The organism is Litchfieldella anticariensis FP35 = DSM 16096, assembly GCF_000409775.1.
GTDB lineage: Bacteria > Pseudomonadota > Gammaproteobacteria > Pseudomonadales > Halomonadaceae > Litchfieldella > Litchfieldella anticariensis.
The window spans coordinates 348,670-463,775 of sequence record NZ_KE332391.1 but is presented as its reverse complement, the minus strand read 5'-3'; the positions used below and the strand labels follow the sequence as shown (position 1 = coordinate 463,775).

Sequence of the window (115,106 nt, the reverse complement as noted above, 5' to 3'; positions counted from 1 at the left end):
ATCAGCTTGCGTGCGTTCGAGAATGTCCTCCAGGCCCGCACGTATCGTCTCGGGGCCGCCGATCACTGCAGCACCGAGGAACTGGGCAACTTGGGCCTGTTCCTGGGGAGTCCAGTCGAGCCGTTCGACCGGTGGCAACGATTGTGTACGCTTGCCGCGGATCAGATTGAGGAACTTCTGTTGCGCGGTGGTAGCCAGATATTGTGCCTGGTCGTCATTGTCGGCAGCAATCACCGGCATTCCGATCATGGCATAGGGTGAGTCGAGTACCTCGGAGGGCTGGAAGTGGTCGCGATACAGCCGCAGTGCCTCGAACAGATAGCCCGGCGCGAACTGCGCGGCGAAGGCAAACGGCAGCCCCAGTCGTGCTGCGAGCTGTGCAGAGTAACCACTGGAACCCAGCAACCACAAAGGCACTCGGGTGCCCTGGCCGGGCACGGCCTTGACCCGCTGCTCCGGTGTGGCATCGCCCACATAGCGCTGCAACTCGGCTACCTGCTTGGGGAAATCGCTGACCCCCGAATAGGGATCGCGCCGCATGGCGGCCATGGTCTCACCATCGGAGCCCGGGGCACGGCCCAGACCGAGGTCGATACGCCCGGGGTAAAGTGTCTCCAAGGTGCCGAATTGCTCGGCGATCACCAGTGGCGGGTGATTGGGCAACATGATGCCCCCGCTGCCGACGCGAATGCGCGCGGTATGGCCTGCGACATGGCCAATCAACACGGCAGTGGCAGCACTGGCTATGCCATCGATGTTGTGATGTTCGGCCAGCCAATAGCGGGTGAAGCCCAGGCGTTCGGCCTGTTGGGCCAAGCTTACCGTCTCGCGGAAGGTATCGGCGATGGTGCCACCCTGGCGGATCGGGGCCAGGTCGAGAACGGACAGCAGGGTCGATGAGAGTCGGCTCATATCAGCACCTGATGAAGGATAGATTATTAGCCTACTATCTATTTCACCACCCTTTCCATAAAAGATGGCGGACAAGGAGTCAATCATGTCCACTTTGCATCCTGGAGGGCAACGCGTCTTTTGGATATCTGCACTGATCGTTCTCGCACTCGTGGTCGTCGGTGCGAGCTTTCCCGAACGCTTCGGCGCGATGGCCAATACGGCCCTCAGTGAAGTCGCGCGATTGTTCAGCTGGTTTTATCTTCTCTCGGTGTTTGGCTTCGTGATCTGCCTGCTGGCGCTGGCTTTCAGCAAGTACGGCAAGATTCGTCTAGGACCGCAAGACAGTACGCCGAGTTACAGTTTCTTTTCCTGGGCCAGCATGTTGCTGGCTGCTGGTTTCGGTGTCGGGCTGGTGTTCTATGGTATGGCCGAGCCGATGTCCCATTACATGGAGCCTCCTTTTGGAGCACGCCCGGCCGAAACACAAGCGGCGGCCCGGTACGCTATCCAGTACAGCTATTTCAACTGGGGAGTGCACCAGTGGGCAGCATTCTCGGTGGTAGGGTTGATCATTGCCTACTCCCAGTTTCGCAAAGGCCAGGCTGGTCTGGTCTCATCGGTGTTGTCATCGGTGACCGCCAAGCACCCCCCAGACGCATCGCTATGCCCCGGTGCTGGACATCTTTGCTGTGGTGGCGACCGTGTTGGGGATGGCGACGTCGTTGGGGCTGGGCGTCTTGCAGGTGAATAGTGGCCTGAAAGCGGTTTTCGGTTTATCCGAAGGGGTAGTGTGGCAAGCAGTGATTCTGTTGGCGATGTTCCTGGCCTACTTGACATCGACCTGGCTGGGGCTCGACAAGGGCATCAAGCGCCTGTCGAATCTCAATTTGATTCTGTGCCTCGGTCTGATGGCCTATGTTCTTGTTGCCGGGCCAACAGTGTCGATCCTCGAGACCATCACCCTGGGGCTAGGGGACTACCTGCAGCATTTTATCAGCATGAGCCTGCACATCTCGCCATACACTAATAATGCCTGGGCCAGTGAATGGACGATCTTCTACTGGGCCTGGGTAATCGCTTGGTCGCCCTTCGTAGGGACCTTCGTGGCGAGGATCTCACGTGGGCGCACCATCAGGGAGTATGTGTTTGGTGTACTGATCGTACCGCCATTACTGGCTTGCCTGTGGATCGGTGTGTTCGGTGGAGCAGCGTTGAACATGGAGCTGAACGGCAATGTTGGCCTGGCCGCCGCGACTCAGAACGACATCACCATGGCATTGTTCGAGTTGTTCAAGCATCTGCCATTCACCCTCGTGCTGTCGGTGGTTGCCATGTGCCTGATCTTCATATTCCTGGTGACTTCGGCCGATTCAGCCTCCTACATCGTTGCCCAGATGACTGACAGGGGGGCGATCAATCCACGACTGTACAAGCGCATAGTGTGGGGAGGATTGATTGCTGCCATCAGCCTGACGTTGATCTTTGCCGGTGGGCTCGAAGGGTTGCAGTCGGCCGTGATAGTCGCGGCACTACCGTTCACTTTCATTCTCTACGCTATGGTCTTCGTTCTGATCCGTGAATTACGTGCCGATCGCCGGGCGATGCTGACCGAACTCTATCAACGCCACGAGACGCCGGTAGGCGCCGATGCTTTCGAGGCCGCATTGCTTGGCGAGGAGGATTGGTTGCAGCGTAAACCAGCGGTCAAACGACGTATCAGCAAACGCGATACCTGAATGGTCAGGGGAGGGCGTTAAGCCTATGATGGTGCGGAAACCGGAATCATAGCGCCGGTGGTACGTTGCCATGCCGACTCGCAAACCTCCTCGTGGTGCCACACGCCGCGCACGACAGGCTGATAGCCGTCGTCAGACGCAGGTGTCGTTAGATCGCTGGCTGGATCGCTTGGTGGAAATCGCCGTGTTCACTGCACTGTTGGTGGGGGGTATGGCGTTGGTGGTGACGTTTTTCTGACGAGCCGTTCGTGATTGGTTGTCTAATGCCACCCGCCCCCGTGCGAAAACCGTGGCGCCTAGTCCCCAGGCGCCTTTGATCATGAAGCTGGCGATGAAAGCCAGTACGACGAGACGCAACCTTGAAACCACCTCCTTTGGCTCGATAGCGAGTATGGCAGCAGCATGTTTCAGCTCCGCGAATACATGCGCCCTTCGCCGACGATCACCGCCTGGCCGCCGATGCGAATCGTCATGATGCCTGCATCGTCGCGTTGGACCTCGGTCAGGATGTCGCTTGGGCGCCCCATCTCAACGCCTTGCTCGATGCGCCATTTCCAATGGCCTATTCCCTCCTGATGCGTCGCCAGGAAGCCCGCCAGGGCAGAGGCGGCACTGCCGGTGGCTGGGTCTTCGCGCAATCCGCCAAGCTCGGTGGAGAACATTCGAGCGTTCAGGGCTCCCCCGTCATTCACATAGAGATAGACCTGCTCGACGTGGCTGGGTGAGACATGCTGTAGCCAAAGCGATGCAGAGGGCTGGGCGTGGGCGAGCGTTTCCCGTGAATCGAGCTCGATCAAATGGAAAGGCAAGCCGCATGAGGCAATCGCCGGCTCGCTGACGATTTGTGACGGTGTCAGGCCGAGCAGGCCAGCAGCCGTAGAGCGGACGAGTGAGCTGGTGTCGACCTCGACGGGCTGAGCGGTGGTGAAATAGGCCAAGTCGTCTTCGAAGCTCACCTTCAGATCACCGACCCTGGCTTGTAGGGTCAGCGATTGCTGGCGATCGGCCATACCCAACGCTACCAGCAGATGAGCGGTGCCCACTGTGGGGTGGCCGGCGAAAGGCAACTCGGTGGAAGGCGTGAAGATCCGGACCGGGAAGCGGTTCGCTGCCGTGGGCGCCCCGACGAACACTGTCTCCGAGAGGTTCAACTCTTTGGCAATGGCCTGCATCCGTGAGTCGTCCATGCCTTCCGCTTCGGGAAACACGGCCAGGGGGTTGCCCGCAAAAGGCCGTCCACTGAAGACATCCAGCAGCAAATAGCGATGACTGTCCTGTTTCATACTTCTTTTCCTTTCTATCCTGTGTCGTTGGAGGTCATTTCCAGAACGGCTTGCGCCCTTCACGTTGGGCATCAATGCGATCGATACCGATATCATCCAACAAATGATCGTCCAGTCGCAGCAGTTGGCGCCGTGAGCAGTGGCGCTGGCATTGCCGCCAGAAAGCAGAGTGTAGTCGTTTCAAATGGTCGAGGAGCATCGTCGTGGTCTCCTGTCAGAGGTTCCCTGACAGGCTACGACTAGCCCATGCATCGATACAGATTCAGAGCTATAATATTTTTGCGATACAGATTGAGGAATTATTGCTCTGTATCGCAGATTTTTTCTTCATCTGTATTGATTTTACCGCCATCCTGGGATGACTGTCATGAAACGCTACGAACAGGTGGTACAGACGCTGGCCCAGCGCATCGAGCAGGGGCTGTATCGGGTCGGCGATCGGCTGCCGTCGATCCGAAGCCTGTGTCACGAGCAGGGGGTGAGTGTCTCCACGGCGCAGGAAGCCTATCGTCGCTTGGAAGAAGCCGGCTTCGCCGAGGCGCGGCCACGCTCCGGCTATTACGTTTTGCCCAGGACAACCCCCAGCGTGTTGCCTCGCGTCTCGCGCCCCGCCCAGCGGCCGCTTGACGTTTCGCAGTGGGACCAGGTGCTGGAACTGGTAGGAGGTCCGCCGGACGAAGACGAAATGCTGATGCTGGGGCGCGGTATCCCCGACCTGGGCGCGGCAACGTTGCGGCCGTTGCAGCGGATGCTGGCCACCTTGCACCGCCATGTCGACGTTCGCGGACTCAACTACGACAGCCTGTCGGGTAGCCGGGAACTGCGTCAGCAGATCGCGAGGCTGGCGACGACATCGGGCTGCCTGTTGCACCCGGATGATATTCTGGTCACCACCGGTTGCCAGGAGGCGCTATCGCTCAGCCTGCGTATCCTCACCCAGCCCGGCGATGTAGTAGCGGTGGATTCACCGAGCTTCTACGGTACCATGCAAATCCTCAAGGCCCAGGGCCTCAAGGCGCTTGAGATACCCACCGATCCACAGACTGGTATCAGCCTGGAGGCCCTGGAACTGGCGCTGGAGCAGTGGCCGATCAAGGCGATCCAAGTCACCCCGACCTGCAACAACCCGCTCGGTTATACCATGTCCGAGGCCCGCAAGCGGGGGCTGCTGGCATTGGCCCAGCGTTTCGATGTGGCGATCATTGAGGACGATATCTACGGCGACCTGTCCTTTACCACCCCACGTCCCAAGACCATCAAGAGCTTCGACGACGAGGGGCGGATACTGCTGTGCAGTTCCTTCTCCAAGACCCTGGTGCCGGGGTTACGGGTCGGCTGGATGGCGCCGGGTCGCTACCGCAATCAGGCACTGCACATGAAATACGTCTCTACCGGCGCTTCGGCGACGCTGCCACAGCGGGCGGTGGCCGAGTTCATCACCCAAGGCCACTACGAGCGCCACCTGCGCGAAATGATCCGCCAGTATCAGCGCCACCGTGACATCCTGCTCGGCTGGGTCGAGCGCTACTTTCCAGCCGATACCGGCGTCAGCTACCCGCAAGGTGGATTCTTGTTGTGGCTTGAGTTGCCGGGTGGCATCGACTGCGTGCGTCTCAACGAGCGCCTCGCCAGCGAGCGCCTGTGGATCGCGCCAGGCTCACTGTTCTCTGCCTCCGGCAAGTACCGTCACTGCCTGAGACTCAACTATGCTGCGCCGTTAACGGCTGCTATAGAAGCGGGAATAAAACGTGTCGGCGAAACGGTAATGGCCATGCGCGATGAGCAGGCGGCGCTGGCCGGCTGATATCGATCTTCACCGTTCGCGGTGCTCCACCGTTGCATCGTCGAAGCGGTCGACCTTGCGTAAGGGGGCGAAGATCCGAGACCACGCACCGACCACTGCCAGGGTACCCAGACCACCGACCACCGCCGCTGGTACCGCGCCCAGCCAGGCGGCCATGCTGCCGGCGCGGAATTCGCCGAGCTCATTGCTCGAGCCGATGAACAGCATATTGACGGCATTGACCCGGCCGCGCATCTCGTCCGGGGTGGCCAGCTGGATCAGCGTCATGCGCACGTAGACGCTGATCATGTCGGCGGCGCCAGCAGTCAGCAGGGCCAGCCAGGAAATCCAGAAAACCGTCGACAGTGCGAATACCAGGTTGGCGAGGCCGAAGATAGCCACCGCGGTGAACATCACCAGGCCGGCATGTCGCTTGATGCCTCGCATTCCCAGAAAGATCCCCATCAGCAGGGCGCCGATCGCGATGGCACTGCGCAGCGCGCCCAGGCCTTCCGGGCCGACTCCAAGAATGTCCTGGGCATAGATCGGCAGCAGTGCCACGACTCCGCCCAGCAATACGGCGAATAGATCCAAGGAGATGGCGCCGAGGATGATCGGTTGTGAATGGATATAGCCGATCCCTGCAGTGAAACGTCGCCAGGCGGTGGCTTCGCGTGCCTTGGCCTCCTGTACTTGGCGGACAGGGACGGGCACCAGCAGTATCAACGCCGTGACGAAGCAGCCCAGGCATACCGCATAGGCCAGACTGCCGCCCACCGCATAGAGAATGCCACCCAGCAGCGGCCCACCGATCACTGCGATCTTCATGATCGAGCTGTTGAGCGCAATGGCCTGGGCCAGTTGGGCACGCGGTACGATATTGGGCAGCAGGCTCTGCAGGGTCGGCCCGGTGAAGGCTCGCGCACAGCCAAACAGCGCCAGCACGACATAGTAAAGCGTGACATCGCCGTTGCCGGAAGCGGAAAGCGCAAGCAGCAGGGCACTGCACAGCCCCTGCACGGCCCAGCTCAGTTGCAGGATGCGCTTGCGCGGGAAACGGTCGACCAGGTCGCCGGCGGGGAGCAGCAACACCACCATGGGCAGAAACTGCGCCAGGCCCACATAGGCAAGCGACATGGGATCGCGGGTGATGTCATAGACCTGCCAGGCAACCACCACCGCTTGGATCTGCATGGCGAACACCGCCGCCAGGCGCGATACCAGGAAGGCCAGGAAGCCCGACTGGCGGTGCAGGGGGACAGGAGTGCTATCAGAATCGTAGGCCAGGGAATCGGATCTCATGCGCATGCCATTCTGCGAATCGAACTTCGATTCTAAAGGCAGGCGCTGGTTTTGCCATCAGACTAATCGATAATCTGCTAACGAATTGGGCTGGTGAGGTAGCCGCGGCAGATCAGAATGGTGGGGTATGAACCAGCCGGGCTGAAGGCCGCGTAGTCCGGATGCTCGGGGCCGATCAGCAGGGTGTTGAAACCGCAGCGTCCCTCGGGGTCCTCGTGCTTGTAGAGTTGCAGTTCGCTCATACGCTCCTGATCGAAGACGATGGTGCCCTTGGTGCCGGAGAGGGTGTAGGCCAAGCCTATCTTGCGACGAGTTGCGACCCTGGAAGTCTCGATGTTGCCCATCAGGCCGATGTCGAAGCGCAGCAATACTTGGGCCTGGTCGTCGTTCTCCACCTCCCCAGGCTGCCGCTTCCGCCGGACAGCGGTCGCCGGGGAATAATCGTCTGCGGTTGGCCGAATACCTCGTTGACCTCGGCCAGCAACTCGCATACTGGGTTGGCGGGCAGGGAGAAGACGGTGGGAGCAGCCTCGAGAGCGATGGCATGGGCCTTGCCCATGTAGCCGCTGCCGATCAGGTCGACATTGAGGCGCTCCGGCATGACGCATCTCCAGGCAATGCAATGCAAAAAGGCATCAGCTCGGCAGTTCGTAATCGGGCGCCTCGGTAGGCATACAGTTACGCAGCAGCTCGACGGAGCGGATCACCCCTTCGCGGCGCGACAGGTTGATGTCCTCGTGCTCGATACTCAGCACGCCGTCCTGATAGCCGCCTGCCTGCAACCAGTAGCAGAACTCGCGCCACCAGGCTTCGCCGTGGCCATAGCCCAGCGTCACGTAGGACCAGCTACGCGCCTGAAAGCGCTCCATGGGCTGGTGGTCGAGCCGGGTATTGAGCGCCAGGTTGCTGGGATGCAGGTAGGTATCCTTGGCATGCACATGATAGATGTGCTGCGGGTAGCGCTTGACGATCTCGAGGGGATCGCCGCCCATCCAGAACTGGTGGCTGGGATCGAAGTTGAGACCCACTGTGTCACCCACCGCCTCGTGCAACCGCAGGAAGGTCGGCATATTGTAGACCAGTTGATTGCCATGAGGCTCCAAACACAGCTGGTGGATGCCCTGGTCGTTGGCGTACTTCACCAGCTCGCGCCAGTAGGGGATGGCCACCTGGTTCCACTGGTAGTCGAGCATCTGCTGGGTCTCCAGCGGCCAGGCCGCGGTCACCCAGTTAGGCATCTTGTCGCCGGGCGCGCCCCCCGGCAGGCCGGACATCAGGTTAGTCCGAGGAATCTCGAAATGCCGGGAGAGCTGGATGGCCTGACGCACCACCCGATTCTGTCGTTCCCCATCGGTGGGATGGAGCTGGTTGCCGTTGGCATTGAATGCCGAGATGCTCAGTCCATGGTCGCGGAGCTTGGCCTGGAGTTCTCGGCGCTCGGTGGCACTCTCGAGCAGGCGGTCGGGGTCGAGGTGCGGCGAGTTCGACCAGTTGCCGATGGCGAATTCGACGCTGTCGATGCCCTGCTCGGCGCAGAATACCAACAGTTCGTCCAGGCTGAGGTTGGCCAGGCTGTCGGTGACGAGTCCAATTTTCATGGTTTCCCCCTTGATCAATACAACGATGATGTCAGCGATAAAACGCAGGGCATTCGGGCAGCTCGATCGGCTCGATCTGGCCGGAGTACTTGGCCTTGACGCAAGCATCGCCGGTCAGGGCCACAACATAGCCATCCCAGGCGCTGGGGCCGGTCATCTCGCCGCGCACGGTGGCGTCGATCCATTCCTGGAACTCGACATCGAAGGCATCGATGAAACGGTCTTTCCAACTGACCAGAATGTCACTGGACAGCTTGGCTTCACGGCGTACCGGCACGCTGGCCGGTTCGGGTAGATTGGCGGTCCCCGTTTCCCCGACCACTTGGCATTGAATGTCATAGCCATACTGGCAGTTGACGAAGCTCTCGATGGAGATGTGAATGCCCTGACGGGTGCGCAGCAGGATGACGTGCGGATCCTGCAACTCGGCGTCACACAGTCGAGTCTTGCGCGGCTGGATGACCTGGGCGCTGACATAGTCGTCGTCGAGCAGCCAGCGAAGCACGTCGAACTCGTGCACGCAGGAGTCGGTCAGCGCCATGTCGCCGCTGAAGTCCGAACTTGGTGACTGGGGGTTGCGGTGGGAGCAGTTGAGGATCAGCGGGGCGCCGATGGTATTTGCCGTCAGCACCTGCTTGAGCTGGCGATAGGACTGGTCGAAGCGCCGCATAAAACCGACCTGAACCAACTTGCGCCCTGCGGCCATCTCGGCATCGACGATTTGTCGGCAGCCTTCGGCGGTCACTGCCAGTGGTTTTTCGCAGAATACTGGCTTGCCGGCTGCGATGGAGGCCAGTACGAACTCTTCATGGGTCGGCCCCCACGATGTGACGATCAGCGCATCCACATCGGAAGCGTTGATAACGTCTACGCCCCGTTCATAGACTTTCGCCTGCAGGTTCTCGCCCTCGACCACAGCGCGCGCTTGTTCGAGATTGACATCACTCACTGCTACAACTTGCGCACCCTTCAACTTGTGGGTAATGCGGTGAATATGCTCCTTACCGATGGCACCCGTGCCAATCACACCGATTTTCAGTGTCATGATGCGAATCCTTTTAATCGCTGGCTAATTCAATAGGTTTCATGAGGTTCTTTTATCTGCTGCGTAACGCCCAGTCGCGAAGCGCTCTGTCACTGATGGCTGCTACCACCACTATCACGCCCAACAGCAACATGAACCACTGAGGTTGCACGCCGTTAACCACCAGGAAACTCTGGATGGATGACAACACGAAAGCGCCAATCACCACGCCGAAAAGCGAGACCCGGCCACCCAGGAGTGCACAGCCACCGAGCACACAGGCAGCAATGGCCTGAAGCTCCATCAGGCGACCCATGCCTCCATCGGCGAAGCCCAGCTTGCCGCCTTCCAGGGTGCCGGCCAATGCAGCCAGGATCCCGCACAGAATGAAGGCCCTCAGCTTGACCCGGTTGACCCGTATGCCCCGAGAATGCGCGGTACCAACGGATCCGCCTACCGCCAGCAGACGGTTGCCTCCCGGTGTGGCGTAGAGGAAGGCCATCAGTACGATTAGCCCCAGGAGCAACCACCAGAACGCCGTATTCACGCCCAGGAAATCGCCACCGCCGAACAGCTGATACAGGAACCCCGAGCGCTGGTCATAGGGAACGGAAAACGAGAAGCCTTCGGTCAGGGCCACGGCAACGCCACGAAACACCAGCAGAGTGCTCAAGGTGAGCATCAGCGAGGAAATGCCGAAGCGGGTGACCAGGAATCCATTCAACAGCCCGATACCTGCGCCGGCGGTCGCCGCCAGGAGCATCGCCGGAATTGGACCGATCGTGGCCACTGTGCCCAGGTAGACCAAGGCGCCGATACCAAAGGTCGAGCCCACCGAAATATCGATCTCGCCGGTACCCATGACCAGGGAAGCGCCCAAGGCCAGCAAGCCCAGCGTGGCGGTGATCTGCGCGATCGACGCCAAGTTATAGGCGTTGGCCCACTTGTCGAAGGAAGAGAAGGAGAAAAACGCCACCAGCAGGATGGCAATCAGCAAGATGCCGATTTCGCTGTGCTGGCGCACCAGTTGGCGAACGGAAGACCCCATCATGACGGTTCCACCTCTTTGCTTGTATCCACGACGCGGCCGCCGCAGCGAATGACCTCTTCGAGCTCGTCGGCGGTCATCTCGTCCTTGGCGACATCCGTGACCTTCTCGCCGTTCTCCATGATGACAATGCGGTCAGCGAGCTTATGGACCTGGTGGATATCGTGAGTGATGTAGATCACCAGTAGGCCTTGGTCGCGCAATTGCTGTGCCAGTTCATTGACGTGCTCGCGCTCGCGGACTGAGAGGTGGTTGGTGGGCTCGTCCATGATGACCACCCGGTTCTTGAACTCGACGGCCCGACCGATCTTTATCGATTGGCGCTCGCCGCCGGAGAGCATTTCGACCTGGTCATCGGCGCTGACATTTTCCCTCAGACCGAAGGTGCGAATGACCTTGGTGCTGGCATCGCGCATCTTCTTGAAGTCGAGGAATGGAATCCCGAACCAGCGTTTGACCGGTTCCCGGCCCAGATAGAAATTGCGAGCGATCGACAGGTTGTCGCATAACCCCACGCTCTGCTGAATGGTCTCGATTCCGAATTTGATGGCAAGCTTCGGATGGAACTCCTTGACGCGTTTGCCGGCGAAGTAGACCTCGCCACTGTTGGGCTTGTGAATGCCGGAAAGCACCTTGATCAGGGTGGTCTTGCCGGCACCATTATCACCGACCAGGCCGATCAACTGACCGGAGTCGAAGGAAACCGAGACATTCTTCAGGGCATGGAAGGCGCCAAAATGCAGGTCGAGATTGCGGACTTCGATCAGGGGGGCATTTTTATTCATGGGAGTCACGGACATGATGGTTCTCCTCAGGCGCGGTTTCCGGCCCAGCGGATCAGGGACTGGTTAAAGATGAGGGCGACTATCAGCACGAGGCCGACGAAACTGATATACCAGGAGGCGGGAGCTCCCAGACTGATCAGTTCATAGCGCACACCGGTAATGATGAAAGCACCGAGCACGGCACCGAGAAGGGAACCACGCCCACCGCTCAGCAGGCAGCCCCCGATGACGGCCGCAGCAATCGCCTCGAGCTCCATCAGATCACCGAGGGTGACGTGGGTCTGGGGCTTGTCTGCCAGAGTCAGGATCGCGGCGAAACCGGCCAGCAACGAGCAAAGTACGAAGGCCCTGATCTTGACGCGATCAGTGCGGATGCCCTGGCTGAGCGCCGTGTTCTCGTCGCCACCGGTTGCCAACAACCGGTTGCCGAACTTCATGCGCCATATCACCAGTGACAGCACCACCATCAGTCCAGCCGTCCACAGGATCGCGGCCTCGATACCGAACAGTTCGCCACCGAACAATTGGGTCAGCCAATGCGCGCGGGATTCGGCCGGAAGGGAGCGCACCGAACCCCCGGTCCACACATAGATCAGGCCGCGCACCGCGAAGAGGCCGCCCAAAGTGACGATCATCGATGGGATCTTGCCCTTGATGACGGCCATGGCTTGGAGGAAACCGATACCGCCGGCGATCGCCATGGCAGCGATGATGGCGCCGGGCACGCCGAGGTCGGCCTCCAGCGTGATGAAAGCGATCCCGGTCAACCCATAGACGGAACCGACGGAGAGGTCGATTTCCTTGGCCATGATCACGATAGCCTGGCCAATTGACATGCAGCCGAGAATGGCCGTGAATTGCAGGATGTTGCCCAGGGTACTTCCCGACCACCATCCGGAAAAATCGATGAGTGAGAACACCGCAAACATCATGATGACACCGACAATGGCTCCGAAGTCTGGGCGTCGTGCGAAAGCGCTAGTATTTAGAGTAATCATAAGAAGCTCACTTGCGGTTCATCCCGAGCTGTCTCCTGGATCGGGGCTGTAGCCCCGATCCAGTGATCCGGTGTATCGGTTGTGTCGCCGTTACACCAGACCAGCGAATGGCACTTACTGCCAGGCTGAGCTGTCTTCGGAGCCTGACCCGAATACTGCTTTGGATAGGGGGTCGAACTTTTCTATATTGGTGGTATCGACCATGATCGGGCCGGTGATGATGTCCGACTGAGCTTCATAGCCGAGTTCGTGATACCAGTAGAGCCATTCGAACGGGATATAGCCTTGCAGCCAGAAACCTTGCTCACTGGCAACCAGCAGGTGGCCCTCCTTCAGTCCGGACAGGCCGATCGGTCCAATACCAACGGCGAGGATGGTCATGCCTTCATCATCGACATCGGGACTCATGCCTAGCTCATTGGCGACCTGCCATGACCAGGGAGCGGTGAAATCCCCCATGTTGAGGATGTAGTTGGACTCAGGATGGGAAGACAGATAGGCCTGCAGGTTGCTGCGGAAAGTAGCCGGGTCGGCACCCGTGAAGAGATATTCCGTGGTGGCGCCCACTTCCGCGACGGCTTCCTCGATACCGCGACAGCGCTCACGAAGCCCTTCGTGCTCCGCTGCGATCATTGCGCAGACGACGTGTTCCGGCATCGGGACTTCCCCCGCCTCGGCCTTCTCGATGGCGTATTGGCCAGTCTTGTAGCCGGTAAGGTACTCGTCGCCACCCACATAGGTCATATAGGGGATGCGTTCTCTTTCCGGTCGAGAGTCCGGAATGTTGAACGCCACAACGGGAATTCCCGAGTCGATCGCCCGGCGAATCGGTCCTTCGAGCGCATCGCGGCTGACGATGGGTACAGCGATACCATCGGGGCGAGAGGCGATGGTTTGATCCAGCAGGCGCACCAATTCCTGGACGGAATACTGATTGGAGGAAACGTATTCCGTGGTCACGTTCGGGTATTTTTTCTCGAACTCCTCCATGGCCATGGTCAGCCATTTCATGTTCGGGTCGTTGGAGCCGATATGGGAAACCATCACGAAGCGATATTCCTCGGGCTCCTGAGCTACTGCCGTCGTGGCAGTCAGAGCGATCCCTGCTATCGCTAGGCCTGTCTTGATAGATGCGAGCCATTTCATGTTGTTGTCCTCTCTGCTGGTGGTGTCCCGCCAAGTGTTGCCAACTTTCTAACTGGAGCGGGTTGTTGTCGAAGCTACCCGTAGCCAAGGGCATTACGGATACCGGAGAGACTTTGTATTGTTCTGCCAACGCTCGAGTATCGAGTGACATCTATTTGTGAAATGTAGATTCCGAATCGTCTTATGGCAAACTATTTGTTCTATACTTTGGTATAAATGGAATTCTTGTTCCGGAATGTTTGGGTCACCAGAGTGGTTAGGAGGGGAGCGGGATCGGGCTTGGTTTTTTCATAGTCTTTCTCCTTTGTTGTTGTCTTGCTGGGCGTACTTCTTACTTGCTGATGGTTTGCTGCAGGGCGTCGATGGAGGATTGGATGCCTGCCTCGGTGGACATGGTGAAATCTTCCATCTCGAGACTGACCCAGTCGTTGTAGCCAACCATGCGCACGACGGAGAAGAACTCCTTCCACCACTGCAGGTCGTGGCCGGCGCCGACGGCGACGTAGTTCCACGCACGGTTGGCAACGTCGGTGACTTCCTTCAGTTCAAGAAGACCGTTCATATCGGCCAGACCGCGCTCGATGCGGGTGTCCTTGCCGTGGCAATGATGGATCGCCTCGCCCAGGGCACGGGCCCCGGCGATCGGGCATGCCCCTTTCCAGAACAGATGCGACGGGTCGAGATTCATACCGACCTTCGGCCCCACTTCGTCGCGCAGGCGGAACAGGGTCTCGGGGTTCCACACCAGCATGGCGGAGAAATTTTCAAGCGCGTATTTCTCGACACCCACTTCATCGGCGAGCTTGACGAGCCCATGCCAATAGGGGAACGCGCAATCTTCCCACTGGTAGCGGTCGCGTTCGGGCATCTCATCGGGCCAGCTCTTGGTGTAGACGAGCCAATTCGGCACGCTGTCACTTGGAGCGGCGGGCGGCAGGCCGGACATGGTCACGATCTTCTTCACGCCCATTTCACCGGCCAGGCGGATGGTCTGTTCGAGCTCCTTGCGGTGACGCTCGCCAAGCGCGCCGGGATCGAGCGGATTGCTCGAGCAGTTGAGCGCGGCGATCTCGAGACCGCGGGCTTCAATTTCGCTCAGTTTTCTCTTGAGCAGGCCCTTGTCGGACAACAGTTCGTCAGCACGGAAATGGGGTGCCGGCGACCAGCCGCCGCCGGTCATCTCGACGCCCTCGACGCCGAGAGCCACGCATTTGTCGAGCATCTCAGTGAAGGAGAGATCGCCCATGACATCGGTACAGATAGAAAGCTTCATCGTCGTTACTCTCGTTATCGGTTATCGATGCGTACCCGGTATGTGCGTTACTCGTAACGGACCCAGGTAGCGCCGCTGTCGGCCGAGCGCACGCAGTTCTCGAGCCAACGCACGCCTTCGGTGCCGGCCTCGATCCCCGGGTAGTGATGCGCTTTCAGGAAGGCGTCATCACCGCGCTTCTTGGCGTCGATGGCCTCGGCGATCCACAGATAGATGTTGGACCAGCTGTCACCGAGACCTTCGGTGTGAAGCGCACCCATGCGATCGATTGCCAGGCTTTCCTCTTCCAGGTAGGGCATGCCGTGGTGCAAGGTACGGCTCGGTTCCCCCTGCACCTCGTAGATCAACTGGTCGGGATGGGAGTCGGACCAATCGAGGGAGGCTTTGGAACCGACGAAACGGTAGCGCTGGGAGCCCATGTGGCCGGCGTTCACCGACGATACCCAGAGACGGCCACGGGCGCCGTTGTCGTAGTGGGTCAGCACGGTGGCGTGGTCTTCGAGCGGTTCGCGGGTTGGAATGAAAGCCTTGCGGTCGCAGAGCAGTTTTTCGATCTTCATATGCGGCAGCACCATCCCGGAGAGGTAATGGAGGTGCGTGCCGATATCGCCCAGCACGAAGGTGGGGCCGGCGGTCTCGGGGTTGGTGCGCCATTTCACGGCCTCGCCGGCGCCCACATCGTCGCCCGCGTTGAAGCCATGGGTATATTGCATGTCGACGATGCGGATCTCGCCGAGCATGTCCTTCTCGACCATAGCGGCCATCTGGCGAACCAGCGGGTGACCGCTGAAGCCATAGGTCACGCCCACGATCAGACCCTTGTCCTCGGCCAGTCTCGTCACCTCTTCGCACTCGGCGACAGTGAAGAACAGCGGCTTTTCGCAGATCACATGCAGGCCCGCTTCCAGGCAAGCCTTGGTGATCTCATAGTGGGTGAAGTTGGGCGTGGCGATCGACACGACCTCGACGCCGTCTTCGCGCGCGGTCTCTCCTGCGATGAGATCCTGGTAGGTCGTGTAGCAGCGATCCTTGGCGACACCGAGGTTGATACCGAAATCGCGGCCACGCTCCGCGTCAAGATCGAATGCGCCGGCCAGCAGTTGGTAGGTGCCGTCCCGCAGGGCGCCGGTGCGATGCTTGTAGCCCACCTGACCGGTGCGTCCGCCTCCCACCATGCCCCAGCGCAGGGGACGTTGGATTGTCTTTTCACCATTGATCATGTCGTGATTCCTTGTCGGTTGTTGTGGTTCGAGTGATTTGCACCCGGTTGCAATTGGTGGCCAAAAAAATTGCAGGCCTGCTGCAGCTCTCGATTCTCCGAAGGGGGCATTTGCCGCCTATTTGCACTCGGTTGCAATGATGGCCGAAAAAAGTGCGCAAGCCGTGTTGCGCCTTTCGCCCCACCGGAAGCAGGTTTATGTGCTATCAGATTGCACCCGGTTGCAAAAAGCGTAGAATGGGTAAAAACGTTCTGTCAAGGAAATGTTGTGAACAAAAATTCCAAGCCCCAGGCGAACCAGAAAGTTACGGCCAGTGATGTGGCGGCCAAGGCCGGGGTGTCCAAGTGGACCGTTTCCAGGACCTTCACCGAGGGCGCTTCGGTCTCTCCCCGGGCACGAGAGCGCGTGCTCAAGGCCGCTGCGGAACTTGGCTACCGGCCCAACCTGTTGGCTCGTGGACTGACCAAGCGTCAGACCCATATCGTGGGCCTGGTGGTAGACGAGATGGACAACCCCAATTTGCTCGCACTGATCAATGCCACCACCTCGCAGCTGCAAAGCAGAGGCTATCTTTCCATGCTGCTGAACATCAGCTCGGAAAACGATCATGGTGCGGCCATCTCGTTGGCCGACCAGTTCCAGGTGGACGGTCTGATCTTTCTCGGCACCGTGTTGAGGGACGAACTGGTGGAATTGGCGCAACAAATTCGCCACATCCCTCTCATCGTTCTCTACCGTAATTGCATGGACCCCAATATCCAGGTCGTCTCTACGGATGGCTATCGTGCAGGTCGTGAGATAGCAGCCTTGTTGATCGAGCAGGGATATCGGAGGATTGGTTACATGACGGGGCTGATCAGCGAGTCCACCCAGCTCAGGCGGCTGGAAGGGTTTCGAGATGGACTGGCCGAGCATGGTCTGGCTGTCGAAGAGATCCTGGAAGGGGGGCATTACCAGCGCGCATGTGGCTATCGCACCCTGGAGCGCTATCTGGAAACCATGGTGCCGGCCGAAAGGGTCGAGGCGTTGTTCTGCGAGAATGACATTCTCGCCATCGGCGCCCTGGATGCGCTGCACAAGCGGGGAGAGGTGGGAAGCATGGGAATCGTCGGCTTCGACGACATCGAGGAAGCGGCGTCGCCGAGCTATGCATTGACGACCTACCGGCAGCCTTTGGAGCAGTTGGTCAGCGAGGCGGTTCGACGGATAAGTCTCAGGGATGCGGCACCACGTCGCCACCTGGTGCCGGGAGAATTGATAATCCGTGACTCCCATCGCAGGACGCATTGAAAACGCCACGGGTACCGATTAGGAACCGCTCGCTGACTTTTTGTTTTCTCATGATGATCGCCTTGACTCCCACGCTTGTGCCATCGCGAGGTCATCAAAGAGGTAACGAGAGAAAAGTGTGCTGGATTCTTGCGGCTCAACAAGCCAGTTGGGTAGTGAGAAACTGCGCCTCGCCGTGGCTGAACGACCAATCGGCATCGCTATTCTCGGTAATCACGATCATCACATTGGCCGGCTTGATATCAGCTTGATGGGCCAGGTCGTCGACTACCCGGCGATAGAAAGCTTGCTTGGCTTCGGCGGAACGCCCGGCACGCATAGTCAGTTGCAGTATCACCGCATCACAATGGCGTTTCTGTAGTTCCATCTGTTCGACAGGAAGTGCCTGGATGATCTGGTAACGGTCGTCGTCGGGAAAATCGAGGGTCTCGATCACTGCGGCATTGACGATGTCGGCGACTTTCTTGCGCCAAAGTATCGGGCGGTGATCGGGTAGGGTGATAGTAACTAGAGGCATGGCGTCCTCCCTGTTCGTTGAATATGGCCAAAAGTACTGCTTCAAAACGTCGCGAGCGAAGACAGGTCGGGCGCTGCCGGAGCACAGGAACCGGAGTGTACGGAAGGTGTACATGAGGATTCCGCGCACCGCCAGCGCCCGAGATGTCGAGCGCAGCAGTTTTGAAGGGTTAATGCGTCGGCATGGTGAAGTGATTGGTCTCAGCACGAATACCGCTCGGCCAGCGCTGGGTGATGGTCTTCATGCGGGTGTAGAAGCGCACGCCATCGGGACCGTGCATGTGCAGCGGACCGAACAGTGAGCGCTTCCAGCCGCCGAAGCTGTGGAAGGCCATGGGCACCGGGATCGGCACGTTGACCCCCACCATGCCCACCTGGATCTGCTCGCAGAACTGGCGGGCGGCGTCGCCGTCACGGGTGAAGATGGCGGTGCCGTTGCCGTACTCGTGGTCGTTGATCATCTTGACCGCTTCGTCATAGCTGTCGGCGCGGGCGATGGCCAGCACCGGGCCGAAGATCTCCTCGCTGTGGATGCGCATCCCCGGCTTGACGTGGTCGAACAGCGAGCCGCCGACGAAGTAGCCATTGCTCGCACCTTCGATCACCGCTTCTCGACCGTCGACCACCAATTCCGCGCCTTCCTCGACGCCGGTAGCGATGTAGCCCTTGACCTTTTCCAGGTGCTCCCTGGTGACTAGCGGGCCCATGTCGTTGTCGGGGCCGTCGACGATCCCCGGGCCGACGCGCAGCTTGGCAAGCTCGGCGACGAGCTTCTCGCGCAGGCGCTCGGCGGTTTCCTGGCCAACCGGTATGGCCACGGAAATGGCCATGCAGCGCTCGCCGGCCGAACCGTAGGCGGCACCCATCAGGGCGCCAACGGCCTGGTCGAGGTCGGCATCGGGCATGACCACCATGTGGTTCTTGGCGCCGCCCAGAGCCTGGACACGCTTGCCATGCGCAGAAGCGGTGGAATAGATGTATTCGGCGATCGGGGTGGAGCCGACGAAGCTCACCGCCTGGACGCGCTCGTCGGTGAGCAGCACGTCGACGGACTCCTTGTCGCCGTTGACCACGTTGAACACGCCATCGGGCAGGCCGGCTTCCTTGAGCAGTTCGGCCAGGCGCATCGGCGTGGACGGATCCTTCTCCGAGGGCTTCATGACGAAGGTATTGCCGCAGGCCAGGGCGATGGGGAACATCCACATCGGCACCATGGCCGGGAAGTTGAACGGCGAGATACCGGCACACACACCCAGCGGTTGCATCAGCGAGTAGCTGTCGACGCCGGTACCCACGTTCAGCGAGTGCTCGCCCTTCTGCAGGTGCGGGATGCCGCAGGCGAATTCGACGACTTCCAGGCCACGGGTCAGTTCGCCCTTGGCATCGGAAAACACCTTGCCATGCTCGCTGGAGATCAGTCGAGCGATCTCGTCGGCATTGGCCTCCACCAGTTCCTTGAACTTGAACAGGATGCGCGCGCGCTTGAGTGGCGTGACCTTGGACCACGAGGCGAAGGCCTCGTCGGCAATGCGTACCGCTTCGCGGGTTTCATCAGCGGTAGCCAGGGCCACTTGAGCGCTCTGCTCGCCGGTGGCGGGATTGTAGACCGGAGCGAAGCGTTCGCTGCGGCCCTCGACGATGCTGCCATTGAGATAATGATGAATCTGGTTCATGAAATAACCTTCGGGGCTTCCGGTTAGAGATTGGGGGCCTGTGATCAGGGCGTGTCATTTCTCGACGGTGAACCCTGCTTGTTCGGCCAGCGATCTGAGGTTGCGACACCCCAGGCGGGCATAGGTCAGCGGATGCGCGACTTTCGGGTCCTGCTCGGCTTCCACCACCAGCCAGCCCTGGTAGCCCTGTTCACTCAGGTGCTTCAGAGCGGGCAGGAAATCGATGTTGCCGTCACCGGGTACGGTGAATACCCCATCGAGCACACCGTTGAGGAAGCTCTTGTCGCGGTTGCGCAGCTCATCCAGCACTGGGAAGCGAATGTCCTTGCAGTGCACGTGCTTGATGCGTGAGGAGTAGCGCTTGGCGATGGCCAGCGGGTCACCACCGGCGCCCACCAGGTGGCCGAAGTCGAGCAGCAGGCCCACTGAGTCGCGGGTATTGTCCATCAGGCGCTCGACGTCGGCCTGGCTCTCCACCACGGTGCCCAGGTGGTGGTGGTAAGCCATGTGCACGCCTTGCTCCTTGAGGTAGTCGCCGACGATGTTGAGCCCTTCGGTCAGACGCTGCCACTCGGCATCGCTCAAGTGCGGGCGCTGAGACAGCGGGTGCGACTGGTCGCCGTGTACGCAGTGGGTGACCTCACAGAACACCATGGCCTTGGCGCCACACTGCTTGAGCAGGTTCAGGTGATCCTTGACCGCCTCGATCTCCTCCTCGGGGCTACGCTCCAGCAGATTGCTGGAGTACCAGCCGGAGACCAGTGACAGGTCGTGCTTGCCCAGCACTTCGGAGAGAGCCTCCGGAGTGCGCGGGAACTTGTGGCCCAGTTCGAAGCCGCTGAAACCGGCCTCGCGGCCTTCCGCCAGGCAGACCTCGAGTGGAGTCTCGCCGCCCAGGCTGGGCAGGTCGTCATTGGTCCAGGTCAGCGGGTTGATTCCCAGTCTTACGGTCATGGCGAACTCCTGTAGGGAAAGACTGCATAAATGTCTGCGCGGGCGAATCACTGCGTTGCGCGCTGCTCGACATCCTCACCTAGTACCGCATAGGCTCCGGTGTCTGCGCTGCGGGCGCCTTGTGCTTCATCCCGCTCGCCGATTTATTCAGTGTTTCCCAAGTCGGTCGTGATAGTGGTTAAAGGTTCTGGAACTGGCGTGTCTTATAACTCTCATAGCGCTTGCGGGCTTCCTCGACCTCGGAGCGCTCGGAAACCTCCGCTACCGCCACGTCCCACCATGAACCGCCTTCCTTGGTATCGCGCAGCGGATCGGTATCCAGGGTGATCACGTAGCTGACGTTCGATGCCTTGGCACGTTCCAGTGCCGCTTCCAGTTCCTGGATGTCGTTGACCTTCTCGGCGCGTGCACCGAGGGCAGTGGCGTGCGCGGCGAAATCGGTCTTGGGCGCGCCGCCCTCGACGGTCAGGCAGTCGTCCAGCAGGTTGTTGAAGCCGGGGCCGCCACAGAATTGCTGTAAGCGATGGATACAGCCGTAACCCCGGTTGTCGAGCACCACGGCGATGATCTTGTAGCCCAACATCACCGAGGTGGCGATCTCGGAATTGAGCATCAGGTAGGAGCCATCACCGACCATGACGAAGACTTCGGAGTCGGGCTTGGCCATCTTGGTGCCCAGGCCGCCAGCCAGCTCGTAGCCCATGCAGGAGTAGCCGTACTCCATGTGGTAGCCGCGGTCGTTGCGGGTGCGCCACAGCTTCTGCAGCTCGCCCGGTAACCCACCGGCGGCACACACCACGATGTCTTTCTCGCCGGCGGCGCGGTTCACGGCGCCGACGACTTCGGCATCGGTGGGCAGGTTGGTGCCGCGATCGGTGGTGGCGATGTCCACCGTCTTGTTCCATTCGGCGCGGAGCTGGGCGGCTTTCTCGATCCAGGCACCCTCGGGCTGCCACTCTCCCAAGGCCCACTGAACTTCAGACAGCGTCAGCCTGGCGTCGCCGACCAGCGGCTGACCCTTGTGCTTGACGGCATCGAAGGAGGCGACGTTGAGACACAGCAGGCGGGCGTTCGGATTGATCATGGAGCGCGAGCCGGAGGCGAAGTCGCCCAGGCGGGTACCTACGGCGATGATCAGGTCGGCCTCGGCCGCCAGGGCATTGGTGGAGGCGGCACCGGTCACGCCGATGGTGCCCATGTTCTGCTCATGATCCCAGGGCAGGGCGCCCTTGCCGGCCTGGGTTTCGCCCACCGGCAGATGGTAGGTGGAGACCAGCGCGTCCAGCTCGCTCAGAGCGCCCGAGTAGTGAACGCCGCCTCCGGCGATGACCAGCGGCTTTTTGGACTGACGGATCAGTTCGATGGCGGCGGCCAATTCCTGCTTGTCCGGTGACTGGCGACGCAGGCGGTGCACCTTTTCGGCGAAGAAGTGCCCCGGGAAGTCATAGGCCATGGTCTGCACGTCCTGCGGCATGGCCAGGGTCACCGGACCGCACTCGACCGGGTCGGTCAGCACGCGCATGGCCTGGGGCAGCGAGGTCAGCAACTGTTCGGGCCGAGTGATACGGTCGAAGAAGCGGCTGACCGGCTTGAAGCAGTCGTTGGATGTCAGGGTGTGGTCGTGGAAGTTCTCGACCTGCTGCAGCACCGGGTCCGGCAAGCGGGTGGCGAAGGTGTCACTCGGCAGGAACAGGACCGGCAGCCGGTTGACATGGGCCACGGCGGCGGCGGTAACCATGTTGGTCGAGCCGGGCCCGGCCGAGGCGGTGCAGGCCATCATCTGCCGGCGGTTCAATGTCTTGGCGTAGGCGATGGCGGCATGCGCCATGCCCTGTTCGTTGTGGGCCCGGTAGGTGGGCAGTTCATCCTGGACGTGATACAGCGCCTCGCCCAAGCCGGCCACATTGCCGTGGCCGAAGATGGCCCACACGCCGGCGAACATGGGCTTCAGCTCACCGTCGATGTCGACTTTCTGGGCCATCATGTAGCGAATGACGGCCTGTGCCATGGTGAGTCTAACGGTGTTCATGACAGGATTTCCTCTGCTTGGGGCTGGGCGGTGGTGCGCAGCCGCTGCCATTCCTCGATCAATTCCGCGTAATTGCCCGCGACCTGGTCGACCAGTTGAGCATCATCGATATCACCGGCCAGCCAGGCACGGCTGGGAGCGGAGAACAGGGTGCGGCCGACGGTAAACCCTTTGCACTGGGCATGCTGCGCGGCAGCAGTGAAGCCGTTCTTCATGTCATCCATGGGTGCGTCCAGTCCCAGCAGTACCACGCCACGGCAATGTGGATCCTGGCTCTCGATCACTTGGCTGACTTCTCGCCAGGCGGCATCGGACATGGTCGGCAATTTCCACCAGTCAGGGCGGATACCCAGGTTGTAGAGACGCTGCAGGGAGCGAGCCAGGGTGTGATCGTCGACATCCTGATGGTTGGGCGGAATCACCTCGACCAGTAACTCCAAGCCATTGCTGCAGGCTGCCTGGTAGAGCTGGCGCAGGTGAGCCTCCTGATCGAGACGCAGCGATACCGGGTCATCCGGGTGGTAGAACACCAGGCACTTGATGATGTGCTCCTTGGGCCAGTTACGCAGACAGCTCCCCAGGTCGTCGCCATGCTGGAAGCGCAGTGGGCGCGAGCTGGGCAGTTCCACCGGGCGGCCGATCCACCAGCCCTTGCCGGTGGCATCGTTGAGCGCGTCCTGGCCGAAGACGTCATCGACCAGGATCGCCGGCTTTTCAAGTCCGGTGCGGCGCGCACCTTCCTCGGCGGATTCGACCAGCAGGCGCTTGAGGGTCGGGATCCGACCGGGGTCGGCCTTGACCTCACGGGCCATGTCGGTGAGCTGGCGCCGGTGATCGAAGGCCAGGCCACAGACCTCCGGCCACTCCACCGGGGTCCGTGTGGTGACCCGGTGCAGGTGGTTGAGCTGGATATCCTTGTCGGGGCGTTTCACCGATTCGCGACGGCCCAGATAGTCGAACAATTCTTCTTCGGTGGGCATGGCCGGGGCACAGCCGTGGCGTGAGACAACCAATGCACCGCAGGCATTGGCATAGCTGGCGCTGGTGGCCCAGTCCTCGCCGCGTAGCCAGCCGCGCAGCAGACCGCTCATGAAGGCGTCGCCGGCGCCCAGCACGTTGAGCACCTCGACCTTGACGCCCTCGACCAGGATGCCGTCCTCGATGCGTGCGGGAATCTCGCCCTCGAAGACCACGCAGCCTTGGGGGCCCAGCTTGCAGACCAGGGTGGCATCACTGATCTTGCGCACCGCGTGCAGGGATTCAAGGGTGTCGGTGCTGCCCCCTGCGATATGGAATTCTTCCTCGGTACCGACGATCAGGTCGAAGTCGGGGAGCCAGGCTTGCAGGTCGCGGGTGACCTTGTCATCGGCGATGAAGCGGGTTTCCCCGTCACCGGGCGTGGTCAGGCCCCACAATACCGGACGGTAGTCGATATCCAGCACACGCTTGACGCCATGCTCGGCGGCGGCGTCCAGGGCCTTGCGGCAGGCCTTGCCGGTGGTTTCGGTGGACAGGTGCGTGCCGGTGATGGCCAGCGCCTGCGCACGGCCGATGAAGTCCGGGTCGATGGAATCATGATCGATGGCCATGTCGGCACAGTCACGGCGATAGAACAGCAGCGGGAAACTGTCACGATCCTTGAGCGCCAGCAGTACCAGCCCGGTGTGGCGTTCCGGGTCGGTCTGCAGGGCCGTGGTATCGACGCCCACGCGCTCGAGCTCCTCGCGCACGAAGTTACCCATCTGCTCATTGCCGACGCGCGACAGCATGGCTGATTTCAGCCCCAGGCGTGCGGTGCCGTAGGCCATGTTGCCGGAACTTCCACCCAGATACTTGGCGAAGCTCGAGACGTCCTCGAGTCGGCTGCCGATCTGTTCTGAATAGAGGTCGACGGCGACGCGTCCTAGACAGATCAGATCCAAGGTCTTCGTGTCGTTCATAGCGGTCGTATCCTACTTGGGGCCGTATCCCGAGCTCCTGCGTCGTTGCTTGTCGGTAGAAGGGCTCTGCCGGCCAGGGTTGCCGTATATCGGTAGCGTTTTTCAAGTTTCGTTCAGATTAGAATATAAATTCCAAAATCTCAACAAATGGAAGATGTGATTCATTATCCATTGGTCGCAGGTCAGTTTGGCTGGAAGAAAAAAGCCCTGACCGACCGGTTGTGGCAGGCTCAGGGCTTTGGGCAGGATCAGGCATCAAGCCAAGGGCATGCGCGGGTCAGGCATAGAACCCAGGGCGCTCCGGCATCTCGATCGACTCGATCTGGCCGCTTTCCTGGGCCTTGACACAAACATCGCCGGCAATGGCCGCGGCATAGCCGTCCCAGGACGACGGCCCGCCGATCTCACCGTTGGCAACACCATCGATGAAGGCCTGAAGCTCGACATCGAAGGCGTCGTTGAAACGTTTCTTCCAATCCTGAAGGATGTCGCTGGAGAGCTTGCCGGCCTGTCGGTACTGCAGGCTCTGCGGCTCGGGCAGGTTGGCTATGCCTTCCTCGCCGACGACGGAGCACTGGATGTCGTAGCCGTACTGGCAGTTGACGAAGACTTCCACGTCGATGCGTACGCCCTTGACGGTTTCCAGCAGCACCATCTGTGGATCTTCCACCTTGCTATGAGCGTGGCGGGTCTTGCGCGGGAAGATGACCTGGGCGCTCTTGTAGTCGTCGTCGAGCAGCCAGCGGAAGGTATCCAACTCGTGGATCAGCGTGTCGTGGATCGCCATCGGCGTAACGTAACGCTCCGGCACCTCGGGGTTGCGGTGCGCGGCATGGATCATCAGCGGCTCGCCGAGCTTATTGGCGTCGATGACATCCTTCATCATCTTGTAGCCGCTGTCGTAACGGCGCATGAAGCCGACCTGTACCATGCGCTTGCCGGCCTGGATCTCGGCATCGATGATGTTGCGGCAGCCTTCGGCGGTGGTGGCCAGTGGCTTCTCGCAGAACACGTACTTGCCGGCTTCGATGGCCGCCAGCACATACTCCTCGTGGGTCGGGCCCCAGGAGGTGACCAACACGGCATCGACATCGTCGGCCTTGATCAGGTCCTGGCCATTGTCGTAGACCTTGGCACTGAGCCCCAGATTGTCGGCCATGCGCTGCGCCTGCTCGGCGTTGACATCGGTGACGGCGACGATTTCTCCATCGGTGAGTGTCTGGGTGATGCGACGCGAATGCTCCTCGCCGATCATCCCGGTACCGATGACTCCGATTCTGACTGTCATTGTTGCGTCCTCATTTATTCCAGTATTTGTCGACGTAGCGCTGGATCTCTTCGCGCATGAAGCGCGAGGATTCCTCGGCGCGCTCTTCCCAGCCGAACACGCAGCTGGACAAGACGCCGTCGAAGCCGATCTCGTGCAGGGTGCCGAAGAACACGTCCCAATCGATTTCACCCTCGCCGATATCGAGGTGTTGATGCACCCGTGCGGTGGAGCTCGGCGGGTTGACGATGTAGCGCAGGCCCGAGGAGGCCTTGTGGTTGAAGGTGTCGGCGACGCGGGCATGGACCAGCACGTCCTTGGTGCAGCGAATCGACTCGGCCAGATCGTCGCCGTAATAGAAGGAGTGAGGTGCGATGTAGGAGCACTTCACTGACTTGGAATTGATGGTCTTGATGATGTCCACCGCCGGCTCGATGGTCTCGACCCAGTCTTCGGGATGGGGCTCGACGCTGAGCGTCAGTCCCTCGCGCTCGAGAATCGGTACCAGCACATCCATGGAGCGCCAGAAGGCATTTTCGCAGGCCTCGGGTGAGTGACGGCCCTCGCGGTCGGCGTTGGAGCGCTCATCGGACCCACCACGGCCGAACTCGGAGATCAGGGTGTCGCACTCCATTTCCACGGCAACCTCGATGACCCGCTTCCAGTTGTCCATGGCCATCTCCCACTCGTCCTGGTACGGACTGGACCAGCGGTACATCGGTTGCAGGGTGGCAAGGCTGACGCCATGGTCTTTCATCGCCTTCTTGAACGAACGGACGCGCTCGGGATAGACGCGAGGGCGGGTCCACCACTGCAGGAAGTCCGGACGCGGCGACAGCTCGATATAGTCGTAACCCAGTTCCGCGGTCAGGCGGCAGGTTTCCTCGAGCGATAAGTGCCGGTGCATATGGGGATCGAGGGCAATTTTCATGATTCAGTCCTCTCTTGGTCTCCAGCGGTCGTTGGTCTTGCGTTGGAGAATTCGACGGGCCGTTACGCGGACAACTGCTGGCGGATGTAATCGATGCTTTCCTTCACGGCACCAAGCGGGTCCTTCAGCCCATGGACTTGCTCGGCAAAGGGCTCGAAGGAGAAGTAGCCACTGTAACCGGCGGCCAGCAGTTCCTTGATCTGGCCGACGTTGTCCAGGCGGTCGCGATCTCCCACCAACAGGCGATGGGCGTCGAGCATGTCGTCGAAACTGATTGCCGGGTCCTCGACGCCGGAAATGTGTACCAGACCGGTATGCTCGGCATAGAAGGCGGTCTCGCCGGCACCTTGGTGGTGGAAGGTGTCATGGACAAGGCCGAAACGTTGCTCGAGTCCCAGTTCCTGGATCGCCTTGACCGCTTTTTCCTTGGTGCGCAGCGAGGAAATGGGGAAGCCTAGCGGTTCGACGAGGCCCTGCAGGTCGTAGCGGCCAAGGATGCTATCCAATGCCGTCAGTGCCTTTTTGAGGCCGGCGTGCTTTTCTTCCTCGGAGGCGTTGTAGTCGCCATCGACCAGCGGGCAGAGCACCAGGCCCCGGCCACCGGCGGCATCGACGAGTTGTGCCAGCTTTTCGGCCTGGGCGGCGCGCTCGTCATTCCAGATATTGAAGGGGTAAAGGGCGTTGATGCTGAGCACTTCGATTTCCAACTCGCGGGTGCGCTGGCCTGCCGCCTTGGCCTGGTCGAGTTCGGTGATGCTATTGGCTTGTACGTCATTGCGCAGTTCGACCGCACCCAGGCCCATCTCCTTGGCGGCTTCGATCAACTGCTCCGCGCTCAGGCGAGGGCACACCATGTGGTTCAGGGAAAACTTGAGAGTTTGCTCGGACATCGATGAATCCACCATTGCTAGTAGGTTGTCGTGGCTAACCGGCTTCGATGCGTGAATCGAGGGAACGCAGAGCCAAGGCGTTCTGAATGAGTTGAAAGTTAGAACAATCATTCCATCAAATCAATATACGGAAAATTCATCTCAATGGCGTTCAAGTGCTGCGATAGAAAGGAATTGTGGTCTTGTAAATCAACAGGATAATGAAGGGTGGCCGTGAAGGTAGAAGCAGAGTTGAAGGGGGGATCGCATGGCCCTACGACCAAAGGTGTACGTGGATCTGTCCTTGTATTGGTGAACAACTCACTGCGATTGGCAAGGCGAAGTAGATAAGATATTCATGTTCAAACGGCAACCTAGTGCCCGATATCGGGAGGCATGCAGACACGGTTTCTGGTGCTGGTTGAGGTTGTCCGTTCCCTGTACGATGAGAATTGTATGTTCTATACTATCGTATATATAGAATTTTTGTTCCAATGTGCCTAGACTGCACTCGCGACCATGTCAAAGCCGGGGTGCCGTGGCCTCGGAAGGAAGGCTCGACCATGACCAAGCCCAAGCCCCCACAGGACTTTGCGGAACTCGAAGCGCGTATCACCGAGGAGTACGCCTCCTTGAGCCGGCGGCTTCAGCAGACGGCACGCTTCCTGCTCGATCACCCGCAGGAGGTGGCCTTTGCCACCGTCGCCAAGTTGGCCGAAAGAGCGGGCGTCACTCCCTCGACCTTGATCCGTTTCGCCAACAGCTTCGACTTCAAGGGTTTCTCCGAGATGCAGCAGCTATTCCGCTCGCGTCTGGTGGATGAGTTGCCCAACTATGCCGAGCGCATTCGCGCGGTGCGTACCGCTACCGGAGAAACCCCCGACAGTACCCAACTGTTGTGGGAGTTCGCCGAGGCCAACCGTGAGGTTCTGGAGTCATTGCCCGGGCGTATCGACCCGCGCGACCTGGAGCGGGCACTGGATATCTTCGAGCGGGCAGAGATCGTGCACGTGATGGGCGCCCGGCGCAGCTTCGTGGTCGCCAGCTATTTCACCTACGCGCTGCATCATATCGACAAGCGGGCCTTTCTGGTCAATGGACTGGGGGGGATGCACGGTGAGCAGATGAAATCCGTCGGCAAGCGGGATGCCGTACTGGTGATCAGTTTCTCGCCCTATGCCCAGGAGTCACGTGAGATTGCTGCCGAGGCCAAGGAGCGTGGTGTTCCGTTGATCGTGATCACCGATTCCAACCTCAGCCCTTTGGCGCGGCTGGCCGATGTCTCACTCGTCGTGCACGAGGCGGAAGTCAAGAGTTTCCGTGGTCTGACAGCATCGCTGTGCCTGACCCAGACGTTGGCGATCGCCCTCGGGGTGCGACAGGACAAGGCCCGTGACGCCGCCGGCAAGGACGATACCTCGGTCAGTGGTCAGGTGTGACACCTCGCTCGATCTCTGACTAAAGAAAGATCGCTGACAAAGAAGATAGTGCTACCTATGGCATGCCGTCGAAGTGCGGCATGAGGGTGGTGCTGTGCGCTCGCCGGGCGAGCCGCAATGTCCAGAAATGACATATACACCGTTACTACGCATAAGTTTCTATGTATTAGATAGTTAGGAGGGCAAGAGATGACATCGCTTCTGGTACGCCCCCAGGACCCCGATGCCCAAGGCAAGGTACTCGAGGTCACCCCGGAATCCGCCGGTTGGGACCATGTCGGTTTCCGGGTTCACAAGCTCGCCAAGGGGCAAAGTCTCGAAGGCAATACCGGAGACCGTGAGCACTGCCTAGTCCTGCTCTCCGGCCGAGCCACCGTGGCCAGCGGAGACAACCGCTGGGAAGACATCGGCGAGCGAATGGACATCTTCGAGAAGATACCCCCATATTCCGTCTACCTGCCCGATGGCGTCGGGTTCAGCGTCGAAGCGACTACCGATCTGGAGCTGGCGGTATGCAGTGCGCCTGGCAAAGGCAACTATCCGGCGCGGTTAATCGCGCCCGAGCAGGTCAAGCGCAGCACCCGAGGAACCGGCAGCAATACCCGCCATATCCAGGACATCCTCCCGGAAACCGAGGCAGCCGACAGTTTGCTGGTGGTCGAGGTCTATACGCCGGCGGGCAACTGGTCGAGCTATCCGCCACACAAGCATGATGTGGACAATCTTCCGGAAGAGTCCATTCTTGAGGAAACCTACTACCACCGTTTGAACCCGTCTCAAGGCTTTGCCTTCCAGCGTGTCTACACTGACGATCGTTCGCTGGACGAGACCATGGCGGTAGAAGATGGCTGCTGCGTGATGGTGCCACGTGGCTATCACCCGGCAGGAGTGCCCCATGGCTATGAGCTCTATTACTTGAACGTGATGGCCGGCCCCAAGCGCGAGTGGAAATTCCAGAACGACCCGGTTCACGAGTGGATCGTCAAGCAGTGAGTTAACCTCCGTTTCTCTCCGAGGCACAGTGTGGACGCCTTGTTTCCCCGCCTGATTGAACTGACCCCCGAAAGTTGGACACCGCTCCAACTGTAGGGGGTTTTGCATGGCGAGGTATTCCAGTGAGTTCAAGTTACAAGTGGTCCTGCACCACGAGAGTCCGGCGGGAGGAAGCAGACGCACAGCGATACAGTTCGGGCTGGATAGAGGTGTTGTCAGGTCATGGGTAGAGGTCTATCGCCAACATGGTGAGGCAGGATTGGCTCGCCGTACACGCCCCCAGGTCTATGATCTGGCCTTCAAGCTGAAAGTCGTGCGTTTTCTCGAAGAAGGCGGCTCTCTTCGTGAGGCCAGTGCTTACTTCAACATCCCAGCGCGTACTACCATTAGAGAATGGCGGCGCCAGTATGCCTCTCATGGGGTTGACGGCTTGTCTGACCGCCGTGGGAGACCTCGTGTGAAAAAGAAGAAACCGCCATCCTCTGGTACCAAGGCACCTGACCAGATGTCGCCAGAAGAAATGGCGGAGGAGTTGGCCTATCTGCGAGCAGAGAACGCCTATCTAAAAAAGCTGAAAGCCTTGGCTCAGTCAAAACGATCAACCGAAGAGAAAAAACGTTGATCATCAATGAGCTAAGGCAAAGCCATGCGCTTGCTTACTTGCTGCGTGCAGCTGGCCTTGCGCGTAGCGTCTATTACTACTGGCGAAAAGTGCTTCAGCGCCCAGATGCTTATGTGTCCGAAAGACAGCTTATCCATCGTATCTTCCATGCCCACAAGGGGCGCTACGGCTATCGCCGCATGACGCTGGCCCTTCGGAGGGAAGGCTGTCATCTCAATCACAAGACCGTCCAGAAGTTGATGATACAGGCAGGACTAAAATCAACAGTGCGACCCAAGCGTTACCGGTCCTTCCGAGGTGACGAAGGTGGTCTCGCCGCCAACCGTCTACAGCGCCATTTCCGAGCAGACCGTCCGCATCAGAAGTGGGTAACAGATATTACAGAGTTCAACATTCGAGGGGAAAAGGTCTTCCTGTCACCGGTCATGGACCTCTATAACCGAGAAATCGTGGCATTCTCTATTGCCCGTACCCCTCGGCTGCCGATGGTCATGGCCATGCTGGGTAAAGCCTTGCAGCAGGTCAAAGATGCCGAAGGGCTGGTTCTTCATTCTGATCAGGGCTGGCAGTATCAGATGCCTGCCTATCACGCGGCGTTGACCGCTAGAGGAGCCGAGGTCAGCATGTCTCGTAGCGGGAACTGCCTGGACAATGCCGTCATCGAGAACTTCTTCGGCCTCTTGAAGAGTGAGTTCTTCCATGGCCAGAAATTTACTGGTGTAGAGAGGTTCATCAGGGAACTCCGGGCCTACATACGCTATTACAACCATGACCGCATCAAGGCCAACCTAAAAGGCCTGAGCCCTGTGGAATACAGGATCCAGGCCTTGGGGACCGCCACTACCTGAATCAACCCGTCCAACTATTGGGGGTCACTTCATGATGGCGGGTTTTTTTAGTGTGCGCCTGACTGGCGCTGTTCCCGAGGGTGGTGCCTCGGGATGACTTGGGGGTGAAAGTCCCCTGCACGCCCGGCAAGGGGAAGTGCTAGCCGACGGCAAGGGTGTCTACCGTGAGGGAATCTGAAGGCAGCTCGAGGCAAAACGCTGATGGAATCTATGCGACTTCCGATGCCTTGGCCTCAATGGAACAGGGTGGACTGGCGGTCTCGGTGTTTCAGGATGCCGCTGGCCAGGGCGCAGGTGCGGTTGATGCGGCAGTGAGCTTGATTTCTGGCGAGGATATCGATAGCAAGATCATGATTCCGTTCGTGTTGGTGACAAGGGAGAACTTAGCGTCATTCAAGGAGTAGACACGACGATCTCTCCCTCGCTTGGCTTGCCCCGCTCATCAGGTGGGGCTTTTTAGTAAGGCTCGATGGCGTTTACGCTGCAGGAAAGGAAAAAGGTCATGCGTATCCTCCTCATCCTCCTGATATTGATCGTGATCGGCCTGGGTTTCGAGAGGGGCTGGTGGTCGATTCCACGCCATTGGAATCCCTGGCAGCCGCTGGTGGTGGACGATCCGCTGACGCCGGTGACCAAGTGGAAGTTCAAGCGCCTGTCGGGAGATCGCGAAGCTTGCCTGGCGACGCTGGAGCGTGTGCCAGATGCTGCTCTACGCTATGCGCCGCTCGATGACCATACTCCGGTGGAAGGCTGTCCACTGTCGAATGTGGTACACCTGCGAGAAAGCGGTGTCGAGTTCAACGCTAGTTTCGTCGCCACCTGTCCCTTGGCATTGGCTTGGGTAATGTTCGAGCGTCAACGGCTGCAGCCTGCTGCAGAAACCATCTTCGACTCGCCTGTGGCGAGGGTCGAGCACTATGGTAGCTTTGCTTGCCGCAATGTGTATGGACGTGAGGATAGTCGTCGCAGCGAGCATGCTTCAGCGGAGGCGCTGGATGTGGCGGCCTTTCGTTTGGCAGATGGTCAGCGTATTACCCTGCGCGATGACTGGGGTGATGAAGATGATGCAGGAGCGTTTCTGCGCGAGATACGTGATGGTGCCTGTGATGTGTTCGGCAGTGTGCTGGGGCCGGAGTACAATGCCGCGCATGCCGACCACTTCCATTTCGGCATGCGCGGTTTCGGGATATGCCACTAATCCCTTTCCAGATTGATGTCATCCTCGTCGGTCAATGCACCGGTTGCAGCACCGACACCGGCACCGATGACTGCGCCACGAATCATACTGCCGCCAGTGATGACGGCGGCTCCCGCACCGGCAGCAGCACCGACGCCGGCACCGCTGGTGGCACGCTCGGTGGGGGTAGTACCGCAAGCGGCAAGTCCGATCGCCAGGATGACGGCCAACAGTCCAGTCGTGAATAACTGCCTCATGCTATTTCTCCTTCCGTTGAGGATTGCAACGTTGGACCGTCGATTCAGTGTCGAAGTTTCCAAACGCTGTTTTTTTACTCTGGCCTCGACATGCCTGGAGAGGCGACGCAAAGAGGCTGTTGCTGCGTAATGCAGTGAATATTGCCGCCGCCGAGCAGGATCTCGCGAGCGGGCACGCCAATTACCCGTCTGTCGGGGAATAGATCCTGAAGTGTCGCTTTGGCTTGGTCGTCGTGGGTCGGGTCGAGCAGCGGCATCACCACCACCGAGTTGCCAATGTAGAAGTTGGCGTAGGAGGCAGCCATGCGATCGCCCGGTTGGCGTGGATGGGAGCTGCTCAGGCGGTCGATGCCACTGGCTTCTTCCTCGGCGATATGCAGCGGTCCGGGTTGGGGCAACTTGTGCACCTTCAATGCACGGCCGCGGGCATCGGTGGCGTTTTCCAGTACCTCCAACGCCTCGCGTGATATGGCGTGCTGCGGGTCATGCTCGTCGTCGCACCAGTTCAATGCCACTTCGCCGGGAGCCACGAAGCAGCACAGGTTGTCGATGTGGCCGTCGGTCTCGTCGAGATGGCAGCCACGCGGTAGCCAGATGACCTTCTCCACACCCAGATAATCGTGCAGTACGTTTTCCATCCGTTGGCGGGAGAGGTCCGGGTTGCGGTTGGGGTTGAGAAGGCATTCTTCGGTGGTGATCAGGGTACCATCGCCATCGACGTGGATGGCACCGCCTTCCAGCACTACTGGCGCCTCGAAGCGCGGAATACCGAGTATCTCGGCGATCTTGGTGCGGATGCGGCGGTCCTTGTCCCACGGGAAATAGAGCCCGCCCTTGAGCCCACCCCAGGCGTTGAACTCCCAGTCGACCATTGCCAGCCGGCCGTCGGGGTGAGTGACGAAGGTCGGGCCTACATCGCGCATCCAAGCATCGTTACTGGAGAGTTCTACCACGCGCACATGGGCGGGTAATTGATTGCGCGCGTTCTCATACTGCTCGTCGTTGACGCCCACGTAGACGGTTTCGCTCTCGGCGATGGCCGTGGCGACCTCGACGAACGCCTGTTGTGCGGGCTTGGCGCCATAGCGCCAGGTATCCGGACGCTGCGGCCACAGCATCCAGCAGGCGCTATGGGGAGAAAACTCGGCGGGCATGGCAAAGCCTAGTTCCGCGGGAGTGACGTTCATGTGGGGAGTGTTCGATGTATGGGTCATGGCGATTCTCATAGATGGCCCACCACCAGGAATACACCAGTGGCGAGGGTGGCGGCAATCAGTACATAAGGCAGTTGGGTCAGGGCATGGGCCATTGGCGTGCAGCCACTGCCCTGGGCGGAAAGCACGGTGGAGTCGCCGTAGAAACAGGCATGGCTGCCGAACGAACTGGCCGAGATCAAGGCACCGATCACCAGTGGCATGTTGGCCTCGACGCTGGCTGCCAACGGCAGCACGATCGGCATGGCCACGGCGAACAGCCCCCAGAAGGAGCCGGTGGCGAAGGCCAGGAAGGCCATGGTGACGAATACCACCGCCGGTAGCATGCCGGGTGTCATCAGCGGTTGCACCGTGGCGATCACGAACTCGGTCAGGCCCAGCACATCGTTGACTTCCTTGAGGGTGAAGCCGGCGACCAGGGTGCCGAGCGGCATGATCATCGCCTTGAACCCCTCCAGCGCGGTGTCGAAGGTATCGTGAAAGCTCAGCAGGCGTTGGCTGAAGATCAGTGCCAGCGTGACCGCCAGGGCCACGATCACCCCGCGCAGGATGTCGATCTCGAAGTACCAGGTGAAGCCAATCAGCGCAGCGATGGGCAGTAGGAAATTGAGCAGGTGCGGTCGACGACGACCGTCGTCCTCCACTTCCAAGACAGCGTCGTCGACGCCTTCAGGCATCAACCGGCCGGAAGCGGCGCGGGCCTCGGCGGCCTTCATGGGGCCCAGCGCCGGTATCATGCCCATGGCCACCAGCGGCACGATGGCGGCGGCGATCCAGGCATAGAACATGAAGGGAATCGCCTCGATGTACAGGCCCATGCCGTTGGTGGCGACTTCGTTGTCTTCCAGCAGTCCGGCGAAGAACACCGCCCAGGTGGAGAAAGGCACCAGGATACAGATCGGTGCCGCGGTCGAGTCGACCACATAGGACAGCATCTCGCGCGAGACCTTGAAGCGGTCGGTGATCTTCTTCATCGAGGCGCTGATGGTCAGCGCGTTCAGGTAATCGTCGACGAAAATCACCAGACCCAGCAGCCAGGTGGCCAGCAGGCTCTGCTGGCGTGTATGGATTCGCCGGGTCACAGCGTCGCCGAAGGTCAGCACCCCGCCGGTCTTGACCAGCAGCGCGATCAGGCTGCCGAACAGGCCGCAGACCAGTATGATCCAAGTCACGGTGTCATTGCCGAGTACTGTCAGCAGGATATTGGAACCTTGGCTGACCACCGTGGTGGGATCGATCATCAGCAGGCCGACCAGGGTGCCGGCCATCAGCGATTCGATGGTGCGGCGAGTGATGATCGCCATGCCCAGCACCACCAGGGTGGGCAACAGGCTCCAGAGTCCAAAGCTTTCCATAGAGCAATCTCGTCTTGTCGTTGTAATGGTGTTTCGAGGATGGACAGGGCTTATAGATAACCGTCGCGTTTCAGTGTGGCGGTGGTCGCGGCCAGCGATTCGTCGAGGATTGCCACCACCCGGTCGACGACGCCGCGGTCCCAGATCAACGGTGGCGAGACGATGTTCAGATGTCCCACCGGACGGACGATCAGCCCACGCTGCTGGGCCTCGAAGGCGACTCGGTCGCCGACTCGTGCTTCCACTGGCAACAGATCCTTGGTCGTCTTGTCGGCGACATTCTCGATGCACAGCATGAAATGGCTGCCACGTACGTCGCCCACCGTCTCGTGATGCGCCAGGGTCTTGAGTTGAGTCTCGAGGTAGGGGCCGAGCTTGCGGACGTTGTCGCAGATCGCCTCGCGCTGCATGATTTCGATGTTCTTCAACGCCGCGGCACAGCTCACGGGGTGGCCCGAGTAGGTGAATCCGGTGCTGAGCACGCCTCCCTTGCGTTGCGGCGTGCCGAGCACCGCGTAGAGTTCGTCGGAGATTAGCGTGGCGCCCAACGGGGCATAGCCCGACGACAATCCCTTGGCGACGTTGATGATGTCCGGTTGGGTATCGAATACCGCCTCAGAAGCGAAGAAATGTCCCAGACGGCCAAAGCCGGTGACCACCTCGTCGGCGATGTAGAGGATGTCGTGAGCACGACACACCGCCTGCATGCGCTTGTGATAACCCTCGGGTGCCATCAATACGCCGCCGGCGCCCATGATCGGTTCGGCGATGAAGGCGGCGATATTGTCGGCGCCGATCCGCTCGATGATGTCCTCTAACTCCTTCACCAAGTGATCGCAGTACTTGGATTCGCTCATGCCCTGCGGGCAGCGATAGCAGTTGGCCTCGCTGAGGTGGGTCACCAGATGGTCGAGGGTGTCGAAATCCCAGTTGTTGCTCTCGATGCCGGTCAGGCTGGCGGCGAGATACGTCGTGCCGTGGTAGGCATTGCGACGTGACAGGATGCGCTTCTTGTTTGGCTTGCCCAGGCGGTTGAAGTAGTAGTGCACCAGGCGGATGGTGGCGTCGTTGGCAGCAGATCCTCCGCAGCTATAGAACACATGGTTGAGGTGTGCGGGAGCCAACTCGGCGAGCTTGGCGGCGAGCTCGGCGGCTGGCGCATTGGAAAGATTGTTGAAAGTCGAGAAGTAGGCCATGCGCGTGGCTTGCTCGGCCATGGCTTGGGCGATCTCGGTTCGACCGTGGCCGACATTGACGCACCATAGCCCAGCGATGCCATCGATGAAGCGGTTGCCGTGGGCATCGGCGACGTGAATGCCTTCACTATCGGTGATCAGGTCGCAGCCTTGTTCATGGAAGACGCTGAAGTCAGTGAAGGGGTGGATGAAGTGGTCCTTGTCCTTCCGCCACAGGGCATCGGCATCGTAGGTGTGGGACGTCTTGAGGATCTCGTTCATGGTCTCGGCCTCTTTGTTGTGCGAATCGAAGGGAGCCGAGAGCAGGCTAGCGAGGTGCGAACGTTCGATGACATATCCCGATTGGGGTATATCGCTGCATGAGCGCTGTTTCTAAGGTCATCTCATGAATGACCGACGAGAGGAATAACAATGACAGTATCCATCGATTCCCAACGGCTGTGGGACAGCCTGATGGCCATGGCCGAGATTGGCCCTACCGAGAATGGTGGCAGTTGTCGCCTGGCGCTGACCGAGGAAGATGCCGCCGGTCGGCGGCTCTTGATCGAATGGTGCGAGGCGATTGGTTGTTCGGTGAAAGTGGATCGGGTCGGCAACCTGTTTATTCGCCGCTCCGGCACGCTCGATGACCTGGATCCGGTGGCGACCGGCAGCCATCTGGATACCCAGCCCCGGGGCGGTCGCTTCGACGGCATTCTTGGCGTGCTGGCCGGCCTCGAAGTGTTCCGCACCCTGCATGATCGGGGTATCGTCACCGAGCGGCCCCTGGAGCTGGTGATATGGACCAACGAGGAGGGCAGTCGCTTCGCACCCGCCATGGTTGCATCGGGCACCTATGCTGGCGAGTTCAGCGTTGAATCGACCCTGGCTCGCGAGGATCGCGATGGCGTGACGCTGGGAGAGGCGCTCGAAGCCACCGGCTTTGCGGGTACGATGCCGGTGGGCGAGCCACGCTTGGCTGCCTTCTTCGAGTTGCATATCGAGCAGGGGCCGGTGCTGGAGGAGGAGGGCGAAAGCCTGGGAGTCGTGACCGGTGTGCAGGGCATGCGCTGGTTCGACGTGACCTTCACTGGCCAGTCCGCTCATGCGGGGCCGACGCCGATGCGCTATCGCCACGATGCGCTTGCAGCAGCGGCGCGCCTCATCGACCGCCTGCAGAGCCATGCACTGGCCGACGAGAGTGGCGACACCAAGGTCACTTGTGGCTGTCTGGATATCGTGTCGGCTTCACGTAATGTGATCCCTGGCGGGGTGAGGCTCAGCGTCGATTTGCGTCATGTGGTGGAAGCTGAGCTCGATGCCCTGGAAGCCGTTTTCGAGCGTGAACTGATGGCTGCCAGTGACGCCTTTGGTGTTGAGGTCCGTAGCGATCGGATCTGGAAATCGCCGGTGGTGCATTTCAATACCGGTTGTATCGAGGCGGTGGAAACCGCAGTAAAGGCTCAAGGCGTGGCCTACCGCCGGATGATGAGCGGTGCCGGCCACGACTCGGTTTATGTCTCGCGGGTAGCGCCGACGGCGATGATCTTCATTCCCTGCCGCGATGGCATCAGCCACAACGAGGCCGAATACGCCACCCCCGAGCACTGTGCACTGGGTTGTCAGGTGTTGCTGGAAGCCATTCTCGAAAAAGCTGGGATGGCCACGGTATGATGCTCTCATGCGTCCATCTGATTCGATGAGTTTCGAGATCATCCAAATTGGTGAGAAAAATCCAGTCTTAGCTTAACGATGAATGGTCTTACGAGACGCTTTCGACCAAGCCCATGCCCACTAAACTACGAGGATGAGTAGGGAGCACGGCATCGTCCAAGGAAGGTATTTTCCTGCCGATAACAATAAGGGGCTATGGTCATGGCACAGGCAAACTGGCGTCTTGAAGGACGATGGATCAAAAACTGTAACTGCGCATTTGGTTGTCCCTGCGATTTCAATGCCCCCCCGACCCACGGAGAATGTTGGGGATTACTGGGCATGCAGATCGACTCCGGGTTTTTCGAGGATACCCGCCTGGACGGTCTGGGATTCTTTGTCGTCGTGCATTTCCCGGGACCGCTTCACGAAGGCAATGGTGAGGCACAACCGCTCATCGATGAACGGGCCAGTCCGGAACAGCGTGAGGCATTGTTTGCCATCATGTCGGGGGAGCACTCGGACGAGGGTACACTGTTCAATATCTTCAGCCTGATCGTGACCAAGATGCACGATCCCATCTTTGCCCCGATCACGGTCGAGTTCGACCAGGAGGCGAGGACGGCACGTCTGGATATTCCCGGGGCACTGCAAAGCGATGTGGAGCCGATCAAGAACCCGGTGACCGGTGCGCCGCATCGGATACGGGTCGTCATGCCCGAAGGTTTCGAGCATCTCGAGGGCGAGGTCGCCGCGGCAAATATCCAGAGTAGCGGAGCGATCGCATTCACTACCAGTGGGTCACACAGTACGTTGGCGCATGTGGTGCAGACACCACAAGGGGTGGCGGCATAGTGAGGGGTGTCGGCATAGTGCAGTGAAGTTGGCACTCGAGCGATGAGCACTTCGACGATGGAAAGCGTGCTGCGACGCGACCGACTGCTGGTGATTGTCGGGCTCGGCGTCGTCCTTGTCTTGAGCTGGGGCTACCTATTCATTGAAGCGACGTCCATGGCGAGCATGGGCACCATGTTGATGCCCATGAGCCTGGCACCCTGGACGTTGGCTGAAGCGGCTCTGATGCTGGTCATGTGGGTGGTGATGATGGCAGCGATGATGTTGCCCAGCGCCGCGCCGATGATCCTGCTGCACGTCACCATGTCACGCCGGCGTCGGGAGCGAGGACAGGGTGCCGTGGCTTCGGGCATCTTCGCTTCGGGGTACCTTGTGATCTGGTCGCTGTTCAGCGTGCTGGCGGTTGCGTTGCAGTACGTCCTGGAGCGCGTTGCGCTGCTTTCGCCGATGATGACGATGACCAGCCTGGTCGGGGCGGGCGTGGTGCTGATCGGGGCGGGTATCTATCAATGGACGCCACTGAAGGATGCTTGCCTTCGGCACTGCCGCTCGCCTCTGGATTTCATGCTGACGCATTGGCGTGAAGGGGTGATGGGGACCTTCATGATGGGCCTGCGGCACGGTATGTACTGCGTTGGCTGCTGCTGGGTGCTGATGTTGCTGTTGTTCGTCGGTGGTGTCATGAACCTGGTCTGGATCGCTGGCCTGGCACTGTGGGTGTTGATCGAGAAACTGGCCCCGGGAGGTCATTGGCTAGGGCGTGGCCTGGGGGTGGTATTGGTCGGTTGGGGGGGGGCCACCTTATGGGGGGCGTTTGTTTAGCCTGATCAGGTGTCAGGCGTTCTCTCATTTCCAGACTATCCGGTTACGCCCAGAGGTCTTGGCTTGATACAGACGACGGTCTGCTTGTTCCAAGAGGGAGTCCGACGCGGTGCCAGGCTGGGCCGGTGATGCACTGGCTACACCGATGCTGACGGTGATTCGGTCGTGCGTGTCGGCAAACGCATGGGGAATCTCTAGAGCCAGAACCGCCTCGTGAATTCTATGTGCTACGGCCACCGCGCCGTGGATATCGGTGTCGGGTAATACACAGACGAACTCCTCGCCGCCGTAGCGCGCTGCCAGGTCGGTGGTTCGAGGCACGGCCCCGGCGAGGGCACGGGCCACATCGCGTAGGCAGTCATCGCCTGCCACGTGGCCATAGTTGTCGTTGAATGCCTTGAAGCTGTCGATGTCCATGAACAGGATCGACAGATCGTGTCCTGAGCGTCGTGCACGGGACCATTCTTCGCTCAGGTAGATATCGAAGCGGCGTCGATTGGCGATGCCCGTCAAGCCATCGACCGTGGATATCTGGTGAAGGCGGTCGCGCTGATCCAAGCCATGCTGGAAAGCGTTCAATAATGCGTCCAGCCCCTCCACCAGATGTCCCAGTTCATCGTTGGGGTGATGTTTGAGCCAAGGCTTCGGCCAATCGCCTGGTCGCTGCGGATCGACGTTGGAGATGGCCGCGTGCACCTTGAGCAAAGGACGCGTTATCAGGAAATAGAATGTCAGCACCACTAAGGCGGCAATCGCGAAGGCCTTGACCACGCTCAGCGTCATGATGAGAGCGCTTCGCTCCAGGAAGGCCCGACCGAGACTGTCGAGATCCAGGGTCAGCTCGATTTCTCCCACCGGCTCGGCAAGAGCGTTGCCGTTCATGTCGTATTCCAGGGTTCCCTGATAGTGGAGGATATCGCCGAACAGTGTATTCAGGAGCCAGTCGGTTTCCGCATTACTCTCTTGTTCCCGGACTGCCATGGTGCGACCGAAATCGTCGCGCAGTGAGATACGTTTTACGTTGCCACCATCGAATAGCCCGTTTGCCACTTGCTGTGCCAGGTCGGGGTTGAGCTGAAACGCCGCTTCCGCAGCGGTGCCGTCCACCAAATCGAGTAGTTGTCGTGTCTGCTCCTGTACCTCTTCGCGCATGGTACGCACTTCCACTGCCAGCTCGGCAAGCCCGGCGAGAATACTCAACATCACGGCGATGCTCAGGGTCAGTACCGCCTGTTTGGCAGTAATGCCACGCCAGCGAGAGATACGCTGCCTCAGTCGGTGTGCGTTGGAATCGCTCATGGATCCCATCTCCACTGCTCGAGAACACGTTCTCGAATGCGTTCATCGCGGCCTTCGGCACGAAGGGTGTCCAGCGATGATTGAAGCTGAGATACCACCTCTTTAGGCACCGACGGGTGGCAGGCCAGATACAAATGTACTCGGTTGAAGGTGAATAGTCGTTTGACCGCGATCCCGGTATCGGCGGCAATGTACTTGGCCACGGTTTCGCTGCTGACCCAGACGTCGATCAGCCCTGCTTCCAGGCGCAAGATATTCTCTCTGTCTGCTGCCGCGAGTAGAATCGGGATGCCCTGATTTTTTACGAAGTGGCCTACGGCGTCTTCCCGAAAGCTACCCACGCGCAGACCTTCCAGCTCCTCGATTCCCGTGACGTGGATATTGCTATCGGCAAGGGCGAAGGCGGCCCAGTCAGTCTCGACCAGCGGCCCTACCCACTGGAAGAAGTATTGTCGTTCCGGTGTTCTGGCGGTGGAGTAGACGCAGTGGTGTCCGCGCAGCCGCGCCTCGGTATAGGCTCGAGCCCAGGGCAGGATGCGAAAGGTGGCCGAAAGGTTCGCATCTTCCAGCGCCGCTTCGAGAAGGCGAGTGGACAGCCCGTCGGTCTCGCCGGCCGAGTTGGAGAAATTGAAGGGCGGATACTCTTCCGTGTTGAAGACCAGCTCATCCGCCGAAACATGGGGCGAGAAGGATACCAAGAGAGTCGTTATCAGCAGTACTGACCGCCGCAAAAGGCTTGGTACCATGTTGGTCATCAGCGTCTCATGATGTCGTCTATCGTGCCTTGTTCGCGAAGACTATTCAGCGCTGCCTGCATGGCGTCGACCAACCTGTCGTCCGTACTAGGATGCAGTGCAAAGTAGAGATATGACTCGCTGAGGGTATATATCGACTCGAAGTTGCTTACCTTTAGCCCATTCTCTTCCATGATCCAGAAGGCGACATCTTCACTGTAGGCCCAGAGGTCGACTCGGCCATGATTCAGCATCCTCAAGGCACTGGTGTTGGATATCGCTGGAAGAACCCGTTCTGGGTCGACATTTGCCTCGGACAGACGTTGGGCGCCTATATCTTCACGAATGACGGCTATCTGATAGTCGGAGGTGTTGAGGTCCATGATGGAGTCGATGGTGATATGGCGATCCCGCCGTGCAATCAAGGTGACGCGATCGCGTGCAATAGGGCCGACCCACTTGAAAAGATGTTCGCGAGCTTGTGTCCGAGTGGTGGAAAACAATACTGTGTTGGGCTGGCTCAATGCTGTTTCATATCCTCGTGCCCATGGTAGAACGTGGATATCGTCCCTGGTCAGCCCGGTATTGGTGACTGCGAAGATCGCTGACAGGATATCGACTGAAATACCTTGTAACTCCCCATTTCGCTTGAAGTTATAGGGAGGATATTCCTCAGTGATGAAAACCAGTTCATCCAAATCTGCCGCTGCTGTCGTTGCGTACAGCAGGCAAGCTGCGAGCCATGACCATTTTTTCATGCCTCTTCCATCCCCGCATACATCAATGACTCATAATAAATAATGAGGGCATCTTCATACTCTTTCTCAACATAAAGCACGGAGGTAGTGGCTGTCACCTCTCATGATCATCTTGGGTAACACTGAATAAATGCCTGCGCGCCTCAATCACTGCGTTGCGCGGTGCGCGGAATCCTCACCTATACCCCATAGGCTCCGGTTCCTGTGCTCCGTGCGCCTTGTGCTTGATGCTGCTCGTCGATTTCTTCAGTGTTCCCCCTGAAGTGCCATGGATGAAAAAGCGGCAAGTTTGTGATGAAAGACAACATATCAGGTTGGCTTTTAATGCTGTTGTCGTGATATCAGTGCCACATGATCGAGGAATAGTCGGAACAGTTGCGCTTGGCTGGAGACATTCAAGCGTTGGTAGATGTGCTTGCGATGGACCTTGACGGTGCCATCGCTGATGTCGAGTTCCCGAGCTGCCGACTTGGTGGAATGGCCAGCCAATAGCAGACGGGTGATTTCCTGTTCACGCTCGGTTAGAACCTCGCGGCCGAAGCTCTCGAAAGCGGCTTCGACTGGTGGCCTTGCCTCCAGGTCAGCTTGGAACTGTGCACCTTGCCACTTCCAATATTCCGCCAGTAGCACTTCCACGACGGGAGAAATGTGTCGGAGAGCCAGTAATGCTCGTCGGGTCAGCGGAGGGGCTTCATCGCGAAAGCCCAGCGATACTACGATGACCACCTCCGTTGAGACGCGGGCAAAGATTCCGACTTCATCGTCCAGACCCAGCGCGCGATAGTAGTGGTGGTAATACTCACTGGACTCGAAGCGATCCGGTGCCAGTTCACGCAGGCGGTGAGCGCCGTGGTCCCTTCCTTCGCACACGGCGCTAAAGAAGGGATCGAGCAGATAGGCTTCACTCAGGTAACGCTCGATGCCCTGTTCGCGGTGATGGGGGGGATAGTCGTCGTGGATCAAAAGGGGGCGATGCCGCCCCCGGTAGGTATTGATCAGTATGGTGTCGAAGGCCACCAGTTCGCGCAGCGTTCGCTCTAGTGCCTGAGGAAAACCGACCGAGCCCGCACCTTGTATCAGCCGGGCCAGACGTCGATGCCACTCATGGCTGGCTGAATTGGCAAGGAGCTCGGTCACGGTCATAGCATCGGGTCCGCGGAGTTGACGCTCACACTATAAGAGCCGCTTCCCGATGTGTCATAAGTACGGGCAGTCATCCGGTAATCTCCGGGTTCCAGGTGCGTCTGTAAGCGGGCATTGTAGCCGTCGCCACCATCATCGTCTTCGAGGTAGAGCCCGTTACCTTGCAGTACCAGATAGGAATCTACATCACTGGACATCATGGCAATACGGTATTGACCGGCTCGATCCACGTGAAAGCTATAATAATCTTGGCTACCGCCAGCCAACTGACCGGTGACCGTGGTGCCGATCTCGATGACGCCGTTCTCGGCGGCGGCGATATCTGATGCACCGGCCTCCAGGGTGAATAGGCCGCTGCCCGAGCTGTCATAGCTTATCGCCCTGACGGTGTAGGTTCCCGGGGAGAGCACGGTCTGGATGCGTGAATCATAGTTTCCGCCGCCATCATCGTTCTCGATCATGACACCATTGCCGCTGAGTTCCAGATAAGCATCGAACTCGGACGATTGCATGTCGATGGTCACCAACGCCTGCTCGGCGATATCGAGACGGTATTCGAGACCCTCGCCGCTATACCAGCCTTGCACGGGCTGGCCAAGAGCGAGTTCACCGCCGTTCTGCAATTCGATATCGTCGGGCAAGTCACGGGTGCCCAGCTCCAGGGTGTAATACCCTTGTTCCTGCCCTTGGGCAGTACGCGCTTCGAGTTGGTAGCGCCCTGCATCCAGAAAGCCGGAAACGCGAGCATTCAAGTCGCCTGCGCTATCGTCGTCTTCCAGTTTTACCCCATTGCTGCCTGAGAGGACCAGATACGCATCGAGGTCGTCGGAATGCATGTCGATGGTATAGAGCCCGGCTTGCGGAATCTCGACTTCATAGTCATTGGAGGCATCCTGCAGCCAACCATTGACGGGTGTGTCCAGTGTCAGCAGGCCAGAGTTCTGTGTTTCCAGCGTGTGGCCGGTGATTCGAAAAGGGCCATAACTGTGGCGGTCGCGCCCACTGACTGCCAATACATAGTTGCCATCTTGGGCAATGCGCTGCCGCAAGCGAACCGGTATGCCATCGTTCGCGGAGGCCGCCAGGAAATTGCCTTCGGCGTCGTAAAGCGCCAGAGCGCCGTTGAGCACACCACCAAGTTCCAGTTGGACGAGGGTATCGGCCTCGAGTGCCAAGGGAAGGCGTTCGAAGCGACTGCCATCGTTGGCGTTGAGAGCGCTTGCCGAGGTGATTTCACCGCGATAAGTCTCTTCCAGCGTCAGAGGTTCGGAGTCATTGGTCAAAGCGTCGGTTGCTGCGCTATCGCCGTGTTGGTCGGCGGCGAACCAACCAACTGCCAGACCAGTGGCCAGGGTGGCAAGTGGAATAATGAGGGTTCGCGATGCGGATGGTGTGGACATGAAGGCTTCCTTGTTCATGGGGGAGACGAGGTTGCGATGAGGTGGGACTGATCCAAGTCCCTGAACAGGCTGAAAAACACAAGCCAAGTAGGAGCTTTTAGCGCATCGCGAGCGCCGGTTCAACCAAGGGAAGGTGAAATCGTTCCGCTTTGGCGGATTTTGGATGAAATTGCCTGAACTATGCTGACAGTGACTGACTGGAATATTCCGGAACGATGATGGCGCTGATAATGGAGATCGCCATATTGCCGTAGACATGGGTAGTGAGTGGAGACCCCGTTGTCAGCCCAAGGGTGACAACCATGAACGACGACAAGAATATCTTCGTGGTAGGGCTCAATGACTTCAATCGCCAGCGTCTGCAGCAACTGCGGGGAGCTGAGCGATATCATTTCCATGGTGTAATCGAACCTGAAGAGGTCTATGACACCGAAGTCTTTCCTATCGCCGACATGATCGATAGAGCCACGGAACAACTAGAGGCGTTCGATGGGTCCATTGATGCCATCGTTGGTTATATGGACTTTCCTGTATCGACCATGCTGCCGATCTTGTGCGAGCGTTTCGGCACTCGCACCACTTCGCTGGAAAGTCTGTTGAAATGCGAACACAAGTACTGGAGCCGACGAGTCCAGCGCGAGGTGATTCCCGACTTCATTCCCACCTTCACGGCCTTTGATCCCTTCGACGACGATGCCTTGATCCGAATCGGCGAGGCGGGGTTGTATATCCCCTTCTTCGCCAAGCCGATCAAGTCTTCGGGATCGCGACTGGGCTTCCATATTGCCAGTCTCGAGACCTTCTATCTGGCCATCGAGCAATTTCGCGATCAGATCGGTTTGATCGCCGATCCCTTCAATACGGTACTCGAGCATGCGCGGCTGCCTCCCGAGATCGCTGCCGTGGATGGCCATTTCTGCATGGCCGAGGAGATCATCGGTGGCTGGCAATGCACGGTGGAAGGTTATGTGTATCAGGGTGAGGTGGTGAGCTACGGTATCGTCGACTCCCTGCGCTACCCCCAGGTACTGAGCTTTTTCCACTATCGCTACCCTTCAGGGCTGCCCGACTACGTCCAGGACAAGATGGTCGAGTTGACCCACACTGTGATGAGCCATATCGGCTACGACAACGCGGCTTTCAATATCGAGTATTACTGGGACGAGGTGCAGGATCGCATCTGGCTATTGGAGATCAATACCAGGATCTCGCAATCCCATTGCGACCTGTTCGAGAAGGTCGATGGAGTCAGCAATCAGCAAGTCACCATCGACCTGGCGCTCGGCAAGCGCCCCGACATGCCATCGCGTCAAGGCAAGTTCTCGATGGCGGCCAAGTTCTTCTATCGGGTGTTCTTCACCGATGCGGTAGTGACCCGCGTGCCTACGACGGAGGAACTGGAGGCCCTGAAGGCCGAGTTTCCCGGCACCATGATTGACTTGCAGGTTCACGAAGGACAGCGGCTGTCGACGTTGCCCGAGCAGGACAGCTACAGCTTCGCCCTGGCCCTTGTGTGGATGGGCGCCCAGAATGAAGAGGAGCTGCTGGCCAATTACGAGAGCCTGGCATCACGGCTGCATTTCGAATACGACGACATCATCAGTTGAGCGTGTGTCATAGTGGTGAGCCATGATGGCGAAAGGAGACTCGGCACATGCGCATCATCGAAACCTTCCCACGTCAGGTGGTCGAAGAAGAAACCTGGATCCCTCTGGCCGATGGCACACGACTGGCGGCACGGATCTGGCGGCCACGGGATGCCGAACGTCATCCGGTGCCGGCGATCCTCGAGTACCTGCCTTATCGCAAGCGTGACCTGACCGCCGCGCGCGACGTTCAGACCCACCCCTATTGGGCCGGTCATGGCTATGCCGGAGTGAGGGTCGATATCCGCGGTACGGGAGAGTCCGATGGCGTGCTGACCGACGAGTACCTGCAACAGGAACTCGATGATGGTGTGGCGGTTCTCGAATGGCTGGCCGAGCAGCCCTGGTGTAGCGGTGACGTCGGCATGGTGGGCATCTCCTGGGGCGGCTTCAACGGCTTGCAGATCGCGGCATTGCGTCCACCGCAGCTCAAGGCGGTGATCACGCTGTGTTCCACCGACGATCGCTACGCCGACGATATCCACCACATGGGGGGGTGCCTGTTGGGTGACAACCTGTCCTGGGCCTCGACCATGTTCGATGGCAACGCCTGCCCGCCGGATCCCGAGTTGGTGGGCGAGCATTGGCGCGAGATGTGGCACGAGCGACTCGATGGTAGTGGCCTGTGGTTGGCCACTTGGCTGCGGCACCAACGCCGCGATGACTATTGGAAGCACGGCTCGGTATGTGAGAATTTCTCGAGCATCCAATGCCCGGTGTATGCCATCAGTGGCTGGGCTGACGGCTATTGCAATGCCGTATTCCGGTTGCTCGAAGGGTTATCGGTACCGCGCAAGGGGCTGGTGGGGCCCTGGGCGCACAAGTATCCCCACCTGGGAGTGCCGGGGCCGGCGATCGGGTTCCTGCAGGACGCACTGCGCTGGTGGGATCACTGGCTCAAGGGCAAGGACACCGGGATCATGGACGAGCCCATGCTGCGGGTATGGATGCAGGAGTCCACGCCGCCTTCGGCGCGATACGAGACCCGTCCCGGCCGCTGGGTGGCCGAGCCCTGCTGGCCGTCGCTGAATATCGTGCCGGCCTCGTTCCGGCTGACCGTGGGTCATGACCTGATGCCGGAACATCACGGCGCCGACGATGCGGATACACTGGAGATCCGCTCGCCGCTGTCGGTGGGGCTTTACGCCGGCAAGTGGTGTTCCTACAACGCCCCTCCCGATCTGCCGCACGATCAGCGCGACGAGGACGGTGGGGCGCTGATCTTCCAGACCGCGCGGCTCGAGACGCCAGTGGAGATCTGCGGCCAACCGGTGGTCGAGCTGGAGCTCGAAGCTGATCAACCGGTGGCCATGGTCGCGCTACGCCTCTCCGATATCGCTGAGGACGACAAGGCTACGCGAGTCTCCTACGGCTTGTTGAATCTCACCCATCGTGACAGCGATGAACATCCCGAGCCCCTGGAGCCGGGAAAACGGTACCGGGTGCGCGTCCTTTTGAAGCATATCGCCCAACAGTTCCCAGCCGGCCACGCCATTCGCCTGGCGCTGTCGACCAGCTATTGGCCACTGGCCTGGCCGGCACCCAGGCCGGTCAAGCTGACGGTGTGTCCCGGCAAGAGCCGGCTGATCTTGCCGGTGCGCGCGCCCCGTCCCGAGGAAGAAGCGGCGTTGCCGGCATTCGATGAGCCGGAAGGGGCGCCGCCGCTGGCCAAGACGCTGATCCAGCCAACCCAGGAAACCTGGCGGGTGATCCGCGACCTGGCCAATGACAAGACCACTCTGGAAGTGATCAACGACGAAGGGCGCTATCGGATCGATGACATCGGTCTGGAAATTTCCGCCCGGGTCACCGAGCGCTACACCTATTCCTATGGTAATTACGACAGCCTCAGTGGCTGGACCGAGTGGGAGCGCACCTTTCAGCGTGGCGACTGGCAGGTGCGTACCCTGACCCGGACCCTGATGACCTCCGATGCCGACAATTTCCGGCTGCGTGCCACCATGGATGCCTACGAGGGGGATACCCGCGTATTCGCCAAGACCTGGGATGAGACGATTTCCCGCGATCTGGTGTAAATTCTGCCGAGGAGGACACTGAAGAATGCCTGCCGACGCTGGTCAACGAGGGGCATTCCGAGAGCCTGCCGTTGAGTCAGTAGTCTTTATGGCGTGGTTCGTGTTCTTCTACACTCTGGCTTTCTTTTCGAGGACGGCGGACGTCGCGGCCTATGTTTGAATTTCTTCAGGGGTTTGCCTACGGGCTGTTTCTCACCTGTCTGCCGTGGTTTCTCGCTGGCATGGTCAATCCGGCGCTGGCAGCGCCCACCGAGGCGCCCAATCGCCTGCATGTCGTGCTGCGTTACTGGTTGTTGGTGCCCTTCATTGCCTTCCTGTTGTGGCTGACGTCGCTGTGGGGTGGCTTTGGCCCCAGTTTGTGGGGGTGGTTGGCAGGGCTTGGGGCGATTGCCGTGGAGATTCCTCTGGAGCGTCGTTGGCGTCGTTGGCGCGCCGAACGTCGCCAGCGTCGACTCGATGCCCAGCGTGAGGCAGAAGCCCAGCGCCGCCGGGTCGAAGCCGAGCGTGAAGCCCGTGAAGCGGGGGTAGCCGTTCTCGATCCGTCGCGACCACCGGTCGATGCCGATGAGGTGATATTGGCGCTGTGCCGGGCCAAGCAAGGATTGGAGGAGGTCAAACGCCCCGACCTTGCCACCCAGGCCGATCGTCTTTATAGCCGTTACGTGCATGTACTGGGAGTGCTGACCGCCAGATTCGATCGCAGTGAGTTAGCCTTCGAACGCTCACGAACCCTGATCAGAGAGGTGTGCCTGGGCGCAGTGGACAACCTGACCGCCATGATATCCCAGGCGCGCAGTGTGGCCGGTGTCGATAGCGCCTTCGTGCGTCGCCGTCTCGAGCGTGAGGGTAAGCGACTTACCGTGGCCGAGCGCGTGGCGCTCAAGCGGCGGCTGGAACTGGTCGAGGAGACCGAGCGTCATTTGCGCGATCTCTCCGCGCGCAACGAGTCAGCGCTGACCGCGTTGGATGACACAGCCGTGGCCATGGCGCGTATCGAAACCGGACGGCCGCAGGCCTCGGTGGCCGCCGATCAGGCGCTGGCCGATTTACGTCGCTTTATCGACCGGGCCGAGCGGTACGGACGCAGCGGTGGCTGAGGGCGTTACCAAAACGGGGCGAGTATGCCACCCTGTCCATAAGTGCTTGAAGGGGATGAGCCGATGAACGACAAGCGTGATAGCGACAGTGGTGGACGCCTGTCCCTACCGCCGGTAAAAGAGATTGCCGACCGTCTGGCTGAGGAGATTCCGGCCGAGCATGAGCCGGCCGAGGCAGAGATCGAACACGACCCGGAGTTGGTGGCCATGGCCGATGACTTCGTCGAGCGTGTATTGGCGGATTCCGAAACGTCGGCCGAGGAGCAGCGCCGGTCGGTGGATGAGATGGGTATCGAGATCCAGCGCCAGGCCACCCACCACAGTTCCATGCTGCAGACACCACTGCGCAAGCTGGCGCATCAGGGTGATGACGGTGGCCCCGTGGCTCAGGCGTTGATCAATCTGCGTGGACGGATGCAGTCGCTCGATCCGCAGCGCCATAATCTGTCGCGTGGCGGTCTCGATCGTGCCATGGCGATGATTCCTGGCGTTGGTAACCGCATGCAACGCTACTTCCGTAAGTTCGAGAATGCCCAAGAAGCGCTGGACGCGATCATCGCTGATCTGGAAAGTGGCCGCGATATGCTGCATCGCGACAACCTGACCCTCTCCGACGATCAGGAAGCGTTGCGCGAGATTCTGGGGCAGTTGCGTCGCCAGATCGACTTGGGGCGACTGGTCGACCGCCGGCTGAGTCAGGCCGCCGCCGAACGCGACAGCGACGACCCTCAGCGCACTTTCATCGAAGAAGAACTGCTGTTCCCCTTACGCCAGCGCATCGTTGACTTGCAGCAGCAACTGGCGGTCAGTCAACAGGGTGTATTGGCGCTGGAGGTGATCATCCGCAATAACCGTGAGTTGATGCGCGGTGTGGATCGGGCCATTCATGTCACCGTTTCGGCGCTGACGGTTGCGGTCACCGTGGCGATGGCGCTGGCCAACCAACGGCTGGTACTCGACCGGGTCGAATCGCTCAATGCCACCACCTCGGACATGATCGCTGGTACCGCCAAGGCATTGCGCAGCCAGGGTGTGGACATCCAGACCCGCGCGTCCTCGGCAATGCTCGACATGCAGGCGCTGGAAGATGCATTCGGTGAGGTGATGGGAGCCATCGATGATTTGTCACGCTATCGCCAGGAAGCGCTGCCCAAACTCGATGAGCAGATCGACCGACTCGAAGCCCTATCGCGCCAGGGCGGTGAGGCAATCACACGGCTAGAGCGTGGCAACCGGACACAGGATCCGACGTCATGATCACGATTCGCGGGCTCGATCATCTGGTGCTCAGAATCAAGGATCTTGACGCCGTGCTGCGTTTCTACTGCGAAGCATTGGGTTGTCGCGTCGAGCGGCGCAACGACGAGCTCGGCCTGATCCAGTTGCGTGCGGGGGATTCGCTGATCGATCTGGTGCCGGTCGAGGGTGAGCTGGGTCGCAAGGGCGGCGCGGCGCCAGGAAGCGAAGGGCGCAATCTGGAGCACTTCTGCCTACGTATCGAGCCTTTTGATGAGACTGCCATTCGCGAGCATCTGCAGCCGTTCGGAATTGAGGTGGGTGAGGTGGCCATACGCTATGGAGCGGAAGGTAGTGGACCATCGCTGTATATTACCGACCCGGAAGGCAATACGGTGGAGCTGAAAGGTCCTCCCGATCCGTCATGAACAACCGCCTGGGCAATGCATGCTTCGCATCGCCCCGCTTTCTTCCTGCAAGGAATGCCATCAATGAGTGCCATCTCCGTTCCCGCCGAACGTGTGCCACGGCAACGCGCGTCGCGCAAGGAAATCTTCGGCTGGGCGATGTTCGATTTCGCCAACCAGGCCTATACGTTGCTGATCATCACCGTGGTGTTCGGCGAGCTGTTCACCACCGTGATCGTCGGCGATCGTGGCGACAACTATCGATTGGCCAATTTGCTGTGGAGTCTGGCGCTGGCGGTGAGCTATTTGCTGGTGGTAGTCACTGGCCCCATCTGTGGTGCAGCCATGGACTTTTCGGCGGCCAAGAAACGCTTTCTGTTCATCAGCTATCTGGCCACCGTCGTTACCACCGCCATGCTGTATTTCGTGACGCCAGGCTACGTGGTGCTGGGGCTCTTGTTGATCGTGGTTTCCAACTATGCCTATTCGATGGGTGAATCGTTCATTGCTGCGTTCCTGCCCGACCTGGGGCCGCCCCAGGACCTCGGCAAGATCTCCGGTTTTGGCTGGGCATTGGGCTATGTCGGTGGACTGTTCGCCGCTGGCTTCACCCTGGTGGCGCTGGGAGAGGCCACAGCAGAGAACTTCGAACGCATACGTTGGGTCGGGCCCTTCGCTGGCGGTTTCTTTCTGATTACCGCGATTCCGACCTTTCTATGGATCAAGGAGCGCGGCACGCCGCATTCCCTGCCGCCGGGGGATAACTATATTTCCATCGCCCGGGCGCGCGTGGCCACTACCTTGCACGAGTTGAGACGTTTCCGCGACTTGGGAATTTTCCTGTTTTCACTGCTGTTCTCCATGGCTGGCATCTACATCATCATTGCTTTCGCCTTCATCTACGGCGCCCAGGTGATCGGCTGGGATGAGTCGATCCGCAACATCATGTTCATCATCGTGCAGATCACCGCTGCCGTCGGTGCTCTGGGTTTCGGTTTCATTCAGGATCGTATCGGCGCCAAGATCACCTATATTGGCACCTTGCTGCTGTGGGTGGCGGCGATCATCGCTATCTGGGCCACCCCGGAAGTCACGGCGTTTCTCAACACCCGTCTGGGCCTCGATTGGGAAGCGCAGCATTTGTTCCTGGTGGTAGGCTGCCTGGCAGGCCTGAGTCTTGGGTCCAGCCAGTCCGCCAGCCGTGCACTGGTAGGGCTGTTCTCACCGCTGGAGAAATCGGCGGAATTCTTCGGTTTCTGGGGCCTGGCCAACAAGCTGGCCGGAGTCGGTGGCATCATCGGCCTGGGCCTGTTGCAGTCGGTGGTTGGCCTTCAGGCCTCGATCCTGCTGTGCGCGGTGCTGTTCGTCATCGCCATATTGATCTGCCTGGCCGTCAACCAGGCGCGTGGCCAGCATGCGGCCGAGGAGTGGGAAGTTCGCCGGAACTCAATGAACTGAGTCGGTATCCTGACCCAGCATGACCGAAGTTGAGTGTGGTCCCTTCGCATGCGCTATTCTCCCGGAACTGCTTGGCGTTTCCGTCTCCTGATCCAAGGAGCGGATAACGATTCTGGAATTTCGGGGGCAAGAAGAAGCGCGATGGACGAAGATGAGAGAGCGGTCCGGCGAACTGGCCTGGGCATGATGCTGCTGTTCTGGCTGTTGGTACTGGCGATCGGTGCTTGGTGGTTTCATGGCTATCTCGAGCAGCGTCGCAATCCCAACGCCCACTTGGTACATGCCGTGGCAGGGGAAGGAGGAGACGTCGTCTTGCAACGCAATGTCTCCGGTCACTTCGTGGCGACCGGACGCATCAATGGCGAACCGGTGGAATTCCTGTTGGATACCGGAGCGACCTATCTCGCCGTGTCTGCCGACCTCGCTGCTAGGCTGGGACTGGAACGCGGCAGACCGGCCTTTTTCCATACCGCCAACGGCCGTGTGCAAGGCTACTTGACTGAGATCGACCAAGTCAGCCTGGGCGGGCTTGCGACCCACAATGTGCGTGGATCGATCAATCCCGGCATGAGCGGTGATGCGGCGCTGTTGGGTATGAGCTTCCTCAACCGTTTCGATATCGAGATCCGCGGCAATGAAATGGTGCTGCGTGCGCCCCAGCGGCCAGTGCAGTAGCTGCACCGAAATGGCTGCGGTGTTCAGCTTACATGGCGGCAGAATGATTCCTGACGGGTGATGCCTAGGCCTTGGACCGGAACCTCGCAATGACGACTGGTCGGCTTGGTGGATGCCTTGCTACCATGGATAAATGAACAGTGCTTCGCATGAGTTGCCGATAACGGCTTCCCTAGACGACCCCTTTTACTATCTGGCGAATTTCCGCTTCGTGCTGGCGTGGGTGGCTGATCGCTACGATGACCTGCTTGGCGAGAGGGAAAGGGCGTTCATCGAAGTGTTCGCCACTTTACCGCTACCTGCTCAGGCGCTGCTGGTGCGCATGGTGATGCGTAAGGGCACACGGTTTCGTACCGGCAAGCTGTGCTATGCCGAAATCGGTGATACCGAGGCAGCGCTGGCGCCCTTGATCGAAGTCGGTTGGGTCGACGCCGATCCCGTGCTCGATCTCGAGAGCCTGTTCACGCTGCTGACCAAGGCTGAGATAGTCGAGGCATTGCAGCACGAGATCATCTCGGCGGGTTTGCCCGTCAGCAGTGGCAAGACAGCACTTCGCGATAGCCTGGAGGCACGCCGGCTTACGCCTCGTCCACTCTCCGACTGGTGGCCACAGGCCCCGGATCGGGTCGTGGAATTGACATGGATGGAAACCTGCGACCGGCTGCGGCTGATGTTCTTCGGCAACTTGCGCCAGGACTGGGCCGAGTTCGTACTCGCCGAGCTTGGCTTGCAGCGTTTCGAGACAGTCGAATTCACCCGCGAGTCACGGGCTTTCCAGGCGCGTGAGGAGGTGGACGCTTACCTGGACTTGCACCGGTTGCGCGAGCGCCTGGAAGAGGGTGAACTACCACGGACACTGTGGCACGAGGTGCCGGAAGCTCCCGACAACTCGTGGCTGGAAGCGCGCCGCGCCAAGCTGTTGTTCCAACTGGCTCGAGAGGCCGAACGTCATGATGACTTGGCCATGGCGTTGGCAATCTATCCCAGTTGTGGTCATCCCGAAGCGCGGGCGCGCCATTTGCGCTTACTGGAGCGTTGCGGCGAGTTCGAAGCTGCCTATCGGCTCGCTGAACGAGCCCAGGTGGCACCGCGCAGTGAAGCTGAAAGTCAGGCACTGGAGCGGCTGGTGCCCCGCTTGTGTCGCCGTTTGGCGCTGCCATTGCCGTCCAAGGTCACTCCGGCAAGCCCCGAGCGCTTGGATCTGTGCCTTGCCAAGCCCGTCATAGGCGGAGTGGAAGCCGCTGTCTGCGAGCACCTGAGTAGTGAACATGCGCCAGTTCACTATGTGGAGAATACCTTGATCGGTGGTCTTTTCGGTCTACTTTGTTGGCGCGCAATCTTCGCCCCGCTGCCGGGCGCCTTCTTCCATCCATTCCATACCGGCCCGGCGGATCTGGTGCGTGAGGATTTCGTGGCGCGACGACACGAGCTTTTCGATGCCTGCATGGCGGAACTGGATGATGGTCGCTATCGGGAAACTATCCGCACGACGTGGCATGCCAAGCATGGTCTTTCCTCACCCTTCGTCTATTGGGAGGTCCTTTCCGAGACACTGTTGGAACAAGCTCTGGCGTGCCTACCGGCAGTACATCTCAAGGCCTGTTTCCTGCGCTTGTTGAGAGATATTGGCGCCAATCGTGCCGGGCTTCCCGATCTGATCCAATTATGGCCGGATGAGCGCCGCTATCGTCTGATTGAGGTCAAGGGCCCGGGAGATCGGTTGCAGGATAATCAACGCCGCTGGTTGGCGTTCTTCCAGGAACACGCCATGCCGGTAGCGGTTTGCCATGTCACGTGGCGGGATGTCGTGCCATGAATGGCCGTGGGCTCGACAACAAGCCCTTGTCATACCATGTGGCCGTCAGGAGTTTGTGCGAGTTCACCGCCAAGGCCGGCGATCTCGATCACCGTTTCACGCCATCGCCCACCGCTCAGGAAGGTATTGCCGGCCATGCATTGGTGACCGGGCGACGTGGTGACGATTATGAAACCGAAGTCGCACTTGCCGGCGAGTATGAGTCGCTGGGCGTCAGTGGTCGTGCCGATGGCTATGATCCCACTATCAACTGTCTGGAGGAGATCAAGACCTACCGGGGCAGTCTCGAACGCATGGGTGACAATCAACGTGCGCTGCATTGGGCGCAGGTCAAGGTTTACGGGGCTCTGCTGTGCCGGCAGCGTGAGTTGGCGCAAGTGACCGTGACGTTGGTTTATCTGGATATCGCCACCGGTCGCGAAACACGGCTCACCGAGCATGCTGCGACAGAGGAGCTGCAAGCCTTCTTTACCGAGCAGTGCCAGCGTTTTCTGGCTTGGGCCGAACAGGAGGCAGCGCATCGCCAGCAACGCGATGCTGCCCTTCGAGAGTTGCGCTTTCCGCATCCTGAGTTTCGCCATGGGCAACGAGCGCTGGCCGAAGCGGTCTACAAGGCGGCCAGTACCGGGCGTCATCTGATGGTCCAGGCTCCTACCGGCATCGGCAAGACACTGGGCACGCTGTTTCCGCTGCTCACCGCCATGCCACGCCAGGCGCTCGATCGCCTTTTTTTCCTGACCATGAAGACGACCGGGCGACGCTTGGTATTGGAGGCGTTGTCGACCCTGGGGGGAAAGAGCCAAGAGCGCGAGTTATCGCTGCGTGTGCTGGAACTGGTAGCGCGTGACAAGGCCTGTGAACATCCGGACAAGACCTGTCATGGCGAGGCTTGCCCGTTGGCCAGAGGCTTCTACGACCGGTTGCCAGAGGCGCGTCAGGCGGCCATCGATAGCAGCGGAATTCTTGATCAGGCGGCGCTGCGCGAAATAGCGCGCGAGCATGATGTTTGCCCTTATTACTTAGGTCAGGAAATGGCGCGTTGGAGCGACTTGGTGGTGGGCGATGTCAACCACTACTTCGATGTCAGCGCTATGCTCTTTGCCCTGACTCAAGCCAATGACTGGCGGGTCGCCGTGCTGGTGGACGAGGCCCACAATCTGGTGGAGCGCGCACGGGGCATGTATAGCGCCACGCTCGACCAGCAACGTATCAATGTCTTACGTCGTCAGGCACCGCCAGCATTGAGCAAGCCTCTGGGCCGGGTCGCCAGGCGCTGGAGCGAACTGCTCAAGGATGTTGGTCCTGATGAGTCGGGATCGCGAGAGGCCCCGGAATATCACGTGTTGAAGGCACCGCCTCAAGGCATGATCAATGCCTTGCAGCAGGCCGGTTCGGCGGTCACCGATTACCTGGGCGAGCATCCTGCCGGTGTGGATACCGGCTTGCAGGAGTTCCTGTTCGAGGCGCTGCATTTCTGTCGCCTGGCAGAACGTTTCGGTGAACATTCGCTGTTCGACGTTACCCGCCATGGCCGCGGCCGGGCGGTACTCACGTTGCGTAACGTCGTCCCGGCAGACTTCCTGTCACCACGGCTAGCGGCCAGTCGCTCCACGGTGCTGTTCTCCGCGACGCTTAGTCCGAGTCATTACTATCGCGATCTGCTGGGGTTACCGCTGGATGCTCCCTGGCTCGAGGTCGACTCGCCATTTGCCGGACACCAGCTCGACGTCAGAACCCAACGGACGATATCCACCCGTTTCCGGGATCGCGATGCATCCATCGTCCCTATCGTCGCTACGCTGGCCGAGCAATACCGACGTTTGCCGGGCAACTACCTGGCCTTCTTCAGTAGCTTCGCCTATCTGGAGGCGGTGCTAGCGCGTTTCCGGACCGAACATCCGGATGTCGTTACCTGGACCCAGACCCGTGGCATGCGTGAAACCGAGCGCCAGGCGTTCATCGACGGCTTCGTTCCGGGTGGCCGGGGTATTGGCTTTGCTGTGCTGGGTGGCGCTTTCGCCGAGGGGATCGACCTGCCTGGTGAGCGACTGATCGGTGCTTTCATCGCCACCTTGGGCATGCCTCCCTTCGATGCAGTCAATGAGCAACTCAGGGAACGCATGCAGGCGCGTTTCGGTCGTGGTTACGACTACACCTATCACTATCCCGGGATCACCAAGGTGGTGCAGGCCGCTGGCCGGGTGATCCGCGATCCAGAGGATCGCGGAGTGGTAGTGCTGATGGATGACCGTTTCACCAGGCCGGAGGTGAAGGCACTGTTGCCAGGTTGGTGGAATCTTTGAAACCGGATCATCGGCGCCGGCAGATCATCTGGATCGGCGCAATGATTCCCCGCTCCAGGTTCGCAATCATGTTCGCTATCTTCTGTGGAGCTTGCGGTCCCAGATGAATGTGGAGCCCGAGTGGAGGAGGTCCGCTTTCCGCAATGCGCGTCTTGATGCGATGGAAGAACTCGAGAGCTGGGTCGCGTCGGTCTTCTTCCGCCGTCACCTCGAAACCGGCTGTCTCCAGTGCCTGCCGATAGGTGGACAGGGGGGCGAGAAACGACATCTGCGGGGTATCGGCCCAGGCAACCGGAAATGATAGGTCGCTCTCCCCGGTACGCATGACCTCGTAGACGCCGAACACGCCGTCCTGTTTGACTACCCGCGCCGCTTCGGCACAGAGGCGCTCCTTGTCCGGCACGTTCATCCCCACATGCAGCAGTGTGGCTGCATCGAAGCTCGCATCGTCGAACGGCAGGTCCATCGCGCTGCCTACACGGAATGTGACATGCTCCGTCAGGCCTACCATCCGGGTCAGTGTCTCAGCGACGGCGACGTACTCGGGCGTCAGGTCGATCCCCGACACCGTGCAGTTATATTGGTGGGCGAAGAATCGTGCTGGCCCGCCGATCCCGCTGCCGATTTCGACGAGCGACATGCCCGGCCTGAGACCCATCTGCGAGGCAAGATGTACAGTGGCCTCATGGCCACCCATGTGGAACTCGTCTACAGCAGCCAGGTCCTCGATCTGCACGTTGTCCAGGTCGCGTCCCATGGCGGCCAATCCGTCGAGGATCTCGCGCTCCAGTGAACCGTGACTCCAATGCTGGGCCACGCCTTCTTCTATCGTTGCCATCTTGTATCCCCTCTTTGTCGGTGGGCTTGACAGCAGTGTTTCTCGGCGTGATTGCTACCTTCCCAGTATTGGCCTCCGTGCGGCCGATGAAAAGTTCTATGATGGTACTTACGCCCCATGGCGTTGGCAGCCATAGCCGATGATGGAGGCTGAGTCGCTCAGATATCTTGTCGTTCCTGGGGAACGTTGCCGTGCCGTGGGGGCGTGGTGGCGACTTCCTCATCGGCTTCGTACAGGGCTTCGAGTTCGCGAGCGGCTTCCTGTACGGTCTGGATCAGTTTCTTCTCGTTGCCGAAAACCTCCAACTGACGCATCAATGCCTGTTCGTCGTGAGGGCGGAAGGTGTCGATGGTGTGCTGGGCCTGCTCGCGCGGGATGCCCAGCTCGATCAGCACGTCGCGGGTCATTTCCAGGCTGGCGGGTAGCAGTTCGCGTACGATGTGGTGGATACCGGCCCGCATCAGCAAGTGAGCGTGATACCGGTTTCGGGCTCGGGCAAAGATACGCAGGTGCGGGAACTGGCGCTTGGCCTGTTCGACGATGCGCATCGAGGCCTCGATGTCACCTACCGCCACCACCAGCACTCGGGCCTTGCCGGCACCGGCGGCACGCAACAGGTCAATGCGCGAGGCGTCACCGAAATACACCTTGTTGCCGTAGCGGCGCACGAATTCCACGTGATCGGCGTTGATGTCGAGTACCGTATAGGGAATCTTCAACCCCTGCAGCGCGCGCCCCATGATCTGTCCGAAGCGGCCGAAGCCGGCGAGGATGATCTGGGGGGAGTCGTCCAGGGGATGGTCGTAGACCGGTTTAGGTTTCGATGCTTCGAATAACGACCGAATCCAGCGTACATGGATCAACAACAGCACCGGAGTGGTGGCCATCGACAACGAGATCACCAGCACCAATAGGCTCACCAGGCCCTGATCCAGTAATGCGGCACTTCCCGCTGCGGTGAGGACCACGAAGCCGAACTCGCCGCCCTGAGAGAGCAGCACGCCGAGATTGCTCGCTTCCTTCCAGCCGGTGCCGAACAGTCGCGCCGCCAGCACCATGCTCAGCCCCTTGGCCAGCAGCAGCGCCAGCGTTAGGCCGAGAATCACATGTGGCTGTTGGGCCAGCAGCCCAAGCTGGGCGGTCATGCCCACGGCCATGAAGAACAACCCCAGCAGCAGGCCGCGGAAGGGCTCGATGTCCGCCTCGATGTTGTGGCGGTATTCCGAGTCGGCAAGCAGTATTCCGGCGATGAAGGCGCCCATGGCCATCGATAGTCCGGCGGTATCCATCAACAGTGCGGCGCCAATCACCACCAGCAGGGTGGTACCGGCGAAGACTTCGCGGCTGCGGGTACTTGCCGCCAGCCGGAACAGCGGACGCAACAGATAACGCCCGCTGACGATCAGGCCAGCGAAGGCGCCTGTGCCGAGGATGAATTCGCGCAACAGTGGGCTCATGCCATCGGCCATCAGCGACCCAGCGCCGAGGATGGGAATGATCGCCAGCACCGGAATCGCCGCCATGTCCTGGAACAGCAGGAGTGCGAAGGCGTTGCGCCCATGGCGCGTCTGTAGCTCCTTACGTTCACCAAGTAGGTGCAGTACCAGTGGTGTGGAGCATAATCCTAGACTGAAGCCAACCACCAGTGCGGCGGTCGGTGCCAACCCCAGCCACCAGGCAGCGATGGCGAGCACCAGCGTGGTGATGGTGACCTGCAAACTGCCGAAACCGAATACCGCCTTGCGCATCAGTTTGAGGCGTGCTGGCTTGAGTTCCAGACCGATCACGAACAACAGGAACACGATGCCTACCTGTGAGAACTGCAATACGCCTTCGGTATCCGGCACCAATGCCAGCATCGAGGGGCCGATGACCACCCCAGCAGCCAGGTAACCCAGTACCTCGCCAAGCCCCAGCCACTTGAAGATCGGTACGATCAGTACCGCTGCGGCAAGAAAGATCAGCGCGTTGTACAGCAGGTCGACGGCCAAGGGAGGCTCCTTAGAATCAGGGAAAGCAGGTAAGAGAAAATTCTACATGACGCAGTGCGGCATTACGGGTTGACTCATTTACGATATGACCAGTGCAAAAGCCGGGCCAACATCTGACCCTTACATTCGTGTCAATCCAACAAGGCTTCCAGGGCCAGAGGTAGAACCCGGTCGCGAGTGAGGGGAGCCAAAGGAAGTGCGGTGGCTTCCTCCGGTGTGACCCAGACGACTTCCTCGATCTCTGCCGCTGCCCGGATGGAGGACGTCATCGTGGCGAGAAAGAGATGTGCCGCGACGACATGTCCCGGCTCGTTGGCCGCTGGTGCCGCAAACTCTCCTAATGATTCCAGGTCGGTAGGCACACTACCCAGTTCTTCGCGAAGTTCTCGGATCAGCGCATCGGCTGGGGTTTCGCCCGGCTCGATCTTGCCTCCAGCCTGCATGAAGGCTTGGGTACCGCGTTTGCGAACCAATAGCAGACGGCCTTGCGCGTCGGTAATCAGCGCGGCGGCGATATGAATGATACTAGGGTCTTGGTCTTCTTGGGGCATGGGGATAGGCTCCTTCCTAAATACAGAGCCCATTTTCACCGATACCGCGTCCACAGTGGTAGCGGGTTTCCATTCGCTCGACGTACCAGCCTTGGCCATTTTGTCTCATCCATACCCGATAGTCCTGGCCTTGAATGGCGTCATCGTAAAACCCCCACTGTAGTATCACGCCGATGGCGCGTTCATCCTCGCGGTAAATACGTTGGGTCTGCTCCCACATCGAACGGCCCAGTGGCTCGCCCAGGTCCAACTCGCTGGCCAGGGCTTGTAACAGCGTGCCTGGTGAATCCTGTCGACTGACCGCAATGGTGAGGGCTCCCGGCACTTCATGCGATACTTCTTGCCAGGATGTCGTACCCGGTGTGTAGCTTACGTCGGGGGGAAGGCGGTCGCGGTAGGCGGCGAGGCGTGGTTGGGCTTCCAGACCCTTGCGGTCCCATTGGGAAGGGGCATAGATGGCATACGGGGTTCTGGAAGGCTCGTACAAGGCAACCTGAGGCTCGGGGGGAAGGGCACAGCTCACGAGCAGGTTGGTGAGCAAAAGCAGGAATAAGAGTGGTGCCTTGGTGGATGGCATGGCCGGTTCCTCAAAAGGAAGCCCCCTTGGTTCTTACGCTAGCCGAATAAGACAACCTTCACCATGCATGGTGATGATGTGTGCTCCGATGTGACCGAGAATGCTAAGTGGTAGCCAAGTGGAGAAAGCACGATGCGACTCAACGCCGATTTTTCCGAGCGAGCGGTGGTGACGCCAGATGCCTATCGCTGGGTGGATTCACCGACACAGGGCGTGCAGCGAATGATGCTGGATCGCATCGGTGAGGAGGTGGCGCGCGCCACTTCGCTGGTTCGCTATGCGCCCGACGGCCGTTTCCCGCCTCATGAGCATAGTGGTGGCGAGGAAATCTTGGTGCTGGAAGGCGAGTTCGCCGATGAGCATGGTACGTACCCGGCGGGAACCTACCTACGCAACCCCATCGGCACCTCACACTCACCTAGTGCGGGTCGGCAGGGCACCCTGCTGTTCGTCAAACTTCACCAGTTCTCGCCCCGTGACACCGAGCGCAAGGTCATCGATACCCAGGCGCTTGCTTGGCAACCCGGGCCGGAGCAAGGGCTGATGACGATGCCGCTTCACGACTTCGAGGGCGAGTATGTCGCTTTGGTGAAGTGGGCTCCCAACATTCGTTGCGAGCCGCACACCCACTGGGGCGGTGAGGAAATCCTGGTACTGGAGGGCACCTACCATGATGAGCATGGTGCTTACCCCAGGGGAAGCTGGCTGCGCAGCCCACACCAAAGCAGGCATGCCCCCTTTACCGGGGAGGACGGTGCGCTGATCTACATCAAGAGCGGCCACCTCACTCTCGGTGACAATCAATCCGCTTCATAGACCCGCAGATGCGAGGCAATTACGTCTTCGATGATGGCGATGACGGTATCATCGAGCGCTTCGATGCCCAGACGCCGTAGCAGGGGCTCGCGGCAGATCAGAAAGAACACGATCTGGCCGACCAACGTATGGGTCTCGACGATCACCCTCCGGTCATCGCGGGAACGGCCGGTCAGTATCGCGATCAGCGTGCTCAGTATCGCCTGAACGGTGCCGAAGGCCTGGGCGTGCAGGATGTCGAAGGCTTCGGTAGGGTTGACCTGTTCGCGCATCACGAACAGCAGCCATTGACGGCACTCGTCATCTTCGGTGAAGACTTTCACCATGTGACGGGTCATGTCTTGCAGGGCCGCCATTGCCGTCTGGCGATCCGGCTCTCCTCCAGCGTCATTGGCCATGATGGCTTCGTCCAGCCGTAGCCGTTGGCGTAACTGCCCGGCGATATAGCGTGCCGCTGCCAGGTAGAGACCATGCTTGTTGTCGAAGTAGTAGGCGATCGAGCCGATGTTGGCCTCGGCGGCATCGGCGATCATGCGGGTGGTCGTCGCCTTGTAGCCGAGCTCGCCGAACAGCTGGATGCCGGCATGGATCAGTTTTTCTTGGGTATTGTCCCGGGGCTGATGTGGGTTGGACTGCTCTCCCATCTGTCATTTGCTCTCTTTCACTCGGCGGCTTGGGGCCGCGTATCGATGCCGAAGAAGTAAGTGTACAGCACGGGGACCACGCCCAGGCTCATGAGGGTGCCCATGCCCAGCCCGAAAGCCATGGCGCTGGCCATGCCGTAGAACAGTGGGTCGTGGCCGACGATCAGTGGCAGGAAGCCGAGAATCGTGGTGGCGGCCGACATCAGGATCGGCCGCAGGCGTCTCTCCGAGGCTTTGACCACGGCATCCAAGGCTTTCGCGCCCGGCTCGCTTCGCTCGATGTCGATACGATCGATCAGCACGATCGCATTGTTGATGATGATGCCCGCCAGACTGTAGATGCCCAGCAGCACCATGAAGCCGAAATCGGCGCGCATCGCCAGCAATCCCACAGCGATGCCGGTGATGATCAGCGGAATGGTGGCGACGATCAGCAGTGGGCGCTTGAACGAATTGAACTGCGCCACCAGCAGGATGAAGATCAAACCTAGACAAATGGGTAGGTTGGCCTGCAGTGCCGCTTGCCCCTCGGCAGACTCGATGACTACACCGTCGAACTCGATCCAATGCCCTGGTGGCAAACTCGCTTCCAGCTCGGTTAGGCGTGATTCCAGACGCGGCACCATATCCTCAGCCGTCAGGTAGCGGTTGCGACCCTCGACGGTGATGGTGCGCACCAGATTCTCGCGATCGATACGGTAGTAGCCATTGTCGAGCTCGATGGACGCGACTTGGTTGAGTGTCACGCCGTCGCCTGGTGAGTCGAGCGGGTAGATGGTCAGCGACTTGAGGCGCTGCAGACTCGAGCGGTCTTCCTTGGCGTAGCGCAGCATCACTGGAATGATATCGTCGCCTTCACGGAAGTGACTCAGATGGTAGCCGTCGATGGCACTTTGCAACGAATTCGCAATGTCTTCCGAGGTGATGCCGGCCTGACGTGCCCGCGCTTGGTCCACCTCGATGCGCAGCGAGGGAATCCGGGCTTCCCAGCTTTGGCGAATGTCGATGGCACCGTCGAGGCTGGCCAGGATGGCTTCGACCTCCTTGGCCGTTGCATAGAGCACGTCCCGGTCAGGCCCCTTGGCCTGCACTTCCAGCAGGCTACTGTCCGACGGTCCCAGGAACATCTTGGTCACCTGTGGTGAGACGTCGGGATATTGGTTGGCGAAGAATGCGCGCGTCGAACCGATCACATGATCGACCCGGTCGCGATCGGCGACGTTGAGTACCATGAATCCCTTGTTGGGTGCGGGATCGATCGGCGTCAGCGACAGCACGAAGCGCGGCCCGCCAAACCCCGAATAGGCGGCGATGCTGGTGATGTCATCGCTCATGTCCGGCACTTGCTGCAGTTCCCTAGTGAGTCGCTGCATCTTGCGGTCCGCCTCGCTGGCCGCGATGTCGGAGGGAAAGTCGACATACACCAGTACCTGGTTGCGATCCGAGTCGGGGAAGAACTTCTTGGGTACCGCTTGCATGATGGCCACGCCTGCCACCAGCGCCAGTGCCATGACGCCCAGGAACAGCACACGGTGCCTGAGAAGGCGTCGCAGCAACCAGGCGTAGCGCCGTGACATGCCCCGGAACATCCGATCGGAAACATTGGTGGGCTCCGCTTCGCCATCGCCGGCCCTCGTCGGCGCCTTGAGGAAACGATGGCACAGGGCAGGGGTGACGGTCAGCGACAGGAACCAGGAACTCAGCAAGGTGATGGCGATGACGATGGAGATCGAGCGGGTGTACTCGCCGGAGACGTGCTGGGCAAGCATCAGGGGCAGGAACACCAGGACGGTGGTCAGCGTCGATGACAGCAGTGGAATCGCCAGTTCGCTGCCGGTTTCGCGGAGTGCCTGATCGCGTTGGCTGCCTGCCTCCAGGCGGGTCTTGAAGTCCTCGGCGATGACGATGGCGTTGTCGACCAGCAACCCCAGTGCGATCACCAGCGTGGCGAGGCTGGCACGCTGCAAGGTCATGTCTAACAGGCCCATGATGGCCAGGGTGACCAGCATCACGGCGGGAATGATGGAACCAACGATCAGCCCGGTACGCACGCCCAGGAACAGGACCACCACCGCCAATACGATGCCGAGGGTCTGTAGCACACTCGACGTCACGCCATAGACAGCATTGGCGACCTGGGTGGGTTGGAAGGTCATGATCTCGAGACGGTAGCCCACCGGGAGCGTCTTTTGCAGCTCGTCGATGCGTGCCTTTATCGCCTGGCCGTAATCCAGGACGCTGACCCCGTCGAGCATGGAAATCGCAAACACGATAGCGCGTTTGCCATTGAAATAAGCCGGCTTGTCGACGGGATCGGCATAGCCGCGGCTGATCTCGCCGAGATCGCGCAGCCGCAGTGTGCCACCGCCGTTCGGTAGGCGGATCTCGGCGTCGCCCAATGCTTCCACGCTGGGGAATTCGCCGCTGATTTCCAGTGCCAGTCGCTGCTCACCGGCTTCCAATACGCCCCCTGGGGGGAAAATGTTGCGTTTCTGGATTTGTGTGGCCAGATCGGAGGGCGACAGCTCCAATTCAGCCATCTTGGCTTCGGAGATGTCGATAAAGATACGTTGCGGCTGCACGCCGATCAGTTCGACACTTTTGGTGCCATCGGTGGCATAGAGTGCGGCGCGGATGTGCTCGGCGATTTCCTGCTGCTCGGCCTGCGGAAAGTCGTCGGCGGTGAGTGCCGCCGTGACCACGGCCACATCGCCGAAATCGTCGTCGATGACCGGGTCCTGGGTGCCTGCGGGGAGGCTGGGGCGTACGGCCTCGACTTTTTTGCGGACTTCGTCCCAGATCTGATCCAGGTCGAAATAGCGGTCCTGGATTTCCACATGCAGGATCGAACGTCCGCGCATCGAGGTCGAGCGGATCTCTTCGACTTCGCCGATCAAGCGGATGCTCTCTTCCAGGGGCTTGGTGATGTTCTCTTCCACCTGCTCCGCCGGAAGACCGGGGAAGGCCGTGCTCACCACTGCTTCGCGAATGGTGATCTTGGGGTCTTCGCGTGCCGGGAGCGTGAAGTAACTGACCACGCCATACAGCATGGCGACCACGGTGGCCAGATAGAAGACGGGACGGCGCCGATAGGCGATCTGCGACAGGTTCATGCGTGCCTCAGTTGTAACGCTCCGGCCCTTGGCCGAGTAGGCTGACGGTTTCGCCCTCGCTGACGAACTCGGCACCGCGGGCCACGATTCTCTCTCCGGCTGTCATCTCGCCATGGATGATGGCGACACCATCGTCGATCGAGTCGACGTCGACCGCGACGCGCTCGAGACGCATCTCATCCGTCACCCGTAGTACATGCGCGCTACCTTCGGGGTCATACACCAGCGCGGTCAGAGGGATAGACCACTGCAATGTTTGTGTATCGGCTGCTTGAGCCTTGTGGATCGACAGCTCGACCTGAGCCGTCATGCCCGAGCGCAGGCCGGGTGGGGCGTCGTCCAGGGACAGCACCATGGGGTAATTGTTGGATGACTGGGGCTGGGTCCCCAGATGCCTGACGGTGGCGGGTATTGACGCGCCATCCAGGGCGGGCACGGAAACGCGATGAGTCGAGTCGGGAGGAATCGCAGTGACCAGGGTTTCGGGGATGTTGGTATGCATCTCGAAACCCTCGCGTTCGGAAATCACCCCGAACACCGCCTGATTGGCGCTGACCCGTTCGGAAGGTTCGACATGACGCTGGCTGACCGAGCCATCGAAAGGGGCGTGCAGGCTGGTCATGCGCAGGTCGCGTTCTGCCAACTCCCGAGCGGCTGCCGCCGAAGCAAGCTGCGATTCGGCCGTATCCAACGCTGCTCTAGCAGTATCGAGGTGTGCCTGGCTGACGAACCCCTTTTCCTGGAGGCTGGCCTGACGCGTGTAATCCTGACGTTTTTCCTGGTGTTGGGCTCGTGCTTCGCTCTCCTCTGCTCGGCGTTGATTAAGGACTAGCCGATAGCGCGCGTCGTTGAGTTCCGCCAGGACGTCTCCTGCTGCGAAGTGGTCGCCCACATCCACTGCCATGCGCTCGATCTCTCCCGAGATCTCGAAGCTCAGTGAGGTCTTCTCTGCCGCCTGGATCTGGCCGGAAAGCGTCGTGATGGATGGGCCGTTCGCAGGCTGGACGACATAGGTATCCACCACCCGGGCGGGTGTCGGGGACTCCTTGCTCTCGGCGGTACAGCCGGTGTTCAACAGAGCCAGACAGCCCAGCAGCGGGAGTATGGCTAGTGAGCGGTTTGACCACATGTGTGCAGTCCTCGATATGCCGATGTAAAAGAGGCCAAAGCCATCCATGGAGTGTGCCAGATTCTATTAATCATTTGATTAAATCGTCAATGGCAAACTCATCGGCTAGCGCTGCATCGTGTGGTTTGGGAACTTCCGAGTCGGGTCCGGTCTACGCTATAGAAAGCGTTTGTCGAGGGTTACCGCATCCCGATGCACAAAAAGGGTGAAGGACTTTTCGCTGTCTACCCGTTTGTGTCGGGTCAAGAAGTTATGCTACCTCTGACATGAAGGAATCCATCAAATGGCAAAGGAGTGTGCACTATGGGAATCGAAGTCGGTGGCCTGCTGGGTCTGATATGGCTGATCATCGTCATCTGGGCGGTCGTCAAGGTCGCCAAGAGTTCAGCCGGACCCATCGCTAAACTGTTATGGATCCTGATCCTGTTGATCTTTCCCGTTGTCGGCCTGGTCATCTGGCTATTGCTGGGGCCCAAGGGGTAGCGAGTCAAATTTCTTTGGGTCTACGCATAGGAAAGGCAAGCCAATGGCTTGCCCTTTCGTCTGTCTAGGCAGTCGGATATCCGTTGCGGCATGGCTATTGCCCGTCCTTGGGTGCCCCTTCATCGCATTTCTTGCATTCCAGCAAGAATCCCAGCATGGACCTTCTGCTTTCCTCATTCATGACCCAGGGTCGATTGACGAAGGGAGGTTGGTGGCGGATATGCTGGTAGTGACCACAGGCAAGTTCAGCCACCCAGTGGCCTTCATCATCGAGATGGTAACCGGTAATGGACTGCTGCATGATTCCTCAGCCCCAGGATGGCTCATCCATGCTAGCGCTTCGGGACTAGCTCGGTGCCTTGTAATGACCAGGAATCCTCACCTTTTCTCCATTGGGTAGGACACGCGTGTGGGTGGGGACATAGACGCGTTTGATGATGCTTTTTGATTCTGTCACTGTAATTCCCCCTATCTATAAGCCTTTGCCTTACCTTCGTCCCAGTACGCGCTGAGGTCAAATCCTGTTCAGCATCCTGTTGTCGGCCTTGGTAGTGTTTGCAGGTGAGCAAAATCCATCTGTACTAGGAAGTTTGCATTCCAAATGGTTATAAGAAGAGCGAAAGCCCATAAGTGTGTAACTGCTCACGACGGGGTCAGTGGATGACTCCTCCCGATAGTGTTCGTTGAACATACCTCATTCATATAGAACGCTGGATGAACCCTTTATGACGAGCGTGGTCGACAATGGCAAGTCCTTCACGAAGGGCTTCCAAGGAAGACACCGAAATTTTCTTCGCCAATACACCAAGGTATGGTACATGATGGATAGAAGACGAGAGCAAATATCACCGACTGGTTGATGTGCTTCTTGCTCATTTAGGAAACAGACAATCAGCTAGCCACTCTACAGCATCTCGCTCGACGGATAGGGGTAGAACCCTGCCTATCTTCAGTGAGAAGGGAAAGCTGCTGCTGGCAAAATCAAGCATCGATGATCATGGCTTTCTAGGAAGGAGCGCCTGATGCCAATCGTGAAGATATTAAGGCCGCACCAATATATTAAGAACGGCTTCGTATTGATAGGACCTTTGTTTTCCCACCAATGGACATTAGCTACGTTGTCGCAAGCTTTGCTGGCTTTCTTGGCGTTTTGCTGTATCGCCAGTGCCGTCTATGTGTTGAACGACATTGTCGATATCGAAGCCGATAGAGAACATCCGGTAAAACGTTATCGCCCATTGCCAAGTAGAGAGATTTCGCTTAATTCTGCAAAATTTCTGTTATCCATATTAGTCGTAGCTGCACTGTTTCTGTCTCTTGTTGTCAGCCTATGGGTGCTTGTCTTCGTCGCTACATACTTCTTCATGAATATTGTGTATTCATGGAAGTTAAAGCACGTAGTGATCCTGGATGTGTTCATCATTTCGGCAGGGTTCATGCTGAGAATTCTTGCGGGTACCGTGGGGTTGGATATTGCACCTTCCGAATGGCTTTTGCTGTGCGGGTTGATGGTGACCCTGTTTCTCGGCTTTACCAAACGGCGTGCCGAACTGCTCATGCTGGAAACGACAAAAGCCAATGAGAGCTTGGCTCGGCGTGTATTGGATGATTACAGCCCTGCTATGTTGGAGCAGTTCATCGCGGTCACGGCGGCTTGCACGATCATCAGTTATGGTTTGTATACCGTATCGTCAACCACCGTGGCCCTGCATGGCAGCACGGATTTGATTTATACCTTGCCATTCGTCGTGTACGGCATCTTTCGCTACCTGTTTTTATTGCACCACCGGGAGAAAGGTGACGATACGGCGAAGGAGCTATTAACCGACAAGCACTTGTTGATCACGGTGCTGGGATGGGTGGTAGCCACTCTGTGGGTGCTGACATGACGCAACGTCAACTCAAGGGGTGGCGCCTACGGGCGTTGATCCTTTCGATCATGGTCGCTACCGCCGGTTATTTGGCTTTCTCGCTATGGGGGGGCTGGCAGGAAGTGGTCGCTGCTTTTGTTCGTATTGGCGTTATCGGCACCGCCATCGCGCTTGGCATGTCGCTGGTCAACTATGGCCTACGCTTCGTGCGGTGGCAGCTTTATCTGGCACAACTCGGGCATATGGTGCCGTGGTTGCCCAGCCTTCGCATTTACCTGAGTGGCTTCGCCTTGACCACCACACCGGGAAAGGCGGGAGAAGCTTTCCGAGGTGTATTGCTCAAGCAGCGCGGCGTTTCCTTTCCCACGACATTCGCCGCATTTCTGAGTGAGCGGCTTTCCGACCTGGTGGCGGTCGTGCTGCTGACGTTGCTGGGATTGGCCCAATATCCCCAGGCACGAGGGGTGGTGCTGGCAGGGGTGGCAGGTATCGTGGTGGTATTGGCATGCCTTTCCAGCCAGCGCCTGCTTTCGCGTCTCAATAGCTGGGCCAAACAGCGGGTAGGCAAGGTCGGCAGTCTGGTCGTGCACACCACTGACATGCTGCAAAGTGCCCGGCGATGCCATGGTCCCCGGCTGCTGGTGCTGGCTACCCTCTTGGGCGTGATAGCCTGGGGCGCCGAAGCGCTGGCATTCTATTGGGTGCTCGTGTGGTTGGGCGCCGATGTCTCGCTGCCTTTCGCTGTCTTCGTTTATGCCCTGTCGATGCTGGCTGGAGCCTTGAGCTTTCTGCCCGGCGGTCTTGGTGGAGCCGAAGCCGTCATGATGTCACTGCTGGTGGCAAAAGGCATGACGATGCCGGCTGCTATCGCGGCGACGGTCTTCATACGTTTGGCCACCTTGTGGTTTGCGGTGATGCTTGGGTTGATTGCCCTGTACAGCAGCCGCCATGGGGAGGCCGTCACGTCATGAAGTCGCCGCTGTCCTGGAACCGTATTCCCCGAGTTCAGCCGGACAAGATCCATCGTCTTGGTTACCGCCAGGCGACATTGCCCCAAGAGAGCTGGCCGCTTCTTGCCTATGGCAATGGACGTAGTTATGGCGATGTATGCTTGACTGAATCGGGGACGTTGCTGCTGACACGTGGATTGGATCGCTTCATGGCGTTCGATCGGCATTCCGGTGTCCTGCGTTGTGAATCAGGGGTCACTCTGGCGGACATTCTTGCTTTGGTGGTTCCGCAAGGCTGGTTCCTACCCAGTACACCTGGAACTCGCTATGTCACCGTGGGCGGGGCACTCGCCAATGATGTACATGGCAAGAATCATCACGTCGTCGGCACCTTCGGGCACCATGTCCGCCGCTTCGGGTTGCTGCGTTCCAGTGGGGAACGGATGGAGTGCGCGCCTGACCGGCATGAGGACTATTTCCGGGCCACCATCGGCGGCTTGGGGTTGACTGGCTTGATCGAATGGGTCGAGTTGCAACTGATGCCGATACAGAGTCCCTGGATGTGGGTGGAGTCACGGCGCTTCGGCAATCTCGAGGAATTCTGGTCGCTCAACCGTGATGCCGAGACCAAGTGGTCCTACACGGTGGCATGGATCGATTGCCTGGCCAGTGGTAGCAAGAGAGGTCGTGGCATCTTTCTGGCAGGTCAGCATGCACCGCCTCAAGCCAACCTGCCAAGCTTCAAAGAGCGCAGCAGGCGTATGGCGATCGATCCGCCGGTTTCTCTGATCAATCATCTGAGCCTGCGTGCCTTCAATGCTCTTTATTATCGTCAGCCGGTCAATCCTTGCGGAGCACTTCAACACTACCAATCGTACTTTTATCCACTGGATACGATTCAGGACTGGAACCGAATCTACGGGCGCAAAGGGTTCTTCCAGTATCAATGTGTATTGCCGCCTTCCGTAGCACAGGATGGCGTGGCGGAACTGCTGAACACTATCGCTGCCAGCGGGCAGGGGTCGTTTTTGGCCGTACTGAAGACCTTTGGTGAAAAGCCGTCGTTGGGGATGTTGTCGTTTCCCCGGCCTGGTACGACACTGGCACTGGATTTTTCCAACCATGGAGAGGCAACGCTGCGACTGCTGGATTCCCTCGATGCCATCCTGCGAGAAGCCGGCGGCACCTTGTATCCGGCCAAGGACGCCCGTATGCCCGCTGATCTGTTCCAGTCTGGTTTCCCTGAATGGGAACGCTTCGCCGACTACATCGATCCCGCTTTCTCATCACGTTTCTGGCGTAGAGTCACCTCATGAATTCACTCAAACGCATTATCATTTTTGGCGCCACCTCGGCCATTGCAGAACAGACCGCTAGACAACTGGTGGCCAGGGGGGCATCGCTCTTCTGCGTCGGGCGTGATTCCAGCAAGCTCGATGCTGTGGTTCACGATCTTCAGGTCAGAGCTTCCAGCGAGCAGCGAGTCGATGGAAAAGCGGCGGACCTGCTGGATGTTTCCCACCATGAATCCCTCCTGGATGCCGCCGAGGATTTCCTGGGGGGTGTCGATGCGGTGTTGATCGCTCATGGCACCTTGCCGGATCAGAAAGCTTGCGAAGCCTCCTTTGAACAAACACGCAAAGAAATCGATACCAATGCCACTAGTGTCATCAGCCTGTTGACGTTACTGGCCAATCGCTTTGAACGGCAGCGTTCGGGAGTCATTGCCGTCGTCAGCTCGGTAGCCGGTGACCGCGGGCGCCAGAGCAATTACGTCTATGGAGCTGCCAAGGGCATGGTGTCGATCTTCCTACAGGGTCTGCGCAATCGTCTGGCGCGCAGCAACGTTAGTGTGGTGACCATCAAGCCGGGCTTCGTGGATACCCCCATGACGGCAGGTATGGATAAGTCGGGCCCCTTGTGGGCAAAGCCGGAACAGGTGGCGGAAGGCATCGTCAAAGCAATGACCAAGGGAAGCGGAGACGTCTATCTACCCTGGTTCTGGTATTGGATCATGCTGATCATCCGACATATTCCCGAATTCATCTTCAAGCGGATGTCTCTGTGAACACGACTCCCGTTGCCTTCTTCGACTTCGATGGCACGCTTACCACTGGTGACACGCTGTTGCCTTTTCTCAAGTATGTGGTAGGCGCTCCGACCTATTACACCAAGCTGGCCTTGCTCAGTCCTGTCCTCGGAGCCTATGCCACCAAACTCTTGCGCAACGACATCGCCAAGGAAATCGTGCTCAAGCAATATCTTGCCGGGTATCCCCTGAAAGAGCTGCAGGATATCGGCAAACGATTCAACAAAGAGATCATTCCCACCATGTTGCGTCCCGAAGGTATCGAACGACTGGAATGGCATAAAGCCCAAGGGCATGACTGCGTACTGGTGAGTGCATCATTGGATGTTTACCTGAAGGAATGGGCGGGATCCTATGGTTTTACGGCATCTTTGACGTCAAGTTTGAAGCAAGATGAGTTTGGTAATGTGACAGGACACTTGAACGCCGCCAATTGTTTTGGCTGGGAAAAATGCTTGCGTATTGAGACGTGGATTGAGGCGCGGAAGCCAGAAGTCACATATGCCTATGGTGATTCCGAAGGTGATTTGCAAATGCTTCAGAGTGCTAATGAAGGTTGGCGCTTCAGCTCAAGAAGCAAGCGTTTCATAAGAGTGTAGACATTGTTTCCATGGAAAGGGAGTTCATGATGATGTATTGGAATGCCGAAATGTTTGCAGTGGCGCAGTCGACCTTTGTAATGCCGGATGTGCAGAGATGAAAGATATCAGCAACGGGCTAACGGTGACTGGGAGAGACAAGATGTCATCTATCATGAAACCAAAATATCTTGAGCTGCTTCCAGCGCTGGTGCTTTTTACCTTTGCGATCGTCTTGGCTTTTCTCGCAGGGGAGTATGGTTTCTGGCGACATGATGCATGGGGCTACACTAAGTCCGAGTTTCTGGAATTTTCTGAAAATGCAAGGTGGCTCGCCCCCATCTTTCATTCTGCCACGAAAGATATACCTCATTACTTGGCCTGGCTGCTGTGCATGGCGATGGCTTGGGGGTACGGGTATGTGTTCATGAGGAGATTCCTGGCTGGAAGTCGGTTGGAAAACAAGGCACTTCTCTACTCGGTACCATTTGTCGTCATTTTTCAGCCGGGACTCATGGAGCAGCTTGGCTGGCCAATCCATACTCTCGCTGCGATTTTCCTGCTTTTTCTGTTCGCCTTGCTTTCTAGAAACAAGGCAAGCTTGTTATCAAGCGGTGTTGCTACCGTTCTTGTATTTGCCATTCTTCAGACATTTTCCTTCCTGGCAGTGTTGCTTGCCGTTCCAGGCTATAACACTTTGCTGGGTATGAAAAAACTCAAGATCGTGATGACATTTTTCGGCATCCTGGTTTTTTGGGGGGCTTCCATTCTTGTTTCCTGGCTTGTTTCGAAGCTCGCTCAGTATGTGTATTTCGGAAGTTTGCCAGGGCTCCCTGAATGGCGGAGTGCCCATCCAGTGAAGTCGCCGCTCGATCTGCACAATAATGTCGTGAACAATCTGGTTGACTTCGTCGAGCATGTGACCTTTATCTATTCACCTTGGATATTTTTGGCGGTAGTTTCCATTTTTGTCGCATTGGGCGTGGCTCTCTTCGTAAAACGGAAGTTGCGAGAGCTTGTCATTGCCGCTTCGATTCTGGCATTGGGCGTATGTTTCCTGCTTTCGGTATATGTCTTCACCGCTCCCATGGGAACGATCATTGCGGATCGGACGACATTCACATTTGGTGTGGCATTTTTCCTGGCAGCCATTGCCTTCTATGTGGCAATGGCTGCTCTCGATTTGAATGAGAAGTGGGTTTTTCCGGCTTCCATCGCCTTCGTTCTGCTTGTTTCGCTGCAACCGATGTATTTGTCGTATGTCAACGTGAAGTGGTATACGGCTTTTTCATCGGATTTCGTGAATGCATTGCAGGAGGTCGAAGAGGGAAGCCCACGTGATCTGAAGGGGGTAGTCGTCGAGATCAGCGAATATGCGGAAAAGATCGAATGGGATAGGTGGCCAATCGATTATTCCCATGTACGGCCGGACAAGTACAAGTTCATGGAGAGCCTGAACAGTCCAGGTCGTTTGGGAAGAGCCTTCTATGAGCTTGGCTACGATGAGGTGCATTTCTGCGGTGGCAAGGAGCCAGGAGATCCCGCGAAATGCAAGCTGGTGGAAGGGGTATCGTTTGAAAGATGCGCAAGGAGCAATCCGAGGATTTGTTCAGGGGGGATATCCGATAATCGATACTGGCTGCTCAGGTTCTGATCACTAGTTGTCGGGCACCACTCTGTATCTTTTATAGATGACCCCCGCCCGGCAAGACCGGGCGGGGGATCTATTGGCCTCGTCATCATGGCGTGGCCTGGTGTCGTGCGAAATGCGGCGTCAGCTCGACGGCCTCGGGCTGACAGCGGGTTCTTCGTTGGCTTGGTCGGCGGCAGCACCCAGTTCGGACTGGGTCGCAATGGCTTCGCCCTGCTCCTGCCAGAGATGCCGCTCTTCTTCGCTGGCGCGGGGAGAGAACAGGCCGGTCTGCGCATAGATCAGGCCGATCACCGGCGACATCCAGCAGGCGAAGGCCAGCGGAATGTACAGCAGGTTCTCGATATTTCCCTCAACGATACCGAGTCCGAGGGCGCTGATTACGAAGGCCCCACCGGCATTCCATGGAATCAGTGGCGAGATGAGGGTGCCGCCTTCCTCGATGGCGCGAGACAGGTTGAGTGTCGAATACCCCAAACCGCGGTAGGTGGGTGCATACATGCGGCCGGGAAGGGCAATCGACAGGTACGGGTCGCCGGCCACCAGGTTGGTGGACACCGAGGTGAACACCGCGGCCGTCTGCACGCCCTTGAAGCTGCGTACCTTGCTCATGATCGCGCGGATGATCGTTTCCAGACAGCGGGTCTTTTCCAGCGCACCACCGAAGCCGAGAGCGATGAGAATCAGCGAAATGGTCCACATCATCGACTGGATGCCGCCGCGATTGAGCAGACTGTCGATGGCGCTGATGCCGGTATCGATGGAATAACCGCTATTGGCATAGGTGAGCAGGTCATGTACGCCGACCCCTTGAGCGATCATGGCGGTGACCCCACCGGCCAGAGCACCGGCGAACAGAGACGGAATGGGCGGCATCCGTTTGACCGCTAGCACGATCACCAGCACCGCTGGCAGCAGCAGCCAGGCCGAGATGGTGAAGTTCGCCTGCAGCGCGGTGGTGATGGCATTGATCCTGTCGAAGGAAGCGGCACCATCGTCGATCAGGGTGAAGCCCGCCACCAAGTAGATGGCAAAGGCGATCAGCATCGCCGGGATCGTCGTTGGCATCATGTTCTTGATATGGGAGAACACGTCGGTACCGGTGACCGCCGGCGCGAGGTTCGTGGTGTCCGACAGTGGCGAGACCTTGTCGCCGAAGAAGGCGCCCGACACGACTGCGCCGGCGGTCCAGTACATCGGGATATCGAAACCCGCGCCAATGCCCATCAGGGCGAGGCCCACCGTGCCGACCGTGCCCCAGGAGGTGCCCAGCGACACCGAGACGATCGAGCAGAGCAGCATGGCCGCAGCGAGGAAGATGGTTGGCGATAGAATCGTCAGTCCGTAATAGATGAGTGTCGGTACGGTGCCGCTGGCAATCCACACGCCGATGATCATGCCGACGCATATCAACACGGAGACGGAGGGCAGGGACACATGGATGACGTGAAAGATACCCTCTTCGATATGCTTCCACTTGAAACCGAGTTTGATACCGACCAACCCCGTTATTGCCATACCGATGGCTAGGGGAATGTGAGGGGTGAAGTCGCCGAAATAGAATAGCTGTACCCCCAGCACCAGCAACGTCAAGACGACGGGAGTAAGCGCCAGCGCAAGGCTTGGCGGTTCATAATTGATTGAATCTTTTGGATTTGTCATGTCGATTACCTTCGGTTTGATGTGCGTTGTTCTTGCTTTGCCTTTTAAGCAATACGCAGCTTCCCGACCCTTATCGATCGGGCGTCGATCGATAAGGGTCGATAACTGGATTCGCTTGATGAGTTGTTGTCAGGCATTCGTATCCTCCTTGTTGCCACCAGATATCGCGATACCCGCCCCGAGGGCTGCAATGTCACCGTGACCGGTGTGTCGAGGACGGCCGCATCACCATATCTGTCTATCGTTGTTTTATCTTCGTAGCCCTCTTGGCTCATTGTTAGCCATAAAGGCTAGGAAGTGGCTCCAAATAACACTAAAATGGTTTGCTTTTGTCCTCAAAATAAAATATAAGCAGGCAATATGGCTAGCAAGTCTGAGCGTTTGGACCGCATAGATCGCCGCATTTTGCAGCAACTTCAGGAACATGGGCGCCTTCCCATTGTGGAGTTGGCAAATCGGGTGAATCTCACCAAGACGCCTTGCGCGCAGCGCGTACGTCGACTCGAACAGGCCGGTTTCATCCGCGGCTATCGTGCCGATCTGAACCCGGAGCAGCTCGGTGCGGGTCACGTACTGGTAGTGTTGGTAACGATGGACAAGACGAGCGAGGACGCCCTGGATCGCTTCAATGAGGCAGTGCGCCTCATCCCGGAAGTGCAAGGCTGCTATATGGTGGCGGGAAATTTCGATTACATGCTGAAGGTGAGAACCCACGATATCTCGCATTATCGTGCCGTGCTCGGTCAACAGATCGGCAGGCTGCCGAATGTCCACCAGACGCACTCCTTCGTGGTGATGGAGCTCGTGAAAGACGAAGTGACGGTACCGGTTCCCATCGACCACCCCAGTTGGCTGGAATAGTTCACGAATGACGGATGGGAATTAACGCCAACATGGTGGTTGCGCCACTGCCCTGATGCCGTCCACCTTGAAATAGGGGAACGTCATCGAGAGGGCTAGGAAGGATGCGACGGGGATTTGAAGGATCGGGCGTGGACGGTCGAGGTGGTATGTCCCTCGTCATCCTGCTGCTGATCCTCAATGGCATGACCTTCCTGGTCGAACTCGCCATGCCACGCGTGATGTTCCATTATTTCGCGCTCTGGCCACTTGGCGCTGTGCCGGAGGGCATGGTGCTACCCACCGATATGCCGGTGGGAGAGTTTCGGCTCTGGCAACTGCTGAGTTATGCCTTCCTGCACGGCAACCTCTTCCATTTGTTCATCAACATGTTCGTGTTGTGGATGTTTGGTAGCCCCCTCGAGCGCGCGTGGGGAACCCGACGCTTCGCCCTCTACTATTTCCTGTGCGTGGTGGGGGCAGGAGCGGTCCAGCTGTTGGTGGTGTCGTTGGGGGAGTTTGCCCCGACGGTGGGTGCCTCCGGGGGCGTCTATGCGCTGTTGCTCGCCTTCGGCATGCACTACCCCAACCAATACATCCTTTTGCTGATCCCGCCGATCCCCATGAAGGCCAAGTACTTCGTGATTTTTATCGGCCTGATCGAGCTCTGGTCAGGGATTACCGGGACCCGGCAGGGGGTGGCGCATTTCGCCCATCTCGCCGGCATGGCGTTCGGCCTGATCCTGATACTCTCCTGGCGGCAGCGCCCGCCGCCTTCCTCTTCTCGAGAACGATAGTCGTGAGGTGAGGAAGGCGGCTGAGCCGTGGGTCAATGTGTGCGTTGGCTCAGGCTACGCGGCTGGCGGGTGAAGCGAACCGGCGGGCGATACTTCTCCTCTTGGGAGGCCCGCTCCGGTGCCGGTCGTACGTACCAGCCCCGATGGATCGCCCAGGCTTTCAGCTTGCGATAGTCGAGCAAGGGGTGTTCCTGGGTATAGGGGTTGGGAGACGATGAGGGGAAGGCGTTGGCGACATGGGAATAGTGGGCCAGGGCGACCACGTCGTCATGGGCCGCCAAGGCACGGTCCAGGGCCGACTGCCACGCGTGGGTGTCGCGATGTGTGCTGCTTTCATGGGTTGCATGCATCGGATTGCCCTCAGTTGGTGCCTCCTGAGCGAGGCGTCATCCGGGCAGTGGGTGCTGCCCGGCATTCATGAAAAAACGCCTCATCCGCATACGGATGAGGCGTTGACATGTCAGCTAGAAGGAGCCTTGTAGTGGCCGGGGATCTTGACCTTTTCCCCGTTCGGAAGATCGCGTACATGGGTCGGTACATAGACGCGTTTGATGACACTTTTCGACTCTGTCATATCACTTCCTCCGTGCTTGCTACGACTTCAGGACACTTACATTCCCCTTTCTAGCCACGATCAATCCCAGCTCAGCGCACCGCCGACCTGGTATTCGGTAACACGGGTCTCGAAGAAATTCTTTTCCTTGCGCAGGTCGATGATCTCGCTCATCCATGGGAACGGGTTCTGTGCACCGGGGAACTGTTCCTTGAGACCGATCTGTGCCAGGCGGCGGTTGCAGATGAAGTGCAGGTACTCTTCCATGATCGCCGCGTTCATGCCCAGCACCCCGCGTGGCATGGAGTCGCGTGCGTAGGCGATCTCGAGTTCGGTGCCCTCGAGGATCATCTGGGTGACCTCGTCCTGGAATTCCGGTGTCCACAGGTGCGGGTTCTCGATCTTGATCTGGTTGATCATGTCGACGCCGAAGTTCAGGTGCATGGATTCGTCGCGCAGGATGTACTGGAATTGCTCGGCGACGCCGGTCATCTTGTTGCGCCGGCCCATGGAGAGGATCTGGCTGAAGCCGCAGTAGAAGAAGATGCCCTCGGTCACGCAGTAGAAGGCGATCAGGTTGCGCAGCAGCTCCTGGTCGGTCTCCGGGGTGCCGGTGTTGAAGTCCGGGCGTGCCAACGACTGGGTGTGCTTGAGGCTCCAGGCCGACTTGGCGGCCACCGAGGGCACCTCGCGGTACATGTTGAAGACTTCGCCTTCGTCCATGCCCAGCGACTCCACGCAGTATTGATAGGCGTGGGTGTGAATCGCTTCCTCGAAGGCCTGGCGCAGCAGGTACTGGCGGCATTCGGGGTTGGTGATCAGGCGATAGAGCGCCAGCACCAGGTTGTTGGCCACCAGAGAGTCGGCGGTGGAGAAGTAGCCCAGGCTGCGCATCACGATGCGTCGCTCGTCCTCGGTCAGGCCGTCCCGGCTCTTCCACAGGGCGATGTCCGCGTTCATGTTCACTTCCTGCGGCATCCAGTGGTTGGCGCTGCCATCCAGGTACTTCTGCCACGCCCACTCGTACTTGAAGGGTACGAGTTGGTTGAGGTCGGCGCGGGCATTGATCATGCGTTTGTCGTCGACCTCGATGCGTGCCGCCCCCATCTCGAGCTCTTCCAGGCCAGCAGCCACATCGAGCTCCTCCAGTGACTGCCGGGCACGCGCCAGGCGATCGGTTTCCGCCGCCTGGTAGCGGGTGCCCTCGTGGGCGGCAGTCGGCACTTCTTCGGCAGCCTGCGGCTCGGGCTCGGGCTCGGGTGCAGGGGCCGGCGGCTGCGGTTGATAGCTTGGTTTTGATTCGGCGACCGACGTGTCGTCTTCGTGGAACTCGTCCCAGTTAAGCATATTCTTCCTCGTTCCTCGGAGGTGGAAGATATAAGAAGGAAGCGCCCTTCGGGCGGAAGAGGGAAAACCTCCAACTACTTCTCTCTTCATCGGCGCGTAGTGCCGTCTTCCTTCTTCGTTCTTGGTCGTTACTGGCAGGCCTCGCAGCCCAGATCATCTATCTCACCCGCTGATGGTGCGCGCTGGCCGCCCTTGCCTTGCAGGAAGTCCTCGATACCGCGCGGCTCGCGCTGGGAGTTTTCCAGCGTGGCCTCGGGGGCGGGGCTCGGGGCCGGCTGGGCACTAGGTGCGCTGCCGTTGCCCACGGCGTTGAGGGTGCCGCGCTCGACGGTGGATTTTTCCACCGAGGTGGCGCCCAGGGCACGCAGGTAATAAGTGGTTTTCAAGCCACGGAACCAGGCCATACGGTAGGTCACGTCGAGCTTCTTGCCCGATACGCCCTTGATGTAGAGGTTCAGCGATTGGGCTTGGTCGATCCATTTCTGACGGCGCGAGGCGGCTTCGACCAGCCATCTGGGCTCGACTTCGAAGGCGCTGGCGTACTTGGCCTTGAGATCTTCGGGCACGCGGTCGATAGGCTGCACACTACCGTCGTAGTACTTGAGGTCGTTGACCATCACCTCGTCCCACAAGCCGCGTTCCTTGAGGTCGTTGACCATATAGGCGTTGACCACGGTGAACTCGCCGGAAAGGTTCGACTTGACGTAGAGGTTCTGGTAGGTCGGCTCGATTGACTGCGAGACACCGCAGATGTTGGAGATCGTTGCGGTCGGGGCGATCGCCATTACATTGGAGTTGCGCATGCCTTGGCTTGCGATCTTGTCGCGGATGCGATCCCAATCCTGAGTGGTCGAGGTGTCGACCTCGATGTACTTCTCGCCGCGCTCCTGCTTGAGCTTTTCGATGGAATCGATGGGGAGGATGCCTTGGCTCCACAGTGAACCGTCGAAGCTCTCGTAGCGGCCACGTTCGGCGGCCAGATCGCTGGACGCTTCGATGGCATGGTAGCTGACCAGCTCCATGGAGCGGTCGGCGAACTCCACGGCTTGATCGCTGGCGTAGGCAATGCCTTGAGCGTAGAGCGCGTCCTGGAAGCCCATGATGCCCAGCCCCACCGGGCGATGCTTGAAGTTGGAGTTGCGCGCCTGGGGTACTGCGTAATAGTTGATGTCGATGACGTTGTCGAGCATGCGAACGGCAGTACGCACTGTCTTCTTCAGTTTGTTGCCGTCGAGCTGGCCGTCGGTTACATGCTGCGCCAGGTTGATCGAACCCAGGTTACATACCGCAATCTCGTCGACGCTGGTGTTCAGTGTGATCTCGGTGCACAGGTTGGAAGAGTGTACGACACCGGCGTGTTGCTGCGGGCTACGCAGATTGCACGGATCCTTGAAGGTGATCCAGGGGTGGCCGGTCTCGAACAGCATCGACAGCATCTTGCGCCATAGATCCTTGGCGCGGACACGCTTGAACAGCTTGAGCTGCCCGTTGCGGGTCATCTCCTCGTACTCCTGGTAGCGCTTCTCGAAGGCCGCGCCGTAGAGATCGTGGAGGTCCGGGCAGGTGGCGGGCGAGAACAGCGTCCACTCCTTGTCGTCAAAGACACGCTTCATGAACAGGTCCGGCACCCAGTTGGCAGTGTTCATGTCGTGGGTACGGCGGCGGTCGTCGCCAGTGTTCTTGCGTAGCTCCAGAAATTCCTCGATGTCGAGGTGCCAGGTTTCCAGATAGGCGCACACTGCCCCCTTGCGCTTGCCGCCCTGATTGACGGCAACAGCGGTGTCGTTGACCACCTTGAGGAATGGCACCACGCCTTGGGACTTGCCGTTGGTGCCCTTGATGTAGGAGCCTAGCGCTCGCACCGGCGTCCAGTCGTTGCCCAGACCGCCGGCCCATTTGGAGAGCATGGCATTGTCGCGGATCGCACTATAGATAGCATTCAGGTCGTCGGGCACGGTGGTCAGATAGCAGCTAGAGAGCTGGCTGCGCATGGTGCCGGAGTTGAACAGGGTTGGTGTCGAGGCCATGTAGTCGAAACTGGAAAGCAACTCGTAGAACTCGACAGCCCGCGCTTCGCGATCGTCCTCATTGAGGGCCAGCCCCATGGCGACGCGCATGAACATTACCTGCGGCAGTTCATAGCGCACATCGTCACGGTGGATGAAGTAGCGATCGTAGAGGGTTTGCAGGCCCAGGTAGGTGAACTGATTGTCGCGGGTGTGGTCGAGAGCATCGCCGAGACGCTCCAGATCGAACTCGGCGAGGGCCGGGTCGAGTTGTTCGAATTCGATGCCCTTGGCGACGTAGGCCTTGAATGCCGGCTTGTAGAGATCGGCCATGTCGCTGAAGGTGGCTTCTTCGGCCACGCCCAGGAAGGACAGCGCCTCGCGGCGCAGGTTGTCCTGCAGCAGACGGGCGGTGACATAGGTATAGTTGGGGTCCTTTTCGACCAAGGTGCGCGCGGTCATGGTCAGTGCGGTGGCCACGCCATCGATGGAGACACCGTCGTAGAGGTTCTTCAGCGAGTCGTCGACGATCTTCTGGGGATCGACATGGGCCAGCCCCTCGCAGGCCTCGAACACCAGGGTTTCGACGCGGCCCAGGTCCAGCGGGCGCCGGCTGCCGTCGGGCAGCGTGACGTTGAGTGTCGGGTGTGGCTTTTCGATGTCGTCACCGGCCGCGGCGCGTGCACGGGCATGCTCCTCGCGGTAGAGCACGTAGGCGCGGGCAACCTTCTGCTCGCCGGCACGCATCAAGGCCAGCTCGACCTGGTCCTGGATGTCTTCGATGTGTAGGGTGCCACCATCGGGCATACGACGCAGGAAGGCCTCGCAGATGGCATTGCTGGATTGAGCAACGAAGTCGCGAACCCGTGATGAGGTTCCGGCATTGTCGCCTTCCACGGCAATGAAGGCCTTTGTCATGGCGACGGCGATCTTGCTGGCATCGAAGGCGGCTACATCGCCGTTACGCTTGATTACCCGTAGCTGTTGGGGTGCAGTCACGTTCACTGAGGTCTTACCGGAAGTGAGAGTGGTATCCATGGCGCCGTGCTTTTCCTAACGATGGTGAATGGTTGCAGCGAACCGGTGGTGATGGCCAAGGTTCTGGACATTGCCCAGAACCGGACGGAAACTGGGGGTCGTTGTCGCCTCTACGAAGTCATTTGACAGAGGTGCTCCTACTTGCTAACAGCACATTATCTTGTGGTCCTTCTGGTTACGAACACAAGATAGAGTGCCATTTGCCTTTCATCAAGTGGATAAGCTGTGGATATCTTGTGTCTCTTCTGAGGGTATTCGAAACCTCTTCGTCGAGGCCCGAACCAACGCCGGTGACAGGGAGATGACACTTCGATGGCGGAGAATGAGATTCACTAGCGGAATTTCAGGTAACCTCGGGTATCATTCACTAACATGAATGTAGCCGAGCGAAGCACTAAACCGGATGTGGCACCGGTGGTGTGGTCCTGTCGGGTCGGTGTCACGGCCGGAACAGGGAATTCGTAAATGGGCGTGGCCCGTGGTTTTGAGGGTCACCAGGATGGGATATCAAAGGGATGGATGAAAGCTTGGACAGCAACGACCTGGATCATGTACTGATCATCGAGGACGATGAGAGGCTGGCCGGCCTGACCCGCGACTATCTGGAGGCCAACGGCTTCCGGGTGACGGTGGAGGCCGATGGAGCGCGGGGAGTCGAGCGCATCGTCGAGCTGCAGCCGGATCTTGTGATCCTCGATCTGATGCTGCCCGGCGAGGATGGCTTGTCGATCTGCCGCCGGGCCCGGCCTGACTATGCTGGCCCGATCCTGATGCTGACCGCGCGTACCGATGATATGGATCAGGTACTGGGCCTGGAAATGGGGGCCGATGACTACGTGCCGAAACCGGTGCAGCCACGAGTGCTGCTGGCTCGCATGCGTGCCTTGATGCGCCGTAGCGATGCAGGCGATACCAGCGGTGGGGAAGCGCGACTGACCTTCCATAACCTGGAGATCGATAGCGCGACCCGTGAAGCCTGGCTGGAGGGCGCACGTATCGACCTGACCAGTGCCGAGTTCGACCTGTTGTGGCTGTTGGCCAGCCACGCCGGCCGCGTGCTGACCCGCGAGGAGATTTTCTCGCAACTGCGCGGGATCAAGTACGACGGTCAGGACCGTTCCATCGATGTGCGGGTGTCACGCATTCGGCCCAAGATCGGCGATGACCCCAATCAACCCCATCGTATCAAGACGGTTCGCAGCAAGGGGTATCTGTTCGTCAAGGATGGTTGATGGCAGTTCCTCGCTCCTTGGCACGCCCGCTGGCCGATAGCACCTTTCTTCGGGTCTATGTGTTGCTGGCGTTGGCGCTGGTGTTGACCTTCGGCTTGGCATTGGCCGGCTTCGCCATGATCGATCAGGTGCGTCGCGAGCACTATCGAGAACAGCTCGCCGAGGCACCCATGGTGTTGTTGGCCAACCAGGTGATGGAACAGCCGGTCGCACTACGCGAAGAGTGGCTGGCGCAGCGTGCAGAAACGTTGGACATTGGCCTGCACTTGTATGAGCGCGACTCGTTACCGCTTAACTATTTTCAGCGCTCTCGACTCGAGGCCGGGCGTGTATTGATCCAGCCGGAGGGTGAGCATGGCTGGCGCTTGCAACACCTGATTCCCGGCGAGCCTCGGGTGCTGGAAGCGGTATTGAGTACTCTCAGCGAACGTCAGTTGCGTGGTCTCGCTGTGGGGCTCAGGCAGTGGTTGGAGCGTGTCGATCCCGATCAGCGCGAGGAGCGTCTGAAGGTGCTGAGCGCAACGGCGCTTGGCGTCGAGCTCAGCGATGTCCCCCCTGAGGGGTTGGATGAGGGACAGCGCGAACACCTCGCCAATGGTGGGGTGGTCATCCGTGTGTTACCCGAGAGCTGGGCGTTATCGCTGCATTTGCAACTGGTGAATGAGGGCGGGCCGTCACAGTGGGTACAGGTTGGGCCTATCAAGTCCTTCGAACCCATGCCGTTGTCGTTGTCGTTGTTGATGTTGGTGGTCATGCTGCTGGTGCTGGCCGGCACCATCTATTTGATCGTGCGTGGCGTCGAAGCACGTATGGCGCGCCTTGAGCTGGCCGCCACACGCATCGCCGGTGGCCATCTTGATACGCGGGTCAAGGTCGAGAGTGGCGACTTCCTGGGTCGCCTGGGTATGGCCTTCAATGGCATGGCGGCCCAGGTACAATCGTTGTTGCGTGCCCAGCAGGAGATGATCCGTGCGGTGTCACATGAACTGCGCACTCCCGTGGCTCGTATTCGCTTTGCTGTGCAAATGGTCGAAGACATGACCGACGAGGAGTCTGTGCGTCGTCAGTTGACGGGTATCGATGGCGATATCGAGGAACTCGATGGGCTGATCGACGAGATCCTCACCTACGCCAAGTTGGGAGGAGACCAAGCGCATGGCATGGTACTGGAGACCGAGATGGTCGACTGCCGTGCCGTGGCGGCGCGCGTGGTCGATGCCTTGGCCCCTTTGCACGCTCATCTCGAGCTGTCGATCGCGCCGGGCGACGACGTTGAGGTAGTGGCCGAGCCACGATACTTGCAACGAGCACTTCAGAATCTGGTGGCCAATGCCTGTCGCCATGCAGAATCCCGAGTGCTGATACGCCTGCATGGCGAGTCACGAGCGATCCGTCTGGACGTAGAAGATGATGGGCCGGGCGTGCCGGAGGCCGACCGCATGGAGATCTTCAAACCCTTTGCCCGCCTCGACAACAGCCGTACCCGACGCTCTGGTGGCTATGGTCTGGGTCTGTCGATCGTTCACAAGATCATGGCTTGGCACGGTGGTAGTGTGATGGTCGATGATAGTGAAGAACTGGGTGGTGCACGCTTTTCATTGCTGTTGCCGGTACAGCCGCGATCCCATTCTCGTGAGCCTCGCTGAACATTACCTGCACTTGCTCTGTGAGGACTGAAGAGCCGTGCTGATCAGGCTGGTCTGATCCCTTCCAGCACCGCAAATGACGTTTCACGGGCGGTGCGCAGAAAATCCTCCATCCACGGTAACTCGCGGCTGTCCTCGCGGATTGCGGCAAACAACGTGCTCCACATGCCGTCTTCTCCTAACGTCACGCCACGCACGTAATCTCTCTCCAGGTACTCGGTCAGCGCCCAATTGGGAAGGGCGCAGACACCACGGCCACTGGCGACGAGCTGCATCATCATGATGGTCAATTCCGCGGTACGAACCTCCTTGGGAGTGACACCGACAGGATCGAGAAACTGGGTGAAGACATCCAGGCGAGAGTGTTCCACCGGATAGGTGATCAGGGTTTCTTCGGCAAGATCTTCCGGAGTCACCCAGGCCTGGCTGGCCAGGCGATGCTGCTTGGCGACGGCAAGCAGTCCCTCATAACGGAACAACGGTTCATAGTGAACGCCGGCTAGCGGCTGAGGGTCGGCGGTGATCACCAAGTCGAGCTGTTCGCGAGCCAGCGATGGCAACGGATCGAAGTTATGACCGCTGGGGATGTCGACCTCTACCTCAGGCCAATGATTGCGGAAGTGGTCGATGGTCGGCATCAGCCACTGGAAGCAGCTATGGCACTCGATGGCCATGTGCAGCCGGCCTTGCTCGTTGCCGGCCAGGCGGGCTAGATCACGCTCGGCCATGCGTACCTGGGGCAATATCTGTTCGGCCAAGGCCAGTAGACGCTGACCGGCACGGGTGAATTCCACCGGACGCGTCTTGCGCAGAAACAGTGGGTTCCCCAGACGTTCCTCCAGATCCTTGATTTGATGCGACAGCGCCGACTGAGTGAGATGGACTCGTTCAGCGGCCTCGACTAGTGAACCGGCGTCACGCAAGGCGATCAAGGTGCGTAGATGACGAAGCTCGAGCATGATGAATGAACACTTTTCATGTTGATGATTAGATAATTTAGTTTGATTCACTTGTCATGGCCAGCGAGACTGCCCCCAACGATGGCGACGACTCGCCAAGTCTAACGGCTAATGACGACAAGGGGCGCATCATGACGCTGGCACATACTCTCGGCTATCCGCGTATCGGCGCGGATCGCGAACTGAAGAAGGCCACCGAGGCCTATTGGAAAGGTGAAATCGACCAGAGCGAACTGGAGGACGTGGGCAGGGAATTGCGCGCATGCCATTGGCAGGCGCAGCGCGAGGCGGGTCTCGATTTGGTCACGGTAGGGGACTTCGCCTTCTACGATCAGGTACTCAACGTTTCCGTGTTGCTGGGTGCCGTCCCTGCTCGTTTTGGTGCTGTGGCCGGTGATGTGGATCTCGATACCAGCTTCCGTATGGCACGTGGTCGAGCTCCCACTGGTAGCCCGGCGGCTGCCTGTGAGATGACCAAGTATTTCGATACCAACTATCACTACCTGGTCCCCGAATTGCATGCCGGCCAGACGTTTCGGCTGGCGTCCCAGCGGCTGTTCGATGAGGTCGAAGAAGCCAAGGCCGCAGGTCACGCCGTCAAGGTAACGTTGACTGGTCCGCTGACCTGGCTGTGGTTGGGCAAGGAAAAGGGAGAAGCGTTCGATCGGCTCGAGTTGCTCGATACCGTGTTGCCGGTATATGGAGAGATTCTTACCCGGCTGGCCGAGCAAGGTGTGGAGTGGGTCCAGCTCGATGAACCGGCCCTGGTCCAGGATCTGCCACCTGCCTGGCAGCAGGCGTATGAAGCTGCCTATCACAAGCTGCAGTCGGTGCCGGTCAAGCTGCTGCTGGCCACTTACTTCGGGGCGCTTGGCGATAACCTGCAACTGGCAACGAGCCTGCCGGTGGACGGCCTGCATATCGATGCGGTGCGTGCTCCGCAGCAACTGGGAACGGTGCTCGACCGGCTACCGGCCTACAAGGTGTTGTCGGTGGGCATCATCGATGGCCGCAACATCTGGCGTGCTGACTTGGTCCGGCTGCGCGAGTCGCTGGCCTCTGCCCATGCCCGCCTCGGTGAGCGGTTGTGGCTGGCTCCGAGTTGTTCGTTGCTGCATGTGCCGGTGGATCTTGACCGGGAAACCGATCTGGATGCCGAGCTCAAGAGCTGGTTGGCCTTTGCTCGTCAGAAGCTCGACGAAGTGGTGACGCTCGCGCGACTGCTCGATGGTCGTGCCACTCCAGATGATCAGGCACGGCTCGAGGTGGCAACACGGGTCTTGGCCACTCGTCGGCATTCCTCGCGCATTCATAAGTCTGCAGTGAGTGAGCGTCTGGCCGCCTTGGCGGCGACCGATGCCGAACGCGACAGTCCCTATGCGGAACGCGCAGTTGCACAGCGTCGCAAGCTGGACCTGCCGCTATTTCCCACTACTACCATCGGATCCTTCCCCCAGACGACAGAGATTCGCGTGGCGCGTCGCGCCTTCAAGGCCGGTGAACTGAGTCATGAGGACTACGAGTCGCGGATGCGGGATGAGATCGCCTACGCGGTGAAGCATCAGGAAGCGCTGGGCCTGGATATGCTGGTGCATGGCGAGCCAGAGCGTAACGATATGGTCGAATACTTTGGTGAATTACTCGATGGCTTCGCCTTCACCCGCTTTGGCTGGGTTCAGAGCTACGGGTCGCGCTGTGTGAAGCCACCGGTGATCTTCGGTGATGTCAGCCGCCCTGCCGCCATGACCGTGCGCTGGAGCGAATATGCCCAGTCGCTCACCGACAAGCCTATGAAAGGCATGTTGACTGGCCCCGTGACGATACTGCAGTGGTCGTTCGTGCGCGACGACCAGCCGCGCGAGAAGACCTGTCGCCAGATTGCTCTGGCATTGCGCGACGAAGTCGCCGATTTGGAAACTGCAGGAATCCAGGCGATCCAGATCGACGAACCGGCGCTACGCGAAGGCTTGCCGCTGCGTCAGGCTGAGTGGCAAGGCTACCTCGATTGGGCAGTGGAGTGCTTCAAGCTGTCGGCCGCGGTGGTTCGCGACGAGACCCAGATCCACACCCATATGTGCTATTCGGAGTTCAACGATATCATCGCGTCGATCGCGGCGCTGGATGCCGATGTAATTACCATTGAGACGTCACGCTCGGACATGGAACTGCTCGACGCCTTCCAGAATTTCGCCTATCCCAACGAGATCGGGCCCGGTGTCTACGATATCCACTCGCCGAACATTCCCGAGGTCAGTTGGATGGTGCAACTGTTGGAGAAAGCGTTGGATAGGATTTCCGCCGAGAGACTGTGGGTAAACCCCGACTGTGGCCTCAAGACTCGTGGCTGGGCAGAAGTCGAGCCGGCCTTGGTCAATATGGTGGAAGCGGCACAGGAACTGCGCCGCCGTTTGGGATGACAAGACGACAAGCGTGAAATACACGCCAGAACAGGCACCGGGGTCAAATACCCCGGCGCCTGTTATGCTTTGGGCTACTCAAGGGAACGCTCATCGATTGCCAAGGAGCCAAAATGTCGTCATCCGTTGTCTCTGTTTCTCGCTTCCTACCTGCGCTGCTGGGTGCTGGCCTGATTCTGGCTGGTTGTGCCTCCTCTCCTTCCCCATCCACTGGCAATGGGGCTGGTCCTGAAGTGAGGGAGCGACCATCCGCCCAGTTACCGTCAAAGGAGGAACGTGGCGATGAGCAGGACGTCGTCAAGGAGATAGCCCCTCTCATGCCATCGGTATTCTTTACTGGAGGTGCCGAACAGCTCGTATCCTGGCGTTGTACGCCGGCACAGGATCTGATTTCGAGCCATGACGGCGAATTGCGACTGTGGTCGACACATGGTGCTTATCAGCTCGAATCAGCGGTGGTGGCCAGTGGCGCGCGTTACGTGAAAGATGACCTGAGCTTCTGGAACAAGGGAGATGAAGCGCAGGTGGAGAGTGAAAATGGCCGCTTGGATTGTCAGAAGGACATGACTCGTCAAGCGCTCACTCGTGAGGACCGCCCTGGGGTCATGTTCCACGGTCGTGGCAACGAACCGGGTTGGGTGGTCAACCTGGCTCATGATGCGCCGGTTCTTACCTTGCTGCTGGATTACGGCAATCGCGAACTGACACTACCTTATCGGGTCGTCGCGATGGACAACCAGCAAGGTCGCGTCGTGCTGGAGAGTGGGCGTGCCGATCAACCGTTCCGGCTTTCACTCGAGGCACGAGCTTGTTTCGACAGCATGAGCGGTGCTCCCTATCCGGTGCGGGTGACGTTGGATATCGATGAGCAAAGGTATCAGGGGTGTGGGCAGGGAATCGCGCCGTGAAGCATTGCATTCGCTGCTGCGCTTCACATCTCATGCGCGGGCGGTACTCGGAAGCCTCACGTACTGCTATGTATGCTCCGGTTCCTGCGTTCCGGCCAAACACGACCTGTGTTCGCTCGCGACGCGTCTGCAGCGCTTCACTAAAATTCGTTTTTATCGAATGATTGGCGTGGTTTTTTGCGCTTTTTGTTTCAAAAAATGCATCTAAGATGACGGTCATGGTGATTAACCCGTTTCTCCAAGGAGAGCATCATGATCGTTTCCAACACCAAGAAGGTACTTGTCGTCACCTCGTCCATTCTCGGCAATCAGGGGCAGTCTCGTGCCTTGGCCGAGCACTTCAAGGCCTCGGCCGCCAAGCGTGGTGACGTTCAGGTCACCGAACGAGACTTGGTAGCCGAAGAACTGCCCCACCTGGGGCTGGCCGAACTCAGCAGCTGGCAGGTGGCTACCGAGGAGCGCACTCCCGAGCAACGTGAACTGGCGGCGCGTTCGGATGCCCTGATCGAGGAGCTGCTGGCGCATGATGTGCTGGTGTTGGCGGTGCCGCTCTACAATCTGGGGATCCCTTCCCAGCTCAAGGCCTGGTTCGACCGCATTCTGCGCGCCGGCAAGACGTTCCGATATACCGCAAATGGGCCCCAGGGACTGGTCGAGGGCAAGCGCGCCGTGATCCTGGCGGCCCGCGGCGGTCAATATGCCGGCACTGAAATGGACTCCCAGACCCCGCATATCAAGACAATGCTGGGCTTGATCGGTATTGGCGACGTCGAAGCGGTGTTCGCCGAGGGGCTGGCGATGGGTGACGAGCATCGCGAGCAGGCCCTGAGCGAGGCCGGACAAGCCATCGATGCGGTGATCGACCGGGTCTGATGTATCGTCCAAGCAAGCGTTATGTGGGCAAGAGACGGGCAGCCGACATGGCTGCCCGTTGTCGTGAGTGAGGTCAGCATACCTCCGGGAGTGAGCGGACCCAGCGGCGGTCGACGAAGTCGCTGGTACATAGTGGTGGCTCGGGATCGAGGATTCGTTGGAAGAGGCGGGACAACGCTACGCCATTGTCGGAGCGAGAGGTATCGAGCTGGTAGGTAACGGTGGGCAGCCATTCATTGTTGGGCCCAGCCTCTGCCAGGACGAAACTGAACGGATAAAAGCCTGGGAAGCCTAGGCGTAAATCAGTCGCAACCAGCACTCGAGCATCGCCGATATCCCGTATGTCGTAGCGCAGAAACGGGCTGGCAAACCACTCGAGACGTTTCCCCTTGGATAACGTCGAGACGACGTCTTCGAGTTCGGCTCCACGGGTATAGGTTTCCAGCAGTGGCCGATGGTCGCCATCGAAGACACCGACCAGTGACTCATGATGCGCATTCCCATCGATGACGGTCACTCGCCATAACAGGACATTGAAGGGGGTTGGTTGCATCAGGCGTGGCGCATCTTCCAGTTCGTGGGCCGCCAGAACCGGAGCAATGCGTGTCTCGACCACCTCTTTGGCGCCCATGGAGAAAAGCAGGTAAGCACAAGAGAGCGCCAGTCCCCAGGCCGATGCACGCCGGCCATGTCCGATGATCAGAGCCACCACCGTCGCGACCAACAGTGGCAGGGAATACAGCGGGTCGATGATGAACACTATCGGCCAGGCACTGGGGCTAGCACCCGACGGCCACCAGATCTGCGTGCCGTAGGTGGTCAGGGTGTCCAGCAACGGATGCGTCATGAGACATAGTCCGAAGAACAGCCACCAGTGGCGGAAGGAAATATCACGTGCGGGGGACAGACGTGTACAAAGCCCGGCAAGCAGAGTGGAGAGCCCAGCGAGCAGAAACAGCGAATGGCTGAAACCGCGGTGCTGGGTGTAGTTAGAGACGGCATCGCCATAATCGATGACTACATCGAGATCGGGCAGGGTGCCCAGCACCGCCCCGAGCAGCACGGCCTTGCGACCCAGGCGGCGGCCGAGAACGGTACCGCCGATGGCGGCTCCGAGAGCCGCCTGGGTAAGGGTGTCCATGCGTCAGATTCCTTGGCTGCGCGGATCGTTCTCCTGGCATGCCCAGGCCGGCCCCGATGCCAGGATTCTGGCGTGTACCGGACAGTCGTCGCGATGGGCGCCAGGCAGGTAACCAGTACTCATCAGGAACTCATTGACGATCTCTCGACCGGTAAAGCGGAACGTGCGTTTGAACAATTTGAGCCACTCATCGAGCGGCAGTGGATGATGGGCGTTGAGCCAAGCCTCGAAGCTGCCGTATTCCGCCTGCAGCGACTGCACGACCTTGGCGTTGTGAATCGTGGCATCGACCTTCAAGCGGTTGCGAATGATGCCGGCATCGCTTAGCAGTCGCTCACGTTCGGTATCGCCGTAGGCGGCGATCCGGTCGATGTCGAAGCCCTCGAAGGCGGTCTGGAACGCTGTCCGCTTCTTCAATACCGTCAACCATGACAAGCCAGCCTGGTTGATTTCCAGTATCAAGCGTTCGAATAACGCCGTGTCGTCACTGACCGGGAAGCCATATTCCCGATCATGGTAAGGACCATGGAATGGATGCCCGGGGGCGTGGTCGCAATAGTCGGCCATTAGGGAGCTCCTCTGGAAGTTGGCGACCGGGACAAGATGCTGCCAAGATGACGTTGCCGTTTTGAAACCACAGAGTATGCCATCATGACGATATCCTCTCGCAAGATTACCACGAGGCTATGTCGCGGCTTGGCCACGGCCATGCTGGGACTAGTGACAACCGCTGTATGGGCCGGCCCCGTGGTCGAGGTCTGGAAGAATCCCAACTGCGGTTGCTGCACTAGTTGGGCCAAGCACCTCGAGGCGGAGGGCTTTGAGGTCGAGTTGCATGACGACCGGGATATGCGGGAAGTGAAGGCCGAGCACGATGTGCCCCGGGACATGGCGTCCTGTCACACGGCAACGGTGGAAGGTTACGTCATCGAAGGCCATGTGCCGGCAGCCGATATCCGCCGCCTCTTGGAGAGTGGCGACGATGTGGCAGGGTTGGCGGTGCCAGGTATGCCGCATGGTTCGCCGGGTATGGAAACCGGCCGCGTCGACGACTACACCGTCTATACCTGGCGCGAAGGGGGAGATACACCCGAGGTCTTCCAGCGCTATATTCAGGAGTAAGGGAAACGCTGAAGAAATCGACGAGCGCCATCAAGCACAAGGCTAAGCTCGGGAAGGAGGAACCTTGCCATGCAATACCTGCACACCATGGTCCGCGTCAGCGACATCGAGGAGTCGCTGTATTTCTACTGCGACCTGTTGGGAATGATCGAGATGGAGCGCAAGGACAGCGAGAAGGGGCGTTTCACGCTGGTCTTTCTCGCCGCCCCAGAGGACGAAATCAGCGCCCATGAAACGCGTACTCCGATGCTTGAGCTGACCTATAACTGGGATCCTGAAGAGTACACAGGAGGGCGCAACTTTGGCCACCTGGCTTACCGGGTCAACAACATCTATGCCTTGTGCGATAGGCTCCAACGCAATGGGGTGACCATCAACCGGCCGCCACGTGATGGGCACATGGCCTTCGTCCGCTCGCCGGATGGTATCTCCATCGAGCTACTGCAGGATGGTGACCCCCTGCCTCCGGAAGAGCCGTGGGCTTCCATGGAGAATACCGGCACGTGGTAAGAGGAGATACAAGCTCGTCACATTGGTAAACACCCTATACGAGGGTGTCGGTTGCACCGACGTCGGTTTGAATTCGAGGATAGATTCATGTCACTGGACGACACCTTGCGCCAAGCGTTTCGACGCGAGGCGCGGATGCTCGACGGCATCGATGTCGACACTTATCGACAGTTCGATCGCGATCCGTTCGAGCCGATCATTGGCCTCGGACCTCGTGATGCCCCGGTGGGCTTCTTCGGTCGCGATCCGGGCAAACAGGAAGTCAAGTGGGGCGAACCCTTCATCGGTAGCGGCGGGCAGAAGGTGCGCCAAGGCCTTTACCTGGCCTTGCAAGGTGAGCCGATGCCTGATTTTGAGGCCTCGCGTGAAGTGGGGCGTCACGTCTTCTGGGCCAACACCGTGCCTTACAAGCCGGTCGGTAACAAGGCTTGGCCGATGTCAGTCAAGAAGCGCTTCCAGCCATTGATGGCCGAACTGCTGGTTGGGTGTTGGCAGGGCCGCAAGGTAATCACACTGGGGCGCGAGGTATTCCTGTGGTTTGGCATCAATCAGCCGCGTAAGGTGCGCCAAGCGTTGGACGAATACTGGCGGCGCGAGGATCGCTTCGAAGCCAGTCATACCACTACCTTGGCGCTAGAGGATGGCCGCAAGGCAACCTTCGAGCTGGCACCGCTACCTCACCCATCTCCCCTTAACCAGATTTGGTTCAAGCGCTTTCCCCAACTGCTCAAGGTACGCCTCGAGCAGTTGGGTATGGGTAAGTGCAGATAATTCAATCAGGGCGATAGGCCATGCGTCCGCTACCCAGGAACACGATGGCCACGGCACCGAACAAGTACATGCCTTGCAGTTCCAGGGCCCAACCACCGCTATCGGTCAGCGCGAACAGCTCGTGGGTGTGCACCAATATGATGGCTACCACCATATTGATGGCCATCAATAACCCTCCCAGACGTGCCTGCCAGCCAACGATCGCCATCAAGGGGGCGAGCACTTCGCCAATCAGTACGCCGTAAGCCAGAAATGACGGTAGTCCATAGCCCGCCAGCAGGTTGCCGATCCAGTTGAGAGCGTCTGGATTGAGTAATTTGGCGATACCATGCAGCAGTATCAAACCACCAACGGCCAGTCGCAGAATCAGTTTTCCCAGCGCATCGTTATGTAGAGCGTGAAGCATCGGAGCTCTCTCCTTGAGGTTCGAAGGTGTGGATTTCCACTGCCTAAGATGAAAGTTATCTGAATTGCGGCTGATAACCTAGTAAAGCAGGGCGATTCTAGCCGATTGACTGGTCGAGTCGGGGGTAGGGTGAGAGAGATGCTAGCCATCCACGGTAGGATGGGGCACTCTGTCGCGCGATGCTAAAGAAGGGAGAAGTCACGATGAAAGGAACCTGGTTGGGCTTCGGGCTCCTGGCGATACTGCTTGCCGGATGTGCCGGCTCCTCAACGCCCGTGCCGGATCGGCAACAGGCCCAAACGGCAGCAGCAGAGTCACCGGTAGTAGGTCCACGCTGGCGACTGATCCTGATCGGTACCGATGAACGCTGGGTGGGGAGCGAGCCTGCCTGGTTCGAGGTGATACCGAACGGTGGAGCGCTGCGCCTGACAGGCAGCGATGGCTGCAATCGGCTCAATGGCCAAGTTAGCTTCGATGATGGTAACCGTATTCACATCGAGAACCTGGCGTCGACACGCATGGCTTGCCCTAATCTTGCCAACGCCCAGCGCGTCGGCATGCTATTCGAGAATGCCTACCGTTACCTGATCGACGGGGATCGTCTGGTCTTCTTTGGCCGTGATAGTCGGGTGTTGGGGGGGTTCCAGCGAACTACCCCGCGTTAGATAGGGTATGCCAGCGGCGGCATGCTCGTATTCAGGGCCAGATGGCTGGTCTTGGCCATTTGACCTGAATCAAGGTGTTGGTGATGCGCTGGGCGATGCTTGGTGCCACGGGGGTGCACAACACCCATGGCAATGCCACCAGGCTGATCGACAAGGCACCCATGTAGATATCGCTGAACCAATGAGCACCTCCCAATATCCGTGGGGCGCTGAGGATGACCACACTCAGCGCACTGACCAGGCCGACAGTGCGTCCAGAGAAACGCCATACAAAGGCAGTGAACAGCATCAACATCAATCCGTGATCGCCTGGGAAGCTATCGGCGGAAACCGCCTTGGTCGAGAAATCGACTAGCTCGGTGATTAGGTTGGCGTTGTCGTAGACCAGTGTCGGGCTGGGGTGCGAATAGGGAATGGCATAACGTACCGCCTGGCTGAGGATGCCGGCGGTCAACAGCATGGTAATGCCGATGCCGCCCCAGCGCAGCAATCGGTGTTCTCGCACGGGGTCGCGGCTGATGGCCCACAGGTAGAGTCCCAGCAGCGTTAGCATGCTGCCTACATCGAACAGCCTGTTGTTGAGTAGCGCCACGATCGTTACCCATAACGTGTTGGCATCGTTCAGCCAGGCGTTGGTAGTGAAGAAAATGGCATCGTCCAGGTACTCCCAAATGAGAATATCGGGCGACCACCAGCTCAGCACCAGGGCGATGCCTAGCAGGTTGTAGAACAGGATGCGCGAAAGCGAGATTGAAGGAGGTGAGACAGGCATGAGCTTGACCGAAGCGCAGTTAGAGAAAACACCATTCTAGCGAAAATCAGCTAACAGAACAGTGTTTTGTAACTTTTTCGACTCGGTTCGGTAACAAAGAGGGCATATGAGCCCTCCTTCTGTGCTCGATCACCAGTGATCTACAGCGCGGCGATCTTGTCGCGTTGTTCGACCAGCACCCGGCGGGTGGCCTGGAATTCAGCCAGCTTGTCGCGTTCCTTCTGCACCACCGCCTCCGGCGCCTTGGCTACGAAGCTCTCGTTGCCAAGTTTCTTTTCGATGCCGTTGATCAGCTTGTCCTGTTTGTCGATTTCCTTGCCCAGGCGCGTCAGCTCAGCATCCTTATCGATCAGATCGGCCATTGGCACCAGCACTTCCATCTCACCCACCAATTGCGTTGCAGAAAGCGGTGCCTGCTCGGGATCGTCGAGCCAGGTGGCGCTCTGCAGCTTGGCCAGCTTGGCTAGGAACAAGCGATTGGCCTCCAGGCGTTCACGATCGGCAGCGACGCCTTTGGTCAGCAACACATCCAGTAGCTTGCCGGGAGCGATATTCATCTCGGCGCGGATATTGCGCACCGCAACGATCACGCCCTTGAGCCATTCGATATCGCGAGTCGCGCCTTCGTCGATCTTGGCCTGCTCGGGTTGCGGCCAGGGCTGGTTCATGATCGATTCGCTTCCATCGCCGCTTGCCTTGCCGGCCAGCGGTGCCACTCGCTGCCAGATCTCCTCGCTGATGTAAGGCATCATCGGATGCGCCAGGCGCAATACCGCTTCCAGAACCCGTACCAGCGTGCGGCGGGTGCCGCGCTTGGCTTCGGAACTGGCGTTGTCGTCCCACAGTACCGGCTTGGAGAGCTCCAGGTACCAGTCGCAGTACTCGTTCCAGACGAACTCGTAGAGTGCCTGTGAGGCGTGATCGAAGCGGTATTCTTCCAGCGCCTTGGTGACCTGTGCCTCGGTTTGTTGCAGACGCGAGATGATCCAGCGGTCGGCCAGCGACAGTTCCACCGCTTCGTCGCCGGTGCCGGTGTCCTGACCTTCAGTGTTCATTAGCACATAGCGCGAGGCGTTCCACAACTTGTTGCAGAAGTTGCGGTAGCCGTCGAGACGTCCCATGTCGAACTTGATGTCGCGTCCGGTAGTGGCCAGCGACAGGAAGGTATAGCGCAGGGCGTCAGTGCCATGGGGTTCGATGCCTGCGGGGAAGTCGTCGTGAGTGGCCTTGGCGATCGCCTTGGCCTTCTGCGGTTGCATCATGTTGCCGGTGCGCTTCTCGACCAGCGAGTCGAGGTCGATGCCGTCGATCAGGTCGATGGGGTCGAGTACGTTACCCTTGGACTTGGACATCTTGTGGCCGTGGCTGTCGCGCACCAGACCATGTACGTAGACCTGCTTGAACGGCACCTCACCGGTGAACTTCAGGGTCAGCATGATCATCCGCGCGACCCAGAAGAAGATGATGTCAAAGCCGGTCACCAGCACACTGGTCGGATGAAAGGTTGCCAGGTCCTCGGTGTTTTCCGGCCAGCCCAAGGTACCGAAGGTCCACAGCCCCGAGCTGAACCAGGTGTCGAGTACGTCCTCGTCCTGGGTCAGCGTCAGGTCGGAGCCCAGGTCGTACTTCTTGCGTGCCTCGCCCTCGGTCCTTGCCACGTAGACGTTGCCATCGGCATCGTACCAGGCCGGGATGCGGTGCCCCCACCACAGCTGGCGCGAGATACACCAGTCTTGAAGGTCGCGCATCCAGGCAAAATACATGTTCTCGTAGTTCTTGGGCACGAACTCGATGTCGCCGTTCTCGACCGCGTCGATGGCGGGCTTGGCGAGGCTCTCAACGGCAACGAACCACTGATCCGTCAGCAGCGGTTCGATGACGTCACCCGAGCGGTCGCCGTAGGGCAGGGTATTGCTGATCGTTTCGACCTGATCGAGCAGGCCCAGCGCTTCCATGTCGGCGACGACCAGCTTCCTGGCCTCGAAACGGTCCAGGTCGGCGTATTTGGCCGGTAGGCTGGGATCGACATCCGGGCGCGGGCGGCCCTGCAGGTCGAAGACCTCGGCAGTCTCGCGAATTCTGGCGTCCGGCGTCATGACGTTGATCAGCACATGGCCTTGGCGCTTGCCGACCTCGTAGTCGTTGAAGTCATGCGCCGGGGTAACCTTCACGCAGCCCGAGCCTTTCTCCATGTCGGCGTGCTCGTCGGCGACGATAGGGATACGGCGGCCGACCAGCGGCAGTTCGATGAACTTGCCGATCAGCGAGGCGTAGCGCGGATCCTCGGGATTGACCGCCACGCCGGTGTCGCCGAGCATGGTTTCGGGGCGGGTAGTGGCGACCACCAGGTGATTCTTGCCATCGTCGGTGGTCACGCCGTCGGCCAACGGATAACGAAAATGCCAGAACTGGCCCTGCTGCTCGCGGTTCTCCACTTCGAGGTCGGAGATCGCGGTATGCAGGGTCGGGTCCCAGTTGACCAGACGCTTGCCGCGATAGATCAAGCCTTCGTCATACAGGCGGACGAAGACTTCCTGCACCGCCTTGTAGAAGCCGTCGTCCATGGTGAAGCGCTCGCGGGACCAGTCGACGCTGGCGCCCATACGACGCAACTGACGGGTGATATGGCCACCGGATTCACGCTTCCATTCCCAGACCTTGTCGATGAACGCCTCGCGCCCCAGGTCGTGGCGCGATTGGCCGGTTTCGGCCGCCAACTTGCGTTCCACCAGCATTTGCGTCGCGATACCGGCGTGGTCGGTACCCACTTGCCACAGGGTGTTGTTCCCCTGCATGCGCCGCCAGCGGATCAGGGTATCCATGATGGTGTCCTGGAAGGCGTGGCCCATGTGCAGGCTGCCGGTGACGTTGGGCGGCGGAATCATGATCGAGTAGGGGGTGCCGGAACCGCTCGGCGCGAAGCGGTTATCAGCTTCCCAGCGCTCGTACCAGCGGGTTTCGATCTGTTCGGGTTGATACGTTTTTTCCATGGGCTTGATGGCTCTGCAAGCTAGAAGGCGTTTTTCGCCCTAGGCGTTGTCTGAAAACTGCCTGCACTCGGCGGCTGTTCGGACAACTCCTAGTGGTGTCTGGCAAATGTGGCGTTATCGAAAATGGGTCCGATTATACCGTTCGACGCCGTCAGCGTCATGGCACTCGCTCAACCGTCTTGTGCGGGGAGCTTGTGGGCGGTGACCGGATAACCGCGCTTCTTGTAGGTCTGCCAGCATTCGCGCTTGACGTGCAGCACATCCTGATGCTGGTTGATGATCTCGGCGACACGCTCGAAGCGCGAAAACCACTCGGGAATCCGCGGATGAAGATTGAGCATGGCATCGACACCCGGCTCAGGCGGCTCCTGCCAGCCTAGTGTCACCGGGACATCCGTCGCCATGTCGCTACCCAACAGGGCATGAGGTAAATAACTGTCGGGGCGGAAGGTCCACAGCTTGTCGTCCAACTCGCGGGCCATGGTTTCGTCCTCGGTATGGAGGTGCAAACGGTAGCCCTTGCGATGGATGGTTTCCGCCAGCCGACAAGCGAAATCGAGCCGTGCCTCGAGGGTGGTGTCGGGGAGGATGTAAAAATCGATTTTGGTCATTGTTTGCCATGCTGGCGACGGCTCTTGCAGGAGCCCAGCATAGCTGGGCAATCAGGTGGCGCCTGCGGCGCCAATCGCGCAGAAAATCTGCGCTCCCACGAAGAGTCGGGCTAGTGGATTTCTTGTGGTGGGAGCGCAATTCATTGCGCGATGCAGTTGGCCCTCTTTCGAAGGCTGCCAGCCTGGCGGCCGGATCGAGCAGAAAACCTGCGCTCCCACGGGATTTGCCACGATTGGACGTCAGCCAGCTTCCTCTTCGGTAACAGTGGCATCCTGAGCGCGGTCGAGCAGGTACTGGGTCAGCAGCCCCACCGGGCGGCCAGTGGCGCCTTTCTGCTTGCCTGAGTGCCAGGCAGTGCCGGCGATATCCAGATGAGCCCAGGAGTAGTTTTCGGTGAACCGCGACAAGAAACAGGCAGCAGTGATAGTACCTGCCGGGCGACCACCGATATTGGCCAGGTCAGCGAAGTTGGAGTCGAGCTGTTCCTGATACTCATCCCACAGCGGCAAGTGCCAAGCCCGATCCCAGGCGGTTGCGCCAGCTTCCAGAATATTCAGTGCCAGGTCGTCGTCGTTGGACAGCAGGCCAGTGGCATGGTGGCCCAAGGCGATGATGGCAGCACCGGTGAGGGTGGCGATATCGACCACACTGGCCGGTGTGAAGCGCTCGGCATAGGTCAAGGCATCGCACAGCACCAAGCGTCCCTCGGCATCGGTATTGAGTACTTCCACCGATAGGCCTTTGAGGGTCTTGATGATATCGCCGGGTTTGGTGGCACGACCGTCTGGCATGTTCTCGGCGGCTGCGACGATGCCCACCAGGTTGATCCTGGGCTGGATGGCGAGCACCGACTTGACGGTGCCGAAGACGCTGGCGGCACCGCACATATCGAATTTCATCTCGTCCATACTTTCGCCAGGCTTGAGCGAGATACCGCCGGTATCGAAGGTGATACCCTTGCCGACTAGCACATGCGGCGCTTCCTCGGGGTCGTCGGCACCCTGGTAGCGCATCACGATAAGCCGTGAAGGCTCTGCACTGCCACGTCCTACCGAGAGCAGGGTGTTGGCACCGAGGGTTTCCAGCGCTTCTTCATCGAGGATTTCGACGGACAGCTTGCCTTTCGACTCCTTGCCAAGTTGCTCGGCCTGTTCAGCCAGATAGCGTGGCGTGCAGATATTGCCGGGCAGGTTGCCAAGGGTGCGGGTGAAATTAATGCCTTCGCCGATGGCGCCACCGATGCGTGACCCTTCCTTGACGTTACTGGAATCCTCACTCTCGCTGACCAGCAAGGTGACTTGCTCGAGCCGGGGCTCTGGATCCGGTTTGGACTTGAATTCATTGAAACGGTAGATGGCACGCAAGGCCGACTCGGCAATCATGCGGCCCTTCCACAGGCTGTCGCGCTCTGGGACCGGTACGTCGGTCATTGCCACGGCGGCATCGTCGATGGGCAGCCCGGCCAGAACCGTGAAGGCAGCATCCAAGGCTTTGCGGAAGCCACCTTCGTTGCACTTGTTGCGCTCGCCGAGACCGACCAGCAACAGGCGCTCGGCATTGAGCCCAGGCGCGAAGGGAATCAGTTGCACGTTGCCTAGGCCGGCCTTGAAGTCACCGCGTTCGATCAACTGTCCAATCAACCGCTCGCTGGCATCGTCGAGCTTGTCGGCGGCCGGCAGCAGGTCTCCATCCTTGAACACCGGTACCACGAGACAGGCCGTCTCGACCTTGGCCGGGTTGGTCGTCTGAACAGGGAATTCCATGGCGTCTCCACAAGACAAGAGTAAAGGGAATCTGGATAATGCCGGCACGGTAAGGAAACACTGAACAAAAATTCGTTTAGTGCTTCCTAAGGAACACTGAATGACTGCACGTGTTCAGCGCTTCCACAGGTTCCGCTGCCGAGTTCCTCCAGTGTACGCAAAGCACTTCACTATTGCATGGGGGATGGCGCAAGGAGTGCCAAGGAATCGCCACGGGAGATTGAATTGATCATATTCCGCTATTTGACGCGTGAAATCCTGCTGACCATGTCCGCGGTGGCAGGGGTATTGTTGTTGGTCATCATGGGTAGCCGCTTCATTCGCTATTTTACCGATGCCGCCGAGGGCGAGATCCCGGCCAGCATTCTCGGTACCTTGATGCTTTTCCATTTACCCGGATTCGCCGAACTGATTCTGCCGCTGGCGTTGTTCCTGGGGATTCTGCTGGCTTACGGGCAGCTTTATCTCAACAGTGAAATCACTGTGTTGGTGGCCTGTGGCACCAGCCCCAATCGACTGTTGACGATAAGTCTGGTGCCGGCGGTGCTGATAGCGGTGTTGGTGGGGATGTGCAGCTTATGGCTGACACCAGCGGGGGCGTTGCACAACGAACGTCTGATCGCCGAGCAGCAGAGTCGATTGGACTTCACTGCGCTGGCGCCAGGGCGTTTCCAGGATTTCGGCGAAGGGCGTACCGCTTATACCGAAGCCTTGGTTGATAACCAGACCCGCATGCAGGAAGTCTTCATCAGCGAACGTCAGCGTCGCCGCGATGGCACACCGGAAAGTGTGGTGACTCGGGCCAGCGGTGGCTACCAGACCGTCGATGAAGACACCGGAAGCCGTTTTCTGGTTCTGACCGATGGTGAGCGCTACAGCGTCGATCCGGGGCGTGCCGAGGCCGAGCGCCTGGAATTCGACACCTATGCCGTGCGCTTGTCGCGTGTCGATGCCGGTGATGATCTGGAGTCGCCTGAATATGCGACGACCCTGGCGCTTTTCTCTGATGAATCTCCCGAGGCCAGTGCCCAGTTGCACTGGCGTTTCAGCTTGCCGTTGATGGTGCTCATCCTGACCTTGCTGGCCCAGCCGCTATCCAAGGTCAACCCACGTCAGGGGCGATTTGCCAAGTTATTGCCGGCGATCTTCCTGCATATCAGTTACCTCAGCCTCATGTTAGCCGCCATGGATGCCATCGGACGTGGCTCCCTTTCACCTCTGATCGGCATGTGGCCGATCCACGGTGTTTATCTTCTGCTCGGTCTATGGCTGATGCAGCGTTTTCAACGAGGAGGGATTCGTTGATGCTGGCCGATCGTCTCGACCGTTACATCGCCCGCAACGTACTGGCGGCGATCATCGTGGTACAGGTAGTGGTGCTGGGGCTCGACCTGGTAATCACGTACATCAACGAATTGGAGGATGTCGAAGGCGACTACGGCGCCTTCCAGGTATTTCTGTATCTGTTGATGCGTCTGCCCTGGCGTTTCTATCAATATGCTCCGGTCGGCGTGCTTATCGGGGCGTTGATCGGCCTGGGCAGCATGGCGTCCAGTAACGAGCTGACAGTGATGCGCGCCGCCGGCCGCTCCCTGGCACGTATCCTGTGGGGAGTGATGAAGCCGATCATTCTTGTCGTTGCTGTCGTGTTGCTGATGGCGGAATACGTCAGCCCACGTACCGAACAATTCGCTAGTGCCTGGCGACTGGAGCGGCTTCAGGGTGAGGGGGCCATCATGACCGAAAGAGGCGGATGGCAACGAGAAGGCGATACTTTCTACCGTTTCGGTGCCATCCGTGCCGATGACACAGTGCTGGATTTGACCCGTTATGAGTTCGAAGGGCAGACGCTACGGGTGGCCACCTCAGCCGCGCGTGCGGTATGGGAAGACGGGCGCTGGACCCTGGAGGAGGTTCAAGTCACCCGCTTCCTCGATGGGCAAACCGAAGCCGAAACGTATGAACGGCGAGAGTGGCATACTCAGCTTACTCCCGATCAACTCAGCCGTCTGCTGCGTCCTGTCAATAGCCAGGCTCCCAGCGAATTGTGGGCTTATGCCCGTTATCTGGAGAACCAAGGGCTGCAGGCGACCCAGCCGTTGCTGTATTTCTGGCAGAAGGTATTGATGCCTTTCACCATGGCTTCGCTGGTGCTGGTAGCCGCTTCCTTCGTATTCGGGCCTCTGCGCAGCGTGGCTGCTGGCACCCGAGTTTTCTATGGCGTCATCACTGGGCTGGCGTTCAAATACCTTCAGGACCTGCTAGCGCCGGCTTCCACGGTATTTGGCTTCTCGCCAGCGTGGGCAGTGCTGGGGCCGACCCTGGTCTGTGCCGCTTTAGGCCTCTACCTGTTACGACGCACGAGTTGACGATATGCGACGACGCTTCACCGAACTCGACAGTACTTGGCCGGCGGGGCTTATTCGGCGGCTTGCGGCCATGGTTTACGATCTTTTCCTGATCGTGGCGATATGGATGCTGATGGGCTTCATCGCCGTAGCGCTCAACCGTGGTGAGGCCAACGAAACACCACTGTTCCATAGCCTGCTGTTCGTGGCGACCTTCGCTTTTTTCGCCTTCTTCTGGATGCGCGGTGGAATGACGCTGGGCATGCAGGCCTGGCGGCTGCGGGTGCAGACGACCGATGGTATGAGCATCACCTTGGTGCAGAGCCTGCTGCGCTTCCTGGCGGCTTGTGCTTCCCTGGCAGCCTTGGGCTTGGGCTATTGGTGGATCCTGTTCGATGCTGAGAAGCGTAGCTGGTCGGATATCGTCTCGAACACGCAGGTGGTAGTGCTGCCCAAACCCGAGCGGAACACCAACAAGAAAAAATAGGCGATAGGAAAAATTTAGTATTGCAATAGCCTCTGCGAATCATTTACATTTGTGGTCGCCATACGTAGTGAGGTGATGCAATGTACGTTTGTCTATGCAAAGGCGTGACTGATCGCGCCATCCGGGAAGCCGTCAGCGATGGGGCGCGTAGCTGGCGTGAAGTGCGCGAACAGACCGGTTGTGCCGATCAGTGTGGCAAGTGTGCCAGCATGGGCAAGAGCATCGCCCGCGATGCCATCGCTCGCGAGATCATGCCATCTGCTGATCTGGCCTACGCCGTTTGATAGTCAACGTCAGTCGCCAATCTTTTACAATTGCACTGGCGTCTCGCTAACATACTGTCGCAATTGGACTTTTTCTCCTTTTTTGACAATACTGCGTGAAATGATGGGGCCGGGCATATCCGAATGTGCCGGCCGCTTTTTCGCGCCAAAGGTTCCAGGAGGAAAGCTCGATGAAAGGCGATGCCAAGGTCATTACCCACCTCAACACTGTGCTCGGCAATGAGCTGGTGGCGATCAACCAGTATTTCCTGCATGCCAAAATGTACAAGGACTGGGGCCTGGCGGCATTGGCCAAGTGGGAATACGACGAGTCCATCGAAGAGATGAAACATGCCGATGTGCTGATCGAGCGCATCCTGTTCCTCGAGGGCGTGCCCAACCTGCAGGATCTCGGCAAGCTGCGTATCGGCGAGAACACCCGCGAAATGCTCGAGTGCGATTTGGCCTTGGAGCATCAGGGACGTAATGACCTGATCGAGGCCATTACCTACTGCGAGAAGATCAAGGACTATGTCAGCCGCGACCTGTTCAAGTGCATCCTTGACGACGAGGAAGAGCATATCGATCATCTCGAAACCGAGCTGGGCCTGATCGACAAGGTCGGTATCGAGAATTACTTGCAGAAGCAGATGCACGAACCGGGTTGATTTCCCTTCCGGCTAGAATGCCTTCTCGAGGGTGAACCGTGCCACCGGTTCGCCCTGCACCTCGACGGTTTCGCTGAACATCTCCAGCGGCCTGACCCACAGTCCATAGTCGCCGTAGAGTGCGCGATACACCACCATGGCTTCTTCGGTCTCGCTGTGATGGGCCACGCCTAGAATCTCGTATCGTGCACCCTTGTAGTGGATATAGATGCCCGGTACCGGATGGGGGAGTTCATGGCTCATCGCGGTTCTCCTGTGACGCTTCGTTGTGTGACGACTGGGCACGACGCGTTAGGCGCGCCATCACTCGTGCTGCGGCAGTGAAGCCGAAGCTGCCGGTGACGAAAGTCGCTGCTCCAAAGCCGCTGGCACAGTCGAGACGAGTGGCTTCGCCGTGGCCTGGTTTCGACAGGCAAACCTCGCCATCGCTGCCAGGATAGACCAGTTGCTCATCCGAATAGACGCATTCAATACCGAAGCGGCGCTTGGGGTTGCGCGAAAAGCCGTAATCGCGGCGTAGTTTGGCGCGTAGCTTGGCCAACAGAGGGTCGTGCTCGGTACGTGTCAGGTCGGCGACACGAATGCGAGTGGGATCGGTCTGACCACCAGCGGCGCCGGTTACGGTAATCGGTACCTTGTGGCGCCGACACCAGGCAATCAATGCCGCTTTCGGTGCTACGCTGTCGATGGCATCGACCACGTGGTCGGCATCTGTAGGGAGGCGACTGGCCAGGTTGGTCGGCGTGATGAAGGCGGTTTCGGCGATCACCTCGATACCGGGGTAAATGGCGCGACAGCGCTCGGCCAGAACTTCGACCTTGGGACGGCCGATGGTGCCGTTCAGGGCGTGGAGTTGGCGATTGACGTTGGAGACGCAGACATCGTCGAGGTCAATCAACGTCAGCTTGCCGATGCCGGAGCGGGCAAGGGCTTCCACTGTCCAGCTCCCTACGCCGCCAACACCCACGATCACCACGTGCGCGCGGCGGAAGGCATCGGCTGCCCGATTGCCGTAGAGACGGCGAATGCCTCCGAAGCGAAACGCGTAGTCATCGTGCGAATCGTGCCGCTTGGCAATGGCAGTCCTTTGGGTGTCACGTGACACGGTGATGTCGTCATGGGAGGGCACAGTTCACCTCGTCATCTTCCCAGTGGACGGTTGAGGAGGGCACATGGCCCGCCCAGCCAAAACGTTCGAACAGCACGGTCAGGTCAGAGCTCAAGCTAGCACTCAGGTGCACTCGTGCCTGCCTGACCGGATGAAGAAATGACAAACCCACCGCCGCTAGCAGCAGCCCGGGGCACTCGAGACGTTCGCGAAAGAAGCGGTTGTGATTGCCTTTGCCATGTTTGGCATCACCGACGATGGGATAGCCGCGCCGCGACAGATGACGGCGAATCTGGTGGCGACGACCGGTCAGGGGTCTGGCTTCCATCAACGAGTAGCGTGTCTGGGGATAGCGGTCTACCTGTATCGGCAGTTCGACACTGTCCAGGCGGCGTACTTCGGTGAGCGCATCCATCGCTGGCATCTCGACCTTGGGTCGGCTGCCATCCTCTTCACGCAGGGCATAGTCCAGGCGTTCGCATTCCGGACCCAGGCCGCGCACTACCGCCAGGTAGCGTTTTTCCACACGCTGCTGGGTAAATTCCTCACACAAGCGAGTCGCCATCTCGGGGGAGAGAGCGAACAGTAGCAGTCCCGAGGTTGGCCGGTCCAGGCGGTGTACGGGATAGACTCGACAGCCCAACTGATCGCGTAGCGTCTGTACGACGAAGCGGGTTTCACCGCGTGCCAGTGGCGTACGATGCACCAACATTCCGGCTGGCTTGTTGATCGCTACCAGGTAGTCATCACGGTAGACGATGGGTAGAGCCGCTTCCGGTAGGGCAGCTTCAGGTTGGTACTCGAGCATCGGCATTCGTGGTATTGGGGGCGATGAAGGGGGCTCATTGTCGCCATTTGAGGCACGGCTGTCATCCTTGCGTTGACTTGATGCGGCGTTGCAACAAAATTGATATCGACTATAGTAGCGCCGTCTGATCGGAAAAGGCCTGACCGATGGCAACACGCGTGGAGTGGGTGAGTTGGCAGCGTGCGCTGGGCTGGGCGCCGGTGCTGAAGGTTCTGGCGGTGCTGTGGTTGGTGCTGGCCATCTTCATGACCCTGCCATTGGCAGTGTTGCTGATCGAACGCGATCCGGATGCTCCTGCCTTCGTCCTATCGATATCCATTGTGCTGGCGGCCGTGATCACGACTTGGCTGCTGACCTGGCGCGTTCCAGTCGAGCTCAAACCTCGTCAGATGTTCGTGCTGACGACCCTGAGTTGGGTGACCATCAGTGGTTTCGCCAGTCTGCCATTGGTACTGGGGGCGCCCCAGTTGTCATTCACCAATGCAGTCTTCGAGTCGGTATCGGCAATCACCACCACCGGCTCCACCATCCTGATCAAGATCGAGGAGCTGTCCGATGGGCTCAAGCTATGGCGTGGCATCATGCAGTGGCTGGGTGGTATCGGCATCATCGTCATGGGCATCGCCATCCTGCCTTTCCTCAAGGTGGGTGGCATGCGGCTCTTCCACACCGAATCCTCCGACTGGTCGGACAAGGTCATGCCGCGTACCGGCGGCATCGCCAAAGCGACTCTGAGTGTCTACTGCGGTTTTACTTTTCTGGCCATGGTCACCTACTGGCTGGGGGGGATGGCGCCGGTGGATGCCGTAGTGCACGCCATGACCTCCTTGGCCACCGGTGGTTTCGCCAACTCGGACGCCTCGTTTGGTGCCTATGCCGACAACCCATTTCTCCTCTGGGCGGCGTCGTTGTTCATGTTGGCGGGGGCGTTGCCCTTCGTGCTCTACATCCGTTTCCTGCGTGGCTCGCGACTGGCGTTATGGCGCGATGAGCAGGTGCGTGGCCTGTTGGCCTTGCTCAGTGTGGTGATCCTGATGCTGACGACCTACCTGATTGGCCAGAACCACGCCCCCTTCGAAGCGCTGACTCATGCCACTTTCAACATTGTCTCGGTGGTCACTACCACCGGCTATGCCTCGGAGGACTACGGCCAATGGGGGCCGCTGGCGGCCGTGGCTTTCTTCTATCTGACGTTCGTGGGTGGGTGCAGTGGCTCGACCAGCGGTGGGATGAAGATATTCCGCTTCCAGGTAGCGACGGAAATGCTCAAGAACCAACTACGCTTCCTGATCCATGCTAATGGTGTCTTTACTTCGCGCTACAACGGTATGCCCTTGACCGATGACATTTCTCGCGGCGTGGTGGCATTCTCGTTCTTCTATTTCCTGACCATCGCTGGTTTGGCGCTGAGCCTGTCTTTATTGGGGCTGGACTTCACGACATCATTGACCGGTGCGGCCACGGCGGTAGCTAACGTCGGCCCTGGACTGGGCGAGATCATCGGTCCGGCGGGTAACTTCGCGTCGCTGCCGGATACCGCCAAGTGGTTGCTGTGCATCGGTATGCTGTTGGGCCGTTTGGAAATTCTCACCGTGCTGGTGATGTTGACGCCAATGTTCTGGCGCAAGTGAATCAAGAATCAAGCAACTCCGGATTGTCGCAAGACTACAAGCCTCTCCACCATGGTCGCCTCGCCTTGCGGTGCATGATCGCCGAAGCTATGAGGTTACGTCGCCTGGAGTTCGTCCATGAAACTATCCGCTGCCTATCGCCTCGCCGCTACTATCCTGCACGGCTTCGACGAATACCGCTCACGTTTCAAGCAGATCACCGCCGATGCACGACGGCGCTTTCGCGATGCAGCCTGGCGCGAGGCACAACAGGTGTCGGCCGAACGTATCAATCTGTATGACGAAAAAGTTGAGGAAACCCTGGCACGGCTGCAGCGCACTTTCGAAGAGGACGAACTAACCAATTATGAATGCTGGCGTGAGGCGAGGGCCCATTATGCAGAGCTGATCAATCAACGGCTCGACTATGAACTGGCGGAAACTTTCTTCAATTCGATGTTCTGTTCGATATTTCATCATCGCCATATTCGCAATGACTGGATGTTCGTCTATAGCTCGCGGGATGCTGCCTCTCATCATTCCGGCATCGAATTGACTCGGCGCTTTCGGGTGGCGGGCGACTGGTCAGCCGCATTGCACTGGGCGCTTGTCGATGCGCCGTTGGAAACCCGCTTCGAGGCGATCGAGAGAGACGTCAAGTTAGGTACCGCCTTCCTGAGAGCGCATTTGCCTCTAGCTATCCGCGATGCCGAGGATGCCGAAGTCGAACTGCTCAAGAGCGTTTTCTACCGCAACAAGGGTGCCTACCTGGTGGGGCGTATCCAGGGCGGCGGCGAGCAGGTACCGTTGGTACTGCCGGTGCTGCACGGCGAACGTCAGGAAGCCAGCGAGGGCCTGCACCTGGATACCGTGATCATCGAGCCTCAGGAAGTCTCGATCATCTTCTCCTTCACGCGTGCCTATTTTCAGGTGGAGGTGCAAGTCCCGGGTGAATTCGTGGACTTCCTGCAGGAACTGATGCCTGACAAGCCAGAAGGCGAGCTCTATTCGGCCATCGGCTTCTACAAACATGGCAAGACCGAATTCTTCCGTGCTCTTAACCGAAACGTGGCCAGACGCGAGGATAAGTTCGTTATTGCTCCTGGGGTGCGGGGTATGGTCATGGCGGTATTCGTGCTGCCGTCGTTTCGCACGGTGTTCAAGATCATCAAGGATCGCTTCGATCCCACCAAGGAAATGAGTCACGAGGACGTGCGAGAGAAGTATCGCCTGGTCAAGCGTCACGACCGTGTAGGGCGCATGGCCGATACCCAGGAATTTTCCAACTTCATCACTCGCCAGGACCATTTCGATCCCGACTGTCTGGCTGAGATGCTCGAGACGGCGCCGTCCACGGTGCAGCTCAAGGGCGACAAGGTAATCATCAAACACTGCTACACCGAGCGCATGATGACGCCGCTGAACCTCTATCTCGAACAATGCGATGAACAGGAAACCGAGGCGGTGCTCAAGGATTATGGCAACGCCATCAAGCAACTCGCTGCGGCCAATATCTTTCCCGGCGACATGCTGCTCAAGAATTTCGGCGTGACCCGCCATGGTCGAGTGGTGTTCTACGACTATGACGAGATTTGCTACCTGACTGAGTGCAATTTCCGCAAGATTCCCGAACCGCTATATCCCGAGCAGGAACTGGCCGACGAGCCCTGGTACTCGGTGGGGCCCAATGATATTTTTCCGGAGGAATTCGGCCCCTTCTTGTTCGCCAATGTCCGATTGCGTAAGCGCTTCTACGAACTGCATCCGGAGCTGTTCGATGCCGATTACTGGAAGGGGCTGCAACGTGCCATCCTCGATGGCCGCGTCATCGATGTCTACCCGTACCGCAACAAGCGGCGTTTCGTCGATGACGGTCATTCGCTGACTTACTGACTTCCGCCTGATCATGACACGACAGCGAACACCTCACCTGGTGGTGCTGACCGGAGCAGGGATCAGTGCCGAGAGTGGCCTCAAGACCTTTCGTGCCAGCGACGGCCTGTGGGAAGAGCATCGAGTCGAGGATGTCGCCACACCCGAGGCCTGGGTACGCGACCCCGGACTGGTGCTGCGCTTCTATAACCAGCGCCGTGCCCAGGTGCGCCGAGCACGGCCCAACGCCGCTCATAAGGCGCTTGCCGAGCTTGAGCGCGACGGTTTTCGAGTCAGCATCATCACCCAGAACATTGACGATCTACACGAGCGCGCTGGTTCGCGTGATGTGTTGCATCTGCATGGTGAGATCCTGATGGCGCGTTCCACGGTTGATCCGCGAATGTGTTATCCCGTGCACCGCGGCGATATCGTCTTGGGTGATGTCTGCGACAAGGGCAGCCAATTGCGTCCCGATGTAGTGTGGTTTGGCGAAGCGGTGCCACGCTACGGCGATGCTTGTGAGATCGTCGAGCAGGCCGATCTACTGCTGGTAGTGGGCACGTCGCTAGCAGTGATGCCGGCGGGTGCATTGCTGCGCCAGGTGCCCATGGATGTGGACGTGATACTGGTTGATCCCGATGCCGAGCGACTGGCGCCACCGGGCGTGGCCAAGATCGGCCAGCCTGCCGGCGAGGGCGTGCCGGAGTTGGTTCGCCACTGGCAGCGCCAAGGGAGGTTGTGGGTGCCGGAGACATTGCTGGAGTGAATGTGGGCAACGTTGCACGTGCTAGAATACGCTCCCGTTTTCAATCCGACGCCAGCGATGCAATACGACACCTTCCACGAGCACTCCGAGCGAGATCCCGCCACCGGCCATCCGCGACCGCCACGTCGTGAGTTCAAGGCGCGTGGCAGCTTCGTCGAGCGTTGCCTCGGCTGCCATCTACCAATGCTCAACTGCTTGTGCCCCTACCGAGTGATGGCCGAAAGTCGAGCATGTGTGTGGTTGCTGACTCATCCCTTGGAACACCACAAGCCGACCAATACCGGACGGCTGATCGGTGATGTGTTGCCGTCCACCGAGGTGTTTACCTGGTACCGTACCGCGCCCGATGAGCGCCTGTTGGCATTACTGGAAGATGAACGTTACGCCCCCTTCGTCGTTTTCCCCGACGATCAACCGGATTATGCCAACCGGGTAGTAGGAATGAAGGCAGTGGAAGACACCAAGGCACAGCGTCGCATCCCGGTTTTCATCATCCTGGATGGCACTTGGCGCCAAGCACGGCGTATCTTCCGAAAAAGTCCCTACTTGGAAAGCCTGCCGGTATTGCCATTGTCGACTGCACGCTTGACCCGTTACCGGCTTCGCAAGCCGGCTTCCAGCGCGCACCTGTGCACTGCGGAGGTTGCTATCGAACTGCTGCGTCAGAACGGCGATACCACCGCCGCCGAGATCCTCGACGACTACTTCGACGCCTTCAACGACAGCTATGCGGCAAGCCGTGCTTACCACAAGCTGGAACAGCCGACTGCCGCGATGCGGCGGTTGCTGGAACGGAAGCGCTGATCAATTGCCAAACAGCGCTCCTGCAATGCGGAATCCGGCCACCCAGGTACCGGCTGCCGAGCCCAGAGTAGAGAGCAGGAACACTAATAACGTGCGCGAGACACGGTTGCGCCACCAGCCACGGGGCGAGGTGACGTCGTGGCGCAAGTGGGCGAAGTCTCCGACCTTGGGCTTGCGCATGAAGAGTTCCACTCCGGCTGCGACGAAGCCGGCACCGATGGTCGGGTTGAGCGAGGTCAGTGGCGCGGCAACGAAGGTGGCGGCGATGGTCACTGGATGAGCGAGGGCGATGGCACTGCCCAGCGCCGAAAGCACACCGTTGATCAGGAACCATTCGATGACCAGCTGCGATCCAAGTTCGAAGTCGCGTGAGAAACCGATGGCGAAACCGGTCAACACCAAGGCGGTGATCAACCAGGGAGCAGCCTTCCACCAGCGGGTACGCGGTGGCGTATGTTCCAACGCTTCCCGTTCCTGGCTCGGCTCCTTCGGCAATGGCGACTCCAGGTGCTCACTCAATCCCTTGAGGTGACCGGCACCGATCACCACCAGCACATTGCGATAGCGTCCGGATACGTTTTCTTCACCGATTCGAAGGGCCATGTAACGGTCGCGTTCGCTGATCAGCGGGGTATACAGAGCCTCGGATTGCTCTGCAAATTCACTGAAGGTCGATTCCAGAACATCGCCTTCCTTGAGCCGTTCGATGTCAGCGGCCGAGACTTCCTGGCGCGATACCACACTGGCCAATAGCCCTGAAAGCAGGCTGAAGCGCTGCCACCAAGGCACGTTGTGATAGATGCGCTTGAGCGTGATACCAATATCGCGGTCGATCAGCAGGACTGGCAGGTCGTGGGCTTGGGTTTCTTCAAGGGCGGCACGCATTTCGGCGCCGGGCTCGATACCCGATTGCTCGGCAACCCGTTGCTGGAAGGCGCCCAGCGCCAGGCTGGCGGCAACCATGCCGGCCTTGCCTTGGCGAAAGATTGCAAACAGGTCCTGGTTGGCTAGAGCGTCGGGCTCTATCAAGCTTTGGTGACGTGAAGGGCACAGTTCGATGGCCACGGCATCATACTCGCCGGAGCGAATCAAGCGGCGGACCTCTTCGGCACTGTCGGCGGAGACGTGGGCGGTGCCCAGCAGGGTATAGCGGGTCGTGCCGTGTTCCACCACACGCAAGGGGCCGGTAGTGATCGCCGCCTCATTCATGCTGGCGGTGATGTCCTGGGAATCGGTCATGGACGCTCGATATCTTGGGGGTGACTATCCGATTATCCATGAAGCCGGGCGGCGGGAAAACCGCGCGGCTCATCTTCTCCAAAATGCGGGGGTGAACAGTACCAGCAGTGTGAAGATCTCCAGGCGCCCGAGCAGCATCGCCAGCACCAGGATCCACTTGGCCAAGGTCGGTATGTCGCCATAGTGGCTGGTGGCCTCACCCAGGGCGGGGCCAAGGTTGTTGAGTGACGAGGCCACTGTCGACCAGGCGGTGACTTGATCGACACCGGTGGCCATGACGCCTACCAGCATCAATAGGAACAGCATCACGTAGACCGAGAAAAAGCCCCATACCGCTTGGGCGACGCCATCGGGAACGCTGACCTTGCCTATCTTGACGGCGATGACGGCATTGGGGTGAATCAGGCGCAGAATCTCTCTCATGCCCTGCTTCAGGATCAAAATGATACGGATGACCTTGATGCCACCGCCGGTGGAACCGGAGCAACCGCCTACGAAAGCGGTCACGAACAACAGGAATGGCAGGGCACCGGGCCAGCCTGAGAAGTCGGCCACCCCGAAGCCAGAGGTAGTCGCGATCGAGACCACCTCGAACAAGCCATGGCGCAGAACCTCGGCATCGGTATAGGTGGACGTAAGCCACAACGAGGTCACTGTGACTAGGCTCAAACCGATCAAGAACAATAGCAGGAAACGGGCTTCCGGATCCTTCAGGTACTGGGTCAGGCGTTTTTCACGCCAGGCAACGAAATGCAGGCTGAAGCTCATGGCCGAAACGATCATGAAGCCAATACAGATCAGTTCGATGACGGCACTGTCGAAGTGCCCGATACTGGCGTCAT

104 protein-coding genes and 1 pseudogene (2 of these 105 only partly in view) are annotated in these 115,106 nt (G+C 59.2%); 49 read left to right on the top strand and 56 right to left on the bottom strand.

Features of this window, described 5'->3' with window-relative positions; all coding sequences use genetic code 11:
* Positions 1-912, bottom strand: the 5' portion of a protein-coding gene (locus tag L861_RS14545) for an LLM class flavin-dependent oxidoreductase (RefSeq protein ID WP_016417223.1). The gene continues 84 nt to the left of window position 1, outside the view; the window shows 912 of its 996 coding nt (coding positions 1-912); the start codon lies at positions 910-912; its stop codon lies off the left edge, out of view.
* 85 nt (positions 913-997) lie between these two features.
* On the opposite strand from L861_RS14545, the pseudogene L861_RS14540 reads away from it, so the two are divergent.
* A pseudogene (locus L861_RS14540) lies at positions 998-2,630 on the top strand (BCCT family transporter).
* Between the two features lie 70 nt (positions 2,631-2,700).
* The gene (locus L861_RS24800; RefSeq protein ID WP_016417222.1) at positions 2,701-2,868 is read left to right on the top strand and encodes a hypothetical protein; all 168 of its coding nucleotides are present in this window, start codon (positions 2,701-2,703) and stop codon (positions 2,866-2,868) included.
* 169 nt (positions 2,869-3,037) lie between these two features.
* On the opposite strand, the gene L861_RS14535 is transcribed toward L861_RS24800, so the two are convergent.
* Together L861_RS14535 and L861_RS24240 are read right to left on the bottom strand one after the other, a co-directional pair.
* Entirely contained in the window at positions 3,038-3,913 is an 876-nt protein-coding gene (locus tag L861_RS14535) for a PhzF family phenazine biosynthesis protein (protein ID WP_016417221.1), read from the bottom strand.
* A gap of 34 nt (positions 3,914-3,947) precedes the next feature.
* A complete protein-coding gene (locus L861_RS24240; protein WP_016417220.1) occupies positions 3,948-4,112 on the bottom strand; it encodes a YjiS-like domain-containing protein in 165 nt (54 codons plus the stop codon).
* Positions 4,113-4,280: 168 nt separating this feature from the next.
* Between L861_RS24240 and L861_RS14530 the strand changes: the two genes are divergently transcribed.
* Positions 4,281-5,717, top strand: coding sequence for an aminotransferase-like domain-containing protein (locus L861_RS14530; protein WP_016417218.1), 1,437 nt, complete (start codon positions 4,281-4,283; stop codon positions 5,715-5,717).
* Between the two features lie 9 nt (positions 5,718-5,726).
* On the opposite strand, the gene L861_RS14525 is transcribed toward L861_RS14530, so the two are convergent.
* The 11 genes from L861_RS14525 to L861_RS14480 form a co-directional block, all read right to left on the bottom strand.
* Entirely contained in the window at positions 5,727-6,998 is a 1,272-nt protein-coding gene (locus L861_RS14525) for an MFS transporter (RefSeq protein WP_016417217.1), read from the bottom strand.
* 77 nt (positions 6,999-7,075) lie between these two features.
* Positions 7,076-7,393: a Gfo/Idh/MocA family protein gene (locus tag L861_RS25070; RefSeq protein WP_236617164.1), complete on the bottom strand. Its 318-nt coding sequence runs from the start codon at positions 7,391-7,393 to the stop codon at positions 7,076-7,078.
* The gene (locus L861_RS25065; RefSeq protein WP_021029202.1) at positions 7,342-7,599 is read right to left on the bottom strand and encodes a hypothetical protein; all 258 of its coding nucleotides are present in this window, start codon (positions 7,597-7,599) and stop codon (positions 7,342-7,344) included. The genes L861_RS25070 and L861_RS25065 overlap by 52 nt, the downstream gene beginning before the upstream one ends.
* 34 nt (positions 7,600-7,633) lie before the next feature.
* Positions 7,634-8,596: a sugar phosphate isomerase/epimerase family protein gene (locus L861_RS14515; protein ID WP_016417216.1), complete on the bottom strand. Its 963-nt coding sequence runs from the start codon at positions 8,594-8,596 to the stop codon at positions 7,634-7,636.
* A 31-nt stretch (positions 8,597-8,627) separates the two neighbouring features.
* Positions 8,628-9,641, bottom strand: a complete 1,014-nt coding sequence (locus L861_RS14510; RefSeq protein ID WP_016417215.1) for a Gfo/Idh/MocA family oxidoreductase — start codon at positions 9,639-9,641, stop codon at positions 8,628-8,630.
* Between the two features lie 52 nt (positions 9,642-9,693).
* Positions 9,694-10,671 (bottom strand): ABC transporter permease, encoded by a 978-nt coding sequence (locus L861_RS14505; RefSeq protein WP_016417214.1) that lies wholly within the window; start codon positions 10,669-10,671, stop codon positions 9,694-9,696.
* Positions 10,668-11,468: an ATP-binding cassette domain-containing protein gene (locus L861_RS14500; RefSeq protein WP_016417213.1), complete on the bottom strand. Its 801-nt coding sequence runs from the start codon at positions 11,466-11,468 to the stop codon at positions 10,668-10,670. The genes L861_RS14505 and L861_RS14500 overlap by 4 nt, the downstream gene beginning before the upstream one ends.
* 11 nt (positions 11,469-11,479) lie before the next feature.
* Positions 11,480-12,451, bottom strand: a complete 972-nt coding sequence (locus L861_RS14495) for an ABC transporter permease (RefSeq protein WP_016417212.1) — start codon at positions 12,449-12,451, stop codon at positions 11,480-11,482.
* A 114-nt stretch (positions 12,452-12,565) separates the two neighbouring features.
* Complete coding sequence (locus tag L861_RS14490) at positions 12,566-13,597, bottom strand: substrate-binding domain-containing protein (RefSeq protein WP_016417211.1); 1,032 nt, start codon at positions 13,595-13,597, stop codon at positions 12,566-12,568.
* A 331-nt stretch (positions 13,598-13,928) separates the two neighbouring features.
* On the bottom strand, positions 13,929-14,870 hold the full coding sequence (locus L861_RS14485; protein WP_016417210.1) for a sugar phosphate isomerase/epimerase family protein: 942 nt from the start codon (positions 14,868-14,870) through the stop codon (positions 13,929-13,931).
* A 47-nt stretch (positions 14,871-14,917) separates the two neighbouring features.
* Positions 14,918-16,090: a Gfo/Idh/MocA family protein gene (locus L861_RS14480; RefSeq protein WP_016417209.1), complete on the bottom strand. Its 1,173-nt coding sequence runs from the start codon at positions 16,088-16,090 to the stop codon at positions 14,918-14,920.
* Positions 16,091-16,357: 267 nt separating this feature from the next.
* On the opposite strand from L861_RS14480, the gene L861_RS14475 reads away from it, so the two are divergent.
* Positions 16,358-17,380, top strand: coding sequence for a LacI family DNA-binding transcriptional regulator (locus L861_RS14475; RefSeq protein WP_016417208.1), 1,023 nt, complete (start codon positions 16,358-16,360; stop codon positions 17,378-17,380).
* Between the two features lie 136 nt (positions 17,381-17,516).
* Here the strand turns inward: L861_RS14475 and L861_RS14470 are convergent, their stop codons facing one another.
* From L861_RS14470 to L861_RS14435, 8 genes are all read right to left on the bottom strand, one after another.
* A complete protein-coding gene (locus tag L861_RS14470) occupies positions 17,517-17,897 on the bottom strand; it encodes a tautomerase family protein (protein WP_016417207.1) in 381 nt (126 codons plus the stop codon).
* Positions 17,898-18,066: 169 nt separating this feature from the next.
* The gene (locus tag L861_RS14465) at positions 18,067-19,569 is read right to left on the bottom strand and encodes a CoA-acylating methylmalonate-semialdehyde dehydrogenase (RefSeq protein WP_016417206.1); all 1,503 of its coding nucleotides are present in this window, start codon (positions 19,567-19,569) and stop codon (positions 18,067-18,069) included.
* Between the two features lie 54 nt (positions 19,570-19,623).
* Positions 19,624-20,523, bottom strand: coding sequence for a myo-inosose-2 dehydratase (gene iolE, locus L861_RS14460; RefSeq protein WP_016417205.1), 900 nt, complete (start codon positions 20,521-20,523; stop codon positions 19,624-19,626).
* 178 nt (positions 20,524-20,701) lie between these two features.
* A complete protein-coding gene (gene iolD / locus L861_RS14455; protein WP_016417204.1) occupies positions 20,702-22,552 on the bottom strand; it encodes a 3D-(3,5/4)-trihydroxycyclohexane-1,2-dione acylhydrolase (decyclizing) in 1,851 nt (616 codons plus the stop codon).
* Positions 22,549-24,492, bottom strand: coding sequence for a bifunctional 5-dehydro-2-deoxygluconokinase/5-dehydro-2-deoxyphosphogluconate aldolase (locus L861_RS14450; protein WP_016417203.1), 1,944 nt, complete (start codon positions 24,490-24,492; stop codon positions 22,549-22,551). Before L861_RS14450 ends, iolD begins: the two co-directional genes overlap by 4 nt.
* A 277-nt stretch (positions 24,493-24,769) precedes the next feature.
* A complete protein-coding gene (gene iolG / locus L861_RS14445) occupies positions 24,770-25,780 on the bottom strand; it encodes a bifunctional inositol 2-dehydrogenase/D-chiro-inositol 1-dehydrogenase (RefSeq protein WP_016417202.1) in 1,011 nt (336 codons plus the stop codon).
* A gap of 10 nt (positions 25,781-25,790) precedes the next feature.
* Positions 25,791-26,690 carry a sugar phosphate isomerase/epimerase family protein gene (locus tag L861_RS14440; protein ID WP_016417201.1) on the bottom strand — a complete coding sequence of 300 codons (900 nt, stop codon included), beginning with the start codon at positions 26,688-26,690 and terminating at the stop codon, positions 25,791-25,793.
* 62 nt (positions 26,691-26,752) lie between these two features.
* Positions 26,753-27,580, bottom strand: a complete 828-nt coding sequence (locus tag L861_RS14435) for a TIM barrel protein (protein WP_016417200.1) — start codon at positions 27,578-27,580, stop codon at positions 26,753-26,755.
* A 542-nt stretch (positions 27,581-28,122) separates the two neighbouring features.
* Between L861_RS14435 and L861_RS14430 the strand changes: the two genes are divergently transcribed.
* The 5 genes from L861_RS14430 to L861_RS14410 all read left to right on the top strand — a co-directional run bounded on the left by L861_RS14430 (position 28,123) and on the right by L861_RS14410 (position 32,659).
* Entirely contained in the window at positions 28,123-28,998 is an 876-nt protein-coding gene (locus L861_RS14430; RefSeq protein ID WP_016417199.1) for a MurR/RpiR family transcriptional regulator, read from the top strand.
* 189 nt (positions 28,999-29,187) lie between these two features.
* Positions 29,188-29,991 carry a 5-deoxy-glucuronate isomerase gene (gene iolB / locus L861_RS14425; RefSeq protein WP_016417198.1) on the top strand — a complete coding sequence of 268 codons (804 nt, stop codon included), beginning with the start codon at positions 29,188-29,190 and terminating at the stop codon, positions 29,989-29,991.
* Positions 29,992-30,097: 106 nt separating this feature from the next.
* Positions 30,098-31,461 (top strand): IS3 family transposase gene (locus tag L861_RS24230; protein ID WP_371827890.1). Its coding sequence is split into 2 segments (ribosomal slippage): positions 30,098-30,554 and positions 30,554-31,461, totalling 1,365 coding nucleotides; the frame shifts between segments, so codons are not numbered across the junction.
* Positions 31,462-31,625: 164 nt separating this feature from the next.
* A complete protein-coding gene (locus L861_RS24570) occupies positions 31,626-31,865 on the top strand; it encodes a type 1 periplasmic-binding domain-containing protein (RefSeq protein ID WP_144063046.1) in 240 nt (79 codons plus the stop codon).
* 98 nt (positions 31,866-31,963) lie between these two features.
* Positions 31,964-32,659, top strand: a complete 696-nt coding sequence (locus L861_RS14410; RefSeq protein ID WP_016417196.1) for an extensin-like domain-containing protein — start codon at positions 31,964-31,966, stop codon at positions 32,657-32,659.
* Here the strand turns inward: L861_RS14410 and L861_RS14405 are convergent.
* The 4 genes from L861_RS14405 to L861_RS14390 form a co-directional block, all read right to left on the bottom strand.
* The gene (locus L861_RS14405; RefSeq protein WP_016417195.1) at positions 32,656-32,895 is read right to left on the bottom strand and encodes a YMGG-like glycine zipper-containing protein; all 240 of its coding nucleotides are present in this window, start codon (positions 32,893-32,895) and stop codon (positions 32,656-32,658) included. The genes L861_RS14410 and L861_RS14405 overlap by 4 nt on opposite strands.
* Before the next feature lie 74 nt (positions 32,896-32,969).
* On the bottom strand, positions 32,970-34,109 hold the full coding sequence (gene aguA / locus L861_RS14400) for an agmatine deiminase (protein WP_016417194.1): 1,140 nt from the start codon (positions 34,107-34,109) through the stop codon (positions 32,970-32,972).
* Positions 34,110-34,117: 8 nt separating this feature from the next.
* The gene (locus L861_RS14395; protein WP_016417193.1) at positions 34,118-35,464 is read right to left on the bottom strand and encodes a Na+/H+ antiporter NhaC family protein; all 1,347 of its coding nucleotides are present in this window, start codon (positions 35,462-35,464) and stop codon (positions 34,118-34,120) included.
* Between the two features lie 50 nt (positions 35,465-35,514).
* Positions 35,515-36,921 (bottom strand): aminotransferase, encoded by a 1,407-nt coding sequence (locus tag L861_RS14390; protein WP_016417192.1) that lies wholly within the window; start codon positions 36,919-36,921, stop codon positions 35,515-35,517.
* Between the two features lie 150 nt (positions 36,922-37,071).
* Here L861_RS14390 and L861_RS14385 point away from each other — a divergent pair, with 150 nt between their 5' ends.
* The 3 genes from L861_RS14385 to L861_RS14375 all read left to right on the top strand — a co-directional run bounded on the left by L861_RS14385 (position 37,072) and on the right by L861_RS14375 (position 39,969).
* The gene (locus L861_RS14385; RefSeq protein WP_016417191.1) at positions 37,072-38,313 is read left to right on the top strand and encodes a M20 family metallo-hydrolase; all 1,242 of its coding nucleotides are present in this window, start codon (positions 37,072-37,074) and stop codon (positions 38,311-38,313) included.
* Between the two features lie 195 nt (positions 38,314-38,508).
* Positions 38,509-39,147, top strand: a complete 639-nt coding sequence (locus tag L861_RS14380) for a DUF1326 domain-containing protein (protein ID WP_021029201.1) — start codon at positions 38,509-38,511, stop codon at positions 39,145-39,147.
* Positions 39,148-39,189: 42 nt separating this feature from the next.
* Positions 39,190-39,969 carry a DUF2182 domain-containing protein gene (locus L861_RS14375; protein ID WP_027947641.1) on the top strand — a complete coding sequence of 260 codons (780 nt, stop codon included), beginning with the start codon at positions 39,190-39,192 and terminating at the stop codon, positions 39,967-39,969.
* Positions 39,970-39,993: 24 nt separating this feature from the next.
* On the opposite strand, the gene L861_RS14370 is transcribed toward L861_RS14375, so the two are convergent.
* From L861_RS14370 to L861_RS14350, 5 genes are all read right to left on the bottom strand, one after another.
* Positions 39,994-41,268: a GGDEF domain-containing protein gene (locus tag L861_RS14370; protein ID WP_016417188.1), complete on the bottom strand. Its 1,275-nt coding sequence runs from the start codon at positions 41,266-41,268 to the stop codon at positions 39,994-39,996.
* The gene (locus L861_RS14365; protein ID WP_016417187.1) at positions 41,265-42,023 is read right to left on the bottom strand and encodes a substrate-binding periplasmic protein; all 759 of its coding nucleotides are present in this window, start codon (positions 42,021-42,023) and stop codon (positions 41,265-41,267) included. The genes L861_RS14370 and L861_RS14365 overlap by 4 nt, the downstream gene beginning before the upstream one ends.
* Entirely contained in the window at positions 42,023-42,760 is a 738-nt protein-coding gene (locus L861_RS14360) for a substrate-binding periplasmic protein (protein ID WP_016417186.1), read from the bottom strand. The genes L861_RS14365 and L861_RS14360 overlap by 1 nt, the downstream gene beginning before the upstream one ends.
* Positions 42,761-43,081: 321 nt before the next feature.
* Positions 43,082-43,903, bottom strand: a complete 822-nt coding sequence (locus tag L861_RS14355; protein ID WP_016417185.1) for a helix-turn-helix transcriptional regulator — start codon at positions 43,901-43,903, stop codon at positions 43,082-43,084.
* On the bottom strand, positions 43,900-45,303 hold the full coding sequence (locus L861_RS14350; RefSeq protein ID WP_016417184.1) for a hypothetical protein: 1,404 nt from the start codon (positions 45,301-45,303) through the stop codon (positions 43,900-43,902). The genes L861_RS14355 and L861_RS14350 overlap by 4 nt, the downstream gene beginning before the upstream one ends.
* Before the next feature lie 302 nt (positions 45,304-45,605).
* Between L861_RS14350 and L861_RS14345 the strand changes: the two genes are divergently transcribed.
* The 9 genes from L861_RS14345 to L861_RS14305 all read left to right on the top strand — a co-directional run bounded on the left by L861_RS14345 (position 45,606) and on the right by L861_RS14305 (position 57,977).
* Positions 45,606-46,910, top strand: coding sequence for an ATP-grasp domain-containing protein (locus L861_RS14345; protein ID WP_016417183.1), 1,305 nt, complete (start codon positions 45,606-45,608; stop codon positions 46,908-46,910).
* Between the two features lie 47 nt (positions 46,911-46,957).
* Entirely contained in the window at positions 46,958-48,985 is a 2,028-nt protein-coding gene (locus L861_RS14340) for a CocE/NonD family hydrolase (RefSeq protein WP_016417182.1), read from the top strand.
* A gap of 152 nt (positions 48,986-49,137) precedes the next feature.
* Positions 49,138-50,082: a hypothetical protein gene (locus L861_RS14335; protein ID WP_016417180.1), complete on the top strand. Its 945-nt coding sequence runs from the start codon at positions 49,138-49,140 to the stop codon at positions 50,080-50,082.
* A gap of 63 nt (positions 50,083-50,145) precedes the next feature.
* Positions 50,146-51,339: a toxic anion resistance protein gene (locus tag L861_RS14330; protein ID WP_016417179.1), complete on the top strand. Its 1,194-nt coding sequence runs from the start codon at positions 50,146-50,148 to the stop codon at positions 51,337-51,339.
* A complete protein-coding gene (locus L861_RS14325; protein WP_016417178.1) occupies positions 51,336-51,746 on the top strand; it encodes a VOC family protein in 411 nt (136 codons plus the stop codon). Before L861_RS14330 ends, L861_RS14325 begins: the two co-directional genes overlap by 4 nt.
* Positions 51,747-51,800: 54 nt before the next feature.
* Positions 51,801-53,183 (top strand): MFS transporter, encoded by a 1,383-nt coding sequence (locus L861_RS14320; protein ID WP_144063055.1) that lies wholly within the window; start codon positions 51,801-51,803, stop codon positions 53,181-53,183.
* Between the two features lie 141 nt (positions 53,184-53,324).
* The gene (locus tag L861_RS14315; RefSeq protein WP_016417176.1) at positions 53,325-53,858 is read left to right on the top strand and encodes a retropepsin-like aspartic protease family protein; all 534 of its coding nucleotides are present in this window, start codon (positions 53,325-53,327) and stop codon (positions 53,856-53,858) included.
* Positions 53,859-53,991: 133 nt separating this feature from the next.
* Positions 53,992-55,674 carry a VRR-NUC domain-containing protein gene (locus tag L861_RS14310; protein ID WP_016417175.1) on the top strand — a complete coding sequence of 561 codons (1,683 nt, stop codon included), beginning with the start codon at positions 53,992-53,994 and terminating at the stop codon, positions 55,672-55,674.
* Positions 55,671-57,977, top strand: a complete 2,307-nt coding sequence (locus L861_RS14305; RefSeq protein ID WP_016417174.1) for an ATP-dependent DNA helicase — start codon at positions 55,671-55,673, stop codon at positions 57,975-57,977. Before L861_RS14310 ends, L861_RS14305 begins: the two co-directional genes overlap by 4 nt.
* Positions 57,978-57,984: 7 nt before the next feature.
* Here L861_RS14305 and L861_RS14300 read toward each other — a convergent pair whose 3' ends face one another.
* From L861_RS14300 to L861_RS14285, 4 genes are all read right to left on the bottom strand, one after another.
* Positions 57,985-58,815, bottom strand: a complete 831-nt coding sequence (locus L861_RS14300; RefSeq protein ID WP_016417173.1) for a class I SAM-dependent methyltransferase — start codon at positions 58,813-58,815, stop codon at positions 57,985-57,987.
* A 158-nt stretch (positions 58,816-58,973) separates the two neighbouring features.
* The gene (locus L861_RS14295) at positions 58,974-60,806 is read right to left on the bottom strand and encodes a monovalent cation:proton antiporter-2 (CPA2) family protein (protein ID WP_016417172.1); all 1,833 of its coding nucleotides are present in this window, start codon (positions 60,804-60,806) and stop codon (positions 58,974-58,976) included.
* 131 nt (positions 60,807-60,937) lie between these two features.
* Positions 60,938-61,357, bottom strand: coding sequence for an NUDIX hydrolase (locus L861_RS14290; protein ID WP_016417171.1), 420 nt, complete (start codon positions 61,355-61,357; stop codon positions 60,938-60,940).
* Between the two features lie 16 nt (positions 61,358-61,373).
* On the bottom strand, positions 61,374-61,934 hold the full coding sequence (locus L861_RS14285) for a hypothetical protein (RefSeq protein ID WP_016417170.1): 561 nt from the start codon (positions 61,932-61,934) through the stop codon (positions 61,374-61,376).
* Positions 61,935-62,066: 132 nt separating this feature from the next.
* On the opposite strand from L861_RS14285, the gene L861_RS14280 reads away from it, so the two are divergent.
* Entirely contained in the window at positions 62,067-62,750 is a 684-nt protein-coding gene (locus tag L861_RS14280) for a cupin domain-containing protein (RefSeq protein WP_016417169.1), read from the top strand.
* Here the strand turns inward: L861_RS14280 and L861_RS14275 are convergent.
* The 3 genes from L861_RS14275 to L861_RS14265 are packed head-to-tail and all read right to left on the bottom strand — an operon-like array spanning position 62,735 to position 67,636.
* Positions 62,735-63,394, bottom strand: a complete 660-nt coding sequence (locus L861_RS14275; RefSeq protein WP_016417168.1) for a CerR family C-terminal domain-containing protein — start codon at positions 63,392-63,394, stop codon at positions 62,735-62,737. The two genes, L861_RS14280 and L861_RS14275, sit on opposite strands and share 16 nt — an antisense overlap.
* 17 nt (positions 63,395-63,411) lie before the next feature.
* On the bottom strand, positions 63,412-66,507 hold the full coding sequence (locus L861_RS14270) for an efflux RND transporter permease subunit (RefSeq protein WP_016417167.1): 3,096 nt from the start codon (positions 66,505-66,507) through the stop codon (positions 63,412-63,414).
* 7 nt (positions 66,508-66,514) lie between these two features.
* On the bottom strand, positions 66,515-67,636 hold the full coding sequence (locus L861_RS14265; RefSeq protein ID WP_016417166.1) for an efflux RND transporter periplasmic adaptor subunit: 1,122 nt from the start codon (positions 67,634-67,636) through the stop codon (positions 66,515-66,517).
* A gap of 303 nt (positions 67,637-67,939) precedes the next feature.
* On the opposite strand from L861_RS14265, the gene L861_RS14260 reads away from it, so the two are divergent.
* Positions 67,940-68,119, top strand: coding sequence for a PLDc N-terminal domain-containing protein (locus tag L861_RS14260; protein WP_016417165.1), 180 nt, complete (start codon positions 67,940-67,942; stop codon positions 68,117-68,119).
* A gap of 94 nt (positions 68,120-68,213) precedes the next feature.
* Here the strand turns inward: L861_RS14260 and L861_RS14255 are convergent, their stop codons facing one another.
* On the bottom strand, positions 68,214-68,420 hold the full coding sequence (locus L861_RS14255; protein WP_016417164.1) for a DUF3565 domain-containing protein: 207 nt from the start codon (positions 68,418-68,420) through the stop codon (positions 68,214-68,216).
* Positions 68,421-69,141: 721 nt separating this feature from the next.
* On the opposite strand from L861_RS14255, the gene L861_RS14250 reads away from it, so the two are divergent.
* The 6 genes from L861_RS14250 (at position 69,142) to L861_RS14225 (ending at position 75,261) form a co-directional block, all read left to right on the top strand.
* Positions 69,142-70,008, top strand: coding sequence for a decaprenyl-phosphate phosphoribosyltransferase (locus L861_RS14250; RefSeq protein WP_016417163.1), 867 nt, complete (start codon positions 69,142-69,144; stop codon positions 70,006-70,008).
* Positions 70,005-70,961, top strand: a complete 957-nt coding sequence (locus tag L861_RS14245) for a lysylphosphatidylglycerol synthase transmembrane domain-containing protein (protein WP_016417162.1) — start codon at positions 70,005-70,007, stop codon at positions 70,959-70,961. The genes L861_RS14250 and L861_RS14245 overlap by 4 nt, the downstream gene beginning before the upstream one ends.
* Positions 70,958-72,256, top strand: a complete 1,299-nt coding sequence (locus L861_RS14240; RefSeq protein ID WP_016417161.1) for an FAD-binding oxidoreductase — start codon at positions 70,958-70,960, stop codon at positions 72,254-72,256. The genes L861_RS14245 and L861_RS14240 overlap by 4 nt, the downstream gene beginning before the upstream one ends.
* Positions 72,253-73,008 (top strand): SDR family oxidoreductase, encoded by a 756-nt coding sequence (locus L861_RS14235; protein ID WP_016417160.1) that lies wholly within the window; start codon positions 72,253-72,255, stop codon positions 73,006-73,008. The genes L861_RS14240 and L861_RS14235 overlap by 4 nt, the downstream gene beginning before the upstream one ends.
* A complete protein-coding gene (locus tag L861_RS14230) occupies positions 73,005-73,628 on the top strand; it encodes an HAD-IB family hydrolase (protein ID WP_016417159.1) in 624 nt (207 codons plus the stop codon). The genes L861_RS14235 and L861_RS14230 overlap by 4 nt, the downstream gene beginning before the upstream one ends.
* Before the next feature lie 97 nt (positions 73,629-73,725).
* Positions 73,726-75,261, top strand: a complete 1,536-nt coding sequence (locus L861_RS14225) for a hypothetical protein (RefSeq protein WP_016417157.1) — start codon at positions 73,726-73,728, stop codon at positions 75,259-75,261.
* Between the two features lie 120 nt (positions 75,262-75,381).
* Here the strand turns inward: L861_RS14225 and nhaC are convergent, their stop codons facing one another.
* Positions 75,382-76,920 carry a Na+/H+ antiporter NhaC gene (nhaC, locus tag L861_RS14220; protein ID WP_016417156.1) on the bottom strand — a complete coding sequence of 513 codons (1,539 nt, stop codon included), beginning with the start codon at positions 76,918-76,920 and terminating at the stop codon, positions 75,382-75,384.
* Between the two features lie 360 nt (positions 76,921-77,280).
* Here nhaC and L861_RS14215 point away from each other — a divergent pair, with 360 nt between their 5' ends.
* Complete coding sequence (locus tag L861_RS14215) at positions 77,281-77,781, top strand: Lrp/AsnC ligand binding domain-containing protein (protein ID WP_016417155.1); 501 nt, start codon at positions 77,281-77,283, stop codon at positions 77,779-77,781.
* A 149-nt stretch (positions 77,782-77,930) separates the two neighbouring features.
* Positions 77,931-78,557: a rhomboid family intramembrane serine protease gene (locus L861_RS14210; protein WP_016417154.1), complete on the top strand. Its 627-nt coding sequence runs from the start codon at positions 77,931-77,933 to the stop codon at positions 78,555-78,557.
* A gap of 32 nt (positions 78,558-78,589) precedes the next feature.
* On the opposite strand, the gene L861_RS14205 is transcribed toward L861_RS14210, so the two are convergent.
* The 3 genes from L861_RS14205 to L861_RS14195 form a co-directional block, all read right to left on the bottom strand.
* Positions 78,590-78,907 carry a hypothetical protein gene (locus tag L861_RS14205; RefSeq protein ID WP_016417153.1) on the bottom strand — a complete coding sequence of 106 codons (318 nt, stop codon included), beginning with the start codon at positions 78,905-78,907 and terminating at the stop codon, positions 78,590-78,592.
* A 284-nt stretch (positions 78,908-79,191) separates the two neighbouring features.
* The gene (locus tag L861_RS14200; protein WP_016417152.1) at positions 79,192-80,457 is read right to left on the bottom strand and encodes a ribonucleotide-diphosphate reductase subunit beta; all 1,266 of its coding nucleotides are present in this window, start codon (positions 80,455-80,457) and stop codon (positions 79,192-79,194) included.
* Between the two features lie 128 nt (positions 80,458-80,585).
* The gene (locus L861_RS14195) at positions 80,586-83,501 is read right to left on the bottom strand and encodes a ribonucleoside-diphosphate reductase subunit alpha (protein ID WP_016417151.1); all 2,916 of its coding nucleotides are present in this window, start codon (positions 83,499-83,501) and stop codon (positions 80,586-80,588) included.
* 515 nt (positions 83,502-84,016) lie between these two features.
* Here L861_RS14195 and L861_RS14190 point away from each other — a divergent pair.
* Both L861_RS14190 and L861_RS14185 read left to right on the top strand, forming a co-directional pair.
* Positions 84,017-84,733, top strand: coding sequence for a winged helix-turn-helix domain-containing protein (locus L861_RS14190; protein ID WP_016417149.1), 717 nt, complete (start codon positions 84,017-84,019; stop codon positions 84,731-84,733).
* The gene (locus L861_RS14185) at positions 84,733-86,379 is read left to right on the top strand and encodes an ATP-binding protein (protein ID WP_016417148.1); all 1,647 of its coding nucleotides are present in this window, start codon (positions 84,733-84,735) and stop codon (positions 86,377-86,379) included. The genes L861_RS14190 and L861_RS14185 overlap by 1 nt, the downstream gene beginning before the upstream one ends.
* Before the next feature lie 44 nt (positions 86,380-86,423).
* On the opposite strand, the gene L861_RS14180 is transcribed toward L861_RS14185, so the two are convergent.
* Positions 86,424-87,338, bottom strand: a complete 915-nt coding sequence (locus L861_RS14180; protein WP_016417147.1) for a LysR family transcriptional regulator — start codon at positions 87,336-87,338, stop codon at positions 86,424-86,426.
* Between the two features lie 131 nt (positions 87,339-87,469).
* Here L861_RS14180 and metE point away from each other — a divergent pair, with 131 nt between their 5' ends.
* The 3 genes from metE to L861_RS14165 all read left to right on the top strand — a co-directional run bounded on the left by metE (position 87,470) and on the right by L861_RS14165 (position 91,536).
* Positions 87,470-89,755, top strand: coding sequence for a 5-methyltetrahydropteroyltriglutamate--homocysteine S-methyltransferase (gene metE / locus L861_RS14175; RefSeq protein ID WP_027947648.1), 2,286 nt, complete (start codon positions 87,470-87,472; stop codon positions 89,753-89,755).
* Positions 89,756-89,868: 113 nt separating this feature from the next.
* Positions 89,869-90,663 carry a COG3650 family protein gene (locus L861_RS14170; RefSeq protein ID WP_021029200.1) on the top strand — a complete coding sequence of 265 codons (795 nt, stop codon included), beginning with the start codon at positions 89,869-89,871 and terminating at the stop codon, positions 90,661-90,663.
* Between the two features lie 252 nt (positions 90,664-90,915).
* Positions 90,916-91,536, top strand: coding sequence for an FMN-dependent NADH-azoreductase (locus tag L861_RS14165; RefSeq protein WP_016417144.1), 621 nt, complete (start codon positions 90,916-90,918; stop codon positions 91,534-91,536).
* Positions 91,537-91,609: 73 nt separating this feature from the next.
* Here the strand turns inward: L861_RS14165 and L861_RS14160 are convergent, their stop codons facing one another.
* Positions 91,610-92,677 carry a metal-dependent hydrolase gene (locus L861_RS14160; protein WP_016417143.1) on the bottom strand — a complete coding sequence of 356 codons (1,068 nt, stop codon included), beginning with the start codon at positions 92,675-92,677 and terminating at the stop codon, positions 91,610-91,612.
* 3 nt (positions 92,678-92,680) lie between these two features.
* Positions 92,681-93,244, bottom strand: a complete 564-nt coding sequence (locus L861_RS14155) for a DNA-3-methyladenine glycosylase I (RefSeq protein ID WP_016417142.1) — start codon at positions 93,242-93,244, stop codon at positions 92,681-92,683.
* Between the two features lie 84 nt (positions 93,245-93,328).
* On the opposite strand from L861_RS14155, the gene L861_RS14150 reads away from it, so the two are divergent.
* The 3 genes from L861_RS14150 to L861_RS14140 all read left to right on the top strand — a co-directional run bounded on the left by L861_RS14150 (position 93,329) and on the right by L861_RS14140 (position 95,080).
* A complete protein-coding gene (locus L861_RS14150; RefSeq protein WP_021029199.1) occupies positions 93,329-93,799 on the top strand; it encodes a DUF411 domain-containing protein in 471 nt (156 codons plus the stop codon).
* 69 nt (positions 93,800-93,868) lie between these two features.
* Positions 93,869-94,309 (top strand): VOC family protein, encoded by a 441-nt coding sequence (locus tag L861_RS14145; RefSeq protein WP_016417140.1) that lies wholly within the window; start codon positions 93,869-93,871, stop codon positions 94,307-94,309.
* An 87-nt stretch (positions 94,310-94,396) separates the two neighbouring features.
* Positions 94,397-95,080 (top strand): uracil-DNA glycosylase family protein, encoded by a 684-nt coding sequence (locus L861_RS14140; RefSeq protein ID WP_016417139.1) that lies wholly within the window; start codon positions 94,397-94,399, stop codon positions 95,078-95,080.
* A 1-nt stretch (position 95,081) separates the two neighbouring features.
* Here the strand turns inward: L861_RS14140 and L861_RS14135 are convergent, their stop codons facing one another.
* A complete protein-coding gene (locus L861_RS14135) occupies positions 95,082-95,486 on the bottom strand; it encodes a DoxX family protein (protein ID WP_016417138.1) in 405 nt (134 codons plus the stop codon).
* A gap of 203 nt (positions 95,487-95,689) precedes the next feature.
* Between L861_RS14135 and L861_RS14130 the strand changes: the two genes are divergently transcribed.
* Positions 95,690-96,151, top strand: a complete 462-nt coding sequence (locus L861_RS14130; RefSeq protein ID WP_016417137.1) for an META domain-containing protein — start codon at positions 95,690-95,692, stop codon at positions 96,149-96,151.
* 31 nt (positions 96,152-96,182) lie between these two features.
* On the opposite strand, the gene L861_RS14125 is transcribed toward L861_RS14130, so the two are convergent.
* The 4 genes from L861_RS14125 to L861_RS14110 all read right to left on the bottom strand — a co-directional run bounded on the left by L861_RS14125 (position 96,183) and on the right by L861_RS14110 (position 102,288).
* Positions 96,183-96,923, bottom strand: a complete 741-nt coding sequence (locus L861_RS14125; protein WP_016417136.1) for a phosphatase PAP2 family protein — start codon at positions 96,921-96,923, stop codon at positions 96,183-96,185.
* Positions 96,924-97,063: 140 nt separating this feature from the next.
* Complete coding sequence (locus tag L861_RS14120; RefSeq protein ID WP_016417135.1) at positions 97,064-99,913, bottom strand: valine--tRNA ligase; 2,850 nt, start codon at positions 99,911-99,913, stop codon at positions 97,064-97,066.
* Positions 99,914-100,083: 170 nt separating this feature from the next.
* Positions 100,084-100,524 (bottom strand): DNA polymerase III subunit chi, encoded by a 441-nt coding sequence (locus L861_RS14115; RefSeq protein WP_016417134.1) that lies wholly within the window; start codon positions 100,522-100,524, stop codon positions 100,084-100,086.
* 240 nt (positions 100,525-100,764) lie between these two features.
* Positions 100,765-102,288 (bottom strand): leucyl aminopeptidase, encoded by a 1,524-nt coding sequence (locus L861_RS14110; protein ID WP_016417133.1) that lies wholly within the window; start codon positions 102,286-102,288, stop codon positions 100,765-100,767.
* Positions 102,289-102,513: 225 nt separating this feature from the next.
* Between L861_RS14110 and lptF the strand changes: the two genes are divergently transcribed.
* The 5 genes from lptF (at position 102,514) to bfr (ending at position 106,054) form a co-directional block, all read left to right on the top strand.
* The gene (lptF, locus tag L861_RS14105) at positions 102,514-103,593 is read left to right on the top strand and encodes an LPS export ABC transporter permease LptF (RefSeq protein ID WP_016417132.1); all 1,080 of its coding nucleotides are present in this window, start codon (positions 102,514-102,516) and stop codon (positions 103,591-103,593) included.
* Complete coding sequence (gene lptG / locus L861_RS14100) at positions 103,593-104,657, top strand: LPS export ABC transporter permease LptG (protein ID WP_016417131.1); 1,065 nt, start codon at positions 103,593-103,595, stop codon at positions 104,655-104,657. Before lptF ends, lptG begins: the two co-directional genes overlap by 1 nt.
* Before the next feature lie 4 nt (positions 104,658-104,661).
* Entirely contained in the window at positions 104,662-105,123 is a 462-nt protein-coding gene (locus L861_RS14095) for an RDD family protein (protein ID WP_016417130.1), read from the top strand.
* Positions 105,124-105,203: 80 nt separating this feature from the next.
* Entirely contained in the window at positions 105,204-105,407 is a 204-nt protein-coding gene (locus L861_RS14090; protein WP_016417129.1) for a bacterioferritin-associated ferredoxin, read from the top strand.
* Positions 105,408-105,577: 170 nt separating this feature from the next.
* The gene (bfr, locus tag L861_RS14085; protein WP_016417128.1) at positions 105,578-106,054 is read left to right on the top strand and encodes a bacterioferritin; all 477 of its coding nucleotides are present in this window, start codon (positions 105,578-105,580) and stop codon (positions 106,052-106,054) included.
* Positions 106,055-106,066: 12 nt separating this feature from the next.
* Here bfr and L861_RS14080 read toward each other — a convergent pair whose 3' ends face one another.
* The 3 genes from L861_RS14080 to L861_RS14070 are packed head-to-tail and all read right to left on the bottom strand — an operon-like array spanning position 106,067 to position 107,970.
* On the bottom strand, positions 106,067-106,297 hold the full coding sequence (locus L861_RS14080; protein WP_016417127.1) for a DUF1653 domain-containing protein: 231 nt from the start codon (positions 106,295-106,297) through the stop codon (positions 106,067-106,069).
* Positions 106,287-107,132, bottom strand: coding sequence for a tRNA cyclic N6-threonylcarbamoyladenosine(37) synthase TcdA (gene tcdA / locus L861_RS14075; protein WP_027947650.1), 846 nt, complete (start codon positions 107,130-107,132; stop codon positions 106,287-106,289). Before tcdA ends, L861_RS14080 begins: the two co-directional genes overlap by 11 nt.
* A gap of 37 nt (positions 107,133-107,169) precedes the next feature.
* Positions 107,170-107,970, bottom strand: coding sequence for a pseudouridine synthase (locus L861_RS14070; protein WP_051149352.1), 801 nt, complete (start codon positions 107,968-107,970; stop codon positions 107,170-107,172).
* A 146-nt stretch (positions 107,971-108,116) separates the two neighbouring features.
* On the opposite strand from L861_RS14070, the gene trkI reads away from it, so the two are divergent.
* The 4 genes from trkI (at position 108,117) to L861_RS14050 (ending at position 113,025) form a co-directional block, all read left to right on the top strand.
* Positions 108,117-109,601 carry a Trk system potassium transporter TrkI gene (gene trkI, locus L861_RS14065; RefSeq protein WP_016417124.1) on the top strand — a complete coding sequence of 495 codons (1,485 nt, stop codon included), beginning with the start codon at positions 108,117-108,119 and terminating at the stop codon, positions 109,599-109,601.
* A 117-nt stretch (positions 109,602-109,718) separates the two neighbouring features.
* Positions 109,719-111,473, top strand: a complete 1,755-nt coding sequence (aceK, locus tag L861_RS14060) for a bifunctional isocitrate dehydrogenase kinase/phosphatase (RefSeq protein ID WP_016417123.1) — start codon at positions 109,719-109,721, stop codon at positions 111,471-111,473.
* 13 nt (positions 111,474-111,486) lie between these two features.
* Positions 111,487-112,221, top strand: coding sequence for an SIR2 family NAD-dependent protein deacylase (locus L861_RS14055; protein WP_016417122.1), 735 nt, complete (start codon positions 111,487-111,489; stop codon positions 112,219-112,221).
* Between the two features lie 57 nt (positions 112,222-112,278).
* Complete coding sequence (locus tag L861_RS14050; protein ID WP_027947652.1) at positions 112,279-113,025, top strand: tRNA-uridine aminocarboxypropyltransferase; 747 nt, start codon at positions 112,279-112,281, stop codon at positions 113,023-113,025.
* On the opposite strand, the gene L861_RS14045 is transcribed toward L861_RS14050, so the two are convergent.
* The gene (locus L861_RS14045; RefSeq protein WP_016417120.1) at positions 113,026-114,264 is read right to left on the bottom strand and encodes a TraB/GumN family protein; all 1,239 of its coding nucleotides are present in this window, start codon (positions 114,262-114,264) and stop codon (positions 113,026-113,028) included. It abuts the gene before it with no gap.
* Positions 114,265-114,333: 69 nt separating this feature from the next.
* Positions 114,334-115,106 carry the 3' portion of a TrkH family potassium uptake protein gene (locus L861_RS14040; protein ID WP_016417119.1) on the bottom strand. It continues 676 nt past the right edge of the window, so 773 of the gene's 1,449 nt are visible here — the last part of the coding sequence; its start codon lies beyond the right edge, outside the window; it ends in the stop codon at positions 114,334-114,336.

Excerpts from the sequence above, each read along its gene's own strand:
- L861_RS14485 (WP_016417210.1), bottom strand. The coding sequence starts at position 14,870 with ATGAAGCTTTCTATCTGTACCGATGTCATGGGCGATCTCTCCTTCACT.
- L861_RS14095 (WP_016417130.1), top strand. The coding sequence starts at position 104,662 with ATGCGACGACGCTTCACCGAACTCGACAGTACTTGGCCGGCGGGGCTT.
- nhaC (WP_016417156.1), bottom strand. The coding sequence starts at position 76,920 with ATGACAAATCCAAAAGATTCAATCAATTATGAACCGCCAAGCCTTGCG.
- L861_RS14320 (WP_144063055.1), top strand. The coding sequence starts at position 51,801 with ATGCCATCAATGAGTGCCATCTCCGTTCCCGCCGAACGTGTGCCACGG.
- L861_RS14395 (WP_016417193.1), bottom strand. The coding sequence starts at position 35,464 with ATGGAAAGCTTTGGACTCTGGAGCCTGTTGCCCACCCTGGTGGTGCTG.
- L861_RS14195 (WP_016417151.1), bottom strand. The coding sequence starts at position 83,501 with ATGGATACCACTCTCACTTCCGGTAAGACCTCAGTGAACGTGACTGCA.
- L861_RS14300 (WP_016417173.1), bottom strand. The coding sequence starts at position 58,815 with ATGGCAACGATAGAAGAAGGCGTGGCCCAGCATTGGAGTCACGGTTCA.
- L861_RS14330 (WP_016417179.1), top strand. The coding sequence starts at position 50,146 with ATGAACGACAAGCGTGATAGCGACAGTGGTGGACGCCTGTCCCTACCG.
- L861_RS14325 (WP_016417178.1), top strand. The coding sequence starts at position 51,336 with ATGATCACGATTCGCGGGCTCGATCATCTGGTGCTCAGAATCAAGGAT.
- L861_RS14355 (WP_016417185.1), bottom strand. The coding sequence starts at position 43,903 with ATGACCGTGACCGAGCTCCTTGCCAATTCAGCCAGCCATGAGTGGCAT.
- L861_RS14525 (WP_016417217.1), bottom strand. The coding sequence starts at position 6,998 with ATGAGATCCGATTCCCTGGCCTACGATTCTGATAGCACTCCTGTCCCC.
- metE (WP_027947648.1), top strand. The coding sequence starts at position 87,470 with ATGACGCTGGCACATACTCTCGGCTATCCGCGTATCGGCGCGGATCGC.
- L861_RS14170 (WP_021029200.1), top strand. The coding sequence starts at position 89,869 with ATGTCGTCATCCGTTGTCTCTGTTTCTCGCTTCCTACCTGCGCTGCTG.
- iolD (WP_016417204.1), bottom strand. The coding sequence starts at position 22,552 with ATGAACACCGTTAGACTCACCATGGCACAGGCCGTCATTCGCTACATG.
- L861_RS24800 (WP_016417222.1), top strand. The coding sequence starts at position 2,701 with ATGCCGACTCGCAAACCTCCTCGTGGTGCCACACGCCGCGCACGACAG.
- L861_RS14370 (WP_016417188.1), bottom strand. The coding sequence starts at position 41,268 with ATGAGCGATTCCAACGCACACCGACTGAGGCAGCGTATCTCTCGCTGG.
- L861_RS14135 (WP_016417138.1), bottom strand. The coding sequence starts at position 95,486 with ATGCTTCACGCTCTACATAACGATGCGCTGGGAAAACTGATTCTGCGA.
- L861_RS14180 (WP_016417147.1), bottom strand. The coding sequence starts at position 87,338 with ATGCTCGAGCTTCGTCATCTACGCACCTTGATCGCCTTGCGTGACGCC.
- L861_RS14515 (WP_016417216.1), bottom strand. The coding sequence starts at position 8,596 with ATGAAAATTGGACTCGTCACCGACAGCCTGGCCAACCTCAGCCTGGAC.
- L861_RS14140 (WP_016417139.1), top strand. The coding sequence starts at position 94,397 with ATGTCACTGGACGACACCTTGCGCCAAGCGTTTCGACGCGAGGCGCGG.
- L861_RS14235 (WP_016417160.1), top strand. The coding sequence starts at position 72,253 with ATGAATTCACTCAAACGCATTATCATTTTTGGCGCCACCTCGGCCATT.
- L861_RS14120 (WP_016417135.1), bottom strand. The coding sequence starts at position 99,913 with ATGGAAAAAACGTATCAACCCGAACAGATCGAAACCCGCTGGTACGAG.
- L861_RS14240 (WP_016417161.1), top strand. The coding sequence starts at position 70,958 with ATGAAGTCGCCGCTGTCCTGGAACCGTATTCCCCGAGTTCAGCCGGAC.
- iolB (WP_016417198.1), top strand. The coding sequence starts at position 29,188 with ATGACATCGCTTCTGGTACGCCCCCAGGACCCCGATGCCCAAGGCAAG.
- L861_RS14335 (WP_016417180.1), top strand. The coding sequence starts at position 49,138 with ATGTTTGAATTTCTTCAGGGGTTTGCCTACGGGCTGTTTCTCACCTGT.
- L861_RS14495 (WP_016417212.1), bottom strand. The coding sequence starts at position 12,451 with ATGATTACTCTAAATACTAGCGCTTTCGCACGACGCCCAGACTTCGGA.
- L861_RS14440 (WP_016417201.1), bottom strand. The coding sequence starts at position 26,690 with ATGAAAATTGCCCTCGATCCCCATATGCACCGGCACTTATCGCTCGAG.
- L861_RS14185 (WP_016417148.1), top strand. The coding sequence starts at position 84,733 with ATGGCAGTTCCTCGCTCCTTGGCACGCCCGCTGGCCGATAGCACCTTT.
- lptG (WP_016417131.1), top strand. The coding sequence starts at position 103,593 with ATGCTGGCCGATCGTCTCGACCGTTACATCGCCCGCAACGTACTGGCG.
- L861_RS14210 (WP_016417154.1), top strand. The coding sequence starts at position 77,931 with ATGTCCCTCGTCATCCTGCTGCTGATCCTCAATGGCATGACCTTCCTG.
- aguA (WP_016417194.1), bottom strand. The coding sequence starts at position 34,109 with ATGACCCATACATCGAACACTCCCCACATGAACGTCACTCCCGCGGAA.
- L861_RS14365 (WP_016417187.1), bottom strand. The coding sequence starts at position 42,023 with ATGACCAACATGGTACCAAGCCTTTTGCGGCGGTCAGTACTGCTGATA.
- L861_RS14055 (WP_016417122.1), top strand. The coding sequence starts at position 111,487 with ATGACACGACAGCGAACACCTCACCTGGTGGTGCTGACCGGAGCAGGG.
- L861_RS14340 (WP_016417182.1), top strand. The coding sequence starts at position 46,958 with ATGCGCATCATCGAAACCTTCCCACGTCAGGTGGTCGAAGAAGAAACC.
- L861_RS14405 (WP_016417195.1), bottom strand. The coding sequence starts at position 32,895 with ATGAGGCAGTTATTCACGACTGGACTGTTGGCCGTCATCCTGGCGATC.
- L861_RS14470 (WP_016417207.1), bottom strand. The coding sequence starts at position 17,897 with ATGCCTCTAGTTACTATCACCCTACCCGATCACCGCCCGATACTTTGG.
- L861_RS14285 (WP_016417170.1), bottom strand. The coding sequence starts at position 61,934 with ATGCCATCCACCAAGGCACCACTCTTATTCCTGCTTTTGCTCACCAAC.
- L861_RS14435 (WP_016417200.1), bottom strand. The coding sequence starts at position 27,580 with ATGTCCGAGCAAACTCTCAAGTTTTCCCTGAACCACATGGTGTGCCCT.
- iolE (WP_016417205.1), bottom strand. The coding sequence starts at position 20,523 with ATGACCGTAAGACTGGGAATCAACCCGCTGACCTGGACCAATGACGAC.
- L861_RS14390 (WP_016417192.1), bottom strand. The coding sequence starts at position 36,921 with ATGAACGAGATCCTCAAGACGTCCCACACCTACGATGCCGATGCCCTG.
- L861_RS14465 (WP_016417206.1), bottom strand. The coding sequence starts at position 19,569 with ATGAACCAGATTCATCATTATCTCAATGGCAGCATCGTCGAGGGCCGC.
- L861_RS14350 (WP_016417184.1), bottom strand. The coding sequence starts at position 45,303 with ATGTCCACACCATCCGCATCGCGAACCCTCATTATTCCACTTGCCACC.
- L861_RS14245 (WP_016417162.1), top strand. The coding sequence starts at position 70,005 with ATGACGCAACGTCAACTCAAGGGGTGGCGCCTACGGGCGTTGATCCTT.
- L861_RS24240 (WP_016417220.1), bottom strand. The coding sequence starts at position 4,112 with ATGCTCCTCGACCATTTGAAACGACTACACTCTGCTTTCTGGCGGCAA.
- L861_RS14150 (WP_021029199.1), top strand. The coding sequence starts at position 93,329 with ATGACGATATCCTCTCGCAAGATTACCACGAGGCTATGTCGCGGCTTG.
- L861_RS14450 (WP_016417203.1), bottom strand. The coding sequence starts at position 24,492 with ATGAACGACACGAAGACCTTGGATCTGATCTGTCTAGGACGCGTCGCC.
- L861_RS14110 (WP_016417133.1), bottom strand. The coding sequence starts at position 102,288 with ATGGAATTCCCTGTTCAGACGACCAACCCGGCCAAGGTCGAGACGGCC.
- L861_RS14160 (WP_016417143.1), bottom strand. The coding sequence starts at position 92,677 with ATGGACACCCTTACCCAGGCGGCTCTCGGAGCCGCCATCGGCGGTACC.
- L861_RS14380 (WP_021029201.1), top strand. The coding sequence starts at position 38,509 with ATGGTCATGGCACAGGCAAACTGGCGTCTTGAAGGACGATGGATCAAA.
- L861_RS14530 (WP_016417218.1), top strand. The coding sequence starts at position 4,281 with ATGAAACGCTACGAACAGGTGGTACAGACGCTGGCCCAGCGCATCGAG.
- iolG (WP_016417202.1), bottom strand. The coding sequence starts at position 25,780 with ATGACAGTCAGAATCGGAGTCATCGGTACCGGGATGATCGGCGAGGAG.
- L861_RS14050 (WP_027947652.1), top strand. The coding sequence starts at position 112,279 with ATGCAATACGACACCTTCCACGAGCACTCCGAGCGAGATCCCGCCACC.
- L861_RS14280 (WP_016417169.1), top strand. The coding sequence starts at position 62,067 with ATGCGACTCAACGCCGATTTTTCCGAGCGAGCGGTGGTGACGCCAGAT.
- trkI (WP_016417124.1), top strand. The coding sequence starts at position 108,117 with ATGGCAACACGCGTGGAGTGGGTGAGTTGGCAGCGTGCGCTGGGCTGG.
- L861_RS14345 (WP_016417183.1), top strand. The coding sequence starts at position 45,606 with ATGAACGACGACAAGAATATCTTCGTGGTAGGGCTCAATGACTTCAAT.
- L861_RS14265 (WP_016417166.1), bottom strand. The coding sequence starts at position 67,636 with ATGTGGTCAAACCGCTCACTAGCCATACTCCCGCTGCTGGGCTGTCTG.
- L861_RS14410 (WP_016417196.1), top strand. The coding sequence starts at position 31,964 with ATGCGTATCCTCCTCATCCTCCTGATATTGATCGTGATCGGCCTGGGT.
- L861_RS14480 (WP_016417209.1), bottom strand. The coding sequence starts at position 16,090 with ATGATCAATGGTGAAAAGACAATCCAACGTCCCCTGCGCTGGGGCATG.
- L861_RS14215 (WP_016417155.1), top strand. The coding sequence starts at position 77,281 with ATGGCTAGCAAGTCTGAGCGTTTGGACCGCATAGATCGCCGCATTTTG.
- L861_RS14190 (WP_016417149.1), top strand. The coding sequence starts at position 84,017 with ATGGATGAAAGCTTGGACAGCAACGACCTGGATCATGTACTGATCATC.
- L861_RS14510 (WP_016417215.1), bottom strand. The coding sequence starts at position 9,641 with ATGACACTGAAAATCGGTGTGATTGGCACGGGTGCCATCGGTAAGGAG.
- L861_RS14275 (WP_016417168.1), bottom strand. The coding sequence starts at position 63,394 with ATGGGAGAGCAGTCCAACCCACATCAGCCCCGGGACAATACCCAAGAA.
- L861_RS14165 (WP_016417144.1), top strand. The coding sequence starts at position 90,916 with ATGATCGTTTCCAACACCAAGAAGGTACTTGTCGTCACCTCGTCCATT.
- L861_RS14360 (WP_016417186.1), bottom strand. The coding sequence starts at position 42,760 with ATGAAAAAATGGTCATGGCTCGCAGCTTGCCTGCTGTACGCAACGACA.
- L861_RS14430 (WP_016417199.1), top strand. The coding sequence starts at position 28,123 with ATGACCAAGCCCAAGCCCCCACAGGACTTTGCGGAACTCGAAGCGCGT.
- L861_RS14130 (WP_016417137.1), top strand. The coding sequence starts at position 95,690 with ATGAAAGGAACCTGGTTGGGCTTCGGGCTCCTGGCGATACTGCTTGCC.
- L861_RS14500 (WP_016417213.1), bottom strand. The coding sequence starts at position 11,468 with ATGTCCGTGACTCCCATGAATAAAAATGCCCCCCTGATCGAAGTCCGC.
- L861_RS14090 (WP_016417129.1), top strand. The coding sequence starts at position 105,204 with ATGTACGTTTGTCTATGCAAAGGCGTGACTGATCGCGCCATCCGGGAA.
- L861_RS14155 (WP_016417142.1), bottom strand. The coding sequence starts at position 93,244 with ATGGCCGACTATTGCGACCACGCCCCCGGGCATCCATTCCATGGTCCT.
- L861_RS14260 (WP_016417165.1), top strand. The coding sequence starts at position 67,940 with ATGGGAATCGAAGTCGGTGGCCTGCTGGGTCTGATATGGCTGATCATC.
- bfr (WP_016417128.1), top strand. The coding sequence starts at position 105,578 with ATGAAAGGCGATGCCAAGGTCATTACCCACCTCAACACTGTGCTCGGC.
- L861_RS14270 (WP_016417167.1), bottom strand. The coding sequence starts at position 66,507 with ATGAACCTGTCGCAGATCGCCTATCGGCGCCGTCCCGTCTTCTATCTG.
- L861_RS14385 (WP_016417191.1), top strand. The coding sequence starts at position 37,072 with ATGACAGTATCCATCGATTCCCAACGGCTGTGGGACAGCCTGATGGCC.
- L861_RS14290 (WP_016417171.1), bottom strand. The coding sequence starts at position 61,357 with ATGCCCCAAGAAGACCAAGACCCTAGTATCATTCATATCGCCGCCGCG.
- aceK (WP_016417123.1), top strand. The coding sequence starts at position 109,719 with ATGAAACTATCCGCTGCCTATCGCCTCGCCGCTACTATCCTGCACGGC.
- L861_RS14255 (WP_016417164.1), bottom strand. The coding sequence starts at position 68,420 with ATGCAGCAGTCCATTACCGGTTACCATCTCGATGATGAAGGCCACTGG.
- L861_RS14125 (WP_016417136.1), bottom strand. The coding sequence starts at position 96,923 with ATGCCTGTCTCACCTCCTTCAATCTCGCTTTCGCGCATCCTGTTCTAC.
- L861_RS14305 (WP_016417174.1), top strand. The coding sequence starts at position 55,671 with ATGAATGGCCGTGGGCTCGACAACAAGCCCTTGTCATACCATGTGGCC.
- L861_RS14490 (WP_016417211.1), bottom strand. The coding sequence starts at position 13,597 with ATGAAATGGCTCGCATCTATCAAGACAGGCCTAGCGATAGCAGGGATC.
- L861_RS14080 (WP_016417127.1), bottom strand. The coding sequence starts at position 106,297 with ATGAGCCATGAACTCCCCCATCCGGTACCGGGCATCTATATCCACTAC.
- L861_RS14375 (WP_027947641.1), top strand. The coding sequence starts at position 39,190 with ATGAGCACTTCGACGATGGAAAGCGTGCTGCGACGCGACCGACTGCTG.
- L861_RS14250 (WP_016417163.1), top strand. The coding sequence starts at position 69,142 with ATGCCAATCGTGAAGATATTAAGGCCGCACCAATATATTAAGAACGGC.
- L861_RS14200 (WP_016417152.1), bottom strand. The coding sequence starts at position 80,457 with ATGCTTAACTGGGACGAGTTCCACGAAGACGACACGTCGGTCGCCGAA.
- L861_RS14315 (WP_016417176.1), top strand. The coding sequence starts at position 53,325 with ATGGACGAAGATGAGAGAGCGGTCCGGCGAACTGGCCTGGGCATGATG.
- L861_RS14115 (WP_016417134.1), bottom strand. The coding sequence starts at position 100,524 with ATGACCAAAATCGATTTTTACATCCTCCCCGACACCACCCTCGAGGCA.
- L861_RS14225 (WP_016417157.1), top strand. The coding sequence starts at position 73,726 with ATGAAAGATATCAGCAACGGGCTAACGGTGACTGGGAGAGACAAGATG.
- L861_RS14145 (WP_016417140.1), top strand. The coding sequence starts at position 93,869 with ATGCAATACCTGCACACCATGGTCCGCGTCAGCGACATCGAGGAGTCG.
- L861_RS14535 (WP_016417221.1), bottom strand. The coding sequence starts at position 3,913 with ATGAAACAGGACAGTCATCGCTATTTGCTGCTGGATGTCTTCAGTGGA.
- L861_RS14505 (WP_016417214.1), bottom strand. The coding sequence starts at position 10,671 with ATGATGGGGTCTTCCGTTCGCCAACTGGTGCGCCAGCACAGCGAAATC.
- L861_RS14070 (WP_051149352.1), bottom strand. The coding sequence starts at position 107,970 with ATGCTCGAGTACCAACCTGAAGCTGCCCTACCGGAAGCGGCTCTACCC.
- L861_RS25065 (WP_021029202.1), bottom strand. The coding sequence starts at position 7,599 with ATGCCGGAGCGCCTCAATGTCGACCTGATCGGCAGCGGCTACATGGGC.
- L861_RS14045 (WP_016417120.1), bottom strand. The coding sequence starts at position 114,264 with ATGACCGATTCCCAGGACATCACCGCCAGCATGAATGAGGCGGCGATC.
- L861_RS14205 (WP_016417153.1), bottom strand. The coding sequence starts at position 78,907 with ATGCATGCAACCCATGAAAGCAGCACACATCGCGACACCCACGCGTGG.
- L861_RS14310 (WP_016417175.1), top strand. The coding sequence starts at position 53,992 with ATGAACAGTGCTTCGCATGAGTTGCCGATAACGGCTTCCCTAGACGAC.